This is a genomic window from Neorhizobium sp. T25_27 (assembly GCF_002968565.1).
Classification (GTDB): Bacteria; Pseudomonadota; Alphaproteobacteria; order Rhizobiales; family Rhizobiaceae; genus Neorhizobium; species Neorhizobium tomejilense.
Genome location: NZ_PVBJ01000001.1, coordinates 1 through 110,911, shown reverse-complemented (window position 1 = coordinate 110,911; position 110,911 = coordinate 1). Strand labels below are relative to the sequence as shown.

At 62.3% G+C, this 110,911-nt stretch carries 116 protein-coding genes, 1 tRNA gene and 1 pseudogene (1 of these 118 cut by a window edge); 52 read left to right on the top strand and 66 right to left on the bottom strand.

Annotated elements, in window-relative coordinates:
* Window positions 1-155, top strand: the 3' portion of a protein-coding gene (locus tag C5J24_RS00580) for an alpha-amylase family protein (protein WP_105414795.1). Its footprint begins 1,507 nt before the window's first position; the window shows 155 of its 1,662 coding nt (coding positions 1,508-1,662); its start codon lies beyond the left edge, outside the window; its stop codon occupies window positions 153-155.
* 1 nt (window position 156) lies between these two features.
* Here C5J24_RS00580 and C5J24_RS00575 read toward each other — a convergent pair whose 3' ends face one another.
* On the bottom strand, window positions 157-1,119 hold the full coding sequence (locus C5J24_RS00575) for a GlxA family transcriptional regulator (RefSeq protein ID WP_105414793.1): 963 nt from the start codon (window positions 1,117-1,119) through the stop codon (window positions 157-159).
* 120 nt (window positions 1,120-1,239) lie between these two features.
* Here C5J24_RS00575 and C5J24_RS00570 point away from each other — a divergent pair, with 120 nt between their 5' ends.
* The 5 genes from C5J24_RS00570 (at window position 1,240) to C5J24_RS00550 (ending at window position 7,655) form a co-directional block, all read left to right on the top strand.
* Entirely contained in the window at window positions 1,240-1,677 is a 438-nt protein-coding gene (locus C5J24_RS00570) for a DUF488 family protein (protein WP_105416527.1), read from the top strand.
* Window positions 1,678-1,745: 68 nt separating this feature from the next.
* Entirely contained in the window at window positions 1,746-2,342 is a 597-nt protein-coding gene (locus C5J24_RS00565; protein WP_105414791.1) for a LysE family translocator, read from the top strand.
* 157 nt (window positions 2,343-2,499) lie between these two features.
* Complete coding sequence (locus tag C5J24_RS00560; protein ID WP_105414789.1) at window positions 2,500-3,231, top strand: SDR family oxidoreductase; 732 nt, start codon at window positions 2,500-2,502, stop codon at window positions 3,229-3,231.
* A gap of 121 nt (window positions 3,232-3,352) precedes the next feature.
* Window positions 3,353-6,739, top strand: a complete 3,387-nt coding sequence (locus C5J24_RS00555) for an ATP-binding protein (protein ID WP_105414787.1) — start codon at window positions 3,353-3,355, stop codon at window positions 6,737-6,739.
* Window positions 6,732-7,655, top strand: a complete 924-nt coding sequence (locus C5J24_RS00550) for a DNA-binding response regulator (protein WP_105414785.1) — start codon at window positions 6,732-6,734, stop codon at window positions 7,653-7,655. The genes C5J24_RS00555 and C5J24_RS00550 overlap by 8 nt, the downstream gene beginning before the upstream one ends.
* 89 nt (window positions 7,656-7,744) lie before the next feature.
* Here the strand turns inward: C5J24_RS00550 and C5J24_RS00545 are convergent, their stop codons facing one another.
* From C5J24_RS00545 to C5J24_RS00495, 11 genes are all read right to left on the bottom strand, one after another.
* Window positions 7,745-8,038 carry a hypothetical protein gene (locus C5J24_RS00545; protein WP_105414783.1) on the bottom strand — a complete coding sequence of 98 codons (294 nt, stop codon included), beginning with the start codon at window positions 8,036-8,038 and terminating at the stop codon, window positions 7,745-7,747.
* A gap of 345 nt (window positions 8,039-8,383) precedes the next feature.
* Entirely contained in the window at window positions 8,384-9,508 is a 1,125-nt protein-coding gene (locus tag C5J24_RS00540) for a branched-chain amino acid ABC transporter substrate-binding protein (protein ID WP_046666698.1), read from the bottom strand.
* A gap of 139 nt (window positions 9,509-9,647) precedes the next feature.
* On the bottom strand, window positions 9,648-10,001 hold the full coding sequence (locus C5J24_RS00535) for a DUF6867 family protein (RefSeq protein WP_046603658.1): 354 nt from the start codon (window positions 9,999-10,001) through the stop codon (window positions 9,648-9,650).
* A 39-nt stretch (window positions 10,002-10,040) separates the two neighbouring features.
* Window positions 10,041-10,769, bottom strand: a complete 729-nt coding sequence (locus C5J24_RS00530; protein ID WP_105414781.1) for an ABC transporter ATP-binding protein — start codon at window positions 10,767-10,769, stop codon at window positions 10,041-10,043.
* Complete coding sequence (locus C5J24_RS00525) at window positions 10,769-11,635, bottom strand: ABC transporter ATP-binding protein (protein WP_046625208.1); 867 nt, start codon at window positions 11,633-11,635, stop codon at window positions 10,769-10,771. The genes C5J24_RS00530 and C5J24_RS00525 overlap by 1 nt, the downstream gene beginning before the upstream one ends.
* On the bottom strand, window positions 11,635-13,023 hold the full coding sequence (gene livM, locus C5J24_RS00520) for a high-affinity branched-chain amino acid ABC transporter permease LivM (RefSeq protein ID WP_105414779.1): 1,389 nt from the start codon (window positions 13,021-13,023) through the stop codon (window positions 11,635-11,637). Before livM ends, C5J24_RS00525 begins: the two co-directional genes overlap by 1 nt.
* 1 nt (window position 13,024) lies before the next feature.
* A complete protein-coding gene (locus C5J24_RS00515; protein ID WP_038544603.1) occupies window positions 13,025-13,927 on the bottom strand; it encodes a branched-chain amino acid ABC transporter permease in 903 nt (300 codons plus the stop codon).
* A 297-nt stretch (window positions 13,928-14,224) separates the two neighbouring features.
* Complete coding sequence (locus C5J24_RS00510; RefSeq protein WP_105414777.1) at window positions 14,225-14,773, bottom strand: sarcosine oxidase subunit gamma; 549 nt, start codon at window positions 14,771-14,773, stop codon at window positions 14,225-14,227.
* Between the two features lie 10 nt (window positions 14,774-14,783).
* Window positions 14,784-17,741 carry a sarcosine oxidase subunit alpha family protein gene (locus C5J24_RS00505; protein WP_105414775.1) on the bottom strand — a complete coding sequence of 986 codons (2,958 nt, stop codon included), beginning with the start codon at window positions 17,739-17,741 and terminating at the stop codon, window positions 14,784-14,786.
* Window positions 17,738-18,019 (bottom strand): sarcosine oxidase subunit delta, encoded by a 282-nt coding sequence (locus tag C5J24_RS00500; protein WP_105414773.1) that lies wholly within the window; start codon window positions 18,017-18,019, stop codon window positions 17,738-17,740. Before C5J24_RS00500 ends, C5J24_RS00505 begins: the two co-directional genes overlap by 4 nt.
* Window positions 18,020-18,031: 12 nt before the next feature.
* On the bottom strand, window positions 18,032-19,282 hold the full coding sequence (locus tag C5J24_RS00495; RefSeq protein WP_105414771.1) for a sarcosine oxidase subunit beta family protein: 1,251 nt from the start codon (window positions 19,280-19,282) through the stop codon (window positions 18,032-18,034).
* Between the two features lie 237 nt (window positions 19,283-19,519).
* Between C5J24_RS00495 and C5J24_RS00490 the strand changes: the two genes are divergently transcribed.
* The 3 genes from C5J24_RS00490 to C5J24_RS00480 all read left to right on the top strand — a co-directional run bounded on the left by C5J24_RS00490 (window position 19,520) and on the right by C5J24_RS00480 (window position 21,872).
* Window positions 19,520-20,551, top strand: coding sequence for a DUF2793 domain-containing protein (locus tag C5J24_RS00490; RefSeq protein ID WP_105414769.1), 1,032 nt, complete (start codon window positions 19,520-19,522; stop codon window positions 20,549-20,551).
* A gap of 127 nt (window positions 20,552-20,678) precedes the next feature.
* Complete coding sequence (locus C5J24_RS00485) at window positions 20,679-21,401, top strand: sugar transferase (protein ID WP_371673463.1); 723 nt, start codon at window positions 20,679-20,681, stop codon at window positions 21,399-21,401.
* 195 nt (window positions 21,402-21,596) lie between these two features.
* Window positions 21,597-21,872 carry a DUF1153 domain-containing protein gene (locus C5J24_RS00480; RefSeq protein WP_105414767.1) on the top strand — a complete coding sequence of 92 codons (276 nt, stop codon included), beginning with the start codon at window positions 21,597-21,599 and terminating at the stop codon, window positions 21,870-21,872.
* A 91-nt stretch (window positions 21,873-21,963) separates the two neighbouring features.
* Here C5J24_RS00480 and C5J24_RS00475 read toward each other — a convergent pair whose 3' ends face one another.
* Window positions 21,964-22,416, bottom strand: a complete 453-nt coding sequence (locus C5J24_RS00475) for a paraquat-inducible protein A (RefSeq protein WP_105414765.1) — start codon at window positions 22,414-22,416, stop codon at window positions 21,964-21,966.
* Between the two features lie 107 nt (window positions 22,417-22,523).
* Here C5J24_RS00475 and C5J24_RS00470 point away from each other — a divergent pair, with 107 nt between their 5' ends.
* Window positions 22,524-22,802 (top strand): GNAT family N-acetyltransferase, encoded by a 279-nt coding sequence (locus C5J24_RS00470; RefSeq protein WP_105414763.1) that lies wholly within the window; start codon window positions 22,524-22,526, stop codon window positions 22,800-22,802.
* 120 nt (window positions 22,803-22,922) lie between these two features.
* On the opposite strand, the gene C5J24_RS00465 is transcribed toward C5J24_RS00470, so the two are convergent.
* Window positions 22,923-23,273, bottom strand: coding sequence for a hypothetical protein (locus C5J24_RS00465; protein WP_046603647.1), 351 nt, complete (start codon window positions 23,271-23,273; stop codon window positions 22,923-22,925).
* A gap of 423 nt (window positions 23,274-23,696) precedes the next feature.
* Here C5J24_RS00465 and ctrA point away from each other — a divergent pair, with 423 nt between their 5' ends.
* Window positions 23,697-24,395: a response regulator transcription factor CtrA gene (gene ctrA, locus C5J24_RS00460; protein WP_007769464.1), complete on the top strand. Its 699-nt coding sequence runs from the start codon at window positions 23,697-23,699 to the stop codon at window positions 24,393-24,395.
* A 145-nt stretch (window positions 24,396-24,540) separates the two neighbouring features.
* Here ctrA and C5J24_RS00455 read toward each other — a convergent pair whose 3' ends face one another.
* Together C5J24_RS00455 and chpT are read right to left on the bottom strand one after the other, a co-directional pair.
* Window positions 24,541-24,903 carry a PleD family two-component system response regulator gene (locus C5J24_RS00455; protein WP_105400322.1) on the bottom strand — a complete coding sequence of 121 codons (363 nt, stop codon included), beginning with the start codon at window positions 24,901-24,903 and terminating at the stop codon, window positions 24,541-24,543.
* A gap of 104 nt (window positions 24,904-25,007) precedes the next feature.
* On the bottom strand, window positions 25,008-25,655 hold the full coding sequence (gene chpT / locus C5J24_RS00450; RefSeq protein ID WP_046603646.1) for a histidine phosphotransferase ChpT: 648 nt from the start codon (window positions 25,653-25,655) through the stop codon (window positions 25,008-25,010).
* Between the two features lie 184 nt (window positions 25,656-25,839).
* Between chpT and C5J24_RS00445 the strand changes: the two genes are divergently transcribed.
* Both C5J24_RS00445 and C5J24_RS00440 read left to right on the top strand, forming a co-directional pair.
* A complete protein-coding gene (locus tag C5J24_RS00445) occupies window positions 25,840-26,442 on the top strand; it encodes a DUF1134 domain-containing protein (protein WP_371412573.1) in 603 nt (200 codons plus the stop codon).
* A 158-nt stretch (window positions 26,443-26,600) separates the two neighbouring features.
* A complete protein-coding gene (locus tag C5J24_RS00440) occupies window positions 26,601-27,806 on the top strand; it encodes a hypothetical protein (RefSeq protein ID WP_105414761.1) in 1,206 nt (401 codons plus the stop codon).
* Between the two features lie 5 nt (window positions 27,807-27,811).
* On the opposite strand, the gene C5J24_RS00435 is transcribed toward C5J24_RS00440, so the two are convergent.
* Window positions 27,812-28,648 carry an RNA methyltransferase gene (locus C5J24_RS00435; protein WP_105414759.1) on the bottom strand — a complete coding sequence of 279 codons (837 nt, stop codon included), beginning with the start codon at window positions 28,646-28,648 and terminating at the stop codon, window positions 27,812-27,814.
* Window positions 28,648-29,034: a hypothetical protein gene (locus C5J24_RS00430; protein WP_037076826.1), complete on the bottom strand. Its 387-nt coding sequence runs from the start codon at window positions 29,032-29,034 to the stop codon at window positions 28,648-28,650. Before C5J24_RS00430 ends, C5J24_RS00435 begins: the two co-directional genes overlap by 1 nt.
* Window positions 29,035-29,079: 45 nt before the next feature.
* Here C5J24_RS00430 and C5J24_RS00425 point away from each other — a divergent pair, with 45 nt between their 5' ends.
* The 6 genes from C5J24_RS00425 to C5J24_RS00405 all read left to right on the top strand — a co-directional run bounded on the left by C5J24_RS00425 (window position 29,080) and on the right by C5J24_RS00405 (window position 33,315).
* Window positions 29,080-30,102: an RluA family pseudouridine synthase gene (locus C5J24_RS00425; RefSeq protein WP_105414757.1), complete on the top strand. Its 1,023-nt coding sequence runs from the start codon at window positions 29,080-29,082 to the stop codon at window positions 30,100-30,102.
* A gap of 70 nt (window positions 30,103-30,172) precedes the next feature.
* A complete protein-coding gene (locus C5J24_RS00420; RefSeq protein WP_105414755.1) occupies window positions 30,173-31,006 on the top strand; it encodes an AraC family transcriptional regulator in 834 nt (277 codons plus the stop codon).
* A gap of 93 nt (window positions 31,007-31,099) precedes the next feature.
* Window positions 31,100-31,261 (top strand): hypothetical protein, encoded by a 162-nt coding sequence (locus C5J24_RS31685; RefSeq protein ID WP_172716939.1) that lies wholly within the window; start codon window positions 31,100-31,102, stop codon window positions 31,259-31,261.
* Between the two features lie 99 nt (window positions 31,262-31,360).
* Complete coding sequence (locus C5J24_RS00415) at window positions 31,361-31,666, top strand: DUF1127 domain-containing protein (protein WP_245437347.1); 306 nt, start codon at window positions 31,361-31,363, stop codon at window positions 31,664-31,666.
* A gap of 271 nt (window positions 31,667-31,937) precedes the next feature.
* A complete protein-coding gene (gene rpoH, locus C5J24_RS00410; RefSeq protein WP_046666717.1) occupies window positions 31,938-32,840 on the top strand; it encodes an RNA polymerase sigma factor RpoH in 903 nt (300 codons plus the stop codon).
* A gap of 91 nt (window positions 32,841-32,931) precedes the next feature.
* Window positions 32,932-33,315 carry an ACT domain-containing protein gene (locus C5J24_RS00405; protein ID WP_105414753.1) on the top strand — a complete coding sequence of 128 codons (384 nt, stop codon included), beginning with the start codon at window positions 32,932-32,934 and terminating at the stop codon, window positions 33,313-33,315.
* Between the two features lie 65 nt (window positions 33,316-33,380).
* On the opposite strand, the gene C5J24_RS00400 is transcribed toward C5J24_RS00405, so the two are convergent.
* From C5J24_RS00400 to C5J24_RS00385, 4 genes are all read right to left on the bottom strand, one after another.
* Entirely contained in the window at window positions 33,381-33,665 is a 285-nt protein-coding gene (locus C5J24_RS00400; RefSeq protein ID WP_105400899.1) for a HigA family addiction module antitoxin, read from the bottom strand.
* Between the two features lie 13 nt (window positions 33,666-33,678).
* Window positions 33,679-33,957 (bottom strand): type II toxin-antitoxin system RelE/ParE family toxin, encoded by a 279-nt coding sequence (locus tag C5J24_RS00395; RefSeq protein WP_105414751.1) that lies wholly within the window; start codon window positions 33,955-33,957, stop codon window positions 33,679-33,681.
* A 64-nt stretch (window positions 33,958-34,021) separates the two neighbouring features.
* Window positions 34,022-36,619, bottom strand: a complete 2,598-nt coding sequence (locus C5J24_RS00390; RefSeq protein ID WP_105414749.1) for a hypothetical protein — start codon at window positions 36,617-36,619, stop codon at window positions 34,022-34,024.
* A 59-nt stretch (window positions 36,620-36,678) separates the two neighbouring features.
* Entirely contained in the window at window positions 36,679-37,977 is a 1,299-nt protein-coding gene (locus C5J24_RS00385; RefSeq protein ID WP_105414747.1) for an adenylosuccinate synthase, read from the bottom strand.
* 288 nt (window positions 37,978-38,265) lie between these two features.
* On the opposite strand from C5J24_RS00385, the gene C5J24_RS00380 reads away from it, so the two are divergent.
* Window positions 38,266-39,156 carry a DMT family transporter gene (locus C5J24_RS00380; protein WP_105414744.1) on the top strand — a complete coding sequence of 297 codons (891 nt, stop codon included), beginning with the start codon at window positions 38,266-38,268 and terminating at the stop codon, window positions 39,154-39,156.
* 119 nt (window positions 39,157-39,275) lie between these two features.
* Here the strand turns inward: C5J24_RS00380 and C5J24_RS00375 are convergent, their stop codons facing one another.
* Together C5J24_RS00375 and C5J24_RS00370 are read right to left on the bottom strand one after the other, a co-directional pair.
* Window positions 39,276-41,534 carry a methyl-accepting chemotaxis protein gene (locus tag C5J24_RS00375; protein WP_245446473.1) on the bottom strand — a complete coding sequence of 753 codons (2,259 nt, stop codon included), beginning with the start codon at window positions 41,532-41,534 and terminating at the stop codon, window positions 39,276-39,278.
* A 255-nt stretch (window positions 41,535-41,789) separates the two neighbouring features.
* Window positions 41,790-42,005 (bottom strand): hypothetical protein, encoded by a 216-nt coding sequence (locus tag C5J24_RS00370; RefSeq protein WP_105414742.1) that lies wholly within the window; start codon window positions 42,003-42,005, stop codon window positions 41,790-41,792.
* A gap of 247 nt (window positions 42,006-42,252) precedes the next feature.
* Here C5J24_RS00370 and C5J24_RS00365 point away from each other — a divergent pair, with 247 nt between their 5' ends.
* The gene (locus tag C5J24_RS00365) at window positions 42,253-43,041 is read left to right on the top strand and encodes a creatininase family protein (RefSeq protein ID WP_105414740.1); all 789 of its coding nucleotides are present in this window, start codon (window positions 42,253-42,255) and stop codon (window positions 43,039-43,041) included.
* Here the strand turns inward: C5J24_RS00365 and C5J24_RS00360 are convergent.
* Window positions 43,038-44,009, bottom strand: coding sequence for a LysR family transcriptional regulator (locus tag C5J24_RS00360; protein ID WP_105414739.1), 972 nt, complete (start codon window positions 44,007-44,009; stop codon window positions 43,038-43,040). The two genes, C5J24_RS00365 and C5J24_RS00360, sit on opposite strands and share 4 nt — an antisense overlap.
* Window positions 44,010-44,200: 191 nt before the next feature.
* Here C5J24_RS00360 and C5J24_RS00355 point away from each other — a divergent pair, with 191 nt between their 5' ends.
* The 6 genes from C5J24_RS00355 (at window position 44,201) to C5J24_RS00330 (ending at window position 50,273) form a co-directional block, all read left to right on the top strand.
* On the top strand, window positions 44,201-45,217 hold the full coding sequence (locus tag C5J24_RS00355; RefSeq protein ID WP_105414737.1) for an ABC transporter substrate-binding protein: 1,017 nt from the start codon (window positions 44,201-44,203) through the stop codon (window positions 45,215-45,217).
* Between the two features lie 95 nt (window positions 45,218-45,312).
* Window positions 45,313-46,137, top strand: coding sequence for an ABC transporter ATP-binding protein (locus C5J24_RS00350; RefSeq protein WP_105414735.1), 825 nt, complete (start codon window positions 45,313-45,315; stop codon window positions 46,135-46,137).
* Complete coding sequence (locus C5J24_RS00345; protein ID WP_105414733.1) at window positions 46,137-46,976, top strand: ABC transporter permease; 840 nt, start codon at window positions 46,137-46,139, stop codon at window positions 46,974-46,976. Before C5J24_RS00350 ends, C5J24_RS00345 begins: the two co-directional genes overlap by 1 nt.
* Complete coding sequence (locus C5J24_RS00340; protein WP_371673454.1) at window positions 46,976-48,286, top strand: cytosine deaminase; 1,311 nt, start codon at window positions 46,976-46,978, stop codon at window positions 48,284-48,286. The genes C5J24_RS00345 and C5J24_RS00340 overlap by 1 nt, the downstream gene beginning before the upstream one ends.
* Before the next feature lie 2 nt (window positions 48,287-48,288).
* The gene (locus C5J24_RS00335) at window positions 48,289-49,695 is read left to right on the top strand and encodes an FAD-binding oxidoreductase (protein WP_105414729.1); all 1,407 of its coding nucleotides are present in this window, start codon (window positions 48,289-48,291) and stop codon (window positions 49,693-49,695) included.
* Window positions 49,695-50,273 (top strand): NAD(P)H-dependent oxidoreductase, encoded by a 579-nt coding sequence (locus C5J24_RS00330; protein WP_105414727.1) that lies wholly within the window; start codon window positions 49,695-49,697, stop codon window positions 50,271-50,273. Before C5J24_RS00335 ends, C5J24_RS00330 begins: the two co-directional genes overlap by 1 nt.
* On the opposite strand, the gene C5J24_RS00325 is transcribed toward C5J24_RS00330, so the two are convergent.
* Window positions 50,270-50,884 carry a GNAT family N-acetyltransferase gene (locus C5J24_RS00325; protein WP_105400307.1) on the bottom strand — a complete coding sequence of 205 codons (615 nt, stop codon included), beginning with the start codon at window positions 50,882-50,884 and terminating at the stop codon, window positions 50,270-50,272. The two genes, C5J24_RS00330 and C5J24_RS00325, sit on opposite strands and share 4 nt — an antisense overlap.
* Window positions 50,885-50,990: 106 nt before the next feature.
* On the opposite strand from C5J24_RS00325, the gene C5J24_RS00320 reads away from it, so the two are divergent.
* Together C5J24_RS00320 and C5J24_RS00315 are read left to right on the top strand one after the other, a co-directional pair.
* Window positions 50,991-52,193, top strand: coding sequence for a low temperature requirement protein A (locus C5J24_RS00320; protein ID WP_105414725.1), 1,203 nt, complete (start codon window positions 50,991-50,993; stop codon window positions 52,191-52,193).
* Window positions 52,194-52,247: 54 nt separating this feature from the next.
* Window positions 52,248-52,823 carry a transglycosylase SLT domain-containing protein gene (locus tag C5J24_RS00315; protein ID WP_046635052.1) on the top strand — a complete coding sequence of 192 codons (576 nt, stop codon included), beginning with the start codon at window positions 52,248-52,250 and terminating at the stop codon, window positions 52,821-52,823.
* 8 nt (window positions 52,824-52,831) lie between these two features.
* On the opposite strand, the gene C5J24_RS00310 is transcribed toward C5J24_RS00315, so the two are convergent.
* The 3 genes from C5J24_RS00310 to C5J24_RS00300 form a co-directional block, all read right to left on the bottom strand.
* Window positions 52,832-53,260: a L,D-transpeptidase gene (locus C5J24_RS00310; protein ID WP_105414723.1), complete on the bottom strand. Its 429-nt coding sequence runs from the start codon at window positions 53,258-53,260 to the stop codon at window positions 52,832-52,834.
* 206 nt (window positions 53,261-53,466) lie between these two features.
* The gene (locus C5J24_RS00305; RefSeq protein ID WP_046635043.1) at window positions 53,467-53,859 is read right to left on the bottom strand and encodes a RidA family protein; all 393 of its coding nucleotides are present in this window, start codon (window positions 53,857-53,859) and stop codon (window positions 53,467-53,469) included.
* On the bottom strand, window positions 53,849-55,276 hold the full coding sequence (locus C5J24_RS00300) for an aldehyde dehydrogenase family protein (RefSeq protein ID WP_105414721.1): 1,428 nt from the start codon (window positions 55,274-55,276) through the stop codon (window positions 53,849-53,851). Before C5J24_RS00300 ends, C5J24_RS00305 begins: the two co-directional genes overlap by 11 nt.
* A 352-nt stretch (window positions 55,277-55,628) precedes the next feature.
* On the opposite strand from C5J24_RS00300, the gene C5J24_RS00295 reads away from it, so the two are divergent.
* On the top strand, window positions 55,629-56,546 hold the full coding sequence (locus tag C5J24_RS00295; RefSeq protein WP_105414719.1) for a DUF4344 domain-containing metallopeptidase: 918 nt from the start codon (window positions 55,629-55,631) through the stop codon (window positions 56,544-56,546).
* A 70-nt stretch (window positions 56,547-56,616) separates the two neighbouring features.
* On the opposite strand, the gene C5J24_RS00290 is transcribed toward C5J24_RS00295, so the two are convergent.
* From C5J24_RS00290 to galE, 4 genes are all read right to left on the bottom strand, one after another.
* A complete protein-coding gene (locus C5J24_RS00290; RefSeq protein WP_105414717.1) occupies window positions 56,617-57,231 on the bottom strand; it encodes an alpha/beta hydrolase in 615 nt (204 codons plus the stop codon).
* 26 nt (window positions 57,232-57,257) lie between these two features.
* Window positions 57,258-58,190 (bottom strand): VOC family protein, encoded by a 933-nt coding sequence (locus tag C5J24_RS00285; protein ID WP_105414715.1) that lies wholly within the window; start codon window positions 58,188-58,190, stop codon window positions 57,258-57,260.
* Window positions 58,191-58,333: 143 nt separating this feature from the next.
* A complete protein-coding gene (ung, locus tag C5J24_RS00280; RefSeq protein ID WP_046635035.1) occupies window positions 58,334-59,026 on the bottom strand; it encodes a uracil-DNA glycosylase in 693 nt (230 codons plus the stop codon).
* Window positions 59,027-59,037: 11 nt separating this feature from the next.
* Window positions 59,038-60,027 carry a UDP-glucose 4-epimerase GalE gene (gene galE, locus C5J24_RS00275; protein ID WP_105416519.1) on the bottom strand — a complete coding sequence of 330 codons (990 nt, stop codon included), beginning with the start codon at window positions 60,025-60,027 and terminating at the stop codon, window positions 59,038-59,040.
* Between the two features lie 106 nt (window positions 60,028-60,133).
* On the opposite strand from galE, the pseudogene C5J24_RS00270 reads away from it, so the two are divergent.
* The 3 genes and pseudogenes from C5J24_RS00270 (at window position 60,134) to C5J24_RS00260 (ending at window position 61,182) form a co-directional block, all read left to right on the top strand.
* Window positions 60,134-60,492, top strand: a pseudogene (locus C5J24_RS00270) (type II toxin-antitoxin system RelE/ParE family toxin).
* On the top strand, window positions 60,482-60,805 hold the full coding sequence (locus C5J24_RS00265) for a DNA-binding transcriptional regulator (RefSeq protein ID WP_105414713.1): 324 nt from the start codon (window positions 60,482-60,484) through the stop codon (window positions 60,803-60,805). The pseudogene C5J24_RS00270 and the gene C5J24_RS00265 overlap by 11 nt, the downstream one beginning before the upstream one ends.
* Before the next feature lie 20 nt (window positions 60,806-60,825).
* Complete coding sequence (locus C5J24_RS00260) at window positions 60,826-61,182, top strand: YbaN family protein (RefSeq protein WP_105414712.1); 357 nt, start codon at window positions 60,826-60,828, stop codon at window positions 61,180-61,182.
* Between the two features lie 12 nt (window positions 61,183-61,194).
* Here the strand turns inward: C5J24_RS00260 and C5J24_RS00255 are convergent, their stop codons facing one another.
* The 3 genes from C5J24_RS00255 to C5J24_RS00245 are packed head-to-tail and all read right to left on the bottom strand — an operon-like array spanning window position 61,195 to window position 63,946.
* On the bottom strand, window positions 61,195-61,977 hold the full coding sequence (locus tag C5J24_RS00255; RefSeq protein WP_105414710.1) for a heme ABC transporter ATP-binding protein: 783 nt from the start codon (window positions 61,975-61,977) through the stop codon (window positions 61,195-61,197).
* The gene (locus C5J24_RS00250) at window positions 61,974-63,062 is read right to left on the bottom strand and encodes an iron ABC transporter permease (RefSeq protein WP_105414708.1); all 1,089 of its coding nucleotides are present in this window, start codon (window positions 63,060-63,062) and stop codon (window positions 61,974-61,976) included. The genes C5J24_RS00255 and C5J24_RS00250 overlap by 4 nt, the downstream gene beginning before the upstream one ends.
* Complete coding sequence (locus C5J24_RS00245; protein WP_105414706.1) at window positions 63,062-63,946, bottom strand: hemin ABC transporter substrate-binding protein; 885 nt, start codon at window positions 63,944-63,946, stop codon at window positions 63,062-63,064. The genes C5J24_RS00250 and C5J24_RS00245 overlap by 1 nt, the downstream gene beginning before the upstream one ends.
* 164 nt (window positions 63,947-64,110) lie before the next feature.
* On the opposite strand from C5J24_RS00245, the gene C5J24_RS00240 reads away from it, so the two are divergent.
* Window positions 64,111-64,458 (top strand): antibiotic biosynthesis monooxygenase, encoded by a 348-nt coding sequence (locus C5J24_RS00240; RefSeq protein ID WP_046635025.1) that lies wholly within the window; start codon window positions 64,111-64,113, stop codon window positions 64,456-64,458.
* Between the two features lie 8 nt (window positions 64,459-64,466).
* On the top strand, window positions 64,467-64,985 hold the full coding sequence (gene hutX / locus C5J24_RS00235; protein ID WP_105414704.1) for a heme utilization cystosolic carrier protein HutX: 519 nt from the start codon (window positions 64,467-64,469) through the stop codon (window positions 64,983-64,985).
* A 290-nt stretch (window positions 64,986-65,275) separates the two neighbouring features.
* On the opposite strand, the gene C5J24_RS00230 is transcribed toward hutX, so the two are convergent.
* Window positions 65,276-65,506 (bottom strand): hypothetical protein, encoded by a 231-nt coding sequence (locus C5J24_RS00230; RefSeq protein ID WP_105400292.1) that lies wholly within the window; start codon window positions 65,504-65,506, stop codon window positions 65,276-65,278.
* Window positions 65,507-65,617: 111 nt separating this feature from the next.
* Complete coding sequence (locus C5J24_RS00225; RefSeq protein WP_105400291.1) at window positions 65,618-65,806, bottom strand: DUF3008 family protein; 189 nt, start codon at window positions 65,804-65,806, stop codon at window positions 65,618-65,620.
* A 142-nt stretch (window positions 65,807-65,948) separates the two neighbouring features.
* Between C5J24_RS00225 and C5J24_RS00220 the strand changes: the two genes are divergently transcribed.
* The 3 genes from C5J24_RS00220 (at window position 65,949) to C5J24_RS00210 (ending at window position 67,982) form a co-directional block, all read left to right on the top strand.
* Entirely contained in the window at window positions 65,949-66,206 is a 258-nt protein-coding gene (locus C5J24_RS00220) for a hypothetical protein (RefSeq protein WP_105414702.1), read from the top strand.
* A gap of 112 nt (window positions 66,207-66,318) precedes the next feature.
* Window positions 66,319-67,188 carry a nucleotidyltransferase family protein gene (locus tag C5J24_RS00215; protein WP_245441036.1) on the top strand — a complete coding sequence of 290 codons (870 nt, stop codon included), beginning with the start codon at window positions 66,319-66,321 and terminating at the stop codon, window positions 67,186-67,188.
* Window positions 67,189-67,295: 107 nt separating this feature from the next.
* Window positions 67,296-67,982, top strand: coding sequence for a metallophosphoesterase (locus C5J24_RS00210; protein WP_105400896.1), 687 nt, complete (start codon window positions 67,296-67,298; stop codon window positions 67,980-67,982).
* A 208-nt stretch (window positions 67,983-68,190) separates the two neighbouring features.
* On the opposite strand, the gene lpdA is transcribed toward C5J24_RS00210, so the two are convergent.
* The 6 genes from lpdA to C5J24_RS00180 all read right to left on the bottom strand — a co-directional run bounded on the left by lpdA (window position 68,191) and on the right by C5J24_RS00180 (window position 75,308).
* A complete protein-coding gene (gene lpdA, locus C5J24_RS00205) occupies window positions 68,191-69,588 on the bottom strand; it encodes a dihydrolipoyl dehydrogenase (protein ID WP_105414700.1) in 1,398 nt (465 codons plus the stop codon).
* A 15-nt stretch (window positions 69,589-69,603) separates the two neighbouring features.
* Window positions 69,604-70,908 (bottom strand): dihydrolipoamide acetyltransferase family protein, encoded by a 1,305-nt coding sequence (locus C5J24_RS00200; protein ID WP_105414698.1) that lies wholly within the window; start codon window positions 70,906-70,908, stop codon window positions 69,604-69,606.
* A 3-nt stretch (window positions 70,909-70,911) separates the two neighbouring features.
* Complete coding sequence (locus C5J24_RS00195) at window positions 70,912-71,925, bottom strand: alpha-ketoacid dehydrogenase subunit beta (RefSeq protein WP_046635010.1); 1,014 nt, start codon at window positions 71,923-71,925, stop codon at window positions 70,912-70,914.
* A 203-nt stretch (window positions 71,926-72,128) separates the two neighbouring features.
* A complete protein-coding gene (locus C5J24_RS00190; protein ID WP_046635009.1) occupies window positions 72,129-73,361 on the bottom strand; it encodes a 3-methyl-2-oxobutanoate dehydrogenase (2-methylpropanoyl-transferring) subunit alpha in 1,233 nt (410 codons plus the stop codon).
* Between the two features lie 38 nt (window positions 73,362-73,399).
* Window positions 73,400-74,167, bottom strand: coding sequence for an SDR family NAD(P)-dependent oxidoreductase (locus tag C5J24_RS00185; RefSeq protein WP_105414696.1), 768 nt, complete (start codon window positions 74,165-74,167; stop codon window positions 73,400-73,402).
* 10 nt (window positions 74,168-74,177) lie between these two features.
* Window positions 74,178-75,308: an acyl-CoA dehydrogenase family protein gene (locus tag C5J24_RS00180; protein ID WP_105414694.1), complete on the bottom strand. Its 1,131-nt coding sequence runs from the start codon at window positions 75,306-75,308 to the stop codon at window positions 74,178-74,180.
* A gap of 186 nt (window positions 75,309-75,494) precedes the next feature.
* Here C5J24_RS00180 and treZ point away from each other — a divergent pair, with 186 nt between their 5' ends.
* The 5 genes from treZ (at window position 75,495) to C5J24_RS00160 (ending at window position 81,900) form a co-directional block, all read left to right on the top strand.
* Window positions 75,495-77,306, top strand: coding sequence for a malto-oligosyltrehalose trehalohydrolase (treZ, locus tag C5J24_RS00175; RefSeq protein ID WP_245446471.1), 1,812 nt, complete (start codon window positions 75,495-75,497; stop codon window positions 77,304-77,306).
* A complete protein-coding gene (treY, locus tag C5J24_RS00170; protein WP_105414690.1) occupies window positions 77,303-79,843 on the top strand; it encodes a malto-oligosyltrehalose synthase in 2,541 nt (846 codons plus the stop codon). Before treZ ends, treY begins: the two co-directional genes overlap by 4 nt.
* A gap of 157 nt (window positions 79,844-80,000) precedes the next feature.
* Entirely contained in the window at window positions 80,001-80,174 is a 174-nt protein-coding gene (locus C5J24_RS31680; RefSeq protein ID WP_172723804.1) for a hypothetical protein, read from the top strand.
* Between the two features lie 116 nt (window positions 80,175-80,290).
* A complete protein-coding gene (locus C5J24_RS00165) occupies window positions 80,291-81,619 on the top strand; it encodes an NAD(P)/FAD-dependent oxidoreductase (RefSeq protein ID WP_245446469.1) in 1,329 nt (442 codons plus the stop codon).
* Window positions 81,616-81,900 carry a hypothetical protein gene (locus C5J24_RS00160; protein WP_046635001.1) on the top strand — a complete coding sequence of 95 codons (285 nt, stop codon included), beginning with the start codon at window positions 81,616-81,618 and terminating at the stop codon, window positions 81,898-81,900. Before C5J24_RS00165 ends, C5J24_RS00160 begins: the two co-directional genes overlap by 4 nt.
* Before the next feature lie 77 nt (window positions 81,901-81,977).
* Here C5J24_RS00160 and C5J24_RS00155 read toward each other — a convergent pair whose 3' ends face one another.
* From C5J24_RS00155 to C5J24_RS00145, 3 genes are all read right to left on the bottom strand, one after another.
* Window positions 81,978-82,835 (bottom strand): SDR family oxidoreductase, encoded by an 858-nt coding sequence (locus C5J24_RS00155; protein WP_105414688.1) that lies wholly within the window; start codon window positions 82,833-82,835, stop codon window positions 81,978-81,980.
* 123 nt (window positions 82,836-82,958) lie between these two features.
* Window positions 82,959-83,207 (bottom strand): hypothetical protein, encoded by a 249-nt coding sequence (locus C5J24_RS00150; RefSeq protein ID WP_038589101.1) that lies wholly within the window; start codon window positions 83,205-83,207, stop codon window positions 82,959-82,961.
* Window positions 83,208-83,294: 87 nt separating this feature from the next.
* Entirely contained in the window at window positions 83,295-83,708 is a 414-nt protein-coding gene (locus tag C5J24_RS00145) for a DUF983 domain-containing protein (protein WP_105414686.1), read from the bottom strand.
* A gap of 205 nt (window positions 83,709-83,913) precedes the next feature.
* Between C5J24_RS00145 and C5J24_RS00140 the strand changes: the two genes are divergently transcribed.
* Entirely contained in the window at window positions 83,914-84,768 is an 855-nt protein-coding gene (locus C5J24_RS00140) for a glycerophosphodiester phosphodiesterase family protein (RefSeq protein ID WP_105414684.1), read from the top strand.
* 6 nt (window positions 84,769-84,774) lie between these two features.
* Here the strand turns inward: C5J24_RS00140 and C5J24_RS00135 are convergent, their stop codons facing one another.
* Window positions 84,775-85,077, bottom strand: coding sequence for a hypothetical protein (locus C5J24_RS00135; protein ID WP_105400277.1), 303 nt, complete (start codon window positions 85,075-85,077; stop codon window positions 84,775-84,777).
* A 164-nt stretch (window positions 85,078-85,241) separates the two neighbouring features.
* On the opposite strand from C5J24_RS00135, the gene C5J24_RS00130 reads away from it, so the two are divergent.
* From C5J24_RS00130 to C5J24_RS00120, 3 genes are all read left to right on the top strand, one after another.
* The gene (locus tag C5J24_RS00130) at window positions 85,242-86,603 is read left to right on the top strand and encodes an amidase (protein WP_105416515.1); all 1,362 of its coding nucleotides are present in this window, start codon (window positions 85,242-85,244) and stop codon (window positions 86,601-86,603) included.
* Between the two features lie 211 nt (window positions 86,604-86,814).
* On the top strand, window positions 86,815-87,591 hold the full coding sequence (locus tag C5J24_RS00125) for an SDR family oxidoreductase (RefSeq protein ID WP_105414682.1): 777 nt from the start codon (window positions 86,815-86,817) through the stop codon (window positions 87,589-87,591).
* 88 nt (window positions 87,592-87,679) lie between these two features.
* Window positions 87,680-88,750, top strand: coding sequence for an LLM class flavin-dependent oxidoreductase (locus C5J24_RS00120; protein WP_105414681.1), 1,071 nt, complete (start codon window positions 87,680-87,682; stop codon window positions 88,748-88,750).
* Window positions 88,751-88,791: 41 nt separating this feature from the next.
* On the opposite strand, the gene C5J24_RS00115 is transcribed toward C5J24_RS00120, so the two are convergent.
* The 9 genes from C5J24_RS00115 to C5J24_RS00075 form a co-directional block, all read right to left on the bottom strand.
* Window positions 88,792-89,847: an ABC transporter ATP-binding protein gene (locus C5J24_RS00115; protein ID WP_105414680.1), complete on the bottom strand. Its 1,056-nt coding sequence runs from the start codon at window positions 89,845-89,847 to the stop codon at window positions 88,792-88,794.
* A gap of 21 nt (window positions 89,848-89,868) precedes the next feature.
* Complete coding sequence (locus tag C5J24_RS00110) at window positions 89,869-90,681, bottom strand: aldo/keto reductase (protein WP_105414678.1); 813 nt, start codon at window positions 90,679-90,681, stop codon at window positions 89,869-89,871.
* Window positions 90,682-90,683: 2 nt separating this feature from the next.
* Window positions 90,684-91,532 carry a carbohydrate ABC transporter permease gene (locus C5J24_RS00105; protein ID WP_105414677.1) on the bottom strand — a complete coding sequence of 283 codons (849 nt, stop codon included), beginning with the start codon at window positions 91,530-91,532 and terminating at the stop codon, window positions 90,684-90,686.
* Entirely contained in the window at window positions 91,529-92,389 is an 861-nt protein-coding gene (locus C5J24_RS00100) for a carbohydrate ABC transporter permease (protein WP_105400272.1), read from the bottom strand. Before C5J24_RS00100 ends, C5J24_RS00105 begins: the two co-directional genes overlap by 4 nt.
* Before the next feature lie 83 nt (window positions 92,390-92,472).
* Window positions 92,473-93,690: a sugar ABC transporter substrate-binding protein gene (locus C5J24_RS00095; RefSeq protein WP_245446466.1), complete on the bottom strand. Its 1,218-nt coding sequence runs from the start codon at window positions 93,688-93,690 to the stop codon at window positions 92,473-92,475.
* A 59-nt stretch (window positions 93,691-93,749) separates the two neighbouring features.
* Window positions 93,750-94,883: a mannonate dehydratase gene (locus C5J24_RS00090; protein WP_105414675.1), complete on the bottom strand. Its 1,134-nt coding sequence runs from the start codon at window positions 94,881-94,883 to the stop codon at window positions 93,750-93,752.
* Window positions 94,884-94,998: 115 nt separating this feature from the next.
* On the bottom strand, window positions 94,999-96,174 hold the full coding sequence (locus C5J24_RS00085; RefSeq protein ID WP_105414673.1) for a mandelate racemase/muconate lactonizing enzyme family protein: 1,176 nt from the start codon (window positions 96,172-96,174) through the stop codon (window positions 94,999-95,001).
* Window positions 96,175-96,223: 49 nt separating this feature from the next.
* Window positions 96,224-96,661, bottom strand: coding sequence for a VOC family protein (locus tag C5J24_RS00080; protein WP_105414671.1), 438 nt, complete (start codon window positions 96,659-96,661; stop codon window positions 96,224-96,226).
* A gap of 14 nt (window positions 96,662-96,675) precedes the next feature.
* Complete coding sequence (locus C5J24_RS00075) at window positions 96,676-97,371, bottom strand: RraA family protein (protein WP_105414669.1); 696 nt, start codon at window positions 97,369-97,371, stop codon at window positions 96,676-96,678.
* Between the two features lie 146 nt (window positions 97,372-97,517).
* Between C5J24_RS00075 and C5J24_RS00070 the strand changes: the two genes are divergently transcribed.
* The 3 genes from C5J24_RS00070 (at window position 97,518) to C5J24_RS00060 (ending at window position 100,328) form a co-directional block, all read left to right on the top strand.
* On the top strand, window positions 97,518-98,300 hold the full coding sequence (locus C5J24_RS00070) for an IclR family transcriptional regulator (RefSeq protein WP_245446464.1): 783 nt from the start codon (window positions 97,518-97,520) through the stop codon (window positions 98,298-98,300).
* A 30-nt stretch (window positions 98,301-98,330) separates the two neighbouring features.
* Window positions 98,331-99,527 carry a mandelate racemase/muconate lactonizing enzyme family protein gene (locus C5J24_RS00065; protein WP_105414667.1) on the top strand — a complete coding sequence of 399 codons (1,197 nt, stop codon included), beginning with the start codon at window positions 98,331-98,333 and terminating at the stop codon, window positions 99,525-99,527.
* 249 nt (window positions 99,528-99,776) lie between these two features.
* Window positions 99,777-100,328 carry an AraC family transcriptional regulator gene (locus C5J24_RS00060; RefSeq protein ID WP_105414665.1) on the top strand — a complete coding sequence of 184 codons (552 nt, stop codon included), beginning with the start codon at window positions 99,777-99,779 and terminating at the stop codon, window positions 100,326-100,328.
* Window positions 100,329-100,383: 55 nt separating this feature from the next.
* Here C5J24_RS00060 and C5J24_RS00055 read toward each other — a convergent pair whose 3' ends face one another.
* On the bottom strand, window positions 100,384-100,785 hold the full coding sequence (locus C5J24_RS00055) for a nuclear transport factor 2 family protein (RefSeq protein ID WP_245446462.1): 402 nt from the start codon (window positions 100,783-100,785) through the stop codon (window positions 100,384-100,386).
* A gap of 173 nt (window positions 100,786-100,958) precedes the next feature.
* Between C5J24_RS00055 and C5J24_RS00050 the strand changes: the two genes are divergently transcribed.
* Complete coding sequence (locus C5J24_RS00050) at window positions 100,959-101,561, top strand: TetR/AcrR family transcriptional regulator (RefSeq protein WP_105414661.1); 603 nt, start codon at window positions 100,959-100,961, stop codon at window positions 101,559-101,561.
* Window positions 101,562-101,626: 65 nt separating this feature from the next.
* Here C5J24_RS00050 and C5J24_RS00045 read toward each other — a convergent pair.
* The 4 genes from C5J24_RS00045 to C5J24_RS00030 all read right to left on the bottom strand — a co-directional run bounded on the left by C5J24_RS00045 (window position 101,627) and on the right by C5J24_RS00030 (window position 104,823).
* Window positions 101,627-101,703 (bottom strand) — tRNA-Met (locus tag C5J24_RS00045).
* 135 nt (window positions 101,704-101,838) lie between these two features.
* Entirely contained in the window at window positions 101,839-103,035 is a 1,197-nt protein-coding gene (mnmA, locus tag C5J24_RS00040; RefSeq protein WP_105414659.1) for a tRNA 2-thiouridine(34) synthase MnmA, read from the bottom strand.
* 174 nt (window positions 103,036-103,209) lie between these two features.
* Entirely contained in the window at window positions 103,210-103,596 is a 387-nt protein-coding gene (locus tag C5J24_RS00035) for a VOC family protein (RefSeq protein WP_105400262.1), read from the bottom strand.
* Between the two features lie 105 nt (window positions 103,597-103,701).
* Window positions 103,702-104,823, bottom strand: coding sequence for a mechanosensitive ion channel family protein (locus tag C5J24_RS00030; protein WP_105414657.1), 1,122 nt, complete (start codon window positions 104,821-104,823; stop codon window positions 103,702-103,704).
* A gap of 118 nt (window positions 104,824-104,941) precedes the next feature.
* Here C5J24_RS00030 and C5J24_RS00025 point away from each other — a divergent pair, with 118 nt between their 5' ends.
* On the top strand, window positions 104,942-105,361 hold the full coding sequence (locus tag C5J24_RS00025; RefSeq protein WP_046634983.1) for a DUF1810 domain-containing protein: 420 nt from the start codon (window positions 104,942-104,944) through the stop codon (window positions 105,359-105,361).
* On the opposite strand, the gene C5J24_RS00020 is transcribed toward C5J24_RS00025, so the two are convergent.
* The 4 genes from C5J24_RS00020 to C5J24_RS00005 form a co-directional block, all read right to left on the bottom strand.
* Window positions 105,358-106,419, bottom strand: coding sequence for a Tim44 domain-containing protein (locus C5J24_RS00020; RefSeq protein WP_105414655.1), 1,062 nt, complete (start codon window positions 106,417-106,419; stop codon window positions 105,358-105,360). The genes C5J24_RS00025 and C5J24_RS00020 overlap by 4 nt on opposite strands.
* 244 nt (window positions 106,420-106,663) lie before the next feature.
* Window positions 106,664-108,259, bottom strand: coding sequence for a phosphoglycerate dehydrogenase (serA, locus tag C5J24_RS00015; protein WP_105414653.1), 1,596 nt, complete (start codon window positions 108,257-108,259; stop codon window positions 106,664-106,666).
* 82 nt (window positions 108,260-108,341) lie between these two features.
* Window positions 108,342-109,520, bottom strand: a complete 1,179-nt coding sequence (locus C5J24_RS00010) for a phosphoserine transaminase (RefSeq protein ID WP_105414651.1) — start codon at window positions 109,518-109,520, stop codon at window positions 108,342-108,344.
* Window positions 109,521-109,703: 183 nt separating this feature from the next.
* Window positions 109,704-110,540: an outer membrane protein gene (locus C5J24_RS00005; RefSeq protein ID WP_105414649.1), complete on the bottom strand. Its 837-nt coding sequence runs from the start codon at window positions 110,538-110,540 to the stop codon at window positions 109,704-109,706.
* Window positions 110,541-110,911 lie beyond the last annotated feature (371 nt).

The window sequence follows — 110,911 nt, the reverse complement described above, 5'->3', positions numbered from 1 at the left end:
TCGGCGAACACGGCGACCTGCTCATCGATATCGCGGACGGCGGCAACAGCGAGGCGGATGCCAACGGCCGGCACCGGCTTCTGCTCGACGCCTATGCCTATCGCTGGTTCCGGGTCGGCGGTCTGGACTATCTGCTGCGCCGCAGGGAAGTCTAGGCTAACCGCCCGCCCTCACCTCGCGCACACCGCGGCCTGTCTTTTGCCGCAGCAATGCCCGCAACGTAACGCCATCCGCATAACCGACGAGTGAGGCGATTTCGTTGGGGCTCTTGTCGCTGGTCTTCAGGAGATGCACGGCGCGCTCGACACGGAGATCCTGGAAATAGGAGAGCGGCGTCTTGCCGAGCACCTGCTGCATGCGCCGCGCCAGCGTCCGCTTGCTGGCGCCGACCGCATCGGCCGCGTCGTCCAGCGAAAACCCCTCCCTGAGACGCCCGCGTGCCCAGCGCTCGAAACGCTGCACCAGCGGATCGGAATGAGAAAGATGGTCGGTGATCACGTAAGCCGACTGCGACGGCCGGTTGTCGACGATGAGGTAACGCGCCACAAGGCCGGCAAGCTCCGGGCTCACCTGCCGCACCAGCCAGAGCGCCAGATCCATATGGCCGAGTGCCGCGCCCGCCGTCACCAGCGAGCCGGATTTCACCAGCATGTGGCCGTCTTCCAGCTGCACGGAGGGATAACGCTGGCGGAAGAGCGGTGCGAGCCACCAGCTGGTCGTCGATTTCTCTCCGTCGAGAAGGCCGGATTCGGCCAGAACGAACGTGCCGATACAGGCGGCGGCAATGTTCATGCCCGCCGCTTTGGCCTCGCGCAACACCGCCCCCGCATCGCGGATGTCGGGACGGTCGAGCGCGGGCACCAGCACGTCCGGCATCTTGGAGGCGATCGCCGGCACGACCAGCCAGCCGCCGGCCTCCGGATAGAAACTCCCGGAGATCGGCACGGCAAGCCCATGCGCCGTCTTCACTTGTCTGCGCACCCCGATCACCGACACGTCGAAGGCCGGCACATCGAGCGACAGCATCGCCGCAAGCTCGTTCGCCATGGTGAACACGTCGAGTATGGTCGACAGGCCGGTATCGAAGACGGGATCGAGCGCAAGGATCTGTAGTTTCATGGCAAAAACACTATCAACAATGTCAATATTGACAATAGGCAACCGAGCCGGCGTGGCGGAATATCAGCCTGAAAAACGTCGCCTGACCGAGCCCGTTGCGATAAGAAGAGACGCATGAGCATGGATGTCACCACGATCGGCTTCACCAAGACGACCGCCGAAAATTTCTTCCGCCGCATCAGGGCAGCCGGCGTCAAGCGGATCCTGGATGTGCGCCTCCACAACACCTCGCAACTCGCGGGGTTTGCCAAATCCGAGGACCTCGCCTTCTTCCTGAAGGCGATCTGCGGCGCCGGTTATGTGCACGAACCGCTGCTGGCGCCGACCGAGGAGATCATGACCGCCTTCAAGAAAGAGAAAGGCGACTGGAATGTTTTCCAGAATGATTTCCTTGGCTTGATGGCTGAACGCAAGGTGGAAGATCACTTCAAGGCGGAACAGTTCGATGGCTCCTGCCTGCTCTGCTCGGAAGACAAGCCGCACCATTGCCATCGCCGGCTCGTTTGCGACTATCTGAATGGCAAATGGGGCGGCAAGCTCGGCATCCGCCACCTCTAAATCTCGATTGAACAACTAGACACCTTAGCGCCGCCGGGAGCCTCTCCCCGCGTGGGAGACCCTTTGCAATGGCCTTTGAAACCATTCTTGCAATCGCCCTTTTCTCGCTTGTCGGCTCGGTTTCGCCCGGGCCGAGCAATTTGATGCTGCTTGCCTCCGGCACCAATTTCGGCTTCCGGCGCACCGTGCCACAGATCCTCGGCATCACCATCGGCCTTTCATCGGTGCTGCTGGCGGTCGGCTTCGGCCTCGGCGCCCTGCTGACGGCTTATCCGCCGCTCGCATTGGCGTTGAAGATCGCCGGCGGCGCCTACCTGCTCTATCTTGCCTGGCGGATCGCCATGTCTCGCTCCGTCCCCAACGGTGACGCGAGCGCCGCCCGTCCCCTCACCTTACTCGAATCCGCGGCCTTCCAATGGGTGAACCCGAAGGCCTGGGTCGCAGCGCTGACTGCCATGGCCGCCTATGCCAGCGCCGAAAACCCCTTCGCGTCGGTCGTGCTGATCACGCTCGTCGTCGCCATCGTCAACCTGCCGAGCGTCGCCGTCTGGGCCGGCTTCGGCGTGGCGCTTCGGCGGTTCCTGTCCGATCCGGCGCGGCTCAAATGGTTCAACATCGTCATGGCGTTGCTGCTGGTCGTAACGCTCTGGCCGCTCGTGAAATAGCGGCGACCGGAAAGGCTCCCGCCTTCCCGTCGAATGCAGGCTCGGACGATCGTGCAAGAACTGCGGAGGACCTTGATACCGCTTTCCCGCCCATCCGCTGCATAGATCCCTGCTCGCAGCGGCATGCCGCCGCTGCCTGCTACAGAGGATCAACAACATGACTCAAATCACTGAAAAGGTGGTTCTTATCAGCGGCGCCAGCAGCGGCATCGGCGAAGGCACCGCACGCATTCTCGCCGCGGCCGGTGCCAAGGTCGTGCTCGGTGCCCGCCGCACCGACCGGCTGGAGGCATTGGCCGAAGAGATCGCCGCGGCCGGCGGCACCGTGCGAATTCGCCGGCTCGACGTCACCGATCGACAGGACTTTCAGGCGTTCGCGGAATTCGCGCTTGCCGAATTCGGCCGCATCGACGTGATCGTCAACAATGCCGGCCTGATGCCGCTGTCGCTGATGTCGTCGCTCAAGGTCGAGGAATGGGACCGGATGATCGATGTGAACATCCGCGGCGTGCTCTACGGCATCGCTTCGGTTCTGCCAATCATGAACGACCAGGGGTATGGCCAGATCATCAACATCTCGTCGATCGGCGGCCTCGGCGTGGTGCCAACCGCGGCGGTCTATTGCGCCACCAAATACGCGGTGCGGGCAATCTCCGACGGGCTGCGCCAGGAGAACGACAAGATCCGCGTCACCTGCGTCTATCCCGGCGTGGTGGAGTCCGAGCTTGCCGGCACGATCACCGATCCGGTCGCAGCGGATGCGATGAAGACCTATCGCAGCGTCGCCCTGACGCCCGATGCGATCGGCCGCGCTGTTCTCCATGTTATCGACCAGCCTGAAGACGTGGATACAAACGAGATTGTGGTGCGCCCAACCCGCACCATGTGACCGGCTTCCAGGATGCGGTGGGGATTTACCGCACCGCATCATACTTTGCTTGCAAAACGCCGCGCCTCAGCCGAAAGTGCACAATTGACGGTCTTCCCTCAGAAGGTGCTAGAAATTAGGCATGGCAGCGCGGCAACGCATCATTCCCGTTCGGCGTGAATACAATCGTTGGGTCGCCAACCAGACGCTGGAGGACTACGCCCTCCGTTTCACCGCCAAGAGTGCCCGCCGGTTTTCCTCCAGCCGCATTTCCCAGACCGCCATCGGCGCCATCTCCTTCCTGGCGCTGGAGGCGATCGGCGGCACGATCACCCTCTCCTACGGCACCACCAACGCAATTTTCGCGATCGCCGCGGCCGCCATCGCCATGCTGGCGATCGGCTGGCCGATCAGCCGTTATGCGATCCGCCACGGCGTCGATATCGACCTTCTGACCCGCGGCGCGAGCTTCGGTTACATCGGCTCGACCATCACCTCGCTGATCTATGCCAGCTTCACCTTCATGCTGTTTGCGATCGAGGCCTCGATCATGACCGGTGCGCTGGATCTCGCCTTCGGCATTCCGCCCTGGATCGGCTATATCATCAGCGCCGTGGTGGTGATCCCGCTGGTCATCTACGGCGTGCAGCTCATCTCCCGCTTTCAGCTGATCACCCAGCCATTCTGGATCATCCTCAACATCCTCCCCTTCGTGTTCATCGCCTTCATGGATTGGGAGAAATTCGATCTCTGGCGCGCCTTTGCCGGTATCGGCCACTCGAACGCCGAGGTGGCCGGTCCGGCGCCCTTCACTCTGGTCGAGTTCGGCGCGGCCTCCGCGGTCATCCTCGCCCTGATGCCGCAGATCGGCGAGCAGGTCGACTTCCTGCGCTTCCTGCCGCCGGAGGGCCTCGACAAGTGGCGGCACCGGTTTGCCGTCTTTCTCGCCGGCCCAGGCTGGGTGGTGGTCGGCGTGCCCAAACTCCTGGCAGGCTCGTTCCTCGCGGTCCTGACGCTCTCGACCGCCGTGCCTATCCGCGAGGCGGCAGACCCGGCACACATGTATTTCGCGGCCTTCGGCTACATGATCCCGAACGATACGGCCGCCCTGCTGCTGATGGCGGCCTTCGTGGTCGTTTCGCAGCTGAAGATCAACGTGATGAACGCCTATGCGGGCTCTCTCGCCTGGTCGAACTTCTTCTCGCGCCTCACCCACAGCCATCCCGGCCGCGTCGTCTGGCTGGTCTTCAACGTGGTGATTGCACTGCTTTTGATGGAGCTCGGCATCTACCGGCTGCTCGAAGCGACGCTCGGCATCTTCTCGATCGTCGCCATGGCCTGGCTCTGCACCATCTCGGCCGATCTGATGATCAACAAGCCGCTGGGCCTGTCGCCCGAAGGCATCGAGTTCAAGCGCGCCCATCTCTACGACATCAATCCGGTGGGCTTGGGCTCGATGTTCGGCTCGGCGGCGATCGCGCTCGCCGCCCATTTTGGCCTGTTCGGCCCGTTGATGGCCTCGCTCGCCACCTACCTGACACTGGTCGCTTTCCTGATCTCGCCGGCGCTCGCCTTTGCCACCGGGGGCAAATTCTACCTTGCCCGAAAACCGCGCCAGAGCTGGAAAAGCGTCGGCTCGATCACCTGTTCCATCTGCGAACACCCGTTCGAACACGAGGACATGGCCTGGTGCCCCGCCTATGCCGCACCGATCTGCTCGCTCTGCTGTTCGCTAGACAGCCGCTGCCACGACATGTGCAAGCCGCATGCACGGCTCAACACCCAGATCGGCACCGTCGCCCGCTCCTTCCTGCCGGACAGCGTCATCACCCGGCTGACGACGCGCCTCGGGCGCTACGCGACGACCGCCGTGCTGTCGATCTCGATGATCGGCACGATCCTCGGCATGATCGCCTATCAGGTCAGCCGGGCCGCACCCGTCAATGCCGAGGTGATCTACGGCACGGTGCTGATCGTCTTCTTCGTCTTTGCGATCATCGCCGGCATCGTCTCGTGGTTCTATGTGCTCGCCCATGACAGCCGCGTGGTGGCGGAAGAGGAATCCTCCCGCCAGAACACGCTGTTGCTGAAGGAAATCGCCGCCCACAAGAAGACCGACGCGGCTCTCCAGGAGGCCAAGGAGACAGCCGAATCCGCCAACCGCGCCAAGAGCCGTTATGTCGTCGGCCTTTCCCATGAGCTGCGAACGCCGCTCAACGCCGTGCTCGGTTACGCCCAGATCCTCGAGCGCGACGAGACGATCCCCGCGCCGCGCCAGTCGGCGATCAAGGTCATCAAGCGCTCCGCCGACCATCTGTCGGGCCTGATCGACGGTCTGCTCGACATTTCCAAGATCGAGGCCGGCCGGCTGCAGGTCTATTCCAACGAGATCAACATCCAGGATTTTTTGGACCAGATCGTCGAGATGTTTGGCCTGCAGGCGCAGGCGAAGGGGCTGACCTTCGAGCACGAGCGCGCCCGCGCCCTGCCCCAATATGTCCGCACCGACGAAAAGCGGCTGCGCCAGATCCTCGTCAACCTGCTCTCCAACGCCATCAAGTTTACCGACGAAGGTACGGTGAAATTCGACGTCGCCTATCGCAGCCAGGTCGCCACCTTCACCGTTTCCGATACCGGCCGGGGCATTGCCGAAAAGGATCTCGGCCGCATCTACGAGCCCTTCCAGCGCGGCGAGGCGGAAAGCATCAGGCCGATGCCCGGCCTCGGTCTCGGCCTCACCATCACCCAGCTCCTCACCAACACGCTCGGCGGCGAGATCGCGGTCGCCAGCACCAAGGGCGAAGGCTCGATCTTCAAGGTGCGGCTGATGCTGTCCGCAATCGAGCGGCCGAACACCGCGCCGGCGGCGGAAAAGAAGATCGTCTCCTATACCGGCCCGCGCCGCACCATCGTCCTCGTCGACGACAACGAAGACCACCGCGACCTGATGCGCGAAGTGCTGGTACCGATGGATTTCGTCGTGCTGACCGCCAATAGCGGGCCGGACTGCCTGACCCTGATCGAGGGCGTCACACCGGACCTCTTCCTCGTCGACATCTCCATGCCCGGCATGAGCGGCTGGCAGCTCGTCTCGCGGCTGCGCGAGATCGGCCAGGTGGCACCGATCGTCATGCTGTCGGCCAATATCGGCGACGGCGTCGCCACGCATTCCGGCGACGAGGGCCACAACGACGCGATCGCCAAGCCGGTCGATATCCGCAGGCTCGCCGACAAGCTCGCCGCCCATCTCGGCCTCGTCTGGGTCTATGAGAATGAAACGGTGATTCCGGCGGTTGTCGGCCCGAAGAAACCGATCAAAAGTCCGGGGACGAACCACGTCCAGGACCTTTTGCGGCTCGGCGAAATCGGCTACGTGCGCGGTATCGAGGCGAAACTCGCCGATCTCGCCCGGGAGGAGGAACACCGCCCCTTCACGGAAGAACTCGGCGCCTACGTGCAGGCCTTCGATCTTGCCGGTTATATGAAATTCCTGAGCCGCCTTGAGGCAGAAAGGACGAGTGATGGCTGAAACTGCTCTGCCGCGCGATATCGTCCTTCTTGTGGACGACAGCCCCGAAACGCTGGGCTTCCTGACCGAAGCGCTCGAAAAATCCGGCTTTTCGGTGCTGATCGCCACCGCCGGCCAGTCGGCGCTCAACATCGTCGAGCGTATTACCCCGGACCTCATCCTGCTCGACGCTGTCATGCCCGGCATGGACGGTTTCGAGACCTGCCGCAAGCTGAAGACCAATGGCGGCATCGCCCAGGTGCCGGTGATCTTCATGACCGGCCTCACCGAGACCGAACATGTGGTCAACGCGCTGGATTCCGGCGGCGTCGATTATCTGACCAAGCCGATCAACATTGACGAACTGCGCGCCCGCATCCGAGTGCACCTTTCCAATGCCCGTTCGGCCCAGAGCGCCCGCGTGGCACTCGACGCCGCCGGCCGCCATCTGCTGGCGGTCAAGGCGAGTGGCGCGATCCACTGGTCGACCCCCCAGGCGACACGGCTGATCAACGCAGCGACCAACAGCGACGATGGGCTCGACATCGTTTCGCGCCGGATTTCCACCTGGATGGACGAGCGCGACAAGCCGGGCTTTGCCCGCGACGCCGCCTTCGCCCTCGTCCAGAACGGCCAGGCGAGCCTGCAATTCTCCTTCCTCGGCGCGATCGGCGCCGACGAACATCTCTTCCGCCTGACGGCCGCCAACAAGCGCCCGGACGACGAGGTGCTGCGCCAGCATTTCCCCCTGACCCAACGGGAATCCGAGGTGCTGCTGTGGATCGCCAAGGGCAAGTCGAACCGCGACATCGCCGACATCCTCGGGCTCTCGGCCCGCACGGTGAACAAGCATCTGGAACAGATCTATGTGAAGCTCGGCGTCGAGAACCGCGCGTCGGCAGCCGTCAAGGCGGCACATGTGCTGCATAGCGAGTAACGGTCAGCGTAGCCCGAGAACGATCCGGCGAACCGTTTCGAGCGACGAACAAGTTCCTCTGCGTGGCGACGACAGACGCTTCGCTACAGTCAGGCTTTCTTGAAAAACTTGTTGACGACCAGACCAACGACGATCTGGACGACAAGCCCGGAAATACCGCCCCCGACGAGCTGACCAGCGAGCGCCGCTAGATCGACGCCTCCAGCCGCCGCGCTGCCGGCTCCAAGAAGCGAGCCGAGGATTGAACCACCGCCAATTCCTCCGACCGCGCCGGCTATGATATTTCCGATCTGACCGAGATCGGTATCCTTCAGGATTTTCCCACCCGCGGTCCCGCCGACGGCACCGCCGATGACCTGGGCAATAATGGCACTCAGATCCATAACATTACCTCTCCTCAAATTGGATTATCCAGGCTCAGGACCTGTTGAATTCATCCAATCTAAGTGACGGATTTCGTGCCCGGCTAGGAGGGAAGATGCAGGAAATGCTCGCACATTTTCAAATCTTCCCGACGCAGTCCAGGCGCGAAACCCGTCTTGTCCTTCGGGTTCGGCTGAATTTAACAGGCCCTGACCCTTGATATGCCAGATAGTGGAGATTTCCAAGTCCGGAATTCAGCTGCCAGTTTAGTGGGACTCCGGCGTGCCGCCTATAAGTGTTCCCAAACGCAAAGAAGCCCGGCTTTTGACCGGGCTCCCTTCTAAGATACGGTTGCCGATAACGGCTCAGCCCTGCGGGAAGTAGCTGTACTTGCCGTCCGGACCCTTCTTCCATTCGTACATGATATAGCCCGGGATCTTCGGGTCGCCCTTTGCGTCGAAGGCAATGTCGCCGAGAACGGTCTTGAACGGACCCTTTTCATGCAGCACCTTGGCAACGGCTTCGGCGTCGTCGGCCTTGCCGGTTGCCTTGATGCCGGCAGCGATGACCTGCACGGCTGCGTAGGAATACAGCGTGTAGGCTTCCGGGTTGAAGCCGGCTGCCTTGAACTTGGCAACCAGGTCCTTGTTGGCCGGGTTCAGCGTCGGGTCGGGGCCGAAGGTGTTGAGCGTGCCTGCGACAGCGTCGCCGGCGATCGAAGCCAGTTCGTTGGAGACGATGCCGTCACCCGAAACGAGCGTAGCCTTGAGGCCCTGGTCCTTGGCCTGGCGGATGATCAGGCCGGCTTCGGTGTGGAGACCGCCCCAGTAGATGATCGTGACGCCGGCTTCCTTCATCTTGGAGATGAGCGCCGAGAAGTCCTTGTCGCCGACGTTGACGCCTTCGCGGATGACTTCCTTGAGGCCCTTGGCGTTCATTGCCTTCTTGGTCTCTTCGGCAAGGCCCTGGCCGTAAGGCGTCTTGTCGTCGATGATGGCGATCTTGGCGGTCTTGAACTTGTCGGCGAGGTAAGCGCCGGCAACGCCGCCCTGCTGGTCGTCACGACCGCAGGTACGGAACACGTTCCACAGACCACGCTCGGTGAAGACCGGGTTGGTCGCAGCCGGGGTGATTTCGAGCATGCCGTTTTCGGCATAGACTTCCTTGGAAGCCGGAATCGAAACGCCGGAGTTGAAGTGGCCGACCACGTACTTGACGCCGTCGGATGCAAACTTGTTGGCAACCGAGATGCCCTGCTTGGGATCGGATACGTCGTCGCCGAGGACGATCTTGATCTTTTCGCCGTTGATGCCGCCGGCGGCATTGATATCGGCTGCGGCCTGTTCGGCACCCTTCTGGAGCTGCGCACCGAAGGCGGCGTTCGGACCCGTGAGCGGACCGCCGACGCCAATAACGATGTCGGCCCATGCGCTACCGCTGAAGGCGACCATGGCCGTCAGCGCAACCGCGGAAAGAAGAGACTTCTTCATCGAGTTACTCCCAATTTTTTAGGTGAGCTGATTTTTCGAAACCGGGCGCAATACCCACCATCACTGCGCCGGAAATGTTCCACTCTAGGTTACTTATCGTTTCAACCCGAGCTAATCTGAGGGCAGAAAAGTTCGGCTGTCAATCTTTCTTCTTGAAGGAGAAAGCGGAAGCAGGCTCGTAGAGCCAATAGTAATTCTGCACCATCTGGCGCGTCCGCCGGATGCGGAATCCGGCGCTCGAAAAGACGAGCAGGATGGCCACGTCGATGATGTAGTAGAACGGGCTGATGAATGGCCCCTGGAACAGCGCATAGTGCAGAAAACGCATCGCCACGCCGAGTAGCAGCGTATAGACCACCACCGTCGTATAGCCGTTCCAGCCTTCGGCGGCGGCCTTGCCCGAGCGCCAGGCAGTCCAGAAACCGATGATCAGCACGAGGAAACGCAGGAGGTACCGCACGCCGCTGTCGCTTTCGAAAAACAGTCCCTGCATCCTAAATTCCTCCGGCTGCCATTGACACAACCTTAACGATCAATGCCGTCCACCTTCCAGGTAAGCGGCGCGCACTTCCGGATTGGCGAGAAGCTCTTTTCCAGAACCGCTCATCGTCACCTTGCCGTTGACCATCACATAGCCACGGTCGGAGAGTTTCAGTGCCGCGAACGCATTCTGCTCGACGAGGAAGACGGTCAACCCTTCTTCCTTGTTCAGCTTCTTGATCGCCTCGAAAATGCCCTTGACGATCAGCGGCGCCAAGCCCAGCGAAGGTTCGTCGAGCAAGAGCAGCTTCGGCCGCGCCATCAGCGCGCGTCCGATCGACAGCATCTGCTGCTCGCCGCCCGAAAGCGTGCCGCCGCGCTGGCTCTGGCGCTCCTTGAGGCGCGGGAAGAGCGTGAAGATCTTCTCGACGTCCTCGTTGAAATATTTGAGGTTGTCGAGGCCGGCCCCCATCTGCAGGTTCTCGTAGACGGTCATGCGCGGAAAGATGCGCCGGCCTTCGGGAGACTGGGCGATGCGGCGCCGTGCGATCAGGTGCGTCGGCAGCTTGGTGATGTCCTCGCCGTCGAAGATGATCGCGCCGGTTCGAGCCTGCGGGCTGCCGCAGATGGTCATCATCAGCGTCGACTTGCCGGCGCCGTTGGCGCCGATCAGGCTGACGATCTCGCCCTTGTTGACTTCGACATCGACGCCTGCGAGTGCACGGATATTGCCGTAGTAGGTCTCGACAGCCTCGACTTTCAGAAGGTTCTCGGCCGCCATCAGTGATTGCCCCCCTCGAGTTCTACCGCAATCACCTCTTCCACCTCGTCATCCTCGACGCCGAGATATGCGGCGATCACTCGTGGGTCGTTCTTCACATGGTCCGGCGAGCCGTCGGATATCTTCTGGCCGTATTCCAGCACCACGACATGGTCGGAAATCTCCATGACCACCGACATGTCGTGCTCGATCAGCAGGATCGAAGCGCCCTCGTCGCGGATCAGGTGCAACAGCGCGTTGAGCGCCGCAGATTCTCGCGGGTTGAGGCCGGCAGCCGGTTCGTCGAGGCACAGCAGTTCCGGGTTGGTGCACATCGCGCGGGCGATTTCGAGCCGCCGCTGGGCACCGTAGGGAAGGTCGCCGGCAGGGTCGTCGGCACGATCTGTCAGATCCGCCTTGTCGAGCCAGTATTTCGCCTTCTCGATCGAGGCATCGACGGCCCTGTTATAGGCCGGCAGACCGAGGAGCCCGAGGATCGTGTAGCCGGATGCCTTCATCAGGGCATTGTGCTGCGCGACCAGCAGGTTTTCGAGAACCGTCAGGCCCGAGAACAGGCGGATGTTCTGAAAGGTGCGGGCGACGCCGGCCAGCTTGGGGATCTCGAAGTCGCGCAGGCGTTCCAGCAGGAATTCCTTGCCGTCCCTGCGCTGCAGGGTGAGCATGCCCATGGTCGGCTTGTAGAAGCCGGTGATGCAGTTGAACACCGTCGTCTTGCCGGCGCCGTTCGGCCCGATCAGCGCGGTGATCTCGCCGCGCCGTACCTCCAGCGAGAGATCGTTGATGGCCATCAGGCCGCCGAACTTCATCGACAGGTGCTCGACCTTGAGGATCGTATCGTTCGTCATTGTCGTCGTTCCGAGAGCCATCAGCCGTGGCCCTCCTTGGTAAAGCTTCCGGAGACCGCCCTGCGCTCCTTGAGGAAGGCCGTCGGTTCTCGCGATCCGACAAAGCCCCGCGGCTTGAACAGCATGACGATGATCATCGCCAGGCCGAAAAGCAGCATGCGGTAGAGTTCAGGCGTGAAGTCCGGTCCGAACACGACCTTGAGGAAGGACATTTCGCGCAGCACTTCGGTACCGCCGACCATCACCACCGCGGCGATCGCGATGCCGGTCAGCGACCCCATGCCGCCGAGAACGACGATTGCCAGGATCACGGCGGATTCCAGGAAGACGAAGCTTTCCGGCGAGACGAAGCCTTGGCGGGTGGCGAAGAAGGAACCCGCGATTCCCCCGAACATCGCGCCGGTCGCAAAGGCGGTCAGCTTGGTGGTAACGGTGTTGATGCCGAGCGAACGGCAGGCGATCTCGTCCTCGCGCAGCGCTTCCCAGGCCCGGCCGATCGGCATGCGCCGAAGCCGGATGGTGACGTAGGCGGTGAGCATGCAGAGCGCCAGGATGATGTAGAACAGGAAGATCTTGTAATAGACCGAGGAAGCCGACAGGCCCCAGGCCTTGACGAAGCTGTTCGCGCTGCCGGTATCGAAGGACCAGATGCCGAAGAACGAGGCCTTGGCGATACCCGAAATCCCGAAGGTTCCCTTGGTCACATCGGTCCAGTTGATCAGCACCAGGCGGATGATTTCCCCGAAGGCGAGCGTCACGATGGCGAGATAGTCACCCCTCAGCCTCAGAACCGGGAAGCCGAGGATGATCCCCCAGAGTGCCGCGAGAACGCCCGACATCGGCAGGAGCAGCCAGAAGGACAGGCCGAAATAGGAGGACAGCAGCGCATAGGAATAGGCGCCGACCGCATAGAAGGCGACATAACCGAGGTCGAGCAGTCCGGCGAGGCCGACGACGATGTTCAGGCCCCAGGCGAGCATCACGTAGATGAGGATCTGGATGCCGAAATTGTCGACATATTTCAGCGAACCCTGCTTGCCGACGATGAGCAGCGACAGGAAGGGATAGACCAGCAGGAAGATCAGTGCGATCTTGAGGAAATGCCGGTGGAAGAAGTTCTTCTGCTCGGAAATTTCCAGCACGCCGCTCTTTGCCTTGGCGAGCTTGCGACGGTCGATATGTGGCTTGATGAACCCGACTGTGAGGAAGCGGCTGACCGCCGCAACCAGGACAAAGATCGCCAGAAGACCCCAGCGGGTGCGCCAGACGAGCGCGTTGTTGATGTCCTGATAGGTCTCGACGCCGACGAACAGCAGGAACATGAAGAAGGAGATGACGCCGGCGAAAATACCTTCCCGCACCGCCTTGGCAAGCACGTTCGGATGACCGGTTTCGGTTGCAGCTGTCATGTTACACCTTCTCCACTTCCGGCCGGCCGAGAATGCCGGTCGGCTTGAAGATCAGCACGAAAGCGAGGATCGCAAACGTGGCGACGTCCTTGTAGGCGATGGAGAAATAGGCCGACCACAGCGACTCGATGAGGCCGATCAGCAGCCCGCCGAGAACGGCGCCCGGCAATGACCCGATACCGCCGAGAACCGCTGCGGTGAAGGCCTTGACGCCCGGGATGAAGCCATCGTTGAAAGAGGCGACGCCGTAATACATCAGATACATGCCACCGGCGACCGCCGCGAGCGCTGCACCCATGATGAAGGTGATCGAGATCGTCCGGTCGACGTCGACGCCGAGCAGCGCCGCCATCTTGCGGTCCTGCTCGGTTGCCCGTTGGGCGCGGCCGAGCGGCGTCTTGTTGACGATATACCAGAAGGCGAACAGCAGCACCGCCGTGATGATGACGATGAGCACCTGCTTCAGCGAGATGGTGATGCCGCCGATATGGAAGACGTCGGTTACCATCGGCGGGATCGGCTTGTTGCGCGGCCCCTGCGTCACCTGGATGAAGTTGGACAGCACGATCGACATGCCGATTGCGGTGATCAGCGGCGCAAGCCGGAAGGATCCCCGCAACGGCCGGTAGGCGACCCGCTCGATCGTCCAGTTCCACAACCCCGTCATCAGCATGCCGACGAGCAACATCAGCAGCAGAAGCAACGCCACCGGGATGCCGGCGAAGAAGGAGGTTGCGATCAGGAAGACGATGAGAGCGGCAAAACCGCCAAGCATGAAAATATCGCCATGGGCGAAGTTGATCATGCCGATGATGCCATAAACCATCGTATAGCCGATTGCGACAAGGCCATAGATGGATCCAAGAGTCAGCCCGTTGATGAGCTGCTGGATAAAATACTCCATATATTTTCCCCTGGATGCGATCCCGGGAGGGTCGCATCTCGTTTATTTGGCCCTTGCGGGTTCTTACGTTCTTTGGCGCATTCCATAACGTTTTCGTAAGGAATGGGAAGACAAAAAGCCGCGAGACCGACAAAATCGCAGCACTTCTCAACAATCTGGCAACACAAAGATCAGAAATTCCAAAAAACCGGCAGCTTCTGTCGAAAAATTAGCCGGGACACCTGGTTTGCGAAATTAAAGATCGTCCTTGCGTTAACGTTAAATTCAGATTCGACCCTCGCCCTGCGGGCTCAGCGCTCAGTCCACGAAGCCGCGGGTCAGTGCATGCTCGCGGCCCATCTCCATCATCTCCTCGAAAACCGATCCGGCAAGCGAGCGCGGCACGATGATCTCGAACGTGTCGGCACCGGTGCGCGCGACGTTCGCCTCCGCATGGCAGCACAACATCGCGGCGGAATGGCCCTCCTCGAACACCTCCGGATGCAAGTCGATCGCGACGCATTTGGCGAGAATCGTTCGCACGCTCGGACCGGAGATTTCCATGAGCACGCGGCCATCGCTCTGGTCGGCGAAGGACGCTCCGGCGATCCCGGACAGCATGCCGGCGACCATCTCGGCGCCGACCGTCCGCGATACGGCGAACCATTCGGACGGGCCGCAGAAGCGTGGCGCCACATCCTCGGCATTCCACAGGGCCTCGGCGACGGCTGTCTCCTGGCCCTCGTGGGCGAGAACCGAGAAGATCACCGGCCGGCGAATGATGGAGAGATGGTTCGGATTGGGATCCGTCTCGAAGCCGGAGATATGATCGTCAAGGACATGCCGGTGGAGAAGATTGATCGACATCAGGCAGCCCTCAGAGATGCAGTTTGCTGTTTTCGGGATCGACGAAGACCGGCGGGCAGACTTGCGCGAGCACTTCCGAGCCGCGCAGCCCGTCCCAGACCGTCACCCGTTCGCCAATCCGCTCGCGCCCGGACTTCAGCATGCCGAGCGCGATGAACTGCCCGAGCGTTGGCGAAAAGCAGGCCGACGAGATGAAACCCTGGTCGTTCGCCGTCGACGGCTTTGCACCTTCCTTCAGGAGATGCGCACCGGCCTTGATCTCCTTGTCGGCCTCGATCGGCTTCAATCCGACGAGCTGCAGCCGGTCGGCGGCTGTCAACCCGAATCGCATCGAGAGCCGCTTGCCGATGAAATCCGGCTTCTGCATTGCCATCATCCGGCCAAGCCCGACATCGTCCGCGGTAGTGCGGCCGTCGAGTTCGCTGAGGGTAACATGCCCCTTCTCGACGCGCAGCACGTTGAGTGCCTCGACGCCATAGGCACAGATGCCCTCTTCATGTCCCGCATCCATGATCGCGTCGGCAACCGCCTCGCCGTAGCCGGCGGGCACCGCAATTTCGTAGGCGAGCTCGCCCGAGAAGGAGATGCGGAACAGCCGCGCCTTCAGCCCGTCGCGCAGCATCACCTCCCTGGCGGCGAGGAAGGGGAAGGCAGCATCGGAGATATCTTCCTGCACGACGCGGCTCATGATGATTCGCGCCTTCGGCCCGGCGAGCGACATCTGCGCCCACTGATCCGTCGAGGAAACGAAGCGCACGTCGAGTTCCGGCCAGAAGGTCTGTGCCGCGAATTCCAGATGCTCGAGCACGTCCGCGGCAAAAGCCGTCGTCGTGGTCATGACATAGTGGTTTTCGGAAAGCCTGCTCACTGTGCCGTCGTCGAAGACGATACCGTCCTCGCGCAGCATCAGCCCGTAACGTGCTCTTCCGACCGGCAGCTTGAGAAAGCTGTTGGAATAGATGCGATCGAGGAATTCCGCCGCGCCCGACCCGAATATCTCGATCTTGCCGAGCGTGGAGACGTCACAGAGCCCGGCATGGGCGCGAACGTTCAGGACCTCGCGATCGACGCTTTCCCGCCAGGTCTTTTCGCCCTCCTGCGGGAACCAGGCGGAGCGGTACCAGAGACCGGACTCGACGAAGGTCGCGCCGTTCTTTCTTGCCCAGCCCTGCAGCGGCGAGGTACGCACCGGGGCCGCATGCTCGGCCCGCGCGGTGCCTGCCAGCGCGCCGAACGAGACCGGCGTGTAGAACGGCCGGAAGGTGGTGGTGCCGATCTCGGCCGGCGACACGCCGCGCATGCCCGCGACGATGCCGGCCGTGTTGACATTGCCAAGCTTGCCCTGGTCGGTTGCCATGCCGGCGGTCGTATAACGCTTGGTGTGCTCGATATGGCGGAAGCCTTCCCGCTGGGCGAGACCGAGATCGCCGACATGCACGTCGTTCTGGAAATCGACGAAAGCCTTGTCCCGGGCACCCGGCACATACCAGAGCGGCGCGAAGGACGGATCGTATTCGCCCTCGACCTCGGGCGTTTCAAGCGTGCCGACCAGCCTGCCCAGCGCGTCGAGTGCGGCATGCGCCTTGGCCGAACCATCCTTCAGGCAATCCCCGATCGACGCATGGCCGGCAGCCGAACCGGCAGCCGCAAAAGCGCCGCCGACGTCGGGCGCCAGAAATGCCTGCTTCTCGTCGGACCACACCGGCTTGGCGCCGCGCTGGCACATCAGATGCACGATCGGCGACCAGCCGCCGGACATCGCCAGCGCATCGCAGCCGATCACCTCCTCGAACCCGGAGCGCTCGACGATCAGCCCCTCGATCCGGTGGCGTCCCCTGGTCGCGATGACCGAGCCGCTGCGGATGACGCGGACACTCTCCGGCACCGGGTCGGCCGATTGCGGCCGCGCGTCGATGATCGCGGTGACGTCGATACCCTGAGCAAGGAGGTCGGCGGCCGTGCGGTACCCGGAGCCGCCATTGGTGAAGACGGCGACCTTGCCGCCGACGGCAACGCCGTAGCGGTTGAGATAGGTGCGCGCTGCCCCGGCCGTCATCACGCCCGGCTTGTCGTTGCCGCCGAAGACGAGCGGCCTCTCTTCGGCACCGGTGGCAAGGATCGCCTGCTTCGCGACGATGCGCCACAGCCGCTCCATCGGCAGGTCCGGCGACGGCGAGGCCACGTGTTTCTGCACCTGCTCGACGGCGCCGAACACCATGTCGTCATACCAGCCGAACACGGTCGTACGCGGCATCAGCGTCACGTTCGGCAGCGACGCCAGTTCCTCGATGACCTCAGCGGCGAACTCCGCAGCCGGCTGGCCGCCGACAGCAGCGCTTTCCGACAGCAGCGAACCTCCGAACCTGAAGCCTTCGTCCGCCAGAATGACCCGCGCCCCAGCCCTGCCGGCGGCGAGCGCCGCCATCAGACCCGTCGGCCCCGCGCCGATCACCAGCAGGTCGCAATGCGCCCAGGATTTTTCGTAACGGTCCGGATCGGCCTGCATCGTTGCCTTGCCGAGCCCCGCGGCACGGCGGATCAGCGGCTCGTAGAGCTTTTCCCAGAGCACGCCCGGCCACATGAAGGTCTTGTAGTAGAAACCTGCGCCGAGGAACGGCGACAAGAGATGATTCACGGCGCCAAAATCGTGTTTCAGCGACGGCCAGCGGTTCTGGCTGGCGGCGGCAAGACCATTGTAGAGCTCGACCGTCGTCGCACGGGCGTTCGGCTCGGCCCGCGCGCCGGACCCGATCGTCATCAGCGCGTTGGGCTCGGCGGACCCTGCCGTCACCACGCCGCGCGGGCGGTGGTACTTGAAGCTGCGGGCGATCAGCATCTGATCGTTGGCAAGCAGCGCCGAGGCGAGTGTATCACCCTCGAACCCCTTGTAGGTACGGCCGTCGAAGGTGAAGCCGAGCGACTGGCCGCGATTGATCGCGCCGCCGGAGCCAAGACGATAGGAGGTCATTCGTCAGCTCCCGCGCGCTCAAACTCCGCGGCATCGGTCACGCCGAAAACCTCGTGGGTGAGGTTATCCCGCTCGACCACCAGAAAACGGCGGCAGCCGGCGACGTGATGCCAATATTCCAGGGCTCGCCCTTTCGGATTGTCCCGGACATAGACGTAACGGTGCCAGGCCTCGTCCTTGGCGGTCGGCGAAGGGCGTTTCGGCGCGGCGGCGCCGCGGATCGAAAACTCTTCCTTGGGTCTGGTACCGCAATGCGGACAGGTGATGAGGCTTGCCATGGGGGATCTTGCTCAGTGAAGGTTCGGCTGGGGGCCGCGGCCCGCTTCGTCGATCGTGTAGCCGCGCTCGAACCGGTCGAGCCGCATGAAGCGGGTGACGTGGTGCGTCTCGTTCTTGGCGATCAGGTGGGCGAAACAGAAACCGGAGGCCGGCGTCGCCTTGAAGCCGCCGTAACACCAGCCGCAGTTCAGATAGAGATTGTCGATCGGGGTGCGGTCGATGATCGGCGATCCGTCCATCGACATGTCCATGACGCCGCCCCAGCTTCTGAGCACCTTGGCACGCGAGAGGCCGGGGATCAGCGACACCCCCTCCTCCATCGTGTGCTCGACGGTCGCCAGATTGCCGCGCTGCGCATAGGAGGAATAGAAGTCGATCTCGGCCCCGAACACCAATCCGCCCTTGTCCGACTGCGATATGTAGAAATGGCCGGCGCCATAGGTGATCACATGGTCGACCACCGGCTTCAGCCCTTCCGAGACGAAGGCCTGCAGCACATGCGATTCGATCGGCAGTTCCAGATCGGCCATCCGCCCGACAGTCGTCGTGTTGCCGGCGGCAGCGAGCGCCAGCTTGTTGCAGCCGATGAAACCCCTGGTCGTCTCGACACCGGTGACGAGACCGTTTTCGCGGCGGATGCCGGTCACCTCGCAATGCTGGATCAGATCGACGCCGCGAGCGTCCGCCCCACGGCCGTAACCCCAGGCGACAGCATCGTGCCGCACGGTACCGGCGCGCTTCTGGTAGAGCGCCCCCATGATCGGGAAACGGGCGTGGTCGAAATTCAGATAGGGCGCTTTTCTGCGCACCTGCTCGCGGTCGAGCAGTTCGGCGTCGATGCCGTGGATACGCATGCCGTTGCCCTTGCGCGCGTAGTGATCCCGCTGGCCGTCGGAATGAAAGAGATTGAGCATTCCACGCTGGGAGACCATCGCGTTGTAGTTGAAATCCCGCTCCAGCCCTTCCCACAGCTTCAGCGAAAATTCGTAGAACGGGTTGTTGCCTTCGAGCAGGTAGTTGGAGCGAATGATCGTCGTGTTGCGCCCGACATTGCCCGACCCGAGATAGCCCTTTTCGAGCACAGCGACATTGGTGATGCCGAATTCCTTGGCCAGGTAATAGGCGGTCGCCAGCCCGTGCCCGCCGCCGCCGACGATGATGACGTCGTAATGCGGCTTCGGCTGCGGTTCGCGCCAGGCCGGCTTCCACATCCGGTTGCCGGACAGCGCTTCCTTGAAGATCGAATAGGCCGAATAACGCATGCTTTTCCCTGTCTCTCGCCGCGCTCACATTCGCATATGCGAGACAAAGGACAAGCGCAATCAGGACATCGAAAAGCCCGCACGCGACGAAACGCGCAGGCGTTGCGCCAAAGGCACGGCGTGTCGAGGCGAGCATGTTTCTCAAGAACCGCTTCAGGCTTTTCAAAGGCTTGGCCGCTTCCGCCTCCCCGTCTCCGCCATCGGCCTTAGACTCCGGGCGACCGAACGGAGACAGCTATGGCCGATACGACCGCAAATCTGAACATGCCCTTCATCCTGCCTTCGCAGGCGCAGAAACACGTGACCCACAACGAGGCGCTGCTGCGGCTCGACGCGCTGGTGCATCTGACGATCACCGCGGCACTCGAGAACCCGCCGGGCGCATCCGAAGAAGGCGCCTGTTATCTGGTGGCGACCGGAGCGACCGGGGCCTGGGCCGGCAAGGCGGGACGTGTCGCTTCCTGGCAGGACGGCTACTGGGCATTCCTGATCCCGCGCGTCGGCTGGCGGGCCTGGTTCGCCGCTTCCGAAAAGCTCAAGGTGTTCTCGGGCACGCTCTGGCAGGACATCCCCCTGCCCGCCATCGGCCGCGTCGACGAGCTCGGCATCAATGCAACGCCCGACAGCACCAACCGCCTCACGCTCGCCTCCCCGGCAAGCCTGTTCAACCACGCCGGCAACGGCCACCAGATCAAGGTCAACAAGGCCGCATCCACCGACACGGCCTCGCTGCTCTTCCAGTCGAACTGGACGGGTCATGCGGAAATGGGCCTGGCCGGCAACACCGAGTTCTCGATCAAGGTCAGCGACGGGACGACATGGAAGACCGGGCTGTCGATCTCGCCCAGCGGCCATGTCTCGCAACCCAACCAGCCGGCCGCCCGCGCTTACCGCACCGGCACGAGTTTCACCCCGACCGCCGGCCAGCAGAGCGGCTTCACCACGCTTGCGCTCGACCGCGGCGGCTTTTCGCTGGGCGCTGCGATCGACGGCGGGGGCAACCGGCTCGTGGTGCCGGCCGACGGCGTGTACCTCGTCGCGCTCAATCTCGCGGTGTTCTCCTCGTCCGGCCATGCGGCCAGCCTGATGCTCAATGCAACGCAGACACTTATTCTGACGAATGGCGCCGCCGGTGGAGCACAAATGCAGTCCGCAACGGGAATCTTTTCCTTTTCCGCGGGGGATTACCTGACGCTCGGGCATGCCGGAACGGCACAACTGGAATTGGGCGCTGGAAAAACAGAATTATCTTTGGCAATGCTGCAATAACAGCAACTTCTAAATTATATTCATCCTTAACGTATGGTTAACTTGGCTGATGACTCCGGACGAGAGGTATTCTATCAAGAGTTGCGGCCGCCCTCAGGGCGTCGGGCGTGGGGTGGGGTGGCTGGTTTTGAGTGTTCCTGATCTGCATGACGACACCACCGACGGGTCGAGCGGCTGGCGCATCGAGCCGCCGCCAATCCTCCTCCGGCATTCGGGTTTACCCCGTAAATCCAGCCCCAGCCTTCGAACCCAGTTCGCGGCAAAGCGGGCGATCGACATCGGCGTCTCGCTTTCCGCACTGATCCTGCTCCTGCCTCTGATGCTGCTCGTCGCGTTGGCGATCCGCATTGACAGCGACGGGCCGGCGCTCTTCACCCAGATGCGCTGGGGCAAGGGCGGTCGCAGGTTCCGGGTCTACAAGTTCCGTTCGATGCGCACCAATCTCGGCGATGCGCGGGGGATAGCCCAGACGGTCAGGGACGATCCGCGCATCACCCGCGTCGGCGCCCTCATCCGCAAGGCCAATGTCGACGAACTGCCGCAGTTGCTGAATGTCCTGAAAGGTGACATGTCGCTGGTCGGCCCGCGCTGTCACGCGATCGACATGCTGGCGGCCGGCATCCCTTACGAGAGCCTGGTTGCGGATTATCATCGCCGCCATTCGATGCGGCCGGGCATGACCGGCTTGGCCCAGATGCGCGGTCTTCGCGGACCGACGGACCGCCCCGGCAAGGCGCGCGCCCGTATCGCATGCGACCTCTATTACATCGACAATTTCTCCATTTTCCTCGATCTGCGCATCATGCTCGGCACGCTGCTCGCCGAATTTCGGGGCGGCAAAGGCTTCTGACCGGCCGCTTTCGAGCGACGGCCCAATCGCCGAAACCCCTTCTTTTCCTGCACAAATGAGCGTTTTTCGTCCTGCCTTAGGACACGCAGCGCGATTGTTGCCGTAGTGGGAACAAATGCTGCTGCCTGTTTAGTCAAATATTAAAACTGGGCAGCTAGGCTCACCGGCGTGGTCTTGCGTTGTGTAGAGAGTCCAATGACCGAAATGATACGTCCCCGAGTAAAATATGTCATCGGCCCCGATGGCAGCCCCCTGACGATCGCCGACCTGCCGCCGGCCAATACGCGCCGCTGGGTCATCCGGCGCAAGGCAGAGGTGGTAGCCGCGGTTCGCGGCGGCCTGTTGAGCTTGGAAGAAGCCTGCGACCGTTACACGCTTACCGTCGAGGAATTCCTGTCCTGGCAGTCCTCCATCAACGATCATGGCTTGGCCGGTCTGCGCACCACACGCATCCAGCAATATCGCCACTGACGCCGAATTCGTGGGCGTCAAGCCCGCACCGGAAACCAAAAGGTGCCGCTGCAACGAACGCAACGGCACCTTTCGGCTTCTGAAAGACGGCTCAATTCTGCCCGGATCCGATCCGGGACAGCGACGGCAGAAGCCCGGCGATGACGGCTGAAGCAGCGTAGAACCAGAGGCCCGGCTGCGAGACCGCAACAGCCAGGCCGCTGCTCTTTGCCGCAAACACCACGATCGCCACCAGCATCACGTCCATCATCGACCATTTCGAAAGATGCGGCATCGCGCGGCGGAAAAATCCTGCCTCCGCCGCCCGTCCGGAAAGCTGCGCCGCCAGCCCCGCCAGCTTGACGATCGGAAAAACGATCGAAAACAGCCCGACCACCAGCGACAGCGCCAGGTCTCCCTCCTGGAAAAGCGCCGCGACGAGTTCCAGCAGGGACGGCGTTTCGCTGAAGAAATAGAGCCGCTCGAGCCGGATGATCGGCAAAAAGAGCCCGAGCGCCAGAAAGATCGCGGCCAGCGCGAGAAGAAGCGGCCGCAGCCAGTTCATCGCTTTCTCCGTTGACGATGTGTCACCCTCGGTGGGGCAGCCTTGGCTATTTCCCTTCGGCCCTCCCCGTATTACACCATCGGCGAACGGACAAAAGCAGGACCATCATGAATATTACTTTGGAAGAGACACGGTCGGGCGGTCGTTATGTCGCCGAGGTCGAAGGTCATTTTGCCGAAATGACTTATTCGCGCGCATCTCCGGAACTTGTCATCGTTGATCATACCGGGGTTCCGGATGCGCTTCGCGGCAAGGGCGTCGGCCAGGCGCTGGCCCTGCATGCGGTCGAAGAAGCCCGCAAGGGCGGCTGGAAGATCATCCCGCTCTGCCCGTTCTTCAAGGCGCAGGCGGAACGCCATCCCGACTGGCAGGATATCCTTCGTTAACACGGGATGCCGAACCCGAATCACAAACGTTAACGAGAGCCAAAAATACGGAAATGGGGCCTGGCACCGCGGCACCGCCCCAGATTATGACATTTCCGTCGATGATGCCGCCCGACTTTGTTAAGCCCGGGCGCGCATTCCGCCATCGCGCTCTTCGAGCGCCGAAGCCTTGGCGAATTCCGCTTCCGCTTCCTCGAGCGCCAGTTCGGCGCTTTCCTCCTGGACCTTCAGCTCGCGAATCGAGACCTGAAGATTGTCCGCGCGCTGGCGGGCAGCCTTTGCGAAGGTTGGATAAGCGAAGTGATTCCGGTCGGTAATACCGGATTTCTTCTCTTCCAGAGTGATCTGGTGCTCGAGTTCTTTAGACATTCTCTCGAATTCGGCCATCATCATCTGCAATTGCTGCAGTTGACGGCGCTTTTCGGTGACCTGAAAGCTTTTCAGGCGAACCATGCTGTCACGCGACTTCATACGCAATACTCCGTGGATAGCGAGACCCAGGCCCGTGTATCCGGATTGGTACACTCAGGATCAAAAAATTCTCGCGGCGTTAATAAATTAAGGCTCGCGTTAACCTTTCGTTTACGGGCATCATTAATGATAAACCGGATCGTTTAAGGGTCGGTAAATGCCAGGGCCTAAATTGGCCGCGACAATGTATGAGTCGAATGAATCACTTAGCGGAATTTCCTCATCCGCGGATTCAATCCTGGTGATGGCCAAACTTGAAGGGAAAACAGGTTGCTACTAATCTTGCTTAACGAAATCATGAACCTTGCCAGGTTGAATCATAATTTGTTAACCATTTAGTGGCAGCTTCCAAATCAGGCTCAGTCTGGATCCGTATCGAGTAAGGGGGCAAAGATACCTTACGCGGCGGTAAAGGGGAAAAATATGCGGGTTCTACTCATCGAAGATGACAGCGCGACTGCCCAGAGCATCGAGCTAATGCTGAAATCGGAAAGCTTCAACGTCTATACGACTGACCTCGGTGAGGAAGGCGTCGACCTCGGCAAGCTTTACGATTATGATATCATTCTCCTCGACCTTAACCTGCCCGACATGTCGGGCTATGAAGTGCTTCGCACTCTGAGGCTTTCGAAGGTCAAAACACCGATCCTCATCCTGTCCGGCATGGCCGGCATCGAAGACAAAGTCCGTGGTCTCGGTTTCGGCGCCGACGACTACATGACCAAGCCCTTCCACAAGGATGAACTGGTCGCTCGCATCCATGCGATCGTCCGCCGTTCCAAGGGTCACGCTCAGTCGATCATCGTCACCGGCGAACTGATCGTCAATCTCGACGCCAAGACCGTCGAAGTCGGCGGCCAGCGCGTTCACCTGACGGGCAAGGAATACCAGATGCTGGAGCTGCTCTCGCTCCGCAAGGGTACCACGCTCACCAAGGAAATGTTCCTGAACCACCTTTACGGCGGTATGGACGAGCCGGAACTGAAGATCATCGACGTCTTCATCTGCAAGCTGCGCAAGAAGCTCGCCAATGCCGCCGGCGGCGCAAACTATATCGAAACCGTCTGGGGCCGCGGCTACGTGCTGCGCGAACCGGAGGCGGAATACGCCGAAACCGCCTGAGCTGCCTGAAAATCCCCTTATCGAAAACGTCCGCCTGGCTGCCAGGCGGACGTTTTGTTTTAATCCGCCTGCGGACCCAAAACGAAACGCAAGTCGGCAATCATGCAGGCTGCCGCTAGTCGAGTGGATGTATCGGCTTTGAAAATCAGGCGGCCTGCGCCAGGGCCGAGAAGACCGAAGTCAGGATCTTGCGATCGAACGGCTTCAGCAGGAAATCGTCCGCACCGGCGCGCTTGCCGGCCATCATCTTCTTCAGGTCCGCTTCGATGACGCAATAGAAGATGCGGATGCTCTTGCCGTTCGGCATCGCACGGATGGTGCCGATCAGTTCAAGCGCGCCTTCCAGCGCTGCATCGACGATCAGGAAATTGGGAAGCTCGGCATTGCAGCGCGTCGCCGCCTCGCGCGCAGTGTCGGCCTCGATCACGAGGAAGCCCAGTTCCGACAGGATTCGCTTTCCGACCGTGCGTACGATGTCCGATCCGTCGGCAATCATTAAACGCTGCATCGTATCCCCCTGACGCTGAACCCTCTCTGGTTCCGAGCATCCATCATTAAGGGGACGGCACTAATGAATAGTTACCCTTGGACGCCAAACAACCGCAGATCGTCTCAAGCCGCCACGGTCTCGGCGATGAAAACGATCTTGTCTTCAGAAACCACATGGCTCAGTTCCATGCCGGACTCTTCCGCGAGCAGCACCGTGTAATAGGGCTGGATCGAATGAGCATCGATCGGCTCTTCGAGAGTGCCGCTGGCGATCTCGACGAACTTGGCCGGCACGCGCATCATCCGTCCCTTGATGGTGAGGATGAATTTCGCGTCGTATTCCGGATTTTCCAGCGTCACGTCCATCGAGCCGCCGCGGGGAATGCCCGCATAGGCGACCAGGAAGAGGTTGAGGAGCAGCTTGACGCGATTCTTGGCGATGATCGCCCGCGGGCCGTTCCAGGTGACCTCGGTCTTCTTTTCGGCAATGGCGAAATCCTTGGCGGCCTTCTCGGCCTCGCCCGTGTCGATCGAGGCGCCGACCGAGCCGGAAGCACCGAAGGCGAGCCGCGCGAACTTGAGACGTACCGAGGCGTTCAGGGCCGAGGTGCGGATGAGGTCGAGCGCGTCGCCGTCGGCCGCGCCCTCGTCGAGAAGCTCAAGGCCGTTGTTGATCGCGCCGACCGGGGAGATCACGTCATGGCAGACACGGCTGCACAGAAGTGCCGCGAGATCTGGCCCGGCAAGGGTAAGATTCGGATTCTTCGGCATGTAGGTCTCCTGTTTGGGAATGCTCCCCCCGTATTCGCCTTGCCATCTGAAGGTTGCGCGAGGATGTAGCAATGTTCCTGGCCATAATGACACCATATTTGGTAAACCGATTATTAAGATCATGGCTTCAAAATGGCCGGGCCTTAAGCATGATGCAAAAGGCGTGCCCCTGGATGATACAATCATGGATCTGACAATGCGCATCCACACCCCTTCCGCCCTCGCCCGTTTCGCAGCGACGGTGTTTGCCGTGATCGCAGCCGTGGCGGTCTTTGCAGGCCCGGCAGCCGCCCAGCAGCGCTCCAACCAATATTCCGCCCAGGAAATCGTCGATGCCGGCCACGGCTTCTTCGGCTCCACCAGCGGCGGCCTTGCAAAGGTTGTGGAAAACGCCTTTTCGCAATATGGCCTGCCGAACGGCTATATCCTCGGCCAGGAAGGCTCGGGCGCGTTCATCGCCGGCCTGACCTATGGCGAGGGCGAGCTCTACACGAAGAACGCCGGACAGCACCCGGTCTTCTGGCAGGGCCCTTCGCTCGGCATCGACTACGGCGGCCAAGGCACCCGCGCGATGATGCTGGTCTACGACCTTCCCTCGGTGAACAGCCTCTATGCCCGCTTCGGCGGCGTGTCGGGCTCCGCCTTCGTGGTCGCCGGCGTCGGCATGACGGTGCTGCGCAACAACAACATGATTCTCGTGCCGATTCGCACCGGCCTCGGTGCCCGCCTCGGCATCAACGTCGGTTATCTGAAGCTCACCCAGTCGCCGACCTGGAACCCTTTCTGAAATTCGCCATTCTCCTCTCCGGACAACGGAGGGGAATTCATGTTTTGCGCCACAGCGGCCGGTAATCCGGCCTTCCGCCTGAAGGGCGCTTGCCGGTTGAATGTGACCATGCTTAAACGGCCTGTGCATTCCCATCCAGACCGCGAAACGGCCTCATCGTGATCCAGTTTGCTCTTCTGTTCGGCTTGGGTTTCCTGAGCGCCGCGCTTGCGGTGATGCTGGTTGCACCGGCGGTCCACAATCGCATCGTGCGCTACACAGAAAACCGCATCAAGGCGACGCTGCCGATCAGCCCGCAGGAAGTCCGCGCCCAGCGGGACATGGCCCGCGCCGTCTATGCGGCCGAGAATGCCCGCACCAAGCAGGAACTCGTCCAGGAAAGGGACAAGGCGGTCGCGCTGCAGATCAAGAGCGACAGGCTGGCCGAGGAAGCTACGCAGTTGCTGTCCGAAATCACCGACCTGCGTGCCCAGATCGACACCATGGATGTCGAGGCTGCCGACGCCCGTTCGCGCCTGCGTCAGGAAGACAGCTATATCCAGCAGTTGAAGGCGGCGCTCGAAACCGCCGAGCAAACCGTCGCCGCCAAGGATCTGGAGATCGAGAAGCTGCAGCAGCGCCAGCTCCTGCTGATCGCCGACGCCGACAATTTCCGGATCGATCTTTCCACCCGCGACACGGAGGTAGAGAACCTCAAATTCCGCGTCACCGCCTTGCGCGACGAACGGGATACGCTGCGCAACGACGTCCGGCAGCAGACTGCCCGCGCCAAGGATGCCGAGGCACGGCTCGCCCAGGAAGAGCATCGCGTCCAGCGGCTCGAGGACAAGCTTGCCAAGGAGATCGCCGACCGTGCCGACAGGGAGACGGCGCTGGAACGCCGGCTTGCCGAGATCGGCCGACTGCGGGACAAGCTGAAAGGCGCCAGCGCCGAAGCACGCGATTCCAGTCGCGCCCTTCGCGATTCGACGGCTGTCCGCCCAGTGATAAAATCGACGCCGAGAAAGAAGATCACTCCGGAGGACATCAACCTGCGCGAAATTCCGCACGCCCCGCCTCCGAGACAAGCCCGGGTTTCCGGGCAACCGGATGTCGATCCCATCGTCGCCGGAATGGCTGAAGACGCCCGCAGCCGGGCAGCGGCGCTCTCCGAACGCCTGGCGAAGGGCAGCGGCAGCGACGACGCCATTCGCCAGGAACTGGCCTCCATAGCCGCCAGCATGGTGGCCTTGACGGCAGCGTCCGAAGGTTCCGGCTCACCGATCTTCAAGATCCTGTCCGGCAAATCCGGAAACAGCAACCGGGAAAGCCTGGCCGCGAGATCGAAGAAGACGCTCGCGACCAGCCAGGACGCAAACACCTGAGACTTCTATAACCTGCCCTGAGATAGGCGACCTTGGGCCATGGCGATCTCGTAGAGCGCGATGCCGGTCGCCGTCGCTGCATTGAGGCTGTCGAGACCCGGCGCCTGGGCGATCCTGGCCGATCGGATGCGGCTGAGGACGTGCGCCGGCAGTCCCTCGCCCTCCGTTCCGGTGATCAGCACCATACGCTCTGAAGGCGGTACATCCCGGATTTCCACGGAACCCGCGGGCGAAAGCCCCCAGACGGCAAAACCCTTCTCCATCAGCACGGCCAGGATATCCGTCATCGTGCCGTGCCGGGCATAGGGCACCGACAAAACTGCTCCAACGGAAACGCGCAGCGACTTGCGGTAGAGCGGGTCGCAGCAGCCCTGGTCGAGCAGCACCGCATCGGCGCCGAAGGCTGCGGCGTTGCGGAAGATGGAACCGATATTGTCGTGATTGGAAATGCCGAAGGCCGCGACCACCAGCGCCTTCTCCGGCAACACGGCAATCAGCTCGGCGGCTGTCCTCTCCTGCCGGCGGCGTCCAAGCGCCAGCACGCCGCGATGCAGGTGGAAACCGGCAATCTGATCGAGCACCGCGGCCGAGGCCACGTAGACCGGAATGTCTGCCGGAAAACCTGCGAGTATCTCGGCAAGCCCCGCAACCCGGTTTTCGAGCAGCAGGATCTTCTCGGTCAGAAAATCGCCGCCGGAACCATGTGCGGTGGCGAGCATCCTGAGCACCACGGTTCCTTCCGCGATGAACCGCCCTTCCCGCCCGGTGAGGTCCCGCTCGCGGATTGACCGGAATTCGGCGATCCGCGGATCGTCCGCGTCATCGATGCGGATCGGCGCCATTATTGCGGTATCGCCACCGTCACATCGGCGACGATGCGGCCGGCAGCGATATCGTAGATCAAGACCTTCTGGTCGCCAGTCAGCAGTCCATAGAACAGGATCTGGCTGCCGGAGAGGGATACGCCCTGCACGACGAAGCCGGCGGGCAGTTCCGCAGTTGCCGCAAGCGGCTGGCCGGCGGGCACCGAGAACCCGCCTGTCGAAGCGATCGTCCCGGGCGTGGCAGGCCGCTGCGTGACCTTGTAGACAATGGCGCCAAGGACCGCCATAAAGCACACGAACAAGATCCCGCCCGAAACGAGTATCAGAAGCACCATCTTCCGGCGGATTTTCTCCATTGCCGGATCAAGCGGCTCTTCCTGTTCCTCGATCTCGGGTTGGGGCATGAGGGCGGCGTCCTTGTTCTTGTCGAATGTTATCGGAATGATTGAATGAACGATCCCTTTAAAGAAGCCGAGCGTGCAAGGAAAGTCCTCACCGCCTCCGACGAGGCCGAAGGACGGTTGGATGCCTGGCTGACCTCTGTGCTGGACGGTGAATTTTCGCGAAACCGGATCAAGGCGCTGATCGAACAGGGCGCCGTCAGCCTCAACGGCAAGCCGGTCACCGAGCCGAAGAAGAAGATCAATGCCGGCGACACCGTCGAGATCGATCTTCCGGAACCCGAGGATCCGGAGCCCAAGGGCGAGGACATCCCGCTCCAGGTTCTCTACGAGGATGCCGACCTGATCGTCATCGCCAAGCCCGCCGGCCTCGTCGTGCATCCGGGCGCCGGCAACTGGACCGGCACGCTGGTCAACGCGCTGATCCATCATTGCGGCGCGAGCCTTTCGGGCATCGGCGGCGTCAAGCGTCCCGGCATCGTCCACCGGCTCGATAAGGATACGAGCGGCGTCATGGTCGCCGCCAAGAACGACATCGCCCACCGCCACCTTGCCGACCAGTTCGCCGACCACGGGCGCTCGGGTCCACTGGAGCGCGCCTATCAGGCGGTCGTCTGGGGCCGTCCACGCGGCCTGAAGGGCACGATCGACGCGCCGCTCGGCCGTGCCGGAGACCGCACCAAACGCGCCGTGCAGAAGGAAGACAGCAGCGACGCCCGCGAGGCCATCACCCATTACCAGGTGATCGAACGTTTCCACGAAAAGCCGGATGCAACCGCACTCGCCGCGCTGATCGAATGCCGGCTGGAGACCGGCCGTACCCACCAGATACGCGTCCACATGGCCCATATCGGCCATCCGCTGATCGGCGACCAGGATTATTCGGCCGGCTTCAAGACCAAGGCAAACCTGCTGCCGGATTTCGCCAAGGGCGTCGTCAACCGTTTTCCGCGCCAGGCGCTGCACGCCTTCCTGCTCGCCTTCGAGCATCCCCGCACCGGCGAGGTGATGGAATTCGAAGCTCCGATGCCCGACGACATGGCGGAGCTGATCGAAGCGCTGAAGGCATGAAACGGGTGGCCTGAGGCATTGTCGAAGAGTATATAACTCTCGACATTCACGAGGCATCCCAAGGCGCTCCATGAGCCAGCTCGCCGTCAGAAAGCTCCTCGACACGGACCTGATCAAGGTCCGCGACGTCGTGTGCAACGGCGAATGCCGGCATCGCAGCGGCGAGGAATGCTCCCATGCGACCAGCCTCGTCTTCCCCTATCGGGGTGTCTTCATGCGTCATGTCGGCAGCGACGACACGGTGGCGGAAGCCAATCAGGTCCTGTTCTTCAACTGCGACGAGGCTTACCAGATCAGCCACCCGGTCGAAGGCGGCGATTCCTGCCTGAGCATGGACGTGCCGGAGGCGATGCTGGAGGAACTGGTCCCGGCCGAGCACCGCAATCCCAAGGGATCGCGCTTCGTCTTCAACAAGCAGCGTCTCAGGATCGATGAACGAGCCCAGGCGCTGGTAGCGCTGCTGCGCCACAGCCTGATGCGCGGCGCCGCCGAGACGCTGGAAGCCGAAACGCTGGCCATGACGCTGGTGCGCCGCTCCGTCGGCGTCAGGACCGCCCGCGCCGCGACCGCCAGCACCGGCCGCCAGAAGCTGGTGGACCGTGCCAAGCTCGCCCTCTCCTCCGATCTCGCCCGCCGCTGGACGCTCGCCGAGATTGCCGGTGAAACCGGCGTCTCGCCGGTCTATCTCACCCAGGTCTTCCAGCAGGTGGAGGGCACGCCGCTCTACCGCTACCAGCTTCGCCTGCGGCTGGCGCGAGCACTCGATCTGCTCGGCACCTATGACGACCTGACCGAGCTTGGGTTGGAACTCGGCTTTTCCAGCCACAGCCACTTCTCGTCGGCTTTTCGCCACGCTTATGGGCGGACGCCGGCGGAATTCCAGCGCTTTGCGGGCTTGAGATAGAAGAGCGCAAAAGTCGCTAAAGATTTTGACAGCGGAAGCCCCCGCCAAAATGCTTTTCTTCTTCCCGCAAGATCAACATCGGGAGATGCCACCATGAAAGAGAACACCTGCGCCGCCTGCGACTGCGAACTCGATTCGACCCGGATCGCCGTGAAGATCGGCGGCAAGACGGTTGAAGTCTGCTGCGAGGAATGCGCCGAAGCGCTGCGGGAAGCGGAAGTCGCGACCCGCACGGCCCAGGCAGCCAGCAAGTAAAAATCAGCACCGGTAACCGACATCGAGGCGGGCGCCAGCCGCCCGCCTCCTGGACACCAGCCGCGCGCATTTGGCCGGCCCCCCTTCAGGAGAAAGATCATGAAGAACGAGAACCGGGCGGTCTTTGACCGCGCATCGGAACGCTATCACCTTGTCATGGAACTGCCGCCCGCAGCGGCATGCCAGCCGCTCGCCGTCGACGATGCATCGGCCAAGCGATCGCCCTTGCGCCAGATGGTCGCAACTATCGTGAGAAAAATTCGGCAGCGCCACAACCGTCTGGCGATGCTGGAGTTGACCGACGATCAGTTGAAGGATATCGGCGTCTCGCGCAGCCAGGCTTATGGCGATATCAGCCGCTACCGCCGCTCCAACGCCCATGGGCTGGAACGCAAATGCCCCTGACCCGGCGGAGATGGGTGGGGCAAAGATACACTACTGGAATCCCGGGCGATCACAATTGTCTTGCTTCCCGGCGTGTCAAACCATGGCGCTGTATATTACGATATTGTAATGATATAACGCTTCTGTGATGACTTGAATCACTGTTCTGCCGTACTTATCTGTCATTTGGGTCGGTGTGGGGTCGAAAATGACCTGCGCCGCTTGGCTCGCCTTCAGCATGTACAGCAAGATCAAAAAGGGAGCCGATATATAGATCGGAAAGGGGTGCTTTATGGCCCGCAACACTCTGCCTTCCATTACCGCCGGCGAAGCCGGCCTCAACCGCTATCTCGACGAAATCCGCAAGTTTCCCATGCTGGAACCGCAGCAGGAATACATGCTGGCGAAACGGTATGCCGAACATGCCGACCGGGATGCGGCCCACAAACTGGTCACCAGCCACCTGCGTCTCGTGGCAAAGATCGCCATGGGTTATCGCGGTTATGGCCTGCCCATCGGCGAAGTCGTGTCCGAAGGTAACGTCGGCCTGATGCAGGCCGTCAAGAAGTTCGATCCGGAACGCGGCTTCCGTTTGGCGACCTATGCGATGTGGTGGATCAAGGCCTCGATCCAGGAATACATCCTGCGCTCGTGGTCGCTCGTGAAAATGGGCACCACCGCCAACCAGAAACGGCTGTTCTTCAACCTGCGCCGGTTGAAGGGCAAGATCCAGGCGATCGACGAAGGTGATCTGAAGCCCGACCAGGTGGCTGAAATCGCCACGAAGCTGAACGTCTCCGAGGAGGAAGTGGTTTCCATGAACCGCCGCCTTTCAGGCGACGCTTCTCTGAATGCACCGATCCGCGCCACCGAAGGCGAATCCGGCCAGTGGCAGGATTGGCTGGTGGACGACCACGAAAGCCAGGAAGCCGTGCTGATCGAGCAGGACGAGCTCGATACGCGCCGCCGCATGCTGGCCAAGGCCCTGAGCGTGCTGAATGACCGCGAACGCCGCATCTTCGAAGCCCGTCGTCTTGCCGACGATCCGGTGACCCTCGAAGAACTGTCGTCCGAGTTCGACATCAGCCGCGAACGCGTCCGTCAGATCGAAGTCCGCGCCTTCGAAAAGGTGCAGGAGGCCGTTCAGAAGGAAGCGCTCGCCCAGGCGAACGCCCTGCGCGTCGTCGACGCGTAATCACGCGCGACGCAGACGATATAAAAGGGGCTGCTTCGGCGGCCCTTTTTCTTTATCTGGCATCCGTTGGACTGGAAATGGAGAAGCAGGGATGGCAGCGCAGATCACGCTCAGGAAACTCGCAGGCAGCTATGCCATCGCCAGGTTTGAACCCGCCGACCGCATTCCCGCATGGGCGGATGGCGAAGGTTTCGTCAGCATCAGCCGCACCGAGGATGAACTCTCCATCGTCTGCCGCGAGGAGCGTGTGCCTTCCGGCATCAAACAGGACGGCGGCTGGACCTGCTACAAGTTCCAGGGGCCGTTCGCGTTCGGAGAAACCGGCATCGTGCTCTCGGTGATCCGGCCGCTTTCGGAAAACGGCATCGGCATTTTCGTGGTCTCCACATTCGACGGCGACCACCTGCTGGTCAAAACGGCCGACGAACCGAAGGCCCGCGAACTGCTGCAGGCGGCCGGCCATACGCTTCTCTAGGCGATACAAAACCACGGTCTGGCATGTGTGGTGCAAGAAGCCGGTCGGCTACACTGCCCGGAACGTCAGGCTGCTTCGGACGGCTTGACCTCTTCCGCGATCCGGGCGCCATTTTCCCGTTCGGCAAGAGCAAGCTCATAGGCCGTCTGCAGATCGAGCCAGAAACGAGCGGTGTTTCCAAAATACCGCGCCAGTCTCAGGGCCGTATCGGGAGAAATGCCACGCTTTCCGTTGAGGATGTCGGTGATCCGCCCTGAAGGCAGGCGGAGTGAAAGGGCGAGCTGGTTGGCCGACAGACTGCGCGCGGTCAGTTCGCGTTTCAAAATGCGACCAGGATGAACTGCCATCATCTGCATATCCTTCCTAATGATAATCGACGATCTCCACATCCCAGGCATCTCCATCCCTGAACGTGAAGCAGATTCGCCACGGCCCGTTGATCGTCATTGCCCACTGCCCTGACCGACTTCCGGAAAGTTTGTGAAGGCCGACGGACCTTAATGGGCTGAGATCGTTGAGGGACGATGCCGCGTGGAGCGCCGCCAGCAACTCGATCGCGGCCTCTTCGTCCATCCCCGAAAACTTGGCTTTGCCGTCCTCGGCAAAGCGGCGGGTAGAACTATTCGCCCACGACTTGATCATGGATGAACGTACTACGCTCAGCGTAGTACGTCAATCTCGTCCGCACCCAAGGAGGCCTGCTTGGTCACTGCCCGCTGGCAGTGGCACCGAGCGTGCCCCACTCGCGGATCGCGTCGTTGAAGGCGCGTTCGCCATCCGAGCCTTTTTGGAGGGTCAGCAGCGCACGGCGGCCGTTGCGATAGGCGATCGGGATGTCGATCCAGTTGCGGCTGCGCAGCAGTTCCAGATTGGTCGAGCGTGCATCCGGGAAATCGTTGAGCGCGATCATGTGGAAGTCGTCGGTGATCTTGGCAGGCACTGCGATCAATGCGTTGCCGCGATCCTGCTCGCTCGCCTTCATGGCAATGCGCTGCACGCTTTCGATCGCACCGCCTTCGAAATCCGGCGGCACTGCGAAGACAATCTCGACCAGGTGGCTCGCCGGCAGCGACGGATCTGTATTGCGCTTGAAGGTCATCAGCGCCGTAAGGCCCCTGCCCGGCACGTTGATACGTCCCTGGACGACCGGTTCCTGCCGGCCGTTGGCACCTGCCTCGCGCTGCAGCGACCAGGAGACCGAGCCCTCGATGGCCGTCGGCGCCGTCTGGCCGATCCGCTCCTCATAAAGGAACATCTTTTCGCCTGCGACCGCCGGAGTATTCGCCGGAGCCGCCGAGGGCGGGCTGGCGGGCGGCGTGGCGGCATTCGGAGCCGGTACAGCCGGTGGCGTCTGAGGCGGCACCGCATTGGCGCTGCCGTTCGGTGCGCCCGGAGCCGGCGCCGGTTGCGCCGGAGGATTGGTGGGCGGAGCATTGAGCTGCGCTACCGACTGGCCTTCCGCATTCTGCGCCAGCCCAGCGGTGACACCCGGCCCCTCGTCGACCTCGCGGCCGTCGGCCATCAGCCGCTGGGTAAACTTGGTCCCGACTGTCGATCCGTCCGCCGTTCGCGGCGCGGCAGGCGTATTGGCCGCACCGTTCTGTGGCGGCGTCGCAGGGGTGGAAGGCGTCGAAGGGGCGCGGTTGGGCTGCGGTGTCGCGGGTGCAGGCGCCGGTGTCTGCTGCGCCGTCTGGCTTCCGGGCAGGCTGGACTGGATCAGGCCATCGACCATGTCGTTCAGCGAGTCGCGGTTCAGCCAGATCGCGTAACCGCCGCCGCCGACCAGTGCCAGACCGACGACCGCCAGCACGATGCCGGCATAGTTGCGCTTGCGCACCGGAGTGACCCGATAGGGCCTGGCCGGCGCATGCATCAGATCGTCCGCATCGGCATCGGTGTGGAGGGTGCTACGCGCGCCACCGCCCGAAGAGGACGGAGCATCCTTGTTGAAGCCGATCAGCTCCTCGAGATCACCCCACGGATCGCTGTCGGCCGGTTTCGCCGGCGCGGCAGCAGCCTTCTTGGACTGTTGCTCATCGAGGTATTCGGCGAAGGGATCAATGCCGGCAGCCGCTGCCGCTCCTGCCGCGGATTGCTCCGCGAGCTCCGGGAGATCGGCGACCGGCGGCATGCGGACCGAATCGGCCGACACATGGGTCTCCGGATCGAAATGAGCGTCAGCCGGAGTTGCAGTGCCGTGCGCATGATCGATCGGCACGACAGGACCGGCCGTGATCAGTTCCGGCACATCGTTCCATGCAGCGGCGGCGACCGTCTCTTGGCTCGACACCGGAGGCTCGGCCGGAGCCGGCACCTCCCAGCCCCAATCCTCGTCTGCCGACTTGGCCGGTTCCGGCGCCTGGTGAGCCTCGGCAAGCTGTTCGACCTCCATCCGGTCCTCGACCGGATGCTGATCTTCAAACGGATGCGGTTCGTTGTGCCATGCCTCCACGAAGTCGGGAGCGTCCTGCTGAACAGCCTGCTCGCCGCGTGTCGGATAGGGGAAATCGTCGTCGGCCGATTCGCTTGCGGCAGTATCGGCCGGCTCGGCGGCAGCATCGACCGGTTCCGGCACAACCGGCTCCGAGGCAGTCAGGGGTGCGGCCGTCGGGAATTCGATCGTGCTCTCGTCGAAAGCCTGCGACGGTTCGGGCGCCTGTTCGGAATGTTGGTAGGGCGCCGCCTCGACTGGCGTCTCTTCCGACGGCACGTCGTCCCGCCAGTCGCCATATTGCTGGGCGGGTTCCTGCTGATCGGAAACCGCCGTTGCCTCTTCCTCCTGGTGGAGGACGGCCGGTTCGGAGACCGGAGGCTCCACCTCGGCAGGTTCCTGCGCGACGGGCTCCGGCTCGGCGGGTTCGGCGTGAACGACGGCTTGTCCCGGCTCTTCATAACCGTCTTCGTAAAAGACGGGCCGTTCCACGCGAGCGGAGGGGGCTGATTCGGATGCGGCCGGCGTCTCTTCCGGCGCCTGAGCCGATTCGGCAGCGTGTTGCTGGTCGTCCTGGTATTCCGAGGACTGCTCGGCCGGAGCCGCCTCACCGGCCGTCTGGGCATCTGCGGCAATTGCGCCGTCGGCTATCGGTTCCAGTGCTTCGGCATGTTCGCTCTCGACGTCGACGATGGCGGCTTCGAGCTTGTCGAGCTGCCGCCGCAGCATGTCTTCAGGCGGACGCGGCTTCATGTTCTCGAGTTGCCGCTGCACGGCGCCACGAGCCTTTTCATAAACCTTCGCACGCATCTCCGGCGTATTGTTCGCCAGACCGTCAACGGCGCGGCGGATCACCGCTACAAAATCAGCCATCAGCACTTTCTCATGTAAGCCGGCCCGAAGGCCGGCCGAATGGTAATCAATTCTTGACTTTAATCTTCAAACGGGTCGGTCACAAGTATGGTGTCGTCCCGCTCCGGGCTGGTGGAAAGTAGGGCAACCGGCGCACCGATCAAATCCTCGACCTGGCGGACATATTTGATCGCCTGGGCCGGCAGATCCGCCCAGGAGCGAGCCCCGACCGTCGATTCCTTCCAGCCTTCGAGGGTGACATAGACCGGCTCTACACGAGCCTGGGCGCCCTGGCTTGCAGGAAGATGATCGATCTGCTCGCCGTCGAGCATGTAGCCGACGCAGATCTTCAACTCGTCGAGGCCGTCGAGCACGTCGAGCTTGGTGAGCGCAATGCCGGTAATGCCATTGGTGGCGACCGATTGGCGTACCAGCGCTGCGTCGAACCAGCCGCAACGGCGCTTGCGGCCCGTGACCGTACCGAATTCATGGCCCTTCTCGCCGAGGAACTGGCCGATCTCGTCCTTCAGCTCGGTCGGGAACGGGCCTTCGCCGACGCGAGTCGTATAGGCCTTGGTGATTCCGAGAATATAGCCGAGCGCACCCGGCCCCATGCCTGAGCCGGCAGACGCCTGGCCCGCGACCGTATTCGACGAGGTGACGAACGGATAGGTGCCGTGGTCGATATCGAGCAGCGACCCTTGAGCGCCTTCGAAAAGGATGCGGGCGCCCTTGCGGCGCTGCTTGTCGAGCAGTTCCCAGACGGTTTCGCGGAAGGGCAGCACGCGGTCGGCGACCGAGGTCAATTCCTGCATGATCGCCTCGTGCGAGACTTCCTTCTCTCCAAGGCCACGGCGCAGCGCGTTGTGATGGGTGAGGATGCGGTCGACCTTGCCCGGCAGCGTCTCCATGTCGGCAAGGTCCATGACGCGGATCGCGCGGCGGCCGACCTTGTCCTCATAGGCCGGGCCGATGCCGCGGCGGGTGGTGCCGATCTTGGTGCCGCTGTTGGAGGCGGCATCCTCGCGCATGCCGTCGAGTTCGCGGTGCAGCGAGAGAATCAGCGTGGCGTTGTCGGCGACGCGCAGGTTCTCGGGCGTGACCTTCACGCCCTGTGCGCCTAGCTTTTCGATTTCCGCCAGCAGCGCATGCGGATCGAGAACGACGCCATTGCCGATCACCGCGATCTTGCCCGGGCGGACGATGCCGGAGGGCAGCAGCGACAGCTTGTAGCTGACGCCGTCGATGACGAGCGTATGGCCCGCATTGTGACCGCCCTGGAAACGCACCACGATATCGGCACGTTCGGAAAGCCAGTCGACAATCTTGCCCTTGCCTTCGTCACCCCATTGCGAACCAACCACGACTACATTCGTCATCTGTGCTTCCTGTATTGCGGGCAATGCCCCACGCGACCACACGCACACCTTCCGTAGATCAATATTGATATACGGTCGATGCGCCAGTTTGATTTTACATGCACCGCCTTTGGCGGATGGAAACCGTTCAGAGGCATTGCAAACGGCCGCATCTATAAAGCCTCGGCCAACGGAAAGCGACCTGTTTGTCACTCGGGCGTGGTTTTTACGTGACAAAACCGTGGACTACACGCTATTCCCGCCCGTTATTTCCTGAAATCACCGTCATTTCCGGCGCCGGAGACCATCTTGCATAAAAAGGCCTATCTCTCGCTCGTCATTGCAACTCTGGCCTGGGGCGGCAATGCGGTAGCGGGCAAGCTCGCCGTCGGCCATGTGAGCCCGATGATGCTGACCTTCTGGCGCTGGTTTTTCGCCGTCGCCATCATCTTCGCCATCTCCGTGCCGCAGTTCATCAAGGACTGGCCGGTCGTCAGGAAGAACCTGCCGATTCTCCTCTTCCTCGGCGTCGTCGGTTATGTCGTCTTCAACGCTGCGCTCTATACCGCCGTCAATTACACGACGGCGATCAACGTGACGGTCGAGCAGGCGGTCATCCCGATGCTGATCTTCGTCATCAACTTCGCCCTGTTCCGGATGAAGGTCTCGTGGGCGCAGATCCTCGGCTTCACCCTGACGCTTCTCGGCGGCATCATCACCGCCATCCACGGCGACTTGAGCGCCCTGGTGACGCTGACCGTCAACTTCGGCGATGCGATCATGATGATCGCCGTCGTCGCCTATGCGGTCTACACGGTGGCGCTCAGGTGGCGCCCGAAGATCGACTGGCGAACGCTGATGGCGGTCCCCGCCTTTTTCGCGATGGTCTTCTCGCTGCCGCTGGTATTCTGGGAATATTCGGCCGATCGCCTGATCTGGCCGGATGCGGAAGGCTGGGTCGTGGTTCTCTATACGGGCATCTTCGCCTCGCTGATCGCGCAGGTGCTCTACATCAAGGGCGTCGAGGAGATCGGCGCCAACCGGGCCGGACTGTTCATCAATCTCGTGCCGGTGTTCGGCACGCTGCTCTCGGTCGCCATCATCGGTGAAAGCCTGCAGCTCTTCCATGTCGTCGCGCTGGCGCTGGCACTCGGCGGCATCGCCATCGCCGAATGGGGAAAACCCCATATGGACCGTTAGTCCTGCTGGAAACGAAAACCGCCGGCCCCTGCAAAGGAGCCGACGGTTTTCAGATCCTCGACCGGTGATATCCCGCCGCCTGCATAGGCATTGGGGAGCCGGCTGTTCGAAAGTGCTCCTCAGCTGGCCATGGCCAGTCGTCCGGGGGCGAACGAGCGCTGGTCGCGCACGTTGTTTCGGCTCACTTCGAAGCGCGCCAGCAGTTCGGAAAGACGGCTGCTTTCCTCGGCAAGAGTAGCGCCGGCCGCATTCATTTCCTCGACCATGGCGGCGTTCTGCTGGGTCATCTGGTCCATGTGGTTCACGGACGTGTTGATCTCCGAGAGACCTAATGCCTGCTCGTTTGCCGCAATGGCGATCGCCTCCATATGCTGGTTGACCGCCGCGACAAGCTTGGCGATCTCCTTGAGACCGTCGCCGGTATCATTGACGAGAACCACGCCCTGGTTGACGGCAGCTTCGGAATTGCCGATCAGCGTCTTGATCTCCTTGGCGGCCTTGGCCGAGCGCTGCGCCAGTTCGCGGACTTCCTGGGCAACGACTGCAAATCCCTTGCCCGCCTCGCCTGCGCGAGCGGCTTCCACGCCTGCATTGAGGGCAAGCAGGTTGGTCTGGAAGGCTATCTCGTCGATGACGCCGATGATCTGGCTGATCTGGTTCGACGCCATCTCGATCTTCTGCATCGCATTGACCGCATTGGAAACGACCGTACTGGAGTTTTGCGCGCGGGAGCTCGCGTCGCGGACGATTTCCCGTGCCTCGCTCGCCCTTTCGGAGGTCTGCTTCACGTTAGTGGTAACTTCTTCCAGCGCCGCCGCCGTCTCTTCCAGCGATGCAGCCTGCTGTTCCGTACGCTTCGAAAGCTGGTCGGACGCGGTCGAGATTTCGTCGCTGCCGCTGCGAACGCTTTGGGCGGTCCGGTTCACGCCTTCGAGCGCGGTGCGCAACTGGCGGACCGAGCTGTTGAAGTCATGGCGCAAGGTTTCGAACTGCGCGGAAAATTCCTTGTCGATCTCACACAGCAGATCGCCGGCAGCAAGGCGCTGCAGACCGGAGGCGAGTTCCGAGGTGGCCTGGGTCAGCCGCACCTCGGCCTCGGACTCTGCCCTGCGCTGGAATTCGATGCGTTCGGCTTCGGCCGCCTTGCGGGAGTGTTCGGCATCCGCCTCGAGCTGGCGGTTCTGCTGTGCAGCCTCGCGGAAGATTTCCACGGCGCGCGCCATGTCGCCGATCTCGTCGGTGCGGGCGGCCCCCGGGATTTCGACGGAAAGGTCGCCGCCGGCGAGCGTCCGCATCACACCTGTCAACCGGCTGATCGGGTTGGCGATCCGCACGATGACCGTGTAGATGCCGAGAAGCGAAAGCGCAAAAGCGATAACGGTCGCAACACTGTAGACGATGATGGATTGCTTTGCGGAAGCAGCCTCTTCTGCCGTTAGCCTCGTCATCTCGTTGAGCGAGGCAGACGCCATATCGGCGATCGAAGACTGTGCGGGAGCAGCGGGCTTGCGCCAGTCGTCGACCGCCATGTCGAAGGGTTTGCCGGCCTGGAATGCCTTGAGGGCGGCATTACGCTGCTCGGCATACGGCCCGCCGAAATAGGTCGTTTGGGCTGTCCGGTGAAGCGTTTTGATCTTCTCCGGGGTCGTGTCCGCGTTGGAGAGCTGGGTAATGACATCCCATGCGGTTGCCACGCGCGCATCCTGAACCGCAATTTCGGTCAGTTTCTCTGCCGCAAGCGGCTGTTTGGCGATCAGGGCACTGACGAAGGTGGAGTTGGCGGTGCCGAGCTGGGTGCGCGCCGTCCAGGCAAGGGAGCGGATCTGGGTGAACATGATCATCCCCGGCCCGCGCGCATTGATGGTGGCCTCGACCTGATTGGCGGCCTTTTCGAGATCGGCCAGCATCGTATCGGCAAGTCCGAGCACGGCTTTGCCGAGCGCCGGATCGCGATCCTTGACCGCCTGTGTGAGCGCCGTATCCACATTTGCACGGTAACCGGCCCACTGCGTATAGGCGCTGAGGACGGGAGAGATCGCACCGCGCAGGCTTGCCTGCTCGACGTCGGCGGTCAGGGTCTTCACCGCCGAAAAGGCCTTGTCCATCGACTCGCGGCCGGTATCCATGTTCTTGCGGCTGGACGCGACCTCTGCAGGTTCCAGCTTGATGGCGGATGAGATGGCACCGCGCTCGCCGCGCAGCCCGAGCAATGCATTGAAAAGGGCTTCGTCAAGCTGTGCCAGTTCGGAGAGCTGGGTGGAGTTTCGGTAGCGGCCTATCTCCTCAGACAGCATCTTGCCCATGAGACCCAAAATGCCCAGGCTCAAGACAACGAAGGCCAGTATCAAAGTATGCTTGATTGAAATCCGCACCTGCATCACTCCTTATTTCAAACAACCGCCGCGGGGTTGGCTGGTTCGGCGGCTTTCCGGACTTGGACGGGAAAGAGGGCCCAACTTCGCGTAGAACGTTAAATATTCAATTAAATACAACGCGTTCCAAAGGCCTGCGGAATCATTTTGGAAGCTTGAAGCAGCCCGATTGCCGAATCGCGAAAACCCGCCTCCCCGAGGGGGGAGACGGGCCGGTCCGTCGTGCTGCAACGGACGGGAGCGCAGGAGAGGCGCTCCGGATCAGATGTGGTGATGGGCCGGAATGATGGGGCGGCGCTCGCGGATCGGGCTCGGCGCCGGATCGACCGGCATGTCGATGATCGCGCCGTCATGGCGTTCGGACGCCACATTTTCGGACAGCACGCGAGCCAAACCGCCAACACCCGCTGCACGTGATTCCTTGCTGACAATCAGCGCCGTCAGGACCACGGCGGAAATGATGAGCTTCTTGATCATGGCTGCACCCTTTTCTTCAGGCGGCTTGGATGCCGTTTCTTGGATGAGTTCACCCTAGCGCTCGGGTTTTTCGGAGCGCTTAAACGGATAGCTGCAATTTTAGTGAAATCGGCTTTTTTCCCGACTTGATACAGAAGGCTCGAAACAGCGCGCTCAAAAAGGCAGCGGAGTAGGCGGAAATTGATGCTTTTCGAGATGTGCCCGATCTCCTAACCCTCAAAAACGAGATGCAGAAAGGCAGGACAGCATGGGCAAGCCATTTTACTGGAATGAACTCAATTCACTCGATTTCGCCGGCCTTTCGCCCGACAAGACCATCGCCATCCTGCCGATCGCCTCAACCGAACAGCACGGCCCCCACCTGCCGATCGCAACCGACGTGGCGATCGCCAACGGCATGCTGGCGGAATTGAAGGCGCAACGCCCCGACAACCTCGATTTCCTGGTGCTTCCCACCCAGGAGATCGGCAAGGCGAACGAACACGTCTACGGCCCCGGCTCGCTGTCCTTCGGCCCGGAAATCCTGATCCCCGCCTGGACCGCGATCGGCGCCAAGGTAGCGGAAGCCGGGGTGAAGAAGCTCGTCTTCGTCAACTCGCATGGCGGCAATGTCGACGTCATGAGCATTGTCGGCCGCGAGTTGCGCGTCCGCTACAAGATGGCGGTGATCGGCACGCAATGGGGACGCTTCGGCAACCCGCCGGGCCTGATCAGTGAGCACGAGCAGAAATACGGTATCCATGGCGGCGAAGTCGAAACCTCGCTGATGCTGCATTTCCGCCCCGAACTGGTGCGGATGGAGAACGCGCAGAACTTCGTCTCCAAGGCGGAAAGCCGCTCGAAATACATGCAGCCGGCCCCGCCGCACGTGCTGTCCTGGGTGGCGCACGACCTGAACCCCAACGGCGTCGTCGGCGACGCCTCGAAGGGCACCGCCGAAAAAGGCGCGGCTATCTGCCGCCATCAGGTCGCGGGCTTCATCGAGATGCTGCGGGAATTCGAAACCTTCCCCCTCGACGAACTCTATTCCCGCTAACCCTCGTCGCGCTGCGCGTCCCGGCCATGCGGCTGGGGCGGCAGGTGGCCCTTGGCCTGCAATTCGGCCACCATCGCCGCCAGTTCCGACAGCAGAAATTCCACGAATAGGCTGGTCGCCGTATCGAGCGTCGTGCGAGCGCGGGCGAAAAGCTTCATCGGCTGGTGGCGCGCGTGCGGGTTGACGATCGGCCGGAAGATCAGCTCGCCGCGGCGGCATTCCGACAGCACGTCGAGGGGATTGAGCAGCGTCAGGCCCGTGCCCGCCTTGACCAGCTTCTTCAGCATTTCCGAGGCGTTGCTTTCCACCAGCGGCTCGACCGCAACCGACAGCGGCGATAGCGCCAGATTGATGATGTTGCGCAGGCTGGTGCCCGACTGTGCAAGCACCAGCGGCTCCTGCACGACATCCGCAAGGTCGACCGGCCCCTCTTCCGCCGCCAGCCGATGCCCTGGCGGCATCACGACGCCGATCGGTATGTCGAAGTTGGCGAGCGTGCGGATGCCAGGCGTCGCGGGGATGTTGAAGCCGAGCCCGAAGTCCACCTCCCCCGTGATCACCGGCTGCATCGTGTTCGACGGCCCGTCGTTGCGCAGGAGAACCCGCACGCGCGGATGCTGTGCGACGAAGCGGGCTATGATCTCGGGAAGCGGCCCTGCCGCAAGCCCGACCGTCGAAACCAGCGTCACCTTGCCGGCCTGCGGCATCTTGAGGCCGCGGATGCGCGCTTCCATCCGCTCATAGGTCTTCAGCACCTCCCGAATATGCTCGATGCACAGTTCCCCGGCTGCCGTCAGCTTCAACCCGCGCGGCATCCGCTCGAAAAGCGGCGCCCCGAACTCTTCCTCCAGGGCCAGAATCTGCCGGTTGATCGCCGACGACGCGACGTTCAGCCGGGCGGCCGCCTTGCGGATCGATCCGCATCGGGCGATTTCGTCGATATATTGAAGTTTTCGCGAGTGCAGCATTTTCTCCGAAGCCCCTCATTGCATGTTTTTTGATCATGCACCACAATTTGGCAGGTTAAAATTCGAGCGCTGCCCTAAAGGCATCAATGTGAACGAATTTTGATGCTTTTCAAAGAGCAACGCAACCGTACAAATGCTCATCATAAGCTGCTCTCACGATGCCGCACGGTTTAACAGGGGAACAAAGCGACATGTCCAAAACCTTGATGATGAAGAGTTTTTTTGCTGCTGCCGGCCTTTCGGCGGTGGCCCTTGCCGCTCAGCCGGCTGTGGCTCTCGACGAAGTCTCCTATGGCACCAACTGGCTTGCCCAGGCCGAGCATGGCGGCTTCTACCAGGCCGTCGCCGACGGCACCTATGAAAAGCGCGGCCTGAAGGTGAAGATCGTGCAGGGCGGCCCGAATGCCGCCAACCGCTCACTCCTGATCGCCGGAAAGGTCGATTTCTACATGGGCGGCCCGCTCGGCGACATGGATGCCGTCAAGCAGGGCATCCCGCTGGTCAGCGTCGCCTCAATCTTCCAGAAGGACCCGCAGGTCCTGCTCGCCCATCCCGACGCGGGCGTCGAGACATTCGCGGACCTTGCCAAGATGAAGACCATCTTCATGGCCAAGGAAGGCTACACCACCTATTTCGAGTGGATGAAGAAGAACTTCAAAGGCTTCAAGGACGAGCAGTTCAAGCCCTACACGTTCAACCCAGCCCCCTTCATCGCCGACAAGGCTTCCGCACAGCAGGGTTACCTGACCTCCGAACCCTACGAGATCGGCAAGCAGGCCGGCTGGACACCAAAAGTCTTCCTGATCGCCGATGCCGGTTACGGCCCCTATTCGACGATGATCACCACCACGCAGACGATGATCGACAAGAAGTCGGATGTCGTGCAGCGTTTCGTCGATGCCTCGCTCGAAGGCTGGTACACTTATCTCTATGGTGACAATAAAGCCGCCAACGACTTGATCAAGAAGGACAATCCGGAAATGACGGATGGCCAGCTCGCCTATTCCATCGCCAAGATGAAGGAATACGGGATCGTCGTATCGGGCGACGCCGAGACCAAGGGCATCGGCTGCATCACCGACGAGCGCTACAAGAAGTTCTTCGAGTCCATGGTAGCGATCGGTGTCCAGCCGGCCGACCTCGATTACAAGAAGGCCTATTCCACCAAGTTCGTCTGCAAGGGCGTCGGCATGGCGCTGAAAAAGTAGTCTCGGAAGAGCGCAACGGTTCATTCCCTCTTTGCTGTGCCTGTCACGGGAAAGAGGGAATTGCCGCCCTGTCCCGACTAAGTTCAAGGCCCGCAATGAGCACGTCCCAAGCCCCGCTGATACCCGCCCCCGGGGAGACACGCAGACGCCCGCTGGTCGTCATGCGCTCCGTCTCGAAAACATTCTCCAGCGGCACGCTGGCGCTCTCCGACATGTCGCTGACGGTCGAGGGGGGCGAATTCGTCAGTCTGCTCGGCCCTTCCGGCTGTGGTAAATCGACGGCACTGCGCATCATAGCCGGGCTCGGCGACGTCTCGACAGGCACGATCGACTGGCCGAGTTCGCGCATCAACTCCAAAGGCCTGCCGGAAGGCGACATTTCCTTCGTCTTCCAGGAGCCGACGCTGATGCCGTGGCAGACGGTGTTCGGCAACGTCTACCTGCCGCTGAAACTGCGCGGCGTCTCCAAATCCGCTGCCCGCGACGAAATCATGAAGACGCTGGCGACCGTCGGCCTCCAGGACTTCGCAGACGCCTATCCCCGCGAACTTTCCGGCGGCATGAAGATGCGCGTCTCGATCGCCCGTGCGCTGGTCACCAAGCCGAAGCTGCTCTTGATGGACGAGCCCTTTGCGGCGCTCGACGAGATCACCCGCCAGAAACTCAACGACGACGTGCTGCGTCTGTGGCGCGAGACCGGCATCACGGTGATCTTCGTCACCCATTCCGTGTTCGAATCCGCTTACCTCTCCAACCGCATCGTAGTGATGAAGGCGCGGCCCGGCCGGGTGCATGCGGATTTCCCGCTGGTCACGAGCCTCGAGCGCGACGCCCGTTACCGCACCTCGGAAGAATACCGCCAGGCCTGCGAAAAGGTCTCGACCATGCTCATCGAAGCAATCGGCGGGGAGGAACATTGATGGCCGACACCGATACCGCCCTCGTGCCGCCGAAGCCGGGCTTCATCAGCCGCAACCGCGACACGCTGCTACGCACCCTCGTCCCGATCTGCGTGGTGGTCTGCCTCGTCCTCCTCTGGCAGTTCATCATCACCGTCAACAGCATTCCGCAATACATTCTGCCGGGGCCGCTGGCGGTCGCGAACTCGCTCTACAACGACTGGGGCACGCTCTCGCCCGCTCTCTGGGTGACGACACAGATCACAATGCAGGCGCTCGCATTGGCGCTGATCGGCGGCGTCGGCATCGCCGTCTTCCTCATCCAGTCGAAATGGATCGAGACCGCCTTCTATCCGATCACGGTCATCCTGCAGGTGACGCCGATCGTGGCGATCGCGCCGCTCATCCTGATCTACGCGCCGACGACCCAGGTGGCGCTTTTGATCTGCGCCTTCCTCGTCGCCTTCTTCCCGATCCTGTCGAACATGGTCCAGGGCCTGAAGAGCGTCGACCACAACCTGCTTAACCTCTTCGATCTCTACGGTGCCTCGCGCTGGCAGACGCTGCTCTACCTGAAACTCCCCTCCTCGCTCCCCTATTTCATGACAGGCCTGCGGATCGGCGGAGGCCTGGCGCTGATCGCGGCGGTCGTTGCAGAGTTCGCGGCAGGCTCGGCGGGCGCAGGTTCCGGCCTTGCCTTCCGGCTACTCGAATCCCAGTATCGCCTCAACATTCCGCGCCTGTTTGCGGCACTGATTCTGTTGTCGCTGCTCGGCGTGGTGATTTTTGCGATCACCTCCTTCATCTCCTGGTTTTTCCTGCATCGCTGGCATGAAAGCAGCCTGAAAAGAGAAAACTGATGACTGCCTTCATGACGCTTCCCGACGCCCGCCGTTTCGCGCTCACCAATGCGACGCTGCCGGCCGTTCTCGTCAAGGGCCTGCCGGCCGTCGCAAAGGACGGCCTCATGGAGGCAGATCTGGTCATCGCGGACGGGAAGATCGAGGCCATTCTGCCGAAAGGCTCAGCGCCCGCCGATCTGGTCTCCGCCGATATGCGCGGCGGCATGGTCTGGCCCTGTTTCGCCGACATGCATACGCATCTCGACAAGGGACATTTCTGGGACCGCCGCCCAAACCCGGACGGCACGTTCGAAGGCGCATTGATGAATGTGCGCGAGGACCGGATCGCCAACTGGTCGGCTGAGGATATTCGCGCCCGCTTCGAATTCTCATTGAAAAGCGCCTATGCTCACGGCACCAAGCTGATCCGCACCCATCTCGACAGCATCCCGCCGCAGCCGGATATCTCCTTTCCGTTGTTCGACGAGATTCGCGCTGAATGGAAAGATCGGATCGCGCTGCAGGCTGTCGCCCTGCTGCCGCTGGAAAACGTGCTCGACGAAAGCATCTTCGGCGGCATCGTCGCGACGACGAGCCGTTATGGCGGGCTGCTCGGCGGCGCCACCCGCATCCTGCCGGATTTCGAACGTATCCTCGATACGCTCTTCAAGGCGGCCGCCGACAATGGCCTCGACATCGACCTGCATGTGGACGAGACGGAAGACAAGCAGGTCCTGACCCTGGAAGCTATTGCCGAGGCGAAGCTCCGCAACCGTTTCGAAGGCTCGGTGACCGTCGGCCATTGCTGCTCGCTGGCACGGCAGGATGACGAGACCGCAAGGCGCGTCATCGACAAGGTCGCCAAGGCCGACATTTCGGTCGTGTCGCTACCGATGTGCAACATGTACCTGCAGGACCGCCATGCCTGCCGCACGCCGCGCTGGCGCGGCGTCACGCTGTTCCATGAATTGACGGCCGCTGGCGTGAAAACCGCCGTTTCCTCCGACAATACCCGTGATCCGTTCTACGCCTATGGCGACATGGATCCGGTCGAGGTTTTCCGCGAGGCGGTCCGCATCCTGCATCTCGACCACCCGCTCGACACCTCCGCCCGCGTCGTCACCTCGACACCCGCCGAAATCCTCGGCCGTCCGGATATCGGCGTCATCGCCGAAGGTGGGGCCGCCGACCTCGTGCTGTTCAGCGCGCGCCGCTGGAGCGAATTCCTTTCCCGTCCGCAGGCCGACCGCATCGTGATGCGGAATGGCATGGGCATCGACCGTCGCCTGCCGGATTACCGTGACCTGGACCCGATTTTGGACAAGTGAACATGCCGGATTACGCACAGATCAAGAAAGAACTCGAAGGCCTCGCGGTCGAGGACAATCCGGCGCTGGTGCGCCAGAAGAGCCGCGATTTCTACTGGTATTCGCCGATCCTCAAGGAAGAACTCGAGAACGTGACCGCCGATCTCGTCGTCTCGCCGAAAAGCGAGGAAGAGGTGATCCGGGTGCTGAAGGTCGCCTATGCGCACGGCGTGCCGGTGACCCCGCGCGGTGCCGGCACCGGCAATTACGGCCAGGCCATGCCGCTCTCCGGCGGCATCGTGCTCAACCTCATCAACATGAACAAGGTCAAGGAAATCCATCCGGGCCGCGTCATCGCCGAGCCGGGCACCGTGATTGCCGAACTCGACCGCCAGACCAGAGCGCATTCCGGCCAGGAACTGCGCTTTCATCCCTCCACCGCCCAGACGGCGACGATCGGCGGCTTTGTCGCCGGCGGTTCCGGCGGCGTCGGCTCGATCCACTGGGGCGGCCTGCGCGACCTGGGCAATATCCTGCGCCTGCGCGTCGTCACCATGGAGGCCGAGCCGCGCGTCCTCGACCTGACTGCCTGGGACCTGCAGAAGGTCACCCACGCCTACGGCACCAACGGCATCATCGTCGAGGTCGAGATGCCGCTGGCACCCGCCTATGACTGGGTGGACGTGCTGGTCGGTTACGACGACTTCATGGACGCGGTGCGCTTCGGCGATGCGCTGGCTCACAAGAACGGCCTGCTGATCAAGGAAATCGCCCCGATCGCGGCCCCGATCCCTTACGACTATTTCCCACGCCACAAGCCATTTCTGCGCGACCGCAACCAGTCGATCGTCGTGCTGATGATCGCGCCGCATTCGATGGACGCCTTCACCGCCTTTGCCGAGCGCCAGAAGGGCGAGATCCTGTTCCGCTCCGACAAGGTCGAGAGCATGAAGGGCATTCCGCATGCCTATGAACTCGCCTGGAACCACACGACGCTGCGCGCCCTGAAGGTCGACCCTGGCTTCACTTATCTCCAGGTCCAGTATCCGGGGCCGGACCACGTCGCCAAGGTCGAGAAGATGACAAAGCTCTTCGGCGACGAGGTGCCGGGCCATCTGGAATTCATCAAGTTCGATGGGCGCATGCAGTGCTCCGGCCTGCCTCTCGTCCGCTACACGACCCGGGAGCGGCTGGAAGAGATCATGCAGATCCACCGCGACAACGGCTGCCCGATCTTCAACCCGCACCGCTACACGCTGGAAGAAGGCGGCATGAAGCAGACGGACACCGTCCAGCTCGCCTTCAAGAAGGAGACCGATCCGAAGGGGCTGCTCAACCCCGGCAAGATGATCGCCTGGGACAATCCCGATTTCGATTTTTCCGCCGGCAAGAACTACCTCTTCCCGGGCCTTGCCGCAGCAGGTGGCTGATGCGGGTCCTGCTCGTCCATTCCCATCCGGTCGAGGAAAGTTATGGCGCCGCCCTGCACAGGCAGGCGCGTGAAAGCCTTCTGAAGGCCGGCCACGAGGTGGACGACTGCAACCTTTATGCCGAAGGTTTCGATCCGGTCATGTCGCGCCATGACCGGATGACCTATCACGATTACCCGAACAACCTGTCGCTGGTGAAACCCTATGTCGACCGCCTGCAGGCGGCGGAAGGCCTGGTGATCGTCACCCCGGTCTGGAATTTCGGCTGGCCGGCCATGCTGAAGGGCTATTTCGACCGCGTCTGGCTACCGGGCATCACCTTCGAGCTGAAGGACGGCAGGCTGACGCGAAAGCTGCATATTGACAAGGTGGCGGTGGTCACCACCTACGGCGCCACCCGCTGGCGCGCCTTCCTCGCCGGCGACCCACCGCGAAAGCTGTCGAAACGCGTTCTGCGGGTGCAGACCAACCCGGCCCGGCCGGTGACGTTTCTCGCCCATTACGACATGAACAACTGCACGCCGGAGACACGCGCGGCGTTTCTGGACAAGGTGAAGCGGGAGATGGAGCGGTTCTAGCTCCCCATCTCACGGCGGCGCGTCGACAGAAGAGCCGCCGCCTCCACCATCGCCACCCGTGTGGAGGCGTCCTGGCCGTCAGCGTCCGATGCATCCCGCTCGGAGATGAACAGAAACCGATCCACCTGCGCCCCAGCCGCTGTCACCGTCCGATAGATTTCCCACCGCTGATGGATCCTCGCAGCAACCCGGAGCGACGGGATATTTTCCGGGCTGACGATCGAGACGATCCGCGCGAAACCGAGGCCGCCGAGACCAAAATCACGGCAGGCGGCAGCCGCCTCGAAGGCATAACCACGGCCGATCCATTCTCGCCGGAGATGATAGCCGATCTCCGGCTCCAGGCCCTTGGGCGTCGGTTGAAGGGTAATGCCGCAATCACCGATCAGCTCGCCGGTTGCCTTCTCGACGATACCCCAGAGACCGAAACCGTGTTCCTCATAGCTCCTGAAGGCGAGCTTTTCGAACCATGCTTCGGTCTCTTCGAAACTCTTGGCGCGCGGGTAGAAGCGCATGCTCTCGGCATCACCGAAGATGCGAAACAAGATCGGCAGGTCGGCTTTGCCGATTTCCCGCAATATCAGCCTTTCCGTCTCAAGAACGTCGCGCATCCCAAGCCTCGATCATCGCGATATCGCCTGCCACTCTTTACTTGAACACGCTTTTTTGCGCTATTTCCCTCGATCGCGAATCTTGATGCTCGGGGGCAGGCAAACGATGACGAACCAGGCTTCACCACTTGCCACTATCCTGCGTCCCCTGCACCCCCGGGATCCCGACGAGCATCACCGGGTCGCCACTCCGCTTGAACTTCTGTTCGACCTCGTGTCGGTGATCGCGATCGCTTCCGCCGCGGCCGGGCTGCATCACGCGATTGCAGAAAACCATGCGGCGCAGGGCGTGATGACCTTCATCATGGCCTTCTTCGCCATCTGGTGGGCCTGGATGAACTTCACCTGGTTCTCGTCTGCCTATGACAATGACGACGTCGTCTATCGGCTGCTGACCATGGTGCTGATGGGCGGCTCGCTGACGATTGCCGCCGGCATTCCGGCACTCTTTACGGAGGCGCCGGATTTCACGCTGGTGATCTATGGCTACGCCGTCATGCGCATCGCCATGATCATCCTGTGGCTGCGGGCCGCCTATCACGACCCGGGCTGCCGCCCCACCGCGCTCGGTTATGCGATCGGGATCTTCCTCGTCCAGCTTCTCTGGCTGAGCTTCCTCTTCCTGCAACCCCTCACCTTCGGCGTATCCTATATCCTCTGGGCGCTCGCCGTGGTTCTGGAACTGGCCGTGCCGGCCGTCGCGGAACGGCTGACCGCCAACACACCCTGGCATCGCCACCACATCGTCGAACGTTACGGCCTGCTCAACATCATCGTGCTCGGCGAGACGCTGCTTGCCGGCTCTATCGCGTTGCGCCAGTTCGCCGGCGAATTCAACCTCATGCTGGTGCATACGGCACTATCGGCCCTGGTCATCGTCTTTTCGCTCTGGTGGGTCTATTTCGCCCGCGAGGAACAACTCGGCAGCCATCACCTGAGACGTTCGCTTCTCTGGGGCTACGGCCATTTCTTCATCTTCACGTCGGGCGCGGCGGTCGGCGCGGGTTTTGCCGTGCTCGTCGACATCATCACCCACCATTCCGAGGTCTCCATCCTCGTCGGCGACTATGCGGTGGCGATCCCGGTCGCGATCTATCTGGCGAGCCTGTGGTTCGTGCGCGACCGTTATGTCTGCATCGGCCCGGCGCGTTTCACGCTCGCTGTGTTTGCTGTTCTGACGCTGGTTGCGCCGGCGGCCGGGCTCGGTCTGGAAGGCATTGCGGCCACGACCGCACTCGCCGTCATCGTCAGAAATTTCTTTGCCGGCCGCGCTTATTTAGCGCCACCGACATCTCATCCCGACCATTAAACTTTTCCTTAAATTTTACCGGTTATTAATCTCTGGAAACCGAGAGATTAAGCGATGCGTATTGCGTTTTTCATCGCCCTCCTGACGGTGTCCCTGTCTGCCTGCGCGTCTGCGCCGAGCCGGGTCACCAATGCCTGCGCGATCTTCGAGCAGCGCGACGGGCTGTTCAACAACTGGGCGCGTGACGCCAAGAAGGCGGAGCGGGAATTCGGCGTGCCGGTGCCGATCCTGATGGCGACGATCTATGTGGAATCCGGCTTCCAGCCCTATGCCCGGCCGCCGCGCACCAAGCTGCTCGGCTTCATCCCGTGGAAGCGCGCCTCGACGGCCTACGGTTACGCCCAGGCTCTCGACGGCACGTGGCTGAGCTACAAGAAGGATACCGGCCGCTGGAGCGCCAGCCGCACCGATTTCGGCGATGCCGTCCATTTCGTCGGCTGGTATCACAACCAGAGCCACCTCAAGAACGGCATCCCGCTCGCCGACAGCTACAACCTCTACCTCGCCTACTACACCGGCCAGGCCGGCTACGCACGCGGCCAGTTCGGCAACGGCGTCAAGCAGACCGCCCAGAAATCCGCCGGCATGGCCGCCAAATACGAAGCGCAGCTCAGAAGCTGTGGCTATTGAAGCGAAACCTAGCGGCTGACGACGATGCGTGTGTTCGACAGTCCGTGCCGGCTGGCGAGCGAGAAGAATGTCGCTGCATTTTCAGGATGCAGACGAATGCAGCCATGCGAGGCAGGCCGCCCAAGCCGCTTCGTCTCGAAGGTCGCATGGACGGCATAACCGCCGTTGTAGAACACCGCAAACGGCATCGGTGCGTTGTCGTATTTGCGCGAACGGTGATCCCTGGACAGCCACTTGGCCCCCCAGTTCCCCGTCGGCGTCGAATAACCCGAACGCGCGGTCGAGACCTTCCATTCGTAAACCACCACGCCATCCTGCTCGACGGTCATGGTCTGCGACGATAGGCTGACGCTGGCAACAAGACTTGCAGAAAAGGCAGCGGGTGCGAGAAATTGTGCACAGAAGAGCGCCATGGCTCCCATTACGATACGACGCATAGAAAACCCCCAATAAAAAACCCTGGAGCAAGAGATACCTCATTCAGCTCAAGGAATATTTAAAATCGAGGACGGTATTCAGCGTAAAATCACAAAGGTATCCGCCATCGCCGCAACAAGACAATACGTGATCAACAAAGACTGAATATGTACGGCCTGCCCGCGATGCGGATGACCCGGGAGAGGTTTCTCTATTCGGCGTTGCTTCAAAACACCTTCGCGGCCGTCACCTCCACTTCGACCAGGAATTCGGCACGGGTGAAGCCACCGACGACGATCAGGGTCGAGACCGGTTTCGGATCGAGCGTATAGCGGTCCCGCACCATCATGTAGGCGGGAAAATCCTCGCGGCTGGTGACGAAACCGGAAATGCGGATGACGTCCGCATAGGTCATGCCCGCCTCTTCGAGGATCGCGCCGATCGCCTTGAAGCAGAGTTCTGCCTGCCCTGCCACGTCCGGCGGGATCTTGTCTTCCGGCGAAATGCCGAGCTGGCCGGAGGTCACCAGCAGGCTTGCACCCGGAGGGACGAGCAAACCATGATTATAGCCGCCGAACGGCTTGCGGACGGAGGGAGGATTGAAGGTCTTAAATGCCATAACCGACGATACCCTTGATTTCGAGGAAGTCGTGAATGGCCCAGTCGGCGTATTCGCGGCCGTTGCCGGATTGCTTGAAGCCGCCGAAGGGCGCGAAGAGATCCCATTCGGGATAGTTGATGAACACCGAACCGGCCCGCAGCCGCGCCGCCACCGTGCGGGCATGGGCAAGGTCGCCGGACTGGACATAGGCCGCAAGCCCATAGGGCGTGTCGTTGGCGATCTCGATTGCCTGCTCCTCGGTCTCGTAAGGGAGGATCGACAGGACCGGCCCGAAAATCTCCTCGCGGGCGATGGTCATGTCGTTGGTGACGTTTCCGAACACGGTCGGGCGGATGTAGTAGCCGCGGTTGAGGTTTTCCGGCCGGCCGGGGCCGCCGGTGACGAGCGTCGCGCCTTCGGTGATGCCCGCCTCGATCAGCCGCTGGATCTTGTCGAACTGGACCTGGCTGACCACTGGCCCGAGATCTATGCCGTCGGCCCGCGGGTCGCCGGTTTTCAGTTTCTCGGCCGCAGCCTTGGCAACTTGAAGCGCCTCGTCGTGACGCCTGGCCGGCACCAGCATCCGGGTCGGCGCGTCGCAGGATTGGCCGGAATTGGCAAAGCAGGCGGTCACGCCCTCCGCCACCGCCTTTTCGAATTCTGCATCCGCCAGGATGATATTGGGCGACTTGCCGCCAAGTTCCTGCGCCACGCGCTTCACGGTATCGGCGGCGGTCTTGGCGACGATCACGCCCGCCCGGGTCGAGCCGGTGAAGGACACCATGTCGACATCCGGATGGCCGGCCATCACCTGCCCTACGTCCGGACCGGTGCCGTTGACGAGATTGAAGACGCCCTTCGGCGTACCGGCAGCCTCCATCACTTCCGCAAAGATGATGCCGCTGATCGGCGCGATCTCGGAGGGTTTGAGCACCATGGTGCAGCCGGCGGCGATCGCCGGTGCCACCTTGCAGACGATCTGGTTGAGCGGCCAGTTCCACGGCGTGATGAGAGCGCAGACGCCGATCGGCTCTTTCACGATGGTCGTCGTGCCGCGCGTCTCGGTGAATTCGTAGGCTTCGAACGCCTCGATGGTCGCCTTGAGGTGCCCCTGCCCGGCGGCGGCCTGCGCGTCCCGGGCAAAGCCGATCGGCGCGCCCATTTCCTGGGAAACGGCTTGCGCAATATCCTCGTAACGCTTTTCGTACTCAGCAGGGATACGGCGGAGCAGCGCCAGCCGCTCCTCCTTCGACCACTGAGAGAAAGACGCGAAAGCGGCCCTGGCGGCTGCGACGGCCTTGTCCACATCCGCCTTGGAACCGAGCGCGATCCGCGTATAGGCCTCTTCGGTGGACGGGTCGATGACGTCGAGCGCGACCGGAATGACCGGCTCGACCCAGACACCGTCGATGAAGAATTTCAAGTGGTTGCTCATGGGAAACCTCCGCGCGTCGAGGAAATGGTGAGCCACTATCGGCCATCGCCATCGCCCTCGCAAGCCCGCCGGATGCCTCGAAAAGACGAAGTGCGGAGGCCTGTTCCATCGCCACGCAGCGCTCGGCAGCCGACGTCTTTGCTCTTGCAGGCCAGGGAAAGCCGGGGAATTTCAATAGGTCTTAAATCTTCGTAAAACTCATCGAAACATATCAGCAACAATACCGCTTCATCCGAACTTAAAAGCTCGATGTTACGGAATAGATCGACCTTGCGACAACCAAGCGACTTTCCGCAACGCTGGGCCATGGACGCGACAGATCAACACGGCTTTCAGAAAGCAGGCAGGCCCGATGCGACGCAGCCTTCTCCCTCTCGCCCTTCTCGGGCTTTTTGCGCTGCCCATGCCCGGCGCACAAGCGACAGCCCTCACCGACGATCTTCAGGGTCTTTCAAAGAAGCAGGTCGAGGACAGCGTCGAGTTCGCATTCGGCAATGCGCTGTTTTTCCTGTTTCATGAAGCCGGACACATGCTGGTTTCAGAATTCAACCTGCCGGTTCTTGGCCGTGAGGAGGATGCGGTGGACACGCTTTCCACACTGCTCCTGCTGGAGGCCGACGACGAAGTTTTCGACACCGCGCTAACCGATTCCGTCGATGGCTGGACATTTTCCGCAGAGGCCAGCGAAGCGGCCGAACAGGAACTGGCCATGTGGGACGTCCACGCGCTCGACCGCCAGCGCGCCTTCAGCATGGTCTGCATGATGGTCGGCAAGGATGCGGAGAAATTCAAGGAATCGGCCGACAACCTCGAATTTCCGGAGGGACGCCGCAGGCAGTGCGTCGGCGAATATCTGAAAGCCCATGACAGCTGGTTCGGCCTCCTGAAACCGCACCTGCGGACCGACGGGCAGAACAACAAGTTTACGATCACCTACAAGAAGCCGGACAACAAGGAACTCGAGGACTATGCGGACCTGACGAAGACGGCGAAGGTTCTGGATATCCTCGCCGAGCTTCTTTCGGGGCTCTACAAGCTGGAGGACGGCATCAAGCTGACGGCCGCCGAATGCGGCGAGCCGAATGCCTATTGGTCGGCGGGCGACCGGGAGGTGATATACTGCTATGAGCTGATGCAGTGGCACATGCAGACCGTCGCGAAATACTTCAAAGAGGAAGAGGGCAAAACGGGCGACAGCGAAGAGGCGGTCGACGACGAGAAAAAGCCGACCCTCCAGAACCTGTTCGGCAAGGCAACGGCCCGCTGGTAGAAAGCGCCCGCAACGGTCGGCCCGGCATCAGCCTTCACAAGCCTGACGCCGGGCGTTTTCGTTGTCGCGTTCAAGCGCCATAGGGCGCAAAGAACTTCTTGGCGGCTTCGATCTCGTTGGGACGGATCTCGTGCCCGCCGCCATGCCATTCCAACGTCACCGCGTCTCCCTGCCGCCTGAAATAGTCGGCGAGTTCGTCGGTCTGCTGGACGGAACTGATCGGGTCGTGCTGGCCGGCCGTAATCAGAACTTGGGCCTTGGCTTCGGCCTTGCGGTCCCCAGGCTTGAACGGGATCAAGGGATGCATCAGCACGCCCGCCTCGAACAGGCCGGGCTTCTCGATCATGATATTGGCAAGAATGTTCGCACCGTTGGAAAAACCGAGGCCGAGCACGGTCGAGGAACCGTAGCGCTCGCGGTTGGCGGCGACGAATTCGCTCATCCGCCCGGTCGCCCGGGCAAGATCCTCGCAATCATAGACACCTTCGGCCTTGCGCCGGAAGAAGCGCGCGGCACCGTGTTCGGAAATGTCGCCGCGCGGCGAGATCACCGTGGCGCCGGCCAAAAGCCGGCCGCCGAACTCGAAGAACTGATTTTCATCGCCGCCGGTGCCGTGAAAGACGAACAGGATCGGCGCTCCAGGTGCACCGGGGCGCGCCCGGTGCACATAACTGTCGTAACTCATGATGGTCTCCTTGGACGCTGCGCTGACTAGGCGTCCAGCGGTTCGAGATGTTGTTCGAGCGTCGCCCGCAGATGTGCGTGCTGTGCGGGCAGCTTCAGGGCCTCGCCGAGATGGGCGGTATCCTCGTCCCGATCGAAGCCGGGTTCGTTGGTGGCGATTTCGAACAGCACGCCGCCTGGCGTGCGGAAATAGATCGCCCAGAAGTAATCGCGGTCGATGACCGGAGTGACCTGGTAGCCGGTATCCATCAGCGCCTTGCGGACTTCGAGCTGCTTTGCGCGGTTCTCGACGGCAAAGGCGATGTGGTGGACTGAGCCGGCACCCAGATTGGCGCGGGCAATGTTCGGCATGGTTTCGATGTCGATGACATCGGCACCGTTGCCGCTCGGCATGATCAGGCGGGTCACACCATCCTGAGCATCGGCCTGCTGATAGCCCATGAACTTCAGGAGCTCGGCGGTAGCGCCTTCATCGCGAAGACGAAGCGAAGCGGAATGAAAGCCGCGGATCGCATGATCTTCGGCAATGCCGTTGCCGATGAACTGCTTGCGGGCATCATCCTTGACTTCAACGAGCGCGAACCCGTCGCCATCCGGACCGGCGAAATGCAGGCGGTTTTCACCGAAGGCCGTATCGACCTTGATGCCTTCCGCACCGGCTTTCGTCAGGCGGTCGGTCCAGAAACCGAACGAGCCTTCAGGAACCGAGAAGAGCGTCGTTCCGACTTCGCCGGTGCCCTGACGGCCGCGGGCGATATGCGGGAACGGGAAATAGGTCATCACCGAGCCGGGAGAACCGACTTCGTCGCCATAATAGAGATGGTAGACATCTGGAGCGTCGAAGTTGACGGTCTTCTTGACCCGGCGAAGGCCGAGTGTGTCGGTGAAGAACTTGTTGTTGGTGCTGGCGCTTGCCGCCATCGACGTGACGTGGTGGAGGCCCTTGATCTGGTCTAGCATTTTAAACCCCTTTTCTGCGGACCGCCTGTGCGGCCTGCTGTTCTGGGGTAAAGATGGTGGAAGGACCGGAGATTGGATAGACGCGACCATCCGAACGCATTGTTCACTCTGCGTAGACGACCATTGGTCAATCGTTCACAGAACTAGGCTTGTTCCGGCAGGCGCCAGTCGACCGGATCCTTGCCGATCGATTGCAGATAGGCATTCGCCTTGGAAAATGGCCGCGAGCCCAGAAAGCCGTTATGCGCGGAAAGCGGCGACGGATGGGCCGACTTGATCACCAGATGGCGCTGCTGATCGACAAAGGCCGCCTTCTTCTGGGCATAGGAGCCCCAGAGGATGAAGACGACACCGTCGCACTCGTCGTTAACCGCCCGGATCACCGCATCGGTGAACCGTTCCCAGCCCTTGCCCTGATGCGAGGCGGCCCTCGCCTCCTCGACCGTCAGCACGCTGTTCAGAAGCAGGACGCCCTGTTCCGCCCAATGTTCGAGGCATCCGTGCCTGGCCGGCGGAATGCCGAGATCCGTCTCCATCTCCTTGTAGATATTGACGAGCGACGGCGGGACGCGCACGCCCGGACGAACGCTGAAGCAAAGCCCATGCGCCTGGCCGAAGCCGTGATAGGGATCCTGGCCGAGGATCACCACCTTCACCTCGTCGAGCGGCGTCAGATCGAGCGCGCGGAAATATTCCGAGCCTTTTGGAAAAATGCGTTTGCCCGCTTCCTTTTCGGCAACCAGGAAGCGGCGCAATTCGCTCATATAGGGATTGGAAAACTCAGGCCCGAGCGCATGTTTCCAGCTTTCCTCGAGCTTGACCTCGCCTTCCGCCATGTCTTGGCCCTTCAGATCACATGATGGTTGGAGCGGGAATGCCAGTCCCAGGCGGAACGGATAATATCGTCCAGGCTGTATTTCGGCTCCCAGCCGAGCACCGCCCGCGCCTTGTCGTTATTGGCGACCAGCGAGGTGGAATCGCCTTCGCGCCGGCCGGTATATTCCACCGGGAACGGTTTTCCGGAAACCGCCGAGATCGCCGCGAGCAGTTCCTTCACCGTCGTGCCGGTGCCGGTGCCGAGGTTGAGCTCCACCGTCTCCCCGCCTGCGAGAAGATAATCGACCGCCCGCACATGCGCGTCGGCCAGATCGAGCACGTGGATATAGTCGCGCACGCAGGTGCCGTCGCGGGTGTCATAGTCGTCGCCGAACACCTTGAAACCCTGACGACGGCCAAGCGCCGCCTCGATCGCGAGCGGAATGGCGTGGGTCTCGGGCGTGTGCCACTCGCCGACCCGGCCCTCGAAATCGGCGCCGGCCGCGTTGAAATAGCGCAGCATGACCGACTTCAGGTCCTTGTAGGTGCCGTAGTCCTTCAGCGCCTGTTCGACGATGAATTTGGTACGCCCGTACGGATTGATCGGCGCCTGTTTGTGGGTCTCGTCCATCGGCACGCGATCCGGCAGGCCGTAGGTGGCGCAGGTCGAGGAAAACACGAAGGCTTTCACGCCCGCATCGATCGCCGCCGACAGCAGCGTCAGCGCGCCAATCACGTTGTTGTCGTAGAAGGCCACCGGGTTCTTGACCGATTCACCCACCTCGATCAGCGCCGCGAAATGCAGCACCGCGTCCGGCTTGTGTTTGGCAAACACCTCGTCGAGCCGGGCACGATCGCGGATATCGCCCTGTTCCAGCTCACCCCAGCGCACGAATTCCGCATGCCCGTTGGAGAGATTGTCGAAGACAACAGGCTGATAACCTCGCTCGGCGAGCACCAGGCACGTATGGGAGCCGATATAGCCGGCCCCGCCGACCACGAGCACTTTCTTTACTGACATCATTTCCCCTGCGGTTATTGAAGCCGGCGGCACTATAACCGGCGGCGGCCGAAAAGCCAGCACCAAGCCACATTGAAAAGCATAGCACCCAGTGCTATATAAAATCATGAGCGGCCGGGTGTTCAAAACTGCGTGGTTTGCCAAAGCGGCAAAGAAAGCCCGGATATCGGATCGCGAGCTTTGCAACGCCATTGCTCAGGTTGCCCTGGGCCAGGCGGACGACCTAGGCGGCGGCGTGTTCAAGAAACGCCTCAACGACAACCGGCACCGGTCGATCATTCTGGCAAAAGCGGCGAGTTCTGGGTCTATGCCTATCTATTCGCCAAACAGGATCGGGCCAATATCGATGATGACGAGCTGGCGGCTTTCCGCAAACTGGCCGAGCTTTACCGCCGGAAGACACCCGGCGCTTTCGATGCGGAACTGAAGAGAGGCGCACTGGTGGAGATTTGCAATGGCAACTAACCGGAAATTCAAGAGCGATGCTTTCGAGGCGATCCATAGCGCCGTGGAAGGCATGTACGAAGCCGGCACGATCGACAAGGAAACGATGCGGACCTTTGACGAGACCTGCCTTTCGGTACCGGTGGAACTTGGACCTGAGGAGATCAAGGCTTTGCGGGAGGGCAATCATGTCAGCCAGCCGGTCTTTGCCCGTTACCTCAACACCAGCGAATCGACCGTCCAGAAGTGGGAGACCGGCGCGAAACGCCCCAGTGGGCCCGCGCTGAAACTTCTGGACATCGTGCGCAAACATGGTCTTCAGATGTTGGCCTAACTTTTCATTTAAGAGCTTTCATGCGCCTTCTTTTTCTCGCCCTCGGATGGCTGTTCGTCGCAATCGGCATTGTCGGGGCTTTCCTTCCTGTCCTGCCCACCACCCCGTTTCTCCTGCTGGCAGTTGCCTGTTTCGCCCGCTCTTCGCCGCGGCTGGAGGCATGGCTGCTCGAGCACCCGAAATTCGGGCCGTCGCTGCGCAGCTGGCGGGAAAAGGGCGCAATCGCGCGGAAGGCGAAGATCGCCGCCATTTCGCTGATGGCGGTGAGCTACGCGGTGTTCTGGTTCGGCACCTCGCCGCCGTTGTGGCGGGCGGCGCTGGTGGCAGCGGTCATGCTCGGCTCGGCGACCTTCATCGTCACCCGCCCGGATACCTGACCATCCAATCGTTCAGCGGTGCCGCGATTGCGGCAATACGTAGGGGATGTGGACTGCCGGCAGGCGGCCGACGGCGCCGGCGATGCCGTAGACGCTGGCGATGATCTCGTCGTTCACCGTTTCCGTGCAGGCGCCTTCCGCCACCACCCGGCCGTGGTTCAGCACCACGAGATGGTCGGCGAACTCGGCAGCCAGGTTGAGGTCGTGCAGGATGGCGAGCACGATCCCGCCGGCATTGGCGAAGTCGCGGGCGATTTCCAGCACCGAGATTTGGTGTCCGAGGTCGAGGCTGGCAGTCGGCTCGTCGAGGAACAGAGCCCGCGGAACGCCGTCCGCGACCGGCTGCGGCACCTGCGCGAGTGCGCGTGCGAACTGCACCCGCTGCTGCTCGCCGCCCGACAGCGATGGATAGGGCCGGCTTTCGAAGCCGCGCAAGCCCACGCGTGACAAGGCTTGGCGTGCCTGCTCGGTCGGATTGAGGCCCCCTTGCGCGACAGCGCCCATTCGGACGATTTCGAGCGCGGTGAACGGAAAGGCGAGTTGCGTCGCCTGAGGCAATACCGCCCGGCACTTGGCAAGTTCGACCGGCTGGCAGAGGTCGACCCTGGTGCCGTGATAGCTGACGAAACCGACATCGGGTTTCATCTCTCCGGAGATCACCTTCATCAGCGTCGATTTGCCGGCGCCGTTCGGACCGATGACGACGGTGAAACGCCCCGCTTGGAGATCGAGGCCGACATTGTCGAGCAGTTTGCGGCCCGAGCGAGTGACGGTGATGTGTTCGGCGGAAATCATGGCATGTCCCGCGTGGTGATGCCGTTTTTACCCAGCAGCAGGAAGAGGAAGACCGGAGCGCCGAACAACGCGGTGATGACGCCGATCGGCAGTTCCGCCGGAGCGGCGACGGTGCGCGCGACGCTGTCGGCAACCAGCAGCAGCGCCCCACCGCCGAGCGCCGAACCCGGCAGCAGGAAGCGGTGCGACGGCCCCATGACGAGGCGCAGCAGATGCGGCACGACGATGCCGACAAAACCGATCGAGCCGGCGACGGCGACGGTCGAGCCGCAGGCGGCGGCGACAGCGACGATGACGATCTTCTTCAGCCGCTGCACCGGTATCCCCATGTGGAACGCGGCCGCATCGCCAAGTACCAGCGCGTCGAGGCCGCGCGCCACGAAGGGCATGATCACCATCACCGCGCTGACGAAAGGCAGGATGGACAAGACCCGGCCGAACGTGGCGCCCCCGAGCGAGCCGAGGTTCCAGAAAGTGATGTCGCGCAGCTGCCGGTCGTCGGCCATGACGATCAGCAGGCCCATGAGCGCTGCCGAAAGCGCACCGATCGCGATGCCCGACAGGATCAGCGTCGTCGTCGAGGTTCGCCCGTCGCGGGTGGCGATGATGTAGAGCGCCCAGGTGTTGAAAAGACCGCCGAAGAAGGCTATCAGCGGCAGGAACTGGTTGCCGAGCACCATGGCGACCGGTGCCAGAATGCCGTTGCCGAGCACGATCGCCGCAACGGCGGCAAGCCCCGCGCCGGAAGTCACCCCGACGATGCCGGGATCGGCAAGCGGATTGCGGAACAGACCCTGCATCATCGCCCCGGAGACGGCAAGCCCGGCCCCGACCAGAAGGCCAAGCGCGGTGCGCGGCAGGCGGACCGCCTCGAGGATCACCCGGTCCTGGGTTGAAAGGCTGGCGCTGTTACCGGTCGCGTAGGTCCAGAGATCACGCAGGCCGACGCCCGTTGGGCCGATGCCGAGCGAAAGCAGGCACGCGACAAACAGCATTACCGCCAGCAGAAGAAGCACGATGACGCCCTGGCGCGTCCGGTCTCCATCGGCAGCAACGCGGAAGGGCATCGCCAGCGCCTTCATCATCAGTTGATCGCCCCGGGATAGATCCGGGCCGCGAGCGAGCGGGCGGCCTCAGGCGTGCGCGGGCCGAAACCGAGCAGCAGCAGGCCATCCATGGTGACCAGCGCCTTGTTGGCGGCAGCCGGCGTCGTCTGCATCGACGGTATCGCGAAAACCTGTTCCGGCGTGATCGTGTGGTCGCCGCGCGACATGGAAAGCACGACATCCGGCTTGGTGGCGATGACGGCTTCGTCGGCAAGCGGCTTGTAGCCGTTGATCGTCGGCGCGGCATTGATGCCGCCGGCCATTTCGATTACGGCGCCCGCTTCCGTGTCGGCACCGCCGGCCATGACGCGGTTATTGGCAAGCGACAGCACGAACAGAACCTTCTTTTTCGGGCCGGGGATCCTGGCAACGTCGGCGGCGAGTTTCTTCAGTCCGTCTTCCGTCTTTACGGCAAGGGCGTCGGCCTTGCCGGAAAGCCCGACCGCCGCACCCACATCGCGGATCTTCCTGCCGATCGCATCCACCTTCGGCGGCGTCGGGATGACGACCATCGGCACTTCGCTGGCTTTCAGGATTTCGATCACCGGCGGCGGACCGGAACCCTCCTCCATCAGGATCAGGTCAGGCTTCTGGCCGAGAATGCCCTCCGCAGACAGGGCGCGCATGTAACCGACATCGGGCTTGGAATTGGCCGCATCCGGATAGAAGCTCGTCGAGTCCCGTGCTACGATCCGGTCCTCGGCGCCTAACGCATAGAGGATCTCGGTGATCGTGCCGCCGATGGAGACGATCCGCTTGGCTTCCGGGTTGCCCTTGTCGGATGCAGCTGCAACGCCCCCGACGAGACCGGTGCCCACGAGGACGGCTGCGAAAAGCCCCCTCAAGGTGAAGGAAGACCCCATGATACTCTGCTCCTTGTCTGCCCAAACCGAGGCGCAACAGGGCCTCAGGTCCGCCTGGCCGGCGGCGATAACTTGAGTTGACTACGCAAGTTTTTTAGGCTTTTCAAGGGGACTGGCCGCAGATATCTTGAGCCGAAAGTGAAACTTTAAGTGAGGGACTATCCATGTATATCGCGATGAACCGATTCCGCGTCGTGCCGGGCTATGAAGAAGCATTCGAGGCCATCTGGCGCGGCCGCCAGGGCCGCCTCGCGGAGCTGCCCGGTTATGTCGAATTCCACATGCTCAAAGGCCCCAAGGCTGAAGATCACACCCTCTACGCATCCCATACCGTATGGGAAACCTTCGAGGACTTTCAGGCTTGGACGAAGTCGGAACAGTTCCGCGCGGCCCATGCCAAGGCCGGCGAGAACCGCGGCAAGGTCGAATATCTGTCGGGCCCGCATTTCGAAGGTTTCGAAGTGATCATTCACGAAGACAAGAACGGCGTACGCGCCGACGTAGCAGCCTGAGGCTCCTGATGAACGCCGTTTCCGAAATCAAGCCGGACCGTCGCGAACGGGCACTCGCCGCGTTGGCGGAAAAGCCCGACGGCGTCGTCGAGGCGATCGCCGCCAAGGCCGACGTGACGCCCGCCGAAATCCTCGAAATCCTGCCGAAGGGCGCGGCGGTCATCGCCGACAAGGAGAAGTTCGAGGATATCTGGGCCGAGATGACCACCTGGGGCGAAGTCCTGTTCATCGTTCATACCGAAGACATCGTGCTGGAAGCCGAAGGCAGCCTGCCGATGGGTTCGGAAGGCCATGGCTGGTTCAACATCCACGGCGACGGCCCGATCGGCGGTCACATCAAGAAGGAGAACTGCGCCTCCGTGACCTTCGTCGACCGCGCCTTCCACGGCCGCCGCTCCTGCTCGGTCTGGTTCATGAATGCCAGGGGTTCGGCGATGTTCAAGGTCTTCGTCAAGCGGGATGCCGCGCGCGAACTGATTGCCGAGCAGCTTCAGAAGTTCGAAGCACTTCGCGACAGTTACGCCTGAGCCTCAGCGATTCTGTGAGTTTTGGTGATTCGGGCGAAAAATAACCGTCCGAATCACTTGCCGGGCGGAACCTTTCGTTTTCCCCTGCATTGGAGGGCCGTGGCAGGGCTTGCGGAGTGGGTTGGCTGCGTGATGATCGTTTAGCCAAGTGCCGCCCTTGAAGGTGGTTGTCATGAGAAAGAGGCGCCGCCGCGCCCATAGGCGGACCGATCGCTTGTGAGAGGCAAGCGATCTTTTAGCGGCGCGGCGCGCTTCAACGATCTTCAGGTCTCATCGGGCCTAAAAGCCGCCTAGAGGGCCGGCACCCATTTCCAGAAAACGCCTTCCATCCGCTCCGGATAATATTTGAATTCGCATTCGAAGCGGCGGCCATAGGCCTCGGCCGCCTTCAATGCCGCGTCGCTCACCGGCTTCATGCCCGTTCCCGGCGCAAACCAGTCTTCCATCAAATCATCGGGAATGTAGACGCCGATCCTCAGCGGCAGGGCAGTCAGCGTGGCATCGAGTTCTTCAGGCGGCATGGCTTTCTCCTCCACGAAAAGGCGGGCGCTCCGAAGAACGTCCGTCTTTCCGGGAAGTTCCGGTCTCGGACCGGCAGCCCGATCTGGGCGTCGAGGCAAACCGGCATCTCGTCAGTGGTGGGCGGTGTGATCCGGCTTGCCCTTGCGCTTGGTCGAGGCGAAATCCTCGAGCTGCTTTTCGCTCATGGATTTCTCCATGCCCTTCGAAGCACCCTTGAGTTCGCTCTTCTTCATGTCGCCGCGTTTCGCAGCAAGTGCGGCACCGGCCGCCTTCTGCTGTGCTTTGGATTTCGCTGGCATATCTGCCTCCTGTTATACTTCTCATCCAACACCGCAGGCTCATGCTTGGTTCCCTGCCCGGCGGAACCTCTCTGGCATCGGCGTGTTCTGGATGGAGAGGACGTTGCCGGAACAGGCCCGAACTTGATGAAAGGAACATCCCATGGATGCCGAACGCAAGATCGACAACGACAAGGAAGCTGAACGCTTTGAAACGGATGGCCGGGAGCGCGCCGAAGACGCGCTTCACGCGCAGATGGACATGACCAACCAGGAGGCGGTCAAGGAAGCCTCTCGTCTCGGCGCCGGGGACACCTACATGGTGGAAGCCGATCTGGAAGACCTCGACGAACGTGAGGACTTAGACCAGCCGGACGGCCGCCCCAGCCCCATGGCCAATGCCGATAATCCCGAACGCTGACGCCCCTCCCACATCTCGCAAACAATTCGAAGCGGAACCTCCGGGCATGCCCGGGTGTTCCTCTGCGCGAGTTGAAGATTTGGTGCGCGAGTTGAAGATTTGGAGATTCTCGATGAATGCTGAAGCGAATGCCGCGCAGAACCTGCCGAGGGAGAAGGCCACCCATCCGGTCGATACCATGCCGGGGATGGAGGTGAAGGCTGCGCCGACGCTTGCCGACGCGGATTCCGAAGCCTTTGTCGCCGAAGCGGTCGAGGATCTCGCCAACTGCCATATCCCGTTCCTGCTGGCCGGCACGTTTGCCATCAGTGCCTATACGGGCATCACCCGTCAGACGAAGGATCTCGACATTTTCTGCAAGGCCGGCGACTACGCCCGCATCCTCGCCCACTTCAAGGACAAGGGTTATCATATCGAGGTGGAGGACGACCGCTGGCTCGGCAAGGTGAAGAAGGGCCGGCACTTCTTCGATGTCATCTTCGCCGCGTCGAACGGCACCATGCCGATCAGCGATGCCTGGTTCGAAAACGCCCGCCAGATCGAGATGAACGGCCACAAGGTGCGCATCATCGCGCCGACTGAACTCATCTGGTCGAAATGTTTCGTGCAGCTCCGCCACCGCTATGACGGAGGCGATATCGTCCACATGATCCTGCGCGCCCATGACCAGATCGATTGGGAGCGGCTGCTGAGCCATATGGAAGTGCATTGGGAAGTGCTGCTGATCCACCTCCTGAATTTTCGCTGGATCTACCCGACCGAGCGCGACAAGGTCCCCGACTGGCTCCTGGACGAGTTGCTCGACCGCCTGAAGGCGCAGCGCGAACTGCCGCTGCCGCAGATGAAGATCTGCCGCGGCCGCATGTTCAGCCGCGTGGATTTCGAGATCGACGTCAAGGAATGGGGTTTCGCCGATGTCGGCGGCGAAGGTGACCTTCGCGACGGCGTCGAAGAGGAAATGGCCCAAGGAGGCTTAGCGTGAGCAAAGCGACAGACGCGAAGAGCGACACCGCCCAGACGGAAACAAGAAAGGCCGACACGACCAAGGCATCCACGAAGAAGGCGAACGGCAAGCAGCGGATCGCCGCCATGGGCGACCTGCACATCAAGGAGCACGGCTCGGCGTCCTACAGGGAGCTCTTCAGCGAGATCTCGCAAGCCGCCGATATCCTGGTCCTGACCGGCGATCTGACTGATCTCGGCAAACCGAAGGAGGCGGAAATACTGGCCGCCGACCTGCGCTCCTGCTCGATCCCGATCGTCGGCGTGCTCGGCAATCACGATTACGAATGCGGCTGCGTCGAGGAGGTCACCCATATCCTGAAAGATGCCGGCATCCACCTGCTGGAAGGCGAGGCCGTCGAGATCAATGGCGTAGGCTTTGCAGGTGCCAAAGGTTTCGCAGGCGGTTTCGGCCGCCACATGCTCGGGTCCTTTGGCGAGCCGGCCATCAAGGCGATGGTCACCGAAAGCGTCGAGGAAACGATGCGGCTCGAAAACGCGCTGCGCCAGGTTCGTTCGGAGCGGGCCATGGTCATTCTGCACTACGCGCCGATCCGCGAGACCGTGATCGGCGAGCCGGAGGAGATCTACCCCTTTCTCGGCTCGTCGCGTCTTGCCGAAACCATCGACCGTTTTCCAGTCTCTGCCGTGGTCCACGGCCATGCCCATCGCGGCACCTATCATGGAAAGACACCCGGCGGCGCCCCGGTCTACAATGTCGCCTCGCATATCGAGAAGCCTACGGGCAAACCGTATGCGCTGCTGGAATTGTAAGGAACATCTTTGTTGAGATAGCCCCTCATCCGGCTGCCGCCACCTTCTCCCCGTTCTGACGGGGAGAAGGGATATGACGCGCCCTCTGCGCCAATCAACTTGGCTCGGGCAATGCCGGAGATGGATGGAAAACGGCGCCGCGGATTTCCTTCTCCCCGCGAGCGGGGAGAAGGTGCCCGACAGGGCGGATGAGGGGCAAACCCTTCCTTCACATATGCAGCGCATGCCCCAGTGCCTTAAACGCTGCCTCCGCAAAAGCTTCCGATTGCGTCGGATGCGCATGGATCGTCCCGGCGACATCTTCCAACCTCGCCCCCATCTCGATCGCCAGCCCGAAGGCAGCCGAGAGTTCGGAGATGCCAGCGCCCACAGCCTGGATGCCGAGCACAAGGTGGTTGTCCGCCCGCGCCACGATGCGGACGAACCCCTCCTCCGCCGATAGCGTCATCGCCCTTCCGTTGGCGGCGAACGGAAACTGGCCGACCTTGATCTCGCGGCCCTGCGCCTTCGCCTCGTCCGGCGACAGGCCCACGGAAACGATTTCCGGGTCGGTGAAGCAGACGGCAGGGATAGCCCGCTTGTCCCAGGAACGGCGCTTGCCGGAGACTATCTCCGCCACCATCGCGCCCTGCGCCATCGCCCGGTGCGCCAGCATCGGCTCGCCGGTCACATCGCCGACCGCGTAGATGCCGCGCATCGAGGTGCGGCACTGCTCGTCGACCTTCAGGAACCTGCCGTCTATGTCGAGTTCCAGTTCTTCGCGGCCCCAGCCTTCGGTCACTGGCTTGCGGCCAACCGTGACCAGGATCTTGTCGGCCGCGATGCGTTTCTCCTCGCCGGCCCCGGTCTCCGCCAGCAGCGCCTCTCCGTTCGAAGACAGGCCCTTGACCTTGGTGCCGAGCAGGACCTCAACGCCCAGAGCCGCGAGCCGCTTGGCGACCGGGTGGGTAAGCTGCGTATCGTAGAGCGGCAGGATGCGGTCGAGCGCTTCGACGATCGTCACCTTCGCTCCAAGCTTCGCAAACGCGAGTCCAAGTTCGAGGCCGATATACCCGGCCCCGACCACCGCAAGCCTATCCGGCACCTCGGTCAGGGACAGTGCACCGGTCGAGGAAATGACCTTGCCCCCGAACGGCAGCATCGGCAATTCGACCGGCGCCGAACCTGTGGCGATGACGATGTTTTCGGCACGGATGACCTGCTCGCCGGTTTCGGTTTCCACCGCGACGGTCTTGCCGTCCCGGAATTTCGCCCGGCCGACGACGATCTTGACGCCGGCCTTCTTCAGGAGACCGGCAACGCCCAGCGTCAGCCGGCCGGTAATGCCGTCCTTCCAGGCCATGGTTTTGGCAAGATCGATAACCGGATTGTCGGTGCGGATGCCCATCGCGTTTTTGCCCGCCGCCATCGCGACCGTCTTTGCAAAATCGTCAGCCGCGTGGATGATCGCCTTGGACGGGATGCAGCCGATGTTGAGGCAGGTGCCGCCCGGTTTCGCCATTTCGACGATGACCGTATCGATCCCCAACTGGCCGGCCCGGATGGCGCAGACATAGCCTCCCGGACCGGCCCCGATGACGAGGAGCTTGCAGGTGATCTCTTTCATTGTTCTTCTTTCACCTCACTCCTCGACGAAGATAAGCGCCGGCGTTTCCATCAGCGCCTTCAGGCGCTGTACGAATGTCGCGGCATCCCAGCCATCGATCACCCGGTGATCGAAGCTGGAGGACAGGTTCATCATCTTGCGCGGCACGAACTGCGCCCCGTCCCAATGCGGCCGGACGGCAAGCTTGTTGACGCCGATGATCGCCACTTCCGGATGGTTGATGACCGGCGTCGAAACGATGCCGCCCATCGCGCCGAGCGAACTGATGGTGATCGTCGAGCCGGAGAGCTCCTCGCGCAAGGCCGTGCCGTTCTTGGCCGCATCGCTTAGGCGTGCCACTTCCCGGGCGCAGTCGAAGATGTCGCGCGCTTCGGCGTGTTTGACCACGGGCACGACGAGCCCCGACGGCGTCTGCGCCGCGATGCCGATATGCACGCCGCCATATTGACGGATGATACCGGCCTCGTCGTCATAAAGCGCATTGATGCCCGGCTGTTCGCCGATCGCCTTGACCATCGCCCGCATCAGGAAGGGCAGGATGGTGAGTTTCGGCCGGCCGGGCTTCTGGGTGCCGTTCATGCGGGTCCGCAACTCTTCCAGCGCGGTCATGTCGACCTCCTCCACATAGGTGATGTGGGGAATGCGGGATTTCGACAGCGCCATCTTTTCGGCGATGCGGCGGCGAAGGCCGACGACCTTGACCTCCTGAACCGCCTTGTTCGGCTGCAGCCCGGCAGCGACACCCCCGCCGCCTCCCTGGCTGTCGAGGAACAGATCCAGATCCTCATGGGTAATGCGGCCGGCCGGGCCGGTGCCCGGCACCTGCCGAAGATCGACGCCCGCCTCCTTCGCCCGAAGACGGACGGCCGGCGGCGCCAGCGGCTTTTCCCCCTCGGCACGGGGGGCTCCGACATTCCTCGGAGCAGATGAAGCCGCCGGCCTCTGCGGAATAACCTCCGGAGCAGGCTTCGGCCTTTCCACCACCGGCTCGGATTGCTTCTGCGGTTCGACTGACAAAGCTTCGGGCTGGGACAACGGAAGCTCGATCTCCGGCTCCTCCTCACCATCGGCGCCTTCGCTCACGATCCTGATTTTGAGGATGACGGTGCCGGTTGCAATGATGTCGCCGATCTCGCCGTGCCGAAAGGTCACCTCGCCTTCCACGGGCGATGGGATCTCGACCGTCGCCTTGCCGGTCATCACGGCCGCGAGCACCATGTCCTCACGGACCAGGTCGCCGACGTCGACGTGCCATTCGACCAGTTCAGCTTCCGCGACGCCTTCGCCGACGTCCGGCAGCTTGATGAGTTTTTCCGCCATGTCTCAGGCCTCCATCATGTCGCGCAGCGCCCGGCCAACGCGGGCCGGGCCCGGAAAATAATCCCATTCCTGCGCATGCGGGTAAGGCGTATCCCAGCCAGCGACCCGGGTGACCGGGGCTTCGAGGTTGTAGAAGCAATGCTCCTGCACCAGCGCCGCCAGTTCCGCGCCAAAGCCGGATGTGAGCGTCGCCTCGTGCACCACCATGCAGCGACCGGTTTTCTTCACCGAAGTGACGATGGTATCGAGGTCGAGCGGCATCAGGGTGCGCAGGTCGATCACCTCTGCGTCGATACCGGTCTCCTCGGCCGTCGCTTCCGCCACATGCACCATCGTGCCATAGGCGAGCACGGTCACCGCCGAACCCGGCCGCCGCACCACCGCCTTGCCGAGCGGGACGACATAATGCTCGGCCGGCACCTCGCCGAGCGGATGACCGGCCCAGGACGTCACCGGCCGATCGTGATGACCGTCGAACGGACCGTTATAGAGCCGCTTCGGTTCGAGGAAGATCACCGGGTCGGGGTTTTCGATCGAGGCGATCAGCAGGCCCTTGGCGTCATAAGGGTTGGACGGCACCACCACCTGTAGCCCGCAGACATGAGTGAATAGCGCTTCCGGGCTCTGGCTGTGCGTCTGGCCCCCGAAGATGCCACCGCCGGTCGGCATCCGCACGGTGATGCCGCAGGTGAAGTCGCCGTTGGAGCGATAGCGCAGCCGCGCCGCCTCCTGGGTCAGCTGGTCGTAGGCCGGATACATGTAATCGGCAAACTGGATCTCGACGCAGGGTTTCAGCCCGTAGGCCGCCATGCCGATCGCCACGCCGACGATGCCGGATTCGTTGATCGGCGCGTCGAAACAGCGCGTCTTGCCGTATTTCTGCTGCAGGCCCTGGGTGCCGCGAAAGACGCCGCCGAAATAACCGACATCCTCGCCGAAAACGACCACATCATCGTCGCGCTCCATGGAAACATCCATGGCGCTGCGGATCGCCTCGATCATCGTCATGCGCGGCATGGGCGGGCCTCCCGAAAAAGGTTGGCACCGAGATCGGAGGAAGCAAGACCCCTTCTGGCCTGCCGGCCATCTCCCCCACAAGGGGGGAGAGGACTCGTGGCACTGCCCCATTTTACATCAGGCGACAGCGAGGCCTGGTTAGCCCCTCCCCCTTGTGGGGAGGGGTTGGGGAGGGGTCTTTCAAGATCAAAAACAATCATCCCTCACACCCCCGCCTGCTGCCGCTGCCGCTTCAGGTGCGGCGGCATTTCGGCATAAACGCCTTCGAACATGTCCCGCATCGACGGCCGGCCGCCGGAATGCAGCGTGCCGTGGCGCTCCGCCTCCTTCTGGGCAGCGACGACCGTGTCGCGGATTTCCGCTTCCATCTGGCGATGGCGCTCCTCGCTCCAGGTGCCGATGCGGATCAGGTGGTTCTTCAGCCGGATCACCGGGTCGCCAAGCGGCCAGGCCTCGGACTCCTCCTTCGGGCGATAGGCGGACGGATCGTCGGAGGTCGAATGCGCCCCGACGCGATAGGTGACGTATTCGACCAGCGTCGGCCCAATGTTGCGCCTGGCCCGCTCCGCTGCCCATTTGGCGACCGCGTGCACGGCGAGATAGTCGTTGCCGTCGACGCGCAGCGACGGCAGGCCGTAACCGAGGCCGCGGGCGGCAAAGGTGCCCGAGCCGCCGCGGGCGACGCCCTGGAAGGTCGAGATGGCCCACTGGTTGTTGACGACATTGAGGACGACAGGCGCCCGATAGGTGGACGCAAAGACCAGCGCCGAATGAAAATCCGACTCCGCAGTCGATCCGTCGCCGATCCAGGCAGCGGCGATCTTCGTGTCGTTCTTGATTGCAGACGCCATGGCCCAGCCGACGGCCTGAACATATTGCGTGGCGAGATTGCCCGAGATCGTGAAGAAGCCATAGTCCCTCGCCGAATACATGATCGGCAGCTGCCGCCCCTTCAAGGGATCGGCGTCGTTGGAATAGATCTGGTTCATCATCTCGACCATCGGATAGCCGCCGGCAATCAGCAGGCCAGCCTGGCGATAAGTCGGAAAGTTCATGTCGCCGGGGAGAAGCGCCTTGCGGAAGGCGCAGGAGACCGCCTCCTCGCCGAGATGCTGCATGTAGAAGGACGTCTTGCCCTGCCGCTGCGCCATCAGCATGCGGCTGTCGAAGACCCGCAGCAGCATCATGTGCTTGAGGCCCTCCATCAGCTCCTCATCGGTCAGCGATCCGGCCCAGGGACCGACCGCCTCGCCCTCGCGGTCGAGCACGCGAATGATCGAATAGGCGAGGTCGCGGATCTCCTTCGGATCGACATCCACCTCCGGCCGCCGCACCGAACCGGCCTTCGGGATCGGCACATTGGAGAAATCCGGCTTGCCGCCCGGCCGCACTTCAGGCTCCGGCACATGCAGGCTCAGTCTCTGTCCATCCGTCATTCGTTTCTCCTCCCAAAGAACCGGTCAAAATCAGTCGTTCAACGCGGCGCCATCCTGAGCGCTCCGTCGAGGCGGATCACTTCACCGTTCAGCATCGGGTTTTCGATAATGTCGCGTACCAGCCGCGCGAATTCCGCCGGCCGGCCGAGCCGTGGCGGAAACGGCACCGATTTGCCCAGCGAGGCACGCACCTCGTCGGAAAATCCGGCCATCATCGGCGTCTCGAATATGCCGGGCGCGATCGTCGTCATGCGGATGCCGTCGCGGGCCAGCTCGCGGGCGATCGGCAGCGTCATGCCGGCCACCGCCGCCTTCGAGGCGGAATAGGCGGCCTGGCCGATCTGCCCGTCATAGGCGGCAACCGAAGCCGTGGCGACCAGCACGCCGCGTTCGCCTTCCTCGTTCGGCTCACCCCTGGCGATCGCCTGTGCCACCAGCCGGATCACGTTGAACGTGCCGATCGTATTGATCTCCAGCGCGCGGGCAAAACTTTCGAGCGCATGGACGCCTTCTCTGCCGAGCACCTTTTCCGACGGCGCGATGCCGGCGCAGCAGACGGCGCCCCGGATCGGTCCGTTGGCGGCCTCCGCCTTGGCAACCGCATTTTCGACCGCCTCACCGCTTCGCACATCCGTCTTCACGAAGATCGTGCCCTTGCCGAGTTCCTCGGCTTTTGCCCGACCGCTCGTCTCGTCGAGGTCGAGCAAAGCCACGCAACCGCCGGCTTCGACAAGCATTTTAGCTGTCGCGAGCCCAAGGCCGGAAGCGGCACCGGTCACCAGAAAATTTCCGCCTTCGATCCGCATCCTGTTCTCCTCAGTTCGCCAGGCCGCGGGCGATAATGATCTTCTGGATGTCGGACGTACCCTCGTAGATCTGGCAGACGCGGACATCGCGGTAGATGCGCTCGACAGGGAAATCGGAAATGTAGCCATAGCCGCCGAGCGTCTGGATCGCCGCCGAGCAGACCTTCTCGGCCATCTCGGAGGCGAACAGCTTCGCCATGCAGGCCTCGTCGAGGCAGGGTTCGCCGCGATCCTTCAGCCTCGCCGCATGCAGCACGAGCTGCCGGGCCGCCTCGATCTGGGTTTTCGCATCCGCCAGCCGGAAGGCGACCGCCTGGTGGTCGAGCAGCAGCTTCCCGAAGGTCTTGCGTTCCTTGGCATAGGTCAGCGCCACGTCGAACGCTGCCTGCGCCATGCCGACGCATTGGGCGGCGATGCCGATCCGGCCCGCCTCCAGCCCCGACAGCGCGATCTTCAAACCGGCGCCTTCCGCCCCGATCCGCTGGCTTTCCGGAATGCGCAGGTTGTCGAACATCAACGCCGCGGTATCCGATGCCTTCTGCCCGAGCTTGTCCTCGATCTTGGAGATCGAAAATCCGGGCACATCCGTCGAGGTGACGAAGGCGGAGATGCCGCGTTTTCCGGCGGCGGGATCGGTGACAGCAAAGATGATCACCGTGCCGGCGATCTTGCCGGACGTGATGAACATCTTCGAGCCGTTGACGACATAGTCGCTGCCGTCCCTCACGGCGCGGGTGCGGATTGCCGCGGCGTCCGAACCGGTATCGGCCTCGGTCAGTGCGAAGGCGCCGATATGGCGGCCTTCGGCGAGCGGTCTGAGAAACCGTTCCTTCTGCTCGTTGGAAGCATGCATATCGAGGAGGGAGCAGACTGGCGAATTGTGGACGCTGACCAGCGTCGAGACCGCGCCGTCGCCGGCGGCGATCTCCATCAGCGCGCTGGCGTAGGCGACATAGGAACAGCCGACGCCGCCCCATTCCTCCGCCGTCCGCATGCCGAGAAACCCGAGCTCGCCGAGTTGTTTCAGAACGTCCGGCTCGATCGCGTGCGACTTGTCGCGCGCGGCAGCTCCGGGTTTCAGCACCTCCCGGGAAAACTCCGCGGCAGTCGAGCGGATAAGCTCTTCTTCCTCAGTCAGCATGCACTGATCTCCTCCCCGAAACCGCTTGCATGAGTGCTAAATTAGGACCGAACCGGGTCGGCGACTACTCCTTTGAACTTGTTATTTGTTACCCCGACGCGCAATTTTATTGCGCCTATGCCCCACAATGGAACTCGAAGCCTCTTCGACCGTTTGCCGGTCTCTCTCAACCAGGGGCTGGTCAGCATGCCGGAATTGAATGCCGTCACCGAGTTTCGCGCGTTTCCAAAGACATGGGGAGCCGAATATGTCGCCGCAGGCGAGGTGCGGTTCCGGCTCTGGGCACCCGGCCAGGAGACCGTGACGCTGAGGCTGAACGGCGAAGATACCGAGATGAGCCGCAGCGAGGACGGCTGGTTCGAGCTGCTCGCCACCGGCATCACCCCCGGCGCCGAATATGCCTATGTCCTTGCCGATGGCATCGTGGTGCCCGACCCCGCCTCGCGCGGCCAGAAGGACAGCATCAACGGCCCATCGCTGGTGATCGATCCGACCAGCTACACCTGGCAGCATCCGGAATGGCAGGGCCGGCCCTGGGAAGAAACGGTCGTCTACGAAATCCATATCGGCACCTTTACGGAAGAAGGCACGTTCCGCGCCGCGATCGACAAGCTCCCTTATCTGGCAGACCTCGGCATCACCATGATCGAGGTCATGCCGGTCGCCCATTTCGGCGGAAACCGCGGCTGGGGGTATGACGGCGTGCTCCTCTATGCGCCTCATGCCGCCTACGGTCCGCCTGAGGATTTCAAGGCCTTCATCGATGCCGCCCATGGTCACGGGCTGACGGTGGTTCTCGATATCGTGCTCAACCATTTCGGCCCGGAGGGCAATTATCTGCCGCTTCTGGCACCCGCCTTCTTCCACAAGGAGAACATGACGCCCTGGGGCGCCGCGATCGCCTATGACGTCGAGCCGGTGCGGCGCTACATCACCGAATGCGCGCTCTACTGGCTGGAAGAATTCCATCTCGACGGATTGCGTTTCGACGCCATCGACCAGATCAACGACCCCTCCGACAAACACGTGCTGATCGAGATCGCCGAACGTATCCGCGCCGAGATCCCCGAGCGTGCCATTCACCTGACCACCGAGGACAGCCGCAACGTCACTTTCCTGCATCCCCGTGACAAGCAGGGCGAGGCGCCGCTCTTCACCGCGGAATGGAACGACGACCTCCACAATGCCGCCCATGTGCTGGCGACCGGCGAGACGCATGCCTATTACAAGGACTTCGCCAAGGAGCCGGAAAAGCTGGTGGCGCGGGTGCTGGCGGAAGGTTTCGCATATCAGGGCGAAGTCTCGCCGCAGACCGGCAAAAAGCGCGGCGTGTCCAGCCTCGATCAGCCGCCGGTCGCCTTCGTGGATTTCATCCAGAACCACGATCAGGTCGGCAACCGCGCCCAGGGCGAGAGGCTGATCGAGCTTGCCGGCCCCGACAAGGTGAAGGCATTGCTCGCCATGCTGCTTCTCTCGCCGCATATCCCGCTTCTCTTCATGGGTGAGGAATATGGCGAGACCAACCCCTTCCTGTTCTTCACCGATTTCCATGGCGATCTTGCCAAGGCGGTGCGGGACGGGCGCCGCAAGGAGTTCGAAGGGCATGCGGGCCACGAGGGAGAGACCGTCCCCGACCCCAATGCCAAAAAGACCTTCGATGCCTGCAGGCTCGACTGGAAGAAGCTGAAATCGGCGGACGGCAAGAACTGGCTGGAGTTTACCAGGGCGTTGCTGAAGCTGCGGCGGGAGATCGTGATGCCCCTGCTCGGCTCCGCAGGCGGACGCTCCGGCAAGGTGCTGAGGACGGACAAGGGTTTCCTTGCCGTATCGTGGACTTTTCCAAAAGGCACGCTCTCGATGGCGCTCAACCTCGGTGAAAAGGCGCAGGCGCTGCCGGATATGCCCGGCAGGATGATCTTTGCGTGGCCGGAACAGGCGAAGGACCTGTCCCCCAACTCCGTGCTCGTCCGTTTTGAAGCGGTCGGAGACGCCGCATGATGATCCCGACCGCTACCTATCGCATCCAGTTCCGCAACGGCATGACCTTCGATCGCGCCAGCGGACTGGTGCCCTATCTGAAGCGGCTCGGCATCAGCCACCTCTACGCCTCGCCCATCTTCACCGCCACGACCGGCTCCACCCACGGCTACGACGTGACCGACGCCAATGAGATCGACCCCGCGATCGGCGGCCGCGACGGTTTCGAACGCATGGTGAAGGCGTTGAAGGCCGAGGGTCTCGGCCTGATCCTCGACATCGTCCCGAACCACATGGCCGCGTCGCTAGAAAACCATTGGTGGCGCGATGTCGTCGAAAACGGCGAGAACAGCCGGTATGCCCGCCATTTCGATATCGACTGGACCAGGCGCCTGACATTGCCCTTCCTCGGCGACACGTTCGAGAAGGTGCTGGAAGCCGGGGAGATTTCCCTCAAGGGCGACCCGAAGACCGGCAAACCGGCCTTGGCCTATTACGACACGTTTTATCCGCTGGCCCCGGCGAGTTATGCCGGCCGCGAGACGGAAGTGCTGAAGATCACCGATTGTACAACGATTGCCAGACTGCACGACCAGCAGCCCTACCGGCTGATGTCCTGGCGGGATGCACCGCGCGAACTCTCCTATCGCCGTTTCTTTGAGATTACCGGGCTTGCCGGCGTGCGGGTCGAGGATGGCGCCGTATTCGACGACACGCACCGGCTGATCCTCGAACTCGTCCATGACGGCAAGGTGGACGGCTTGCGCGTCGATCACGTCGACGGCCTCGCCGACCCGAAGGGCTATCTCGAACGACTGCGGCACGAGGCCGGGCCGGATTGCTATATCACCGTCGAAAAGATCCTCGGAGAAGGCGAACAGATCCCGGCAGACTGGCCGATCTCCGGCACGACCGGCTATGAGTTCATCGCAGCCGTCAGCGACGCCCTGGTCGACGGCCGCAAGCTGGACGAACTGCGCAGCGCCTATGAAAGGATGACCGGCCAACCGATAGACATGAAAGCCGAACTCCGCGCCGCGAAGCTCTTGATGGCCGACAACAATTTTGCCGGCGAGGTTTCGACGCTCTTGAATATCGCCATGCAGATCCAGCCCACGGAGGACCGCGAATCCGCCCTGTCGGAGGCGGCGGTAAAATCTGCGCTGCGGGAACTGCTCGTCGCCTTCCCGGTCTACCGCACCTACGGCACGTGGGAGGGCATTCCACCCGAAGGTCGGGAGATGCTGGCGAAAGTTCTGGCCAAGGTGCGCAACGGCCCGAACCCGCCGGACGATGCACTCGCCTTTCTCGAACGCATCCTCATCGGCGATGTCGAGCAGGCCGCAGCCAGCAGCGCGTCGATCTTCCGCACCCGTTTCCAGCAGCTCACCGGTCCGCTGATGGCGAAATCCGTGGAAGATACGCTGTTCTTCCGGCAGCATATGGCGCTGGCGCTCAATGAGGTCGGTGCTGAGCCCCTGCCCCGCAGATTCTCGCTCGATCGATTCCACGCGGAAATGCAGACGCGGCTGGAAAGGCAACCCGACGCCCTGTCTGGCACCTCGACCCACGATACCAAGCGCGGTGAGGATGCCCGCGCCCGACTTTATGCGATCACCGAGGCCCCTGACCTTTGGGCCGATGGCGTGGATCGCTGGCGCAGGATCAACAGCCAAGCGGTCCGCGCGCTGGACGACGGCCCCGCTCCGGAACCGGCGGTCGAATGGATGCTCTACCAGGCGCTCGCCGGCGCCTGGCCGAACGATCTCCACACCGAAGACGCGGCAGGCCTCAAGGCGCTGGAGACGCGTTTCCTCGGATATGTCGAAAAGGCACTGCGCGAGGCGAAGCTGCGCACCAATTGGGGCGATCCAAATGAGACCTACGAGAAGGCGGTCCTGGAGTACGCCCGCACGCTTCTGTCGCCCAGCAGCCAGGCCTTTCTGACAGACTTCACCGATACCTTGCGCCCCTTCATCCGAGCAGGCCTGGTGAACGGCATCACCCAGACGATCATCAAGCTGACGGCACCGGGCGTACCCGACATCTACCAGGGCAGCGAAGGCCTCGACCTCAGCCTCGTCGATCCTGACAATCGCCGCGAGCCGGATTTCGACAGGCTGCAGCGACGGTTGACGGAGAAGGAAAAGCTTGCCTCCACCGAGGAGGACGAATGGCAGACCGGCCGGCTGAAGCAGCACGTCATTGCCACCCTGCTGCGCGTTCGCCAGGAGGCGCCGACCCTGTTTCGGCGGGGGGAATATCTGCCTCTCGGAGCGTCGGGCAAGCGCGCCGACAACATCATCGCCTTCGCCCGCGCCGACATGGACGACGCCTTCATCGTCATCGCCCCGCGGCTGGTGTTCAGTGCGCTGCATGCCGGCCTTGCTCCGTCGCGGTCCGAACGTTGGGCGGAAACGGAGATAACTCTGCCCGAAAGGCTGGGGCACCGCCGCTATCGCGATATCTGCACCGGCAAGGTCGTCGATCCCAAGGATCGCATCGCCGTCAACTGGGCGTTCGGCGACCACCCCTTCGCGCTTCTGCTGGCGGAATAGTGCCGCTACGTCAAAAGAGCCTCACAAGGAAAAGGCGCCGATCCTAAAACGGACGGCGCCCTTTCGGTATCCTTCAGCTTTGCTTCTCACCGATCAGCCTATGCCGATGAAGGACAGGACGGCGAGAACGATAACGACGGCTCCAACGAGCCATACGATGCTGTTCATGACTGTCTCCTTTTCAGTTCGCTACAGGTGGAAGCAAGGCTTCCGTTTGATTCCATTCAATAAATCAAGCAAACCCAACGAGATTCAGAACGGCTATGACGATGACGACCGCGCCGACCAACCAAACGATGCTGTTCATGACTTTCTCCTTTTGATGTCGTGAAATTGAACGGCGACAGGCGTAAAAGGTTCCGGTGAAACATGGCTGGAACAAACGCGCCTGGCGTGGGTTGAACGAGCGTCAAGCGGGGCCTTGCCCCGCCAAAAGGGTGGGGCAATATGGCCGACGAAATTTTGAAGAACGACATGACGGGCGGAGAAACAAAACCACCACGCGTCGTCATCGTCGGCGCCGGTTTCGGCGGGCTTGCGACGGCCGGAGCGCTCGGCAACAGCCCCATTGATGTGACCGTCATCGACCGGCGCAACCACAACCTTTTCCAGCCGCTGCTCTATCAGGTCGCGACCGCCGCACTGTCTCCCGCCGACATATCGGAACCGATCCGCCGCACGCTGGGGCGCTTCAAGAACATCAACGTCATGCTGGCTGAAGTCACCGGCGTCGATGCGGCTGCCAAGACCGTGATGCTCGATAACGGCACCTCGGTCCCTTACGACCGTCTCGTCATCGCCACCGGCTCGGACTACAACTATTTCGGCCATGACGACTGGCGCGCCTGGGCGCCGGGGCTGAAGACCATCCACGAAGCAAGGCTGATCCGCCAGCGCCTGCTGCTCGCCTTCGAGAAGGCCGAGCTTTCCCATGATCCGGAAGAAAAAAAGGCGCTTCTCACCAGCGTCATCATCGGCGGCGGTCCGACCGGCGTCGAAATGGCCGGCGCGATCGCCGAGCTCGGCCACTTCATGATCACCCGCGATTTTCGCAAGCTCGAGCCGGATCACATGCGGGTCATCCTCATCGAAGCCGGCCCGAAGATCCTCGCCACCTTTCCCGACAACCTCACCCAATACGCCCTGAAGGCCCTGGAAAAGGCCGGCGTCGAGGTGATGACCAATCTGGCAGTGGAATCCGTCACCAGGGACGAGGTCATCGCCGGCTCGCAGCGTTTCCGCACCAGCTGCGTCATCTGGGGTGCGGGCGTCAAAGCCTCGCCCGCAGCCAGATGGCTCCGCATCGAAGGCAAGGCGGGAGGGCGCATTCCGGTCGAACCAGACCTCTCGATCACCGGCTTTCCGGATATCTTTGCGATCGGCGACACGGCACTGGGGCTTGCGGAGGACGGCAAGCCGCTGCCGGCGCTCGCGCAGGTCGCCAAGCAGCAGGGACAATATCTCGGCAAGGCGCTGCGGGCGAGACTGATGGACGGCAAGGCGCCCCAGCCTTTCCGGTTCCACAATCGTGGCAATACCGCCGTCATCGGCCGCGATGCCGCGATCTTCGATTTTGGCAAATGGACGCTGAAGGGTCGGGTCGCCTGGTTCCTCTGGGCGCTCGTCCACGTCTACCTGCTCGTCAATTTTGAAAAACGCCTGCTGGTTAGCGTACAATGGATCTGGCGTTACCTGACCCAGCAGCGCGGAGCGCGGCTGATCGATGAAAATGCCGCCACATCGGTTCCGTCTTCCACGCAAAGGACAGAGACATGAACACCGCCAATCCGCAGCTCGAAGGACTCTATCTCGCCGTTGCCGCAATCAACCGGCTTCTGGTCGAAAAGGGTGTCGTCTCCCATGCCGACATTCAGAGCGCCCTGCAGGTGGCCGAACGCACCGTTCTTGCCGACGACAAGCCGCTCGCCGTGTCGACGTCCCATCAGAAGGCAATCGCCTTTCCGATCCGGCTCCTGCTTCTGGCAAACGAGGCGAGCGAGCAAGGCACCAAAATCTGTTTCGAGGATCTGGCCCGGGAAGTCGGCCGCCGCACCTGAGAAAATGTACCCGCCAAAAAACATGAACGGCGGCGTGGAGCCCACGCCGCCGCTGTTTTCGTGGGAGGAGAGCTTAACTACAGGATGGGCTTGCCGCCGGTGACGGCGATCGTCGTGCCGGAAACGTAGCTGGAGAGCGGATCGGCGAGCATCACATAGGCCGTCGCAAGCTCGGCCGGCTGGCCGGGACGTTTCATCGGCACCTGCTTGCCGAATTCCTTCACCCGGTCTTCCGGCATGGTGGAGGGGATGAGCGGCGTCCAGATCGGCCCGGGCGCGACGGCGTTGGCGCGTATGCCCTTTTCGGCCAGCAGCTGTGCGAGACCTGCCGTGAAATTCTGGATCGCGCCCTTGGTGGTCGCATAGGCGAGCAGCGTCGGGCTCGGACTGTCGGAATTGATCGACGCCGTGTTGATGATGGCGCTCCCCGGCTTCATGTGGGGGACTGCCGCCTTGGTGAGATAGAACATCGCATGGATGTTGACCTGGAAGGTCAGTTCCCATTCCTCGTCGCTGATGTCGCCGATGTCGGAAAACGTGGCCTGATGAGCGGCGTTGTTGACGAGGATATCGATCCCGCCGAACTCCTGGACCGCCTTGTCGATGATTGCCCGGCAATGCGCCGCGGTCTTGATGTCGCCCGGCACCAGCACCGCCTTGCGGCCGGCCTCCTCGACTAGGCGCTTGGTATCCTCGGCATCCTCGTCTTCGTCCAGATAGGAAATCAACAGATCGGCGCCCTCGCGCGCATAGGCGATCGCCACCGCCCGGCCGATGCCGCTGTCGCCGCCTGTGATCACCGCCTTCTTGCCGGCCAGCCGGCCGGAACCGCGGTAGGAGAGCTCGCCGTGATCGGGCACCGGATCCATGCGCCCGGTAAAGCCCGGCATCGGCTGCTGCTGTTCGGGAAACGGCGGAGTGGGATACTGGGCCATCGAAATCTTCCTTGTTGTCGAGGTCGCGAACTGATCGCCCCAACTGGCCTCGTCTGGAGATGTTCCCGACCAAAATGCACAATCAAAAAAAGGAGAAAACGCGACGCCACCCCACCTTCCGGCTCACGCCCCGGGGGTGATTGCTCCGTCGCCGCGCCGCAGGCGTTTCAGTTGATTGACGATCCGGAGCGAGCTTGCGGCCCGTGCCGCAGAGGAATCCGAGCTCTTCGACAGTATCCGCAACATGTCCTCCGCCTCGTCCGCAGAGATGGTGCCCCGGGCGGCCAGACCGTCGATCAGCATGAGCATCGCCCCCTCGACCGCGAGCGATCGTCGGCGCGTTTCCATTTCGATTTCATCGGCATCGGACATTGCAGGCTCCTTGAACTGTCACCTGCCGAATGGTTTGGGGAGAAGATTGTTCCTCATCATCCTGCCCGGTCTTATCCTATCGCCAAGTCAGCCGCCGTTCTGTGAGTCATTTGGCGGTGACGGGCTTTTGTCGACCTTGCCGGGGCCTGCCTTGTAAAAATACTGGCTCGCGACCAGCCAGCCCTTCAACGGCCGCATCGGCGCAAGGCAGGTGAGGAACAGGAAAGGCAGCGAGATCAGCAGATGCACCCAGAACGGCGGCTGGAAACTGGTCTCGATCCAGACCGCAAGCGCAATGCTCGGAATGCAGCCGAAGCACATGACGAAAAAGGCGGGACCGTCTCCCGGATCGGCGAAGGAATAATCAAGGCCGCAAACCTCGCAGGCCGGCCGCATCGACAGGAACCCGTTGAACAGATGTCCCTGGCCGCAACGCGGGCAACGGCCGCGCGGGCCGGTGCTATAGGGAGGAAGCGGCGCCCAATTCGCGTCATGGGACATGGAAATCTGCCTTTCGTGACAGGAGACAAAATGTGTTTTCCGGATATTTATCCGGCAGACCTCTATAACAAGCCGTTCCCTGCCGGGCGCAATCTCGGCTTTTGAGGTTCGGCACGAAACTTCTGTCATCGATCTATGGCAGGCAGCTTCAAAACAATAGTCTGGCGTCGATCGAATCGCTGCCCTTCACCTTAGATGGTATTTCATGGCTTCAGAATTTTCAGGCCTCGGCATCGCCCATCAGGGCCGTTTCACCCGGCTGAAGTGGCATCGCCTGCGCCGCAGCTTCAAGGACCCGCTGTTTTCCGCCGGCGTCATGGCACAAGGTTTTCGCCTGGGCGCATCGAGCGAACTCGATCTGCGCGTCCGCGCCGATGGCGGCTTTGTCGTGCTGCACGACGAGGAGCTCGAAGGTGAAACCACCGGCCACGGCCTCATCCGTGAGGCTTTGCCCGAAACCATCCGCGGCCTGACGCTTTTGCAGGGCGGCCATCCGCCGATCCTCAGCGAGGATCTCGCGACGATGCTTCAAACAGCGCATCCGGACGCCCTGCTGCAGTTCGACATGAAGGACGGACTGGAGGCGATCGGCGCACGCGGCATGGATCACCTCGCCGATCATTTCGGCGGCGCCGGCTCCTCGATCATCGTCAGCGGCGCCGATCTCGATCTTGTCGTCGCCGTCAAGCAGAGACTGCCGGGCCTCAAGCGCGGCATCGACCCGACCGGCAAGCTCATGGAAATCTATCGCCACCAGGGCCTCAAGGCCGTCGAGGCGGATCTTCGCGCCGATATCTCCGGCCCGACCGAGCCGGACACCATCTATCTCGCCTGGCAGCTGGTGTTGCAGGCGGCCAAGGACGGGCTCGACCTGATCGGCCTCTGCCACGATGCCGACCGGCTGGTGGATGCCTGGACCTTCAATCTCGAGAACCCGGACGCCGGGTTCGACGAGGCCGAAGCCCGCAGCTTCTCCGCCCTGATGGCGCTGAAGGCGGATCAGGTCACCACCGACGAACCGGTCGCCACCGAACGTGCCTGGGCGGCCATCTCCGCTTGAAGTTCATCAATCGTCGAACCCGAACGGATCGCGAAACACCCGCCGGTTGACCAGCTTGAGACTGCGGTCCGGCTGGATGATGTAATTTTCCTCGACCCGCTGGCCGAGTTCGTTGCGGAATTCGTGCGGCACGACGCTGCCGATCGGCGCCTTGGTGAGCTTGGTGCGCGGCTGGCCGCCATAGGTGATGCTGCCGGGGATCGGCCGGATGCCCGGACCGATGTCGAGTGCGCCGGTGGTTCCGCCGCCGTCCGTGCTGCAGCCGGCAAGCGCGATCACGAGACCGACGGTGGCGATAATGTTTCTCATGGGCTGATCCTTCCCGATGTCCCGCTGACGCGGTGGACTCACTGAACTTCGCGAATATGCGGGAAGTTCCATGCCATGAACCGAACCGATAAATCCTCTACCCATTGCCAAAATATCCGATACATCTGTCGCCCGCCAGTAACGGAATGAGGAGAATGACTGCCGTGACGAAATCCTTTGGAGCGATGTCGATCGCCGAGCTTTCCGCGCTCATCCAGATGGGCAGGGTCGACCCCGTCGAAGTCACGGAATCGGTCCTCTCAGGTATCAAGGCCTACCCCGACAAGGCCGTGTTCATCTCGCTTCTCGAGGATCGCGCTATGGCTGAAGCGCAAGGCTCCTCGAAGCGCATGAAGGAAGGCCGCTCGCTCGGCCTGCTCGATGGCATCCCGATCGCCTGGAAGGACCTCTTCGACATCGAGGGATTGCCGACCACCGCCGGCTCGAAAGTCCTGAAGAAGGCAGATCCCGCCACAAAGGATGCAGCGATCGTCGACCTGCTGAAACAGGCCGGCATGGTCGCGGTCGGCCGCACCAACATGAGCGAATTCGCCTTTTCCGGCATCGGCATCAATCCCAATTACGGCACGCCGCAGAACCCGCATGGCAAGGATGCGCCGCGTATCCCCGGCGGCTCCTCCTCCGGTTCCGGCGTCGCGGTCGCGGCCGGCCTCGTGCCCGTCGCGATGGGCACAGATACCGGCGGCTCGATCCGCATTCCGGCCGGTTTCAACGGCATCGTCGGTTACAAGGCGACCCGCGGCCGTTATGCGATGAACGGCGTCTATCCGCTGGCAACCAGCCTCGATTCGCTCGGCCCGCTTTGCCGCACGGTGCAGGATGCGGTCTGGATCGATGCGGCCATGCGCGGGCTCGCAGTTCCGCAGACGGCCCGCCACCCGGCGCGGCCGCTCGATATCGTCATCCCCACCAATATCGTCTTCGATGGCGCCGAGCCGGGCGTGGTGGCCGCCTTCGAAGCGGCGATCGAGCGGCTGGCAAAGGCGGGAGCCAGGATCACCCGCCTCGCCTTCCCGACCTTCGACGAACTCCCGAAGCTGATGGTGAAATACGGGCCGATGGTCACCGCCGAAGCCTTCGCCCTGCATCGCGAGAAGCTGTCGGGACCGGATGCCGAGGAGATGGATCACCGGGTCGTCGCCCGCACCCGCCTCGGCGAAAAGACCAGCCTGTCCGACTATATCGCCATCGTCGAAAACCGCGCCCGGATGATTGCCGAAACCGAGGCATTGATCGGCGACCGCTTCGTCGCCATGCCATCGGTCGCCCATGTGGCGCCGCCAATCGCCCCGCTCGAAAAGGACGACGAGCTGTTCTTTGCCACCAACGGCAAGACGCTGCGCAATACCGGCTTCGGCAACTTCCTCGACTGGTGCGGCGTCTCCATCCCCTGCGGCAGCGGCGATGCCGACATGCCGGTCGGCTTCCTCCTGTCGGCCAATGCCAATTGCGATGAAACACTGCTGCAGGCCGCGATGGCCCATGAAGAAATCATCCGAGGGTAGGAACGGCGGAGCCGGATCGGCTCCAGCAGACATCGGTGTCTCGGCAAAGCCGGCAAAACGTGCCACGCGCGCCGCAGGGAAGAGTTGCCTCCCTGCGCAGCTAACAAAGGAACCGTTTCCCCTTAACCGGGACCGCGGCAGTTGCCTTTTGCTTGTTCCAATATCCTCGAGAGCCTAGCCTTCCCCTGGATTTTGAGGAAAGCGGCGCACCATGCAACTCGATTTGAACGGCAAGACGGCATTGATCACGGGCGGCTCCAAGGGCATCGGCCTCGCCTGCGCCCAATCCCTCCTGTCCGAAGGCGCGCGCGTCGTCATCTGTTCGCGTTCCCAGGCGAACATCGATGCGGCTCTGGCAAAATTACCCGGCACGATCGGCTTCACGGCCGATCTGATATCGGAAAACGAGGCGCTGACGCTCGTTGACAAGATCGAAGCTGACGTGGGAGCGCTGGACATTCTCGTCAACTGCGCGGGAGCTGCGCGCCGCACACCGCCCCAGGACCTTAGCCCGGCCCATTGGCGTGCAGCGATGGACGCCAAGTATTTCTCCTACATCAACGTCATCGATCCGGTGGTCAAACGGATGGCGGCCCGGCGGACGGGTGTGATCGTCAATGTCATCGGCGGCGGCGGCAAGGTCGCATCGCCGATCCACCTTCCGGGCGGGGCCGCCAACGCGGCGCTGATGCTGGCGACAGTCGGCCTTGCAAACGCTTACGCCGCCAGCGGGTTGCGCATCGTCGGCATCAATCCCGGCAATACCGAAACGGAACGGGTAACCGAGGGCCTTCGGGCAGAGGCGGCTCTCCATGGCATCAGCGAAGAGGCGGCGCTCGAAAAACTGGTCCAGCGCATTCCCCTCGGCCGCATGGCGACGCCCGAGGAGATCGCCAACGTCGTCACCTTCCTGAGCTCTTCGAAGGCGAGCTACGTCACCGGAGTCGTGATCGGCATGGACGGCGCCCTCAACCCGATCGTTGTCTGAAGGAACCTCTCGGACCCCGGCCGGCGTGCGCCACGCGGTGCCTCCCACTCATTTCCCTATTCAGCCATTAGAGATGCAGGTCGATAACATGAGCAGCAATTCCGAGTTCCTCTGGTACATCCCCAACGACGTCAAAGCCGGCCATCGCGGCGATTCCTCCGCCGAGAACCACAACAGCCTTGAGACGCTGACCAGCCAGGCCAAGGCGCTGGAGGAGCACGGCTGGAAGGGCGCGCTCGTCGGCACCGGCTGGGGCCGGCCGGATACGTTCACCATCGCAACCGCCCTTACCGCCCGCACCACCACCTTCGAGCCGCTGATCGCCATCCGCCCCGGTTATTGGCGGCCGGCGAACTTCGCCTCCGCCGCGGCGACGCTAGACCACCTCAGCGGCGGCCGGGTGCGGGTCAACATCGTCTCGGGCCAGGATAACCTCGCCGCCTATGGAGACAGCGAGGGTGATCAGGCGCATCGTTATGCTCGTACCAGGGAATTCATGCGGCTGGTCCGCCGACTTTGGACCGAGGAGAACGTCACGTTCAAGGGCGAGCATTTCCAGGTCACCGGTTCTACGATCGAGCCTCGCCTCCAACCCCGCGGCGACCGCACGCACCCGAAACTCTATTTCGGCGGAGCTTCCGAAGCCGCCGAGCGGGTGGCCGCGACGGAAGCCGATATCCAGCTTTTCTGGGGCGAACCGCTCGACGGCGTGCGGGAGAGGATCGAACGGCTGAAGGCGCTGAGCAGGCAGCTTGACCGCGACCTTCCTCCGCTTCAATTCGGGCTGCGGATCACCACCCTCGTCCGCGACACGACGGAACAGGCCTGGGCCGATGCCGAGGCGAAGGTCGCCGAAATGGCCAAGGGCAAGGCCGGCAACTGGAACGACCACGGAAAGCCGGTCGCCGTCGGCCAGCGCCGGCTGCTCGAACTGCACGAGCGCGGCGACGTCCTCGACGACAACCTTTACACGGCGCCTGGAAAATTCGGCGGCGGCGGTGCCGGCACCACCTGGCTCGTCGGCTCAGCGGAAGACGTCGCCCGTTCGCTGCGCAAATACGAGGATCTCGGCATCACCCATTTCGTGCTCTCCGACACGCCTTATCTCCAGGAGATCAAGCGGCAGGGCGACCAGCTGCTTCCGCTTTTGCGCCGTTGAAGCGCAACAGCGATCGACCGCGAGAAGCAGCCGGCCTCTCCTCAGGCCTCCAGGCGCTTGCCCGTCTCGGGATCGAAGATATGGACATGCCCGATGTCGATCCCGATCGACAGTGCCTCGCCGGGCGTTTTCATGATGCGCTCGCGAAAAACGCCAATTACCTCATGACCCCCGAGCCGCATCACCACCTGGGTTTCGGAGCCGGTCGGCTCGACGGTGACGATCTCGGCGTTCAGGCCGTTCGGATCGAGCCGGAGATGCTCCGGCCGGACCCCGAGATGGATCGACCGATTGCCGAACGGCGCCAGGTTGGCGGCGGGAATGGCCGTCCCGTCGGCCAGGGCGAAGCTGCCGTTTTCCAGCCTGCCGGTGAGAATGTTCATGCTCGGCGACCCGATGAAGCCGGCAACGAAGAGGTTGGCGGGACGGTCATAGAGATCGAGCGGCGAGCCGACCTGCTCGATGACGCCGCCGTTCATGACGACGATGCGATCGGCCATGGTCATCGCTTCGATCTGGTCGTGGGTGACATAGACCGTCGTTGTCTTCAGGCGATGATGGTTCTGCTTGATCTCGGAGCGCATCTGCACGCGCAGCTTGGCATCGAGGTTGGAAAGCGGCTCGTCGAACAGGAAGACCTTCGGCTTGCGCACCATCGCCCGCCCCATGGCGACGCGCTGGCGCTGGCCGCCCGATAGGTGGCGCGGATAGCGTTTCAGATAGGGTTCAAGCCCCAATATCCGGGCGGCCTCCGCAACGCGAGCCGAAATCTCCTGCTTCGGCGCCCCGGCAAGTCGCAGCGAAAAGCCCATATTGGCTTCAACGGTCATGTGCGGATAGAGCGCATAGGACTGGAACACCATGGCGATGTCGCGCTCCTTCGGAGCGAGCGAATTCACCACTTTGCCGTCGATGGCGATCTCGCCGCCGCTGATGGCTTCCAGGCCTGCGATCATCCGCAGCAGGGTGGACTTGCCGCAGCCGGACGGTCCGACCAGCACCACGAACTCGCCATTGGCGATATCGACCGAAACGCCGTGCAGGACTTCGAGCGCGCCATAGCTCTTGCGCACCTGTCTGATGGTCACCGAACCCAAGGGTCAACTCCATTCATGATGTCAATCATCCCAGCCGGGCGATTTTTCGGGATTGATGCGGCGATAGCCGCGATCGAGCCTGCGGATCTCCGCCATGTCAGCCTCGCCCAACGAGACGTCGAGGGCGGCGAAATTGGCGCGAAGATTGGCCTCGCTGCCCGAGGCCGGAATGACGATATGCCCCTCGCCGATTAGGAAGGCGAGCGCCACGGCCGCGACCGTCGTCCCATATTTTTCGGCGATCCGCCTGAGAACCGGATCGTTGGCGATCTCGCCCTTGGCGAGCGGCTGATAGGCCGTCAGCCGCAGGCCGATCCTGCGCGCATGGGCGACGAGCTTCGGTGACTGCAGATAGGGATGGATCTCGACCTGGTTGGTGGCGAGCACATCCTTGCCGATCAGCGCGCGGGCCTTTTCGAGCAACGCAATCGGATAGTTGGAAACGCCGATCAGGCGCGCATAACCTTGTCGCTGCGCCTCGACGAGCGCCGTCATGTAGTCCTCGAACGGCACAGCGTCCCTGTGCGAAGGCCAGTGGATCAGCAACAGGTCGACCTGATCGACGCCGATCGTATCGAGGCTCCGGCGGACCGACGGCATGAACTGCGCCTTGTCGAGATGGGTATCGGCCACCTTCGTGGTGATGAAGAAATCGCCGCGCGGCACGCCGGAGCGGCGCACCGCCTCGCCGACCGGCTGCTCGGTATCATAGCTCTGCGCGGTATCGAGATGGCGGTAGCCGATTTCGATGGCCTTCCGCAGAGCCGCGACGCCCTCGCTGCCGGTTCTACCATAGGTGCCGAGGCCCAATCTGGGGATGGTCTTGTCGCTCATGATTATCCTTTCGTGGCGCCGGCGGTGAGGCCGCCGACAAACAGGCGCTGCATCGAGAAGAACAGAAGCGCGATCGGCAGCGTCATGACGACCGAGGCGGCCATGACCGCACCCCAGTCGGTGTTGAACTCGGTGGAGAACTCCGCAAGGCCGATCGGCAGGGTCTTCACCGAGGAGTCGGTCGCAAAGCACAGTGCGAAGACGAATTCGTTCCAGGTGGTGACGAAGGCATAGACGACGACCGCGACGATGCCGGGCGTCGACAGCGGCAGCGTGATGCGGAAGAGGATGCCGAGTCGCGACGACCCGTCGATGATCGCCGCCTCTTCCAGTTCCACCGGGATCGCCTTGAAATAGGAGGTCAGCATCCAGACGGAGAGTGGCAGGGTGATGATCATGTAGACGAGGATCAGGCCCCAATAGGTGTTGACGAGGCCGAGCACCCGCAGCGTGATGAACAGCGGCACGATGATCGCCGCCGTCGGCAGCAGCTGGCCGATCAGCACGAAGCTCTGCAGCAGCGGTTTTCCGCGGAAGTCGAAACGCGCGAAGCCGTAGGACGCAAAGATCGCCAGGATCAGTGCGAGGAACGTCGAGCCCACGGAAATGATGACGCTGTTGAGGAAATAGCGTGGAATATTGCTCTCGAAGAGAACCTTGTAATAGTTGCCGAGCGTCGGCGTCTCCGGCCACCAGATCGGTGGAACGGTGTAAAGCTCCGGCAGCGTCTTGATCGACGAGACGGCCATCCACATGAACGGGAACAGGCAGATCAGGACGACCAGCGCGGCGCCGACAATGGTGATCGGCAGCGGCAGGCCGGTTCTCTTGAGGGTGCTGGGATCGCTCATTTGGCCTCTCCCGGCGCCGAAGCAAGCGCCCTGATGTAGATGATGACGATGACCAGCGCGACGGCGAAGAAGATCACCGAAAGTGCGGCCGCCTGATTGAACTGCGTGCTTTCGAACGCCAGGCGGAAAATCTGGATCGGCGTGATCAGCGTCCGGTTGGCAGGGCCGCCGCGGGTGATCGCATAGATGATGGTGATCGAGTTGAGGCCCCAGATCACTAGCAGGAGGGTGACCGCGACGATGACCGACCGCACCTGCGGGATCATGATGAAGCGGACTTCCTGCCAGAAGTTGGCACCGTCGACGCGCGCCGCTTCATAGAGGTCGTTGGGGATCGACTGCAGCCCCGCAAGCACCATGATCGCCACGAAGGGGAACAGTTTCCAGACGTTGATGGCGATCAGCACCGGCATCACCGTATTGCCGTTGGTCAGCCAGCCGATCGGCTCCGGAATTATGCCGGAACCGGTCATCATGTAGTTGATGATGCCGAATTCCGTATGGAACATCCACGCCCAGGTGGTGGCGGCGACAATGCCCGGCACGACCCAGGGAATGAGCGTGATCGAGCGCACGATGCCGCGCCCGAAAAAGCTCTGGTTGAGCAAGATGGCGGTCGCGGTCCCGAGGATGACCTGGAAGACGATCGAGCCGCCGACGAACCAGATGGTGTTCCAGAATGCCTGCGGCGTCGCGCGGGCCGAAAGCACGGCCTTGAAATTGGTAAGGCCGACGAACGCGCCCTGCCTGTCGGTCACGCTGAGCAGCCCGGTATAGGCAACGGGATAGGCGATCAGCATCGCCAGCACGATCAGCGCCGGCAATACGAAAACGAGGCCCGTCGAATTGCGGTCCATCTGCAGGTTCCCTTGACGACATCGGGTGGAATACGTGCTCCGGGGAAACGCCAGTTCCCCGGAGCGATCCGGCTACTCCGGTATTATTGGTCGAGCAGGGCCTGGATGTCCTTGGCCGCTCCGTCCATCGCCGTCTGCACGTCTTCGTCACCGAGAAGGATGCGCTGGATGCCTTCGAAATAGGCCTGGGTGATCTGCACCCAGTTCTTGTTGTTGGGTACGGCACGGCCATAGGGCAGCATTTCCTTGAACACCGTCAGGATCGGATCGCTGAAGCGCGGCAGCGACATGGCCGATTTGCGGGCCGGGAACGTATCCGTCAGCGCGCCCTGGTTCGGCGCTTCGGCAAGGAAGGCGACGAACTTCTTGGCTTCGCTCGGGTTCTTTGCCGAAGAGGGGATGACGAAACTCCAGCCGCCGAGGAGTGCCGCGGTCGGCTTGCCGGCCGGATGCGGGATCGGCATCACGCCGATATCGATCTTCGGGTTTTCCTTCTTGATCGAAGCGACGTCGAACTGGCCGGACTGATAGGCCGCGACCGTCTCGGCGATGAACAGCCGCCGGTTTGCGGTGCCGTCGTTTTCGAGCGTCGAGGCCGGCGACTGCTTGTTCTTGTAGAAGTCCGTATAGAACTTGACCGCCGCCACGGCCGCCGGCTGGTTGACCACCGCCTTCTTGGCGTCCGCCGAGATGATGTCGCCGCCGTTCATCCAGATGAAGGGGAGCGACCGGAAGATCGTATTGCCGACTTCACCGCCGCCGGTGATGGCGAAACCGGAGACCTTGCCTTTCGACAGCGTCTTTGCTGCAGCGACCAGTTCGTCCCAGGTCTGCGGCGGCTTGGCCGGGTCGAGGCCGGCATCCTTGAACGCGCCCTTGTTGTAGATGACCGCATGGGTCTCGATACGATAGGGAATGGCCCAGAGCTTGCCGTTCCAGGTGCAATAGTCGAGCGAGGCGGGGATATAGTCCTCGCGGTCCTTCAACACGTCATCCACCGCAACGACCAGGCCGTTCTGGGCATAACCGTTCACCCAGGCGTGCTGAACATCGATGATGTCCGGTGCGGCACCGGACTGCAGGGCGGTCAGCACGCGCTGCGGCAGGCCGTCGGTCGTGGTGATCTCGAGCTTGATCTTGATGCCCTGGTTGGCCTGCTCGAACTTGGTGGCGAGTTCGCGGGCACGCGCCTCGTTGAAATTGGGCGTCCACCAGACGACCTCGCCGGCCAGCGCCGCGCCGCTCGTCAGCATCGTCATTGCCGTGGCCATCACGGCCAGCTTCTTGAATTTCATCATCATCTCCTCCTCCGCGCGGCTCCATGCCGCCCTTTTTCCCTACCGGCCTCCACCGGATTGGTTTACCGCGATGCTGCGGCCTGCCTTCCTCTTCCGAAATGCGCGATATCCTGCGAACGCGCCGGTCCGAGCGCATCGGCATTCATCGTCAGGGCCTTCATGAAGCCGATCGTATAGGCATTGCCGGCGTGCCACGGGGCCGGGCAATCGAGATCCGGCACATGATCGGGAACCATCACCCCATCAAAGCCCTCGTCCCGCAGGACCCGAACGATTTCCGCCATCTCGACATCGCCGTCGTCGACGAAGGTCTCGACATAGTGGGGAACCTTGCCGCGGACGTTGCGGAAATGGACGTAGGCAATCGCACCCAGCCGCGCGAAATGGCGGGTCGTTTCGTAGATGTCGCCGTCGACCATTTCCTGCAGCGAGCCTATGCAGAATTCCAGGGCATTGGCCGGGCTCGGCGCGATCTCCAGCAGCCGCTGATATTTCGCGTGGGCGTTGACGAGACGGGCATTGCCGCGCAGGCGTTCCACCGGCGGATCGTCGGGATGGGCGGCCAGCCGGACATTTGCCTTTTCCGCCACCGGCACGAGTTCCTTGAGGAACCATTCGAGGCGCGACCAGAGATCCCGCTCGCTGACGCTGATCGGCGCAGCCCCTACGACAGGATGGCGGTACCGCATGTTCCAGAGCATTCCGTCGGGGATCGGCTCGTCGGTATCGAATTCGTCGCCGAAGAACACCGCTGTCATCGCCCCGCCGCGGGCGACGCGCTTGCGCTGCCAGCCCCAGACACCGGCGATCGAAAAATTGTAGCCGAGCACCGGGATGCCTGCGCGTCCGGCGTCGCGGACGAGCTGCTTCAGCCCATCCATCTGTTCGTGTTTCTTCGGTCCGTCGAGCAGGATGTCCGACCAGAAATTGGGCGACAGGTTTTCCAACGCCGCGACCTTGAGCCCGTGCCTTGCGAGCATCGCGACCGTGTCGGCCATATGCTCATAGGTCCATAGCGGCATGTCGATGCATTCGCCGTTGATGGGGCCGACACCGCCGTTGCGATAGGCGCTGCTGTCGGCATTGCGGGCATATTGGGTCAGGTGAATGACAACGTCGCCGACGCCGAGCTGGCTCGCATAACGCGCGCCATCCTCCGACAGATGATCGCCGAACAGGGTCAGACCTACCCGCACGTTACCCTCCCCGATTGACGCCTGGCCTTGTTGCCAGCCAGTTCATATTTGAATGTCATCAATTCGCAATATAACTTGCGCCCAGAAGACCCGATTGTCAATTGTTCCCCCGCCATCAACGCCTGCCGTCCTCCAACGTGGCTGCGCCGGTGGCAACGCCGCTGGTGTTCATGCTGCCGTCGAACAAAGGCACATTGTAAGGCGCATAGGGGTAGCGGCCGCAGGCTTCCTCGATGAGCTCCACCCCGAGCCCCGGCGCGGTCGGCGCCAGGATCGCCCCGTCCTCGAACTGCAGCGTTTCGCGCACCAGCTCCTTGCGCCACGGCACATCCACCGAAACCGTTTCGAAGATCGAGAAATTCGGGATGGCGACCGACATATGCAGCGTCATCGCGTTCATCACCGGGCCGACCGGATTGTGCGGCGCGACCGGGATGAGGTGGTGATGCGCCATGTGCGAAATGCGCTTCGTCTCGCCAAGCCCGCCGGCATGCGAGACGTCCGGCTGCAGGATATCGACCGCCTTCTTGCTGAGCGCCTCAAGGAACTTGCCGGGCTCGTACCAGCGCTCGCCGGCCGCGATCGGCACCGGGCTTTTCTCCCGCACGTCCACCAGGGCATCGATGCTCTCGGGCGGCGTCGGCTCCTCGATCCATCGCAGGTTATAAGGCGCCAGTTCCCGGCACATGGCGATCGCCGTCGGCACGTTGAGGCGGCCGTGAACGTCGAGCATCAGGTCGACGTCCGGACCGACCGCGTCTCGCACGGCGGCGACGATATCGATCGTCTGGCGGCGCTGCTTGCGGCTCATCTCCAGGTCCGCGACGTCGAACGGGTCCCATTTGAGGGCGCGATACCCCATGGCGACGGCCTTGCGTGCATTCTCGGCATACTGGTCCGGCGTCACCGCGCCGAAGAACCAATGGTTGGCGTAGCATTCGACGCGATCCCGGTATTTGCCGCCGAGCAGCTCGAAGACCGGCACGCCGAGCGCCTTGCCTTTGATATCCAGCAACGCCGCCTCGATGGCGCCGAGCGCCGTGCGGAACACGGCACCCGTCCGCCAATAGGAATCCCGGTGCAACTGCTCGATGATCGCATCAACCTCGAACGGATTGCGGCCGATCAGCACGCGCTCCAGCTCTTCAAGCGCCGATACGATGGTCTTCGTCTTCCACTCCAGCGTCGCCTCGCCGACGCCCTCGTAGCCTTCATCGGTATAGAGTTTGACGAAGACGAAGTTGGTGCGGGACACATTCGCAACAAAGATCTTCTGCTGCACGATCCTCATGAGGCTCCTCCCGGCGGGTTGTCACCCACCCCTCGTTATTGCCGTGTGACTACTTGGCCTGCGCCTTCAGCCGCTTGATCGCCTCAAACTGCAGACTGTCGGCGGCCATCTGCATCAGTTCGATGCGATGCCCGTCCGGATCCTCGATCCAGGTCTGCCAGTTGTTGTCGGCGGCCTTGATCGTCGGGCGGATACGCTCGATGCCGAGCGCGTCGAGTTCAGCCACCGCCTTCTGGATATCCGGCACGGCGAGGCAAACATGATTGTAGCCGACCGCCTCGCGTTCGGCCGCCTTGTCGCCCTCGCCTTCCGGGAAGATTTCGAGATACTGGTCGTCGGTAATGCGCAGATAGACCAGCCAGAGCCGGCCTTCGCGGTCGAGGCGCATCATTTCCGAAAAGCCGAGCTTGTTGACGTAGAAGTCGAGGGTACGATCGATATCCTTGACGCGAATGGCCACATGGGCGATCGACGAAACTGTCAGCATGGGAATGTCTCCGGTTAGAGGCGGCCGTATTTGGCGTAGACGTCGGCGACGTCGGCACCTGCGCGGATTTCGTTGCGCGAGCGGTTCTCGATGCCCATGATCTCTTCGGCGCGATCGAGCACCGCATCCACCTTGTCGGCGGGGATGACGATCACGCCATCCATGTCCCCGAAGATCCAGTCGCCCGGATCGACCCTGATCTGCGTGGTCAAGGTTCCGGTGACCGCGATCGGCACCTCGATGCCGCTGATACGGGTCCGCTGGCGGGATTCGATCGGCGAAAGATAGCGGGTGAAGACCGGCCAGTTTTCCATGCCCATCAGGATGTTGCCGTCGCGGATGCCGCCATCGACGACCACACCCACCGCACCCTTGCTCTTCGCGCCAGTGCTCATCAGCTCGCCCCAGTGACCCGCCTTGCGCTCCCCCGCCGCCGAAACCAGCACGACGCAGCCGGAATACATCCGCCGGAAGAAGGTGAAGGTCTTCACCTCTTCATTGTCGTATTCGTCATCGGTGCGCATGTCCGCGGCGCAGGCGACGGTGAAGGCTGGCCCGGCGATCCGCATGCCGCGGTCCAGCGCCCGGATATCGAGATCCATGCATTGATGCGGAAGCCCCATCTCGTCGAGAATGTCGTAAACGGCGGCGGTGTACAGCTTGTTGAAGCGCGCGGCTTTCGCCGCGATCGCTGCGGAATCTCTCTCCATATGGCCCGCCTCCTCCAGCAGAAACCTGATGCGAACCTGCCCGGCGCTCGAAAAATAATTGCGGACAAATTCATATTTGAACTTCCGAAGTTCAATAATGCATGATAGGAAGATGCCGAACCGATTGTCAACGGCGAACCTATTCCATGGATCAAATCAGTGACGCCGGCGCGTCGAAGTACACGATCCCGGTCATCGACCGGATGATGGATGTCCTCGAGCAGCTGGAGCGACGGCCGAATGGCGCAACGATCCGCGAACTGACGGCCCTCTTGTCGCTGCCGCGCACCACCATCTACCGCATCGTCAACACGCTGCAGGGCCACGACATGGTTCGCCGGGACGATACCGGCGCCTATCATCTGGGGCGGCGCCTGCTGTCGCTTGCCTCGCATGTGGTCGCCGGCGTCAGCGAGGTCGACCTCGCGGCACTGGCACAACCTTTCCTTGACAAGCTGTCGGCGGAAATCGGCGAAGGCAGCAAATTGTCGGTCATCGACCAGGACGGCATTCTCGTTCTGGCGGCGGCGCAGGGCCGCCGACAATATGCTTTGACGGTGGCGCCCGGCCAGCGCATGCCCATCCACGCCGGCGCCGCCAGCAAGCTGCTGCTGGCGCATCTGCCGCCCGAGGAGATGACTGCCTGGCTCGCAAAGCCACTGATTGCCTATACGCCCAAATCGCTGACCGATCCGAAGCGGCTGATGACGGAACTGACCCGCATCAAGCGGCTGGGCTGGGCGCAGGACAGGGGCGAAAACGCCCCCAGCATCCAGGCCTTTGCCGCCCCGGTGCGGGATAGGACCGGACGGGTGGTCGCGGCGCTCAGCATTCCCTATCTCGCCGGGGCGGAGGCGAGCCGCATGGAGGAGATCCGGCTTGCCGCCATCGATGCCGCGCGGGCGATAAGCGAAGCAATGCCGTCCTGATCAGGGCTGGAATGTCGGCCGGGAGGAAGAATGAAGATCGTCGATCTCAAATGCGCGGTCATCGGCAAAAGCCCGATCGTGCGGATCGTCACCGATGAAGGCATCTCGGGCTACGGGCAGGCCGAGACCTGGAAGCCCTACCTGAAGTCCCATATCCTCGCCTTCCGAGACGCATTGATCGGCGAGGACCCGACCAATGTCGAGCGCGTCATGCTGAAGATCCGCCAGCGCGGCGGCTTCAAGCCCTGGGGCTCCGCCGTCAGCGTCATCGAGATGGCGCTGTGGGACATTGCCGGCAGGGCCGCCCACGTGCCCGTCTACAAGCTTCTCGGCGGCAAGGTGCGCGACCGCGTGCGTGTCTATAACGGCTCGATCCGCTTCCCGATGACCGACCACCGGCCCGAGGACCTCGCCGACGATCTCAAGAAGATGATGGCGCTGCCCGAAGGCTTCACCATCATCAAGCAGCCGATCGGCTTCCATTCGCCGATGAAGCGCACGGTAGAGAATTTTTACTACCACGAGCCGAATGCCAGCCCCTTCCATGGGGCGCTCGATCGCGGCCCGATCACCGAAAAGGGCCTGCGGCATTTCGTCGATTGCGTCGCCGCGATGAAGGAAGTCGCCGGCGACAGCATAGGCCTGGCGCTCGACTGCGGCCCCGGCTGGATGCTGCCGGATGCGATCCGCCTCGTGCGCATGCTGGAGCCATACAATCTTCTCTGGGTCGAGGATCTGCTCTCAGGCGACTATACGCCCTGGGTCAATGCCGGCGTCTATCGTGAACTGACCCGCACGAGCACAACGCCTATCCACACCGGCGAACAGATCTATCTCCGGCAAAACTTCAAGGAACTGATCGAGGGCCAGGCCGTCCATGTCGTCGGCCCGGACCCTGCCGATGTCGGCGGCATCGCCGAGCTGAAATGGATCGCCGAATATGCCGACCTGCATTCGATCCTGATGGCGCCGCATGGCACAGCCAACGGGCTGCTCGGGCTCGCCGCCCTCATCCAGGTCTCAGCCACCCTTCCCAACAATTTCATCGCCTTTGAATATACGACCGGCGATCCCGCCTGGTGGTACGACATCGTCGAAGGCCTGCCGGAAACGATCGTCAGGGACGGCTTCATCGACGTCATCGACCGGCCCGGCATGGGCGTCGATCTCGTACCCGAAAAGGCCAGGCGTTATCTCACCGAAGACGACCGGGCATTCTTCGACTGAACCGGCGCCGCTGCCGGCGCTTCACCGACTGCCAAAGAAAGCAACAGCTCCGGAACCGTCGTCCCGGAACTTTTTTGATGTGGCCGCGGGCCAGAAACGCAGGCTTCCGAAGGTGGCCGGGCAATTTCAGCGGGTCCCGGTCATACCTTTGGATAGGGGCACCAGTCCCCTTGTTCAATAGTCTCACCGCCTGCCTCGGCGTTAGACTCCGATCATCGACGAAGCACACCGAGATGAAGGAGACTTAGGATGCAGATCCCACAGTCCGCGCAGACCCCACCTGCCGACCTTTCGGCAAAGCGCACTGATGTTTCAAGATATCGGAACTCGGAGATCGACCTCGACGGACTTGTCGCCAGACAGGCCTCGCGAGATCCCGACCAGTCCGGACCCGACCCCAACCTCCGTCAAATCGCCGTTGGCGGCCTGGCCCCGTGGCAAATGCGCAATGTGCAGGCCTATGTCGACCTGTATCTCCGCTCGACAATCCGCGTCGAGGCCCTGGCCGGTCTCTGCAACCTGAGCAGCGGCCATTTCCAGCGGGCCTTCAAGGCAAGCCTTGGCGAGACGCCACACAAATACGTCACCCGCAGGCGCATGGAAATGGCCTGTCGGATGATGACCGGCACGGATGAACCTCTCTGCCGGATCGCCCTGGAATGCGGCATGACCGACCAGGCACATCTTACCAACAGCTTCCGCCGTCTTTACGGAATTGCTCCCAATGCATGGCGAAAGCGGATGCTGCTCGAAGGATCTGGATATGGCGTTCAGGAGACAACCGCTGCTCCGCTCAACTGACAATGAGACGGAGCCCCGCGTCACCCGAGAGCTTCGTTGCCTTTGACCGTGCGGGTTATTCGGGACTGCCGTGACTGATGGCAGTCGCCTGCGACCATACGGCAACCCAGCGGCCGTCGCGATATTCGTAGCTGTCGGTATGCCAATAGCCGCTGAGGGGCACATGGTGCCCGCCGAAAACAACGGCCAGCCGGGCTCGGTAGCGGATAACGGCCGCAGGGCCGTAAAGACGGACAGCGATTTCCTCCGGTTCCCAGGTGAGATATTTAAGGTGTCCGGACGCGATCGCGCCGAGATATTGGTCCCGCGACAGAACGGCGCCGATCGGCGTGATCAGTTGGAAATCCGCCGCGTGATGGGCTTCCGCCGCTGCCACGTCGCCACTGACCAGGGCGCTTAGCCTGGCGCGTTCGGTCTGGCGGATTCGGTCTTCTTCGGTAGCAATGTCGCGGGTCACGGGCGTCTCCAGTTTTTCAGGACAAGCAGGGTTCGGCGGCGGCCGAGGGCGTTCCAGCCAAACCTGCGGCAGATAGACCCCCGATCAGTCGGGCGCCACCTCAAATAGACATTTGTATCAAAAGTGTCTAATCGTCTTTTGACCAATAAGACGCCGAGTGTCAATATGTCCAGATGAACGAACTCGCTTCCAAGACAGACCTGATTCTCGACGCCGCCCTGCCCGTCTTCGTCCGTTTCGGATTTCGAAAGACGACCATGGCCGATATTGCCCGTGCCGCGAAGATATCGCGGGCCTCGCTCTATCTCTGCTTCGACAGCAAGGAAGAACTGTTTCGGGCCGGGTCGAAGCGCGAGCATCTCAGTACGATGAACAACGTCAAGGCGGCACTCGACCGCTCCGGCAGCATCTTCGACCGCATGATGGCCGCCATACGCGCCTTTCAGGAAGGCCTGATCGCGCCATTCGGGGGCAGTCATAGTGCCGAGGAGCTTTTTGCCGCCAGCGCCGAACTGGCACCCGACATCGCGCTGGAGGCGCGGGCAAGGCTGCTGGACCTGCTGACCAAGGCGCTGAGCGAAGCCGAGAAAACCCGGGAGATTGACCTCACCACCCTGCAAACTCAAACCACGGAGCTGGCCGCACTGGTCGTCGCAGCGATGGATGGGATCAAGCACACGCACCACGCCGGGCCGGAGTTCGAGGGCGGCATTCGCTTGTTCATGGCTCTGTTAAAACTGGGCATTGTCCCACAGTTCGGCCGAACCGGCACCTGAACGCGTCAAGGCTCGAGCTTCTGCCAGCCTAAGAGACCGTTTCAGGTTATTGCCATGAGATTGAATGGTAGCGGGAGGCAGAATTGAACTGCCGACCTCAGGGTTATGAATCCTGCGCTCTCACCAACTGAGCTACCCCGCCACAGGGACTGCGGAAGTTCCGGCGTGGCCGGTTCCGCTTTGGTCGTGCGGCTTATAAGTCCCCCGTCACCAAAGTGTCAAGCAGGGTTTGGGCAAAAACCGGCGGCAATTTCGTCAGCCCCGGCAAGTGCCGGCTTCAGGCCGCGACCGGCGTCGAAAGCAGGGCCTTCAGAGCGATTTCGGCCTCGGCTGCGCGTTCCGAACGCTCGATGAAACCGCCGCCATAGACGCGCGCATCCGCACCTTCGGCCGAATAGAGCACACACGCCTGGCCTGGCGCGACACCGGCCTCGCCGATCGCCAGATCTACATAGACGCCGTGTTCGTCGGAATGGAGGACCGCCGGGGTCGGCGGGCGTGTCGAGCGCACCTTGGCGAAACAGGCGAACCCGCCCTTGGTATCCTCGCCGAGGGCACCGTCGCCGATCCAGTTGACGTCGCGCAGATAGACACGGTGCGTATCGAGCGCTTCCTTCGGTCCGACGATCACCCGGCGCGAGCGGGCATCGAGATAAACGACGTAGAGCGGCTCGCCGGTAGCGATGCCGATACCGCGGCGCTGGCCGATCGTATAATGCACGATGCCCTCGTGGCGGCCGAGCACGCGCCCGTCCATATGCACGATATCGCCGGCGAGTGCCGCGTTCGGCTTCACCTTGTTGATGATGTCGGCGTATTTGCCCTGCGGCACGAAACAGATGTCCTGGCTGTCGGCCTTCTTGGCGACCACGAGGCCCATTTCCTTGGCAAGCTCGCGCACCTGCGCCTTCGACATACCGCCCAGCGGGAAGCGCAGATAGTCGATCTGCTCCTGGGTCGTCGCAAACAGGAACCAGCTCTGGTCGCGATCGCTGTCGATCGGGCGAAACAGCGCGCGGCGGTTCGGGTTGCCCGGCGATGGATTGGCGGAGGAGCGGATATAGTGGCCGGTCGCCAGCGCATCGGCACCGAGGTCCTTGGCCGTCGCCAGCAGATCGGCGAACTTGACCGTCTGGTTGCAGGCAACGCAAGGGATCGGCGTTTCGCCCATCGCATAGGCTTCCGCGAACGGGTTGATCACCGTTTCGCGGAACCGCTTTTCGTAGTCGAGCACGTAGTGGGGAATGCCGAGCGTTTCGGAAACACGTCGCGCATCGTCGATGTCCTGGCCGGCGCAGCAGGAGCCGGCGCGGTGCACGGCCGCGCCGTGGTCGTAAAGCTGCAGCGTGATGCCGAGCACGTCATAACCCTGGCGTTTGAGCAGACCTGCGACGACGGAGGAATCCACTCCCCCCGACATGGCAACGACAACACGTGTGTCTTCCGGCCTCTTGTCAAAATCCAGCGTATTCACGAGTAACTCTCTCGGTCTCTCAAGCGCCTGTCCATGATGGGAGGGCGACATGTTCAGGGCCTGCGGCGGGATCGGCCGTCGGAGGCAATTCTTGCCGGATATAGAAAGGATTTGCGGCCTGCGCAAGGAGGAGCGCGAATCGCAGGTGCGGCCCATGCAGGAACGGACAAGGCCTCAGCCGCGAAGACCGATGCAGTTTCCCCATGGATCGCGGACCTGACACATGCGCAGGCCGTTCTGGATGTCGATCGGTCCCCGATAAAGCGTCGCGCCGATCGCGGTGAAATGCTCGACCGCCGCATAGAGATCAGCGACCTGCCAATAGACGACGGACCCGCTAGCGCCGCTTCCCACCTTCTCGTCAGCCGCCACGATCTCGAGGCAGATCCCGCCGATATCGAGGAACTGAAATTCGAAAGCCTCAAGATGACGCCGCACCGATTGCGGGAAAGCGGCCTGATACCAGTCCAATGCCCGTGCAACATCCGCGACATGGACAAGGACGGCGCATATCGGCTTTGCTTCGGTGTTCAATGCGGTCGACCCAGTGGAGGTTTGCATGGCCGACTGTCTATGCCCATAGGATTGTTTTGTAAAACACTTGGGCTGTCCCACCGGGGCTCAGCGCCCCGAAAAGCAGCCTGCCCGAAGCCGGGAGGCCGGGCTTCAAGACTGCAGCGCCCCATGCCGTACGACCTTGCCGGCAGCCGTCCTGACGCCGCTGGCGGCGCCCTCCGCCCGCACCCGCGGCAGGCTTGCCGGATATTCGCGCTGGATGAAGTCGATGATCTTTTCGCGCACCTCGCATCTGAGGTCAAAGGTTCGCGGGGCATTGGAGGCCGAGACGAGGATACGGATTTCCATGACGTTTTCCCTGAAATCCGTCACCTGCACGGCCACTACCCGCTTGTCCCAGAGCTTCGACGTTGCGGCGATCTCCTCGACCTTGCGACGGACCGCATTCACCGGAACCGAATAGTCGAGATAGATCATCACCGTGCCGATCAGCTCCGAACTGTCGCGCGTCCAGTTCTGGAACGGCTTCTCGATGAAATAGCTGAGCGGCAGGATCATCCGCCTCCAGTCCCACAGCTTCACCACCACATAGGTGGAGGTGATCTCCTCGACATTGCCCCACTCGCCCTCGACGATCAGCGCGTCGTCGATGCGGATCGGCTGGGTGATCGCAAGCTGGATGCCCGCGAAGAGGTTCTTCAGCACCGGCTGCAGCGCAAGGCCGAGCACGACGCCCGCCACGCCGGCGGAGGCGAGCAGGCTGACGCCGTATTGCTGCACCGCCGGGAAGGTCATCAGCATCGCGGCGATGGTGATCGCCACGATCATGACGCTCGCGATCCGTTCGGCGATCCGCGATTGGGTGACATGCGTGCGGGCGAGCAGATTGTCTTCCGCATCGAGCTTGAAGCGGCGCAGATAGACGATCATCCACACATGCAGGGCGATCTTTGCCATCCAGCCGACGACGATAATGAAGCCGAGCAGCAGCAGGTGACGTATAACGTCCCCCTGCCCGGCACTGAGAGGAGCGATGGTCGCGCCGAGCGACAGCGTCCAGGTGAGGATCGCCAGCCGCATCGGCCGCCGCGTACGCGACACCAGCGACCGCCAGAACAGATCCCTGTTCTCGACCAGCTGCGTCAGAAAGCGAAATCCGAAGCGCTGGATCGCAAGGCCGATCAGAAATGCGACGGCCATCACACCGCAGCTGACGAGCCAGTCCGGCAGCCAGGCCGTATCATTCCGGAATTCCTGAATGAAGCGTTCCATGCCCCCTCAGCTAGGGTGCGATGCAGCATCGGAAAGAGCGGCCGCAAAAATTTCATGATTTGGGAGTCTTCTGGCAGTGGGGTGATTTGTGGCAACAGGGCGATAGGGACGGAAAGACATGCAATTCGACCTCATGCGCTTTGTCGACGCGCAAGCGCCGGTCTATGGGCGCGTCATCGGCGAGCTCCGCGATGGCAAAAAGCGCTCCCACTGGATGTGGTACATCTTCCCGCAGGCGGAGGGGCTTGGTTTCTCGATCATGTCCCAGCGCTTCGCGATCGGCTCGAAGGCAGAGGCGACAGCCTATCTCAAACATCCCCTGCTCGGGCCCCGGCTCACCGAATGCACCGTGGCGATGCTCTCCCATTCGGACCTTTCGGCGCACGCCATCCTCGGTTCGCCGGACGACATCAAGTTCAAGAGTTCTATGACGCTGTTCGAGGCCGTCAGCAAAAAGGGCTCGCCTTTCGAGCGAGCCCTTGAACTGTTCTTTGACGGCGAGCGCGATGAAAAGACCATCGCGCTGCTTCGAAGTTAGGCGGCAGCCTGGATCGCGGAAAGCTTCCAGTCCGTGGCGGGCTTGCGCACGAAGGTCCAGACTTCGACGGTTTCGGTTACCGCGTTCGGGTCGCCTTCGGCGACTGCGCCGGTATTGCGGTCCTTCATGTAGTCGACGCTGGAGTAACGCATCGCAACGGTCGCGTAGTCCTGGCCGTTTTCGCGCCAGGCTTCCGCCAGGTCGCCCTGCAGCAGCTTGACGTCCTTTACCTCGTTCTTGACGCCATTGGTGGCGTTCTCACCTAGTTCTTCGGCCAGGTAGGACATCGCTTCCGGCGTCGTGAGGCTGCGGAGCTTGGCATAGTCTTCCTGGCCATAGGCAGACTGGACGTTGGTCAGCAGCTTCTCGAACTGGTCGAGGTCGCGGTTGGTGATGCCGATCTCGTCGGTCTCGGGCCCGGCCTGGCGCGGAGCGGCATTGGAACCGCCTCCGAAACCGCCCTGACCACCGCCGCCCAGCGATCCGATCTTCGGAATCTGGAAGGACGAGGTATTCTGGCTCGGCGCCTCATAGGCGTTGCGCGGCTGGCCAAAGCCAGTATTCGCCCCACCTGCATTCACCCCGCCTGTCGGGCCGCCGGCCGTCTGCTGACGGCGCGCGAACCAACGGAAAGCCAGCATGGCGAGACCGCCGATCAAAGCGATCTGTAGCAACATGCCGAGCATGCCGGCCATGCCACCGAAACCGGTGCCCATGAACATGCCGATCAGGCCGCCGAGAGCGAGACCGCCGAGCAGGCCGCCGAACATGCCACCGAAGAGGCCGCGACGGGGCTGCTGCGCCGCCTGCTGGCCAAGGCCGTTCTGCGGCGTCGTGGCGTTCTGCTGCGTATTGGGCGTCATCGACCGGTTGATGCCGGTCGGCGCCGTGGGCGCAGTATTGGTGGTCGCCGGAGCCGAGAATGTGCGCGTGCCGCGGCTGCCGAAGCCACCGCTGGCGCGGCGCGCCTCAGCCATGTCCACGGCGGTCAAGGAAACCGCCATTCCGATCGCCAGGATCGCGAACAGGTTCTTGAAACGCCGAAGGTTGGATAACATCGTTTTCTCCTCATAAACCGCTCAAGCGCGGTATTCCCGTTTATATAGAGAGGCGGCCATCCGGATTTTAGGCCCATCCTCCATTTTTCCCGTCGAAGTAGATAACGGAGTTTGAAACGAGAGCCAAGCGCTCAAAATGCAACCATTGATGACAGGTTTTGCCTGATTGGTGTCAGTAAGCATAAAACGAAAAGGCCCGACGCAGGACGCGCCGGGCCTTTGCTGATCTCGTTGAGAGGAGGCCTCAGTCGACGTTGAACGCCAGCGGCTTGGCCTGGCGGACTGCCGGATTGGCGGTCAGCTTCGCCAGGACGTCGGCCGGAACCGGACCGTCGACGTAAAGGAGAGCGATCGCGTCGCCGCCTTCCCTGTCGCGGCCGAGGTGGAAGTTGGCGATGTTGACGCCGGCATTGCCGAGCGTCGTGCCGATGAAGCCGATCATGCCGGGAACGTCGGTATTGGCGATGTAGACCATGTTGGCGCCGACATCCGCATCGAGGTTGATGCCCTTGATCTGGATGAAGCGCGGCTTGCCGTCGGAGAAGACGGTGCCGGCAACCGAACGGGTCATCGTGTCGGTGGTGACGGTAAGCTTGATATAGCCGTCGAAGACGCCCGACTTGTCGCGCTTGGCTTCGGAAAGGATGATGCCCTTTTCCTTGATCATGATCGGCGCCGAAACCATGTTGACGTCGGAGACCTGGCTACGGATGAGGCCGGCGAGCAGTGCGCTCGTCAGCGCCTTGGTGTTCATGCCGGCGGTCGAGCCGTCGTAGAGGATCTCGATTTCCTTGATCGCATCCTCGGTGACCTGGCCGACAAAGGCGCCGAGCACGTCCGCCAGACGGATGAACGGCTTCAGGCGTGGCGCTTCTTCCGCGGTGATCGACGGCATGTTGATAGCGTTCGAGACCGCACCCTTGATCAGGTAATCCGACATCTGCTCGGCGACCTGAAGTGCTACGTTCTCCTGCGCTTCGGTGGTCGATGCACCGAGATGCGGGGTGCAGACGACGTTCTCAAGGCCAAAGAGCGGGCTTTCGGTGGCGGGTTCGACTTCGAACACGTCGAAGCCGGCGCCGGCGACATGGCCGGACTTGATGGCTTCGGCCAGCGCTGCCTCGTCGACCAGGCCGCCGCGGGCGCAGTTGATGATGCGAACGCCGGGCTTGGTCTTGGCGAGCGCTTCCTTACCGAGAATGCCGCGGGTCTTGTCGGTCATCGGCACATGCAGGGTGATGAAATCGGCCTGGGCCAGCAGTTCGTCGAGTTCGACCTTGGTGACGCCCATTTCCTCGGCGCGCTCGGCCGACAGGAAGGGGTCATAGGCGAGAACGTGCATGCCGATGCCGATCGCCTTCTTGCAGACGATGCCGCCGATATTGCCGGCGCCGATGACGCCGAGGATCTTGCCGGTGATCTCGACGCCCATGAAGCGCGATTTTTCCCACTTGCCGGCCTGGGTCGAGGCGTCGGCTGCCGGAAGCTGGCGGGCGACGGCGAACATCAGGGCGATGGCGTGTTCGGCCGTGGTAATCGAGTTGCCGAACGGCGTGTTCATGACGATGATGCCGCGGCGCGAGGCGGCCGGGATATCGACATTGTCGACGCCGATGCCGGCGCGGCCGATGACCTTGAGATTGGTCGCAGCCGCGATCAGCTTTTCGGTCGCCTTTGTGGCGGAACGGATCGCAAGACCGTCATAGTTGCCGATGATCTCGGCAAGCTTTTCCTTGTCCTTGCCGAGTTTCGGCTGGAAATCGACTTCAACGCCGCGATCGCGAAAGATCTGGACGGCGGTTTCCGACAGTTCGTCGGATACGAGAACGCGAGGTGCCATCAGTGGGCCTCCTGAAAAAGTTTCTGTCGTGAATGAGGAAATGGGCTCCGCTTCGTCAGCGGAGCCGGATACGCGGCGTGCTTTACGCGGCGGCCTTGGAAAGCGCAGCCTTCTGCGTTTCGAAAGCGTAGGTGAGCCAGGGCATCAGAGCCTTCATGTCGGCTTCTTCGATCGTCGCGCCGGCCCAGATGCGAAGACCGGACGGGGCATCCCGATAGGCACCGATGTCGAGCGCGACGCCTTCCTTCTCGAGGATCGACACCATGCCCTTGGCAAAGGCTTCCTGCGCGTCGGTATCGAGTGCGGCAACATCAGCGTCGGCGATCTTGAGGCAGACCGAGGTGTTGGAGCGCGTCGACGGGTCGACGGCGAGATTGTCGATCCAGGCATTGGCGGCCACGAAGTCGTGGATGACATTGGCATTGGCATCGGCACGGGCGATCAGGCCTTCAAGGCTGCCGACCGACTTCGCCCAGTTGAGCGCATCGATATAGTCCTCGACGCAGAGCATCGACGGTGTGTTGATCGTCTCTCCGACGAAGATGCCTTCGATCAGCTTGCCGCCAGAGGTGAGGCGGAAGATTTTTGGCAGCGGCCAGGCCGGAACGTATGTCTGCAGACGCTCGACAGCGCGGGGGCTGAGGATCAGCATGCCGTGACCGCCCTCGCCGCCCAGAACCTTCTGCCAGGAGAAGGTGACGACGTCGAGCTTGGCAAAGTCCATGTCCTGCGCAAACGCCGCCGAGGTGGCGTCGCAGATGGTCAGGCCCTTGCGGTCTGCCGGGATGAAGTCGGCGTTCGGAACGCGGACGCCCGAGGTGGTGCCGTTCCAGGTGAAGACCACGTCACGGTCAAAATCGACCGTGGAAAGGTCCGGAAGCAGGCCGTAGCCGGCTTCGATCTTGCGGACGTCCTTGAGCTTCAGCTGCTTGACGACGTCGGTGACCCAGCCGGCACCAAAGCTTTCCCAGGACAGCATGTCGACGCCGCGCTCGCCAAGCAGCGACCAGAGCGCCATTTCGACAGCGCCGGTATCGGAGGCCGGCACGATGCCGATGCGGTAATCCGCCGGCACATCTAAAATTTCGCGGGTGAGATCGATGGCCTGCTTCAGCTTCGCCTTGCCGACCTTGGCGCGGTGCGAACGACCGAGCGGGGCATCGGAGAGCGCTTCGAGCGACCAACCGGGGCGCTTCGAGCAAGGGCCAGAAGAAAAATGGGTGTTGTTCGGACGCAGGTCCGGCTTTGCGGCGTTTGCCATATGGCTATCCTTCCAGATAGATGGCCCTTCGTTGGGGAAGGGTGTCCCGCCGCTGTGGTTATGCCTGAGCGCCTTCACAGTCAAGCGGGTAACGTCGCTCACGGACAAATTTTTGCCGCAGCTTTGTCGCCGCAAACGCAAAAAGCCGCCCGAAGGCGGCTTTGGCTAGGAGACGAGGTAATATTACTTGTAGACGATCTGCTGCGGCGGAGGCTCGTAGGCCGGCGGCGTGTCGCAGCCGCCGAAGATGTAGCGGGCGCCGACGCGGGCTTCATGCGAATAGAAACCCTTGTCCTTGCCCGGGCCGCCGCCCGTTGAGTAACCGAACATGTCGCCGCCCGTGACATGGCGGAAGCGGTAGCCGACATCGGCCTTGACGTTGCAGGTGACGTCGATCGACGCGCCGGCCATGAGCGCATAGGTGAAGCGCCAGCTCTTTTCGCCGCCATGCGTCACTTCCGGGTCACAGGCGCCGCCGCCGTCGACGCACGACGTGTTGCGCAGGTTCGACCACTTGACGTAAGTGCCGCCGATACCGCCACCGACGTAAGGCGTGAAGTAGCCATAGGTGCCGAGATCGACATAGGCGTTCGCCAGCAGCGAATAGGCGTGCATGGAGGCCAGATCCGTTGACGTACAAGCGGGACCACCGCCGCAGCTGCCATGGGTAGAACCACGGAACTTGCTGTTGAACATGTAGTCGAGGGTGACGTCGGTGCGCAGGTAGCTATTAATCTGGTAACCGACACCGCCCCCGAGCGTGAAGGCATCACGCAGATCGGAACGGCCGAATTCGGCGATCGCCACGCCGGGAGTGCCGGTACCCTGGTAGAACTCGGTGCCGCGCGACTTCTTGAACGAATAGCCGACGTCGCCGCGAAGGTACCAGCCGGTAGCCTCCTGAACGGTCACTTCGGGCGCATCCTGATAAGGCTCCGGCTGCGGCTGGTAGAGATCGGCGGAATTGGCGGCACTCACCGTCAGTGTCAGCGCAAAAGCGCTTGCCAGCAACTTTTTCATGGGTTCATCTCCAAAGCTCGTATCGCGTATGGCATGCAAAGCGGGCAGCCAACGGGTTGATCCGCCATGGATGATGATCGACAAAGGTTAAGTCTCGCTTAACCATGCTTGTTTACCGCGCGTTTTCCTAAAATCGCAGTCAATTCTACAAGTAACGGCCGCCCGAGACTTGTAGAAGGGGTCTGCATCCGATGGATTCCGTTCTTTTCCGCCTCCGCGGCCAGGCACGACCAGCCATATCCACGGCGCCGCGCCGAACTATTGATCTCACCTGCTTCAGTACAAAATAGTTAGCAATTGGTAATTTAAGCTTAGATAAACAATTAATTCTTTATAAACCATAGATAGCTATATTTAGCACATTCCGAAGG

Coding starts and splice junctions, on each gene's coding strand:
- C5J24_RS00575 (WP_105414793.1), bottom strand. CDS start 1,119: ATGAAACTACAGATCCTTGCGCTCGATCCCGTCTTCGATACCGGCCTG.
- C5J24_RS00570 (WP_105416527.1), top strand. CDS start 1,240: ATGGATGTCACCACGATCGGCTTCACCAAGACGACCGCCGAAAATTTC.
- C5J24_RS00565 (WP_105414791.1), top strand. CDS start 1,746: ATGGCCTTTGAAACCATTCTTGCAATCGCCCTTTTCTCGCTTGTCGGC.
- C5J24_RS00560 (WP_105414789.1), top strand. CDS start 2,500: ATGACTCAAATCACTGAAAAGGTGGTTCTTATCAGCGGCGCCAGCAGC.
- C5J24_RS00555 (WP_105414787.1), top strand. CDS start 3,353: ATGGCAGCGCGGCAACGCATCATTCCCGTTCGGCGTGAATACAATCGT.
- C5J24_RS00550 (WP_105414785.1), top strand. CDS start 6,732: ATGGCTGAAACTGCTCTGCCGCGCGATATCGTCCTTCTTGTGGACGAC.
- C5J24_RS00545 (WP_105414783.1), bottom strand. CDS start 8,038: ATGGATCTGAGTGCCATTATTGCCCAGGTCATCGGCGGTGCCGTCGGC.
- C5J24_RS00540 (WP_046666698.1), bottom strand. CDS start 9,508: ATGAAGAAGTCTCTTCTTTCCGCGGTTGCGCTGACGGCCATGGTCGCC.
- C5J24_RS00535 (WP_046603658.1), bottom strand. CDS start 10,001: ATGCAGGGACTGTTTTTCGAAAGCGACAGCGGCGTGCGGTACCTCCTG.
- C5J24_RS00530 (WP_105414781.1), bottom strand. CDS start 10,769: ATGGCGGCCGAGAACCTTCTGAAAGTCGAGGCTGTCGAGACCTACTAC.
- C5J24_RS00525 (WP_046625208.1), bottom strand. CDS start 11,635: ATGGCTCTCGGAACGACGACAATGACGAACGATACGATCCTCAAGGTC.
- livM (WP_105414779.1), bottom strand. CDS start 13,023: ATGACAGCTGCAACCGAAACCGGTCATCCGAACGTGCTTGCCAAGGCG.
- C5J24_RS00515 (WP_038544603.1), bottom strand. CDS start 13,927: ATGGAGTATTTTATCCAGCAGCTCATCAACGGGCTGACTCTTGGATCC.
- C5J24_RS00510 (WP_105414777.1), bottom strand. CDS start 14,773: ATGTCGATCAATCTTCTCCACCGGCATGTCCTTGACGATCATATCTCC.
- C5J24_RS00505 (WP_105414775.1), bottom strand. CDS start 17,741: ATGACCTCCTATCGTCTTGGCTCCGGCGGCGCGATCAATCGCGGCCAG.
- C5J24_RS00500 (WP_105414773.1), bottom strand. CDS start 18,019: ATGGCAAGCCTCATCACCTGTCCGCATTGCGGTACCAGACCCAAGGAA.
- C5J24_RS00495 (WP_105414771.1), bottom strand. CDS start 19,282: ATGCGTTATTCGGCCTATTCGATCTTCAAGGAAGCGCTGTCCGGCAAC.
- C5J24_RS00490 (WP_105414769.1), top strand. CDS start 19,520: ATGGCCGATACGACCGCAAATCTGAACATGCCCTTCATCCTGCCTTCG.
- C5J24_RS00480 (WP_105414767.1), top strand. CDS start 21,597: ATGACCGAAATGATACGTCCCCGAGTAAAATATGTCATCGGCCCCGAT.
- C5J24_RS00475 (WP_105414765.1), bottom strand. CDS start 22,416: ATGAACTGGCTGCGGCCGCTTCTTCTCGCGCTGGCCGCGATCTTTCTG.
- C5J24_RS00470 (WP_105414763.1), top strand. CDS start 22,524: ATGAATATTACTTTGGAAGAGACACGGTCGGGCGGTCGTTATGTCGCC.
- C5J24_RS00465 (WP_046603647.1), bottom strand. CDS start 23,273: ATGAAGTCGCGTGACAGCATGGTTCGCCTGAAAAGCTTTCAGGTCACC.
- ctrA (WP_007769464.1), top strand. CDS start 23,697: ATGCGGGTTCTACTCATCGAAGATGACAGCGCGACTGCCCAGAGCATC.
- C5J24_RS00455 (WP_105400322.1), bottom strand. CDS start 24,903: ATGCAGCGTTTAATGATTGCCGACGGATCGGACATCGTACGCACGGTC.
- chpT (WP_046603646.1), bottom strand. CDS start 25,655: ATGCCGAAGAATCCGAATCTTACCCTTGCCGGGCCAGATCTCGCGGCA.
- C5J24_RS00445 (WP_371412573.1), top strand. CDS start 25,840: ATGGATCTGACAATGCGCATCCACACCCCTTCCGCCCTCGCCCGTTTC.
- C5J24_RS00435 (WP_105414759.1), bottom strand. CDS start 28,648: ATGGCGCCGATCCGCATCGATGACGCGGACGATCCGCGGATCGCCGAA.
- C5J24_RS00430 (WP_037076826.1), bottom strand. CDS start 29,034: ATGCCCCAACCCGAGATCGAGGAACAGGAAGAGCCGCTTGATCCGGCA.
- C5J24_RS00425 (WP_105414757.1), top strand. CDS start 29,080: ATGAACGATCCCTTTAAAGAAGCCGAGCGTGCAAGGAAAGTCCTCACC.
- C5J24_RS00420 (WP_105414755.1), top strand. CDS start 30,173: ATGAGCCAGCTCGCCGTCAGAAAGCTCCTCGACACGGACCTGATCAAG.
- C5J24_RS31685 (WP_172716939.1), top strand. CDS start 31,100: ATGAAAGAGAACACCTGCGCCGCCTGCGACTGCGAACTCGATTCGACC.
- C5J24_RS00415 (WP_245437347.1), top strand. CDS start 31,361: ATGAAGAACGAGAACCGGGCGGTCTTTGACCGCGCATCGGAACGCTAT.
- rpoH (WP_046666717.1), top strand. CDS start 31,938: ATGGCCCGCAACACTCTGCCTTCCATTACCGCCGGCGAAGCCGGCCTC.
- C5J24_RS00405 (WP_105414753.1), top strand. CDS start 32,932: ATGGCAGCGCAGATCACGCTCAGGAAACTCGCAGGCAGCTATGCCATC.
- C5J24_RS00400 (WP_105400899.1), bottom strand. CDS start 33,665: ATGATGGCAGTTCATCCTGGTCGCATTTTGAAACGCGAACTGACCGCG.
- C5J24_RS00395 (WP_105414751.1), bottom strand. CDS start 33,957: ATGATCAAGTCGTGGGCGAATAGTTCTACCCGCCGCTTTGCCGAGGAC.
- C5J24_RS00390 (WP_105414749.1), bottom strand. CDS start 36,619: ATGGCTGATTTTGTAGCGGTGATCCGCCGCGCCGTTGACGGTCTGGCG.
- C5J24_RS00385 (WP_105414747.1), bottom strand. CDS start 37,977: ATGACGAATGTAGTCGTGGTTGGTTCGCAATGGGGTGACGAAGGCAAG.
- C5J24_RS00375 (WP_245446473.1), bottom strand. CDS start 41,534: ATGCAGGTGCGGATTTCAATCAAGCATACTTTGATACTGGCCTTCGTT.
- C5J24_RS00370 (WP_105414742.1), bottom strand. CDS start 42,005: ATGATCAAGAAGCTCATCATTTCCGCCGTGGTCCTGACGGCGCTGATT.
- C5J24_RS00365 (WP_105414740.1), top strand. CDS start 42,253: ATGGGCAAGCCATTTTACTGGAATGAACTCAATTCACTCGATTTCGCC.
- C5J24_RS00360 (WP_105414739.1), bottom strand. CDS start 44,009: ATGCTGCACTCGCGAAAACTTCAATATATCGACGAAATCGCCCGATGC.
- C5J24_RS00355 (WP_105414737.1), top strand. CDS start 44,201: ATGTCCAAAACCTTGATGATGAAGAGTTTTTTTGCTGCTGCCGGCCTT.
- C5J24_RS00350 (WP_105414735.1), top strand. CDS start 45,313: ATGAGCACGTCCCAAGCCCCGCTGATACCCGCCCCCGGGGAGACACGC.
- C5J24_RS00345 (WP_105414733.1), top strand. CDS start 46,137: ATGGCCGACACCGATACCGCCCTCGTGCCGCCGAAGCCGGGCTTCATC.
- C5J24_RS00340 (WP_371673454.1), top strand. CDS start 46,976: ATGACTGCCTTCATGACGCTTCCCGACGCCCGCCGTTTCGCGCTCACC.
- C5J24_RS00335 (WP_105414729.1), top strand. CDS start 48,289: ATGCCGGATTACGCACAGATCAAGAAAGAACTCGAAGGCCTCGCGGTC.
- C5J24_RS00330 (WP_105414727.1), top strand. CDS start 49,695: ATGCGGGTCCTGCTCGTCCATTCCCATCCGGTCGAGGAAAGTTATGGC.
- C5J24_RS00325 (WP_105400307.1), bottom strand. CDS start 50,884: ATGCGCGACGTTCTTGAGACGGAAAGGCTGATATTGCGGGAAATCGGC.
- C5J24_RS00320 (WP_105414725.1), top strand. CDS start 50,991: ATGACGAACCAGGCTTCACCACTTGCCACTATCCTGCGTCCCCTGCAC.
- C5J24_RS00315 (WP_046635052.1), top strand. CDS start 52,248: ATGCGTATTGCGTTTTTCATCGCCCTCCTGACGGTGTCCCTGTCTGCC.
- C5J24_RS00310 (WP_105414723.1), bottom strand. CDS start 53,260: ATGCGTCGTATCGTAATGGGAGCCATGGCGCTCTTCTGTGCACAATTT.
- C5J24_RS00305 (WP_046635043.1), bottom strand. CDS start 53,859: ATGGCATTTAAGACCTTCAATCCTCCCTCCGTCCGCAAGCCGTTCGGC.
- C5J24_RS00300 (WP_105414721.1), bottom strand. CDS start 55,276: ATGAGCAACCACTTGAAATTCTTCATCGACGGTGTCTGGGTCGAGCCG.
- C5J24_RS00295 (WP_105414719.1), top strand. CDS start 55,629: ATGCGACGCAGCCTTCTCCCTCTCGCCCTTCTCGGGCTTTTTGCGCTG.
- C5J24_RS00290 (WP_105414717.1), bottom strand. CDS start 57,231: ATGAGTTACGACAGTTATGTGCACCGGGCGCGCCCCGGTGCACCTGGA.
- C5J24_RS00285 (WP_105414715.1), bottom strand. CDS start 58,190: ATGCTAGACCAGATCAAGGGCCTCCACCACGTCACGTCGATGGCGGCA.
- ung (WP_046635035.1), bottom strand. CDS start 59,026: ATGGCGGAAGGCGAGGTCAAGCTCGAGGAAAGCTGGAAACATGCGCTC.
- galE (WP_105416519.1), bottom strand. CDS start 60,027: ATGTCAGTAAAGAAAGTGCTCGTGGTCGGCGGGGCCGGCTATATCGGC.
- C5J24_RS00265 (WP_105414713.1), top strand. CDS start 60,482: ATGGCAACTAACCGGAAATTCAAGAGCGATGCTTTCGAGGCGATCCAT.
- C5J24_RS00260 (WP_105414712.1), top strand. CDS start 60,826: ATGCGCCTTCTTTTTCTCGCCCTCGGATGGCTGTTCGTCGCAATCGGC.
- C5J24_RS00255 (WP_105414710.1), bottom strand. CDS start 61,977: ATGATTTCCGCCGAACACATCACCGTCACTCGCTCGGGCCGCAAACTG.
- C5J24_RS00250 (WP_105414708.1), bottom strand. CDS start 63,062: ATGATGAAGGCGCTGGCGATGCCCTTCCGCGTTGCTGCCGATGGAGAC.
- C5J24_RS00245 (WP_105414706.1), bottom strand. CDS start 63,946: ATGGGGTCTTCCTTCACCTTGAGGGGGCTTTTCGCAGCCGTCCTCGTG.
- C5J24_RS00240 (WP_046635025.1), top strand. CDS start 64,111: ATGTATATCGCGATGAACCGATTCCGCGTCGTGCCGGGCTATGAAGAA.
- hutX (WP_105414704.1), top strand. CDS start 64,467: ATGAACGCCGTTTCCGAAATCAAGCCGGACCGTCGCGAACGGGCACTC.
- C5J24_RS00230 (WP_105400292.1), bottom strand. CDS start 65,506: ATGCCGCCTGAAGAACTCGATGCCACGCTGACTGCCCTGCCGCTGAGG.
- C5J24_RS00225 (WP_105400291.1), bottom strand. CDS start 65,806: ATGCCAGCGAAATCCAAAGCACAGCAGAAGGCGGCCGGTGCCGCACTT.
- C5J24_RS00220 (WP_105414702.1), top strand. CDS start 65,949: ATGGATGCCGAACGCAAGATCGACAACGACAAGGAAGCTGAACGCTTT.
- C5J24_RS00215 (WP_245441036.1), top strand. CDS start 66,319: ATGAATGCTGAAGCGAATGCCGCGCAGAACCTGCCGAGGGAGAAGGCC.
- C5J24_RS00210 (WP_105400896.1), top strand. CDS start 67,296: ATGGGCGACCTGCACATCAAGGAGCACGGCTCGGCGTCCTACAGGGAG.
- lpdA (WP_105414700.1), bottom strand. CDS start 69,588: ATGAAAGAGATCACCTGCAAGCTCCTCGTCATCGGGGCCGGTCCGGGA.
- C5J24_RS00200 (WP_105414698.1), bottom strand. CDS start 70,908: ATGGCGGAAAAACTCATCAAGCTGCCGGACGTCGGCGAAGGCGTCGCG.
- C5J24_RS00195 (WP_046635010.1), bottom strand. CDS start 71,925: ATGCCGCGCATGACGATGATCGAGGCGATCCGCAGCGCCATGGATGTT.
- C5J24_RS00190 (WP_046635009.1), bottom strand. CDS start 73,361: ATGACGGATGGACAGAGACTGAGCCTGCATGTGCCGGAGCCTGAAGTG.
- C5J24_RS00185 (WP_105414696.1), bottom strand. CDS start 74,167: ATGCGGATCGAAGGCGGAAATTTTCTGGTGACCGGTGCCGCTTCCGGC.
- C5J24_RS00180 (WP_105414694.1), bottom strand. CDS start 75,308: ATGCTGACTGAGGAAGAAGAGCTTATCCGCTCGACTGCCGCGGAGTTT.
- treZ (WP_245446471.1), top strand. CDS start 75,495: ATGCCGGAATTGAATGCCGTCACCGAGTTTCGCGCGTTTCCAAAGACA.
- treY (WP_105414690.1), top strand. CDS start 77,303: ATGATGATCCCGACCGCTACCTATCGCATCCAGTTCCGCAACGGCATG.
- C5J24_RS31680 (WP_172723804.1), top strand. CDS start 80,001: ATGCTGTTCATGACTGTCTCCTTTTCAGTTCGCTACAGGTGGAAGCAA.
- C5J24_RS00165 (WP_245446469.1), top strand. CDS start 80,291: ATGGCCGACGAAATTTTGAAGAACGACATGACGGGCGGAGAAACAAAA.
- C5J24_RS00160 (WP_046635001.1), top strand. CDS start 81,616: ATGAACACCGCCAATCCGCAGCTCGAAGGACTCTATCTCGCCGTTGCC.
- C5J24_RS00155 (WP_105414688.1), bottom strand. CDS start 82,835: ATGGCCCAGTATCCCACTCCGCCGTTTCCCGAACAGCAGCAGCCGATG.
- C5J24_RS00150 (WP_038589101.1), bottom strand. CDS start 83,207: ATGTCCGATGCCGATGAAATCGAAATGGAAACGCGCCGACGATCGCTC.
- C5J24_RS00145 (WP_105414686.1), bottom strand. CDS start 83,708: ATGTCCCATGACGCGAATTGGGCGCCGCTTCCTCCCTATAGCACCGGC.
- C5J24_RS00140 (WP_105414684.1), top strand. CDS start 83,914: ATGGCTTCAGAATTTTCAGGCCTCGGCATCGCCCATCAGGGCCGTTTC.
- C5J24_RS00135 (WP_105400277.1), bottom strand. CDS start 85,077: ATGAGAAACATTATCGCCACCGTCGGTCTCGTGATCGCGCTTGCCGGC.
- C5J24_RS00125 (WP_105414682.1), top strand. CDS start 86,815: ATGCAACTCGATTTGAACGGCAAGACGGCATTGATCACGGGCGGCTCC.
- C5J24_RS00120 (WP_105414681.1), top strand. CDS start 87,680: ATGAGCAGCAATTCCGAGTTCCTCTGGTACATCCCCAACGACGTCAAA.
- C5J24_RS00110 (WP_105414678.1), bottom strand. CDS start 90,681: ATGAGCGACAAGACCATCCCCAGATTGGGCCTCGGCACCTATGGTAGA.
- C5J24_RS00105 (WP_105414677.1), bottom strand. CDS start 91,532: ATGAGCGATCCCAGCACCCTCAAGAGAACCGGCCTGCCGCTGCCGATC.
- C5J24_RS00100 (WP_105400272.1), bottom strand. CDS start 92,389: ATGGACCGCAATTCGACGGGCCTCGTTTTCGTATTGCCGGCGCTGATC.
- C5J24_RS00095 (WP_245446466.1), bottom strand. CDS start 93,690: ATGATGATGAAATTCAAGAAGCTGGCCGTGATGGCCACGGCAATGACG.
- C5J24_RS00085 (WP_105414673.1), bottom strand. CDS start 96,174: ATGAGGATCGTGCAGCAGAAGATCTTTGTTGCGAATGTGTCCCGCACC.
- C5J24_RS00080 (WP_105414671.1), bottom strand. CDS start 96,661: ATGCTGACAGTTTCGTCGATCGCCCATGTGGCCATTCGCGTCAAGGAT.
- C5J24_RS00075 (WP_105414669.1), bottom strand. CDS start 97,371: ATGGAGAGAGATTCCGCAGCGATCGCGGCGAAAGCCGCGCGCTTCAAC.
- C5J24_RS00070 (WP_245446464.1), top strand. CDS start 97,518: ATGGATCAAATCAGTGACGCCGGCGCGTCGAAGTACACGATCCCGGTC.
- C5J24_RS00065 (WP_105414667.1), top strand. CDS start 98,331: ATGAAGATCGTCGATCTCAAATGCGCGGTCATCGGCAAAAGCCCGATC.
- C5J24_RS00060 (WP_105414665.1), top strand. CDS start 99,777: ATGCAGATCCCACAGTCCGCGCAGACCCCACCTGCCGACCTTTCGGCA.
- C5J24_RS00050 (WP_105414661.1), top strand. CDS start 100,959: ATGAACGAACTCGCTTCCAAGACAGACCTGATTCTCGACGCCGCCCTG.
- C5J24_RS00035 (WP_105400262.1), bottom strand. CDS start 103,596: ATGCAAACCTCCACTGGGTCGACCGCATTGAACACCGAAGCAAAGCCG.
- C5J24_RS00030 (WP_105414657.1), bottom strand. CDS start 104,823: ATGGAACGCTTCATTCAGGAATTCCGGAATGATACGGCCTGGCTGCCG.
- C5J24_RS00025 (WP_046634983.1), top strand. CDS start 104,942: ATGCAATTCGACCTCATGCGCTTTGTCGACGCGCAAGCGCCGGTCTAT.
- C5J24_RS00020 (WP_105414655.1), bottom strand. CDS start 106,419: ATGTTATCCAACCTTCGGCGTTTCAAGAACCTGTTCGCGATCCTGGCG.
- serA (WP_105414653.1), bottom strand. CDS start 108,259: ATGGCACCTCGCGTTCTCGTATCCGACGAACTGTCGGAAACCGCCGTC.
- C5J24_RS00010 (WP_105414651.1), bottom strand. CDS start 109,520: ATGGCAAACGCCGCAAAGCCGGACCTGCGTCCGAACAACACCCATTTT.
- C5J24_RS00005 (WP_105414649.1), bottom strand. CDS start 110,540: ATGAAAAAGTTGCTGGCAAGCGCTTTTGCGCTGACACTGACGGTGAGT.